Consider the following 113963-nt stretch of genomic DNA (forward strand, 5'->3'; position numbering starts at 1 on the left):
CCGGCGATCAGGCTCGGCGCTCGTGCATGCGCGCCAGTTGCCGCTCCAGCATCGACGGATAAGGCTCCATCAAGCGTTCTACGCAGCACGCGCCTTCAGGGCTGGCGATCGGCCGGATACGAGCCCGCTGGCGAATCAGGTTGTCATCGCTTATCTGGCGCTCGACCAGCAGCAGGTTGCGGCTGTGCTGGGACAGGGCCAGGGCGTCCTGGGCCTTTTCGGTCATCAGCAGGTCGACCTGCTCCATACCTTGCAGATCATCGCCCGATACCAGGCCCAACTGCAGTTGCAGGGTAATACCGCTGTCCGCCACTTCGATCTGCAGTGCATGGCCCAAGGCGCGCAGCAACTCGCCACAGCAGATGGCATTGGTCAGGTAGTCCTCGCCACTGTCGCCACTGTGGAAGAGCACCAGGGTGCTGCCGTCATTGAGCGTGTAGGTTTCGCCTTCGTACAGCGACGCCGCTTGTTCCAGGCAGTCGCGGTAACGCTCCAGCAGCTCGGTCAGGCGTGTGCGTGGCAAACGGCGCAACTGCTCCTGGGAGCCCAGCTGGACCGCTAGCACTGCGGTGTTCTGCGGCTCGCTGGAGGAGACAGCGCTGGCCTTGGGGGGGCTGTCTTCGTCCAACAGCCCGGCAAACGCCTCATCGTCTTCGTCGTCCGCCTGCGCCACGGCGTGCGCTCGTGGTGCTGGCTTGGCGGTGGTGGCGACGTCGTGCAGGTCGTCGAAGCTGTCCTCGTCGTCTTCCTCTTCCTCCGGCTCCGGGGGCGGAGGAGGGGCCAGGCGTGCGTGCAGTTGGCGAGCCAGGTCGCCGATTTCATCCTGACGGTCGGTAGCCGGGGTATAGGGGTGCGGATCACGCAGCCATACGCGCAGTTGCAGCAGCGGCGTGGTGATGTAACGGCCCTGGCGCAGGCTCAGGCTCAAAGCCAGTGCCAGTAGGATCGCAGCCAGGATGCCCATGCTTTGCAGGCTGATCAGCATCGGTTGCTGGAACTGGCTCATGTCCAGGCTGATGCGCAGTTGCCCGGCGGTCACGTCCTGGAAGGTGATTTTGGTCTGATACAGGCCCTCGGCCTCGCCCAGCAGGCTGTTGCGCGGGCGCTGGCCGGCTTCGGCCAGTATGCGGTTATCCACGCTGTAGATGGCGGCATGGGCTACCAGCGGGTTCTTCACCAGGTTGCCCAGCAGCACGTTGAGGCTGAGGATGTCGTTGGACACCAGCAACTCGGTCGCCGAGGTGGCGGTCTGGGTGGTCAGGCTCTGGCCAAGGGCGTCGGCCTGTTCGTGCATGGCCTGCTTGAATTGCAGGCCCATCACGCAGGCGTAGATCACTAACGCTAGCGCCACCAGGAAAATGTTGGTGATGGCGATGCGCAGTGCCAGGGGAATGCGACGTTGGCGCAGGGCACGGAAGATCATCAGGAAGAAGTTGTCTGGTTTGACGGGCGTAGGCCGGTTCACAGAGCGCGGCTCTTTATGGCGGAAAAGTGTTGCGCAGTATAGCGAGCCGTGTTTTGTCGGCAAAGTATCGTTGGCGCCCGATGGTCACGGAAAATCGGTAGAATGCGCATTTTTCATCGAAGTCGGAGCCAGGTTGTGCGCGAAATCGTCCTGATCAACATCACCGGTGAGGACCGTCCCGGTCTCACTGCGGCCATTACCGGCGTCCTGCTCCAGGGCGGAGTGAACATCCTCGACATAGGTCTTGCGGTCATGCATGGCACGTTGTCGTTCGGCATCCTGGTCGATATCCCGGACAACGAAGTGTCCACCCGCCTGCTGCAAGCCGTCCAGGCCAAGGCCCATGAGCTGAACCTGCAGGCGCGCTACACGCCCATTTCCGAGGCTGACTACCAGCACTGGGCTGACGGTCACGGTGAGGCACGCCACATCGTTACGCTGCTCAGCCGTAAGATCACCCCCGAGCAATTGCAACGGGTGAGTGCGGTCATCAGTAAGTACGAGCTGACCATCGAGCGCATCGAGCGCCTGTCGGCCCGGGTGGTGCTGGATGCCCAGCAGGAAAAAGGCAAGGCCGCCCTGGAGATCTCCGTCCGTGGCGAACCGAGCGATGCCCAGGCCCTGCGCGCGGACTTCTTCGCCCTGTCGGACGAGTTGAAGATCGACATCGCCTTCCAGAAGGACGACCTGTATCGCCGCAATCGCCGTCTGGCGGTGTTCGACATGGACTCGACGCTGATTGAGGCCGAGGTCATCGACGAGTTGGCCAAGGCCGCGGGTGTGGGCGAACAGGTCTCGGCTATCACCGAGCGGGCGATGCGCGGCGAGCTGGATTTTGGCGCCAGCTTCAAGGAGCGCATGGCGCTGCTCAAGGGCCTGGATGTGGGCGTACTGGACGAGATCGGCGCTTCCCTGCGTCTGACCGAGGGTGCCGAGAACCTGTTCGCCGAGCTCAAGCGCCTGGGTTACAAGACCGCGATCCTCTCGGGCGGCTTCTCCTACTTCGCCAAGCAGGTCCAGGCGCGCCTGGGCATCGACTATGTGTTCGCCAACGAACTGGAAGTGGTCGATGGCAAAGTGACCGGCGTGGCCGTGGAGCCGATCGTCGACGCCCAGCGCAAGGCCGACCTGCTGCAGCAACTGGCGAGCGAAGAGGGCCTGCAACTGGACCAGACCATCGCCGTGGGCGACGGTGCCAACGACTTGCCGATGCTCTCGCTGGCCGGCCTGGGCGTGGCCTTCCGGGCCAAACCACTGGTGCGTCAGTCGGCCAAACAGGCGATTTCCACCTTGGGCCTCGACGGCGTGCTGTATTTGCTGGGCATGCGCGACCGCGACGCGCGGGGTTGATCCCAGCCTCTGGTGCCCTGCACGGCACCGTGGGAGCGGCCTCGAGTCGCCAGAGGGCCGCCTGGCGGCCCTTTCCCGGCACAAGGCGGCGTCTGCGGGGCTGAGGGGCGTGGCAACTGGCTGCTACATCGCTGATTGCGAACTGTTCTAAGTCATCCTTTGATCACCATCTAGGCTTGGATCCGTACGGTTCACCCATCGACCGTGCTGGCCCGGGGGGAGTCCTCGTGGCTATCAACTTCAAGGAGATGAAGTTCATGTTCAAGTACGCAGTGGAGAATCAGTGGGGCGGTAACTCGGCACCTTGGCACCCGGGCGGAATCTGGGTAATCGGTGGCCGCGACAATCAGAAGGTGGTGTCGGTGGACGTCAAGTCGACCGATGGAGGTCAGACTCTGCAAGGTGTCATGACCTATGCCGGCGAGGGACCGATCGGCTTCCAGGGCAAGCGCATCGCGCAGAACCGCTACCAGGTGCAGAACCAGTGGGGTGGCAGCAGTGCCCCTTGGCATCCGGGCGGGGAGTGGGTGATCGGTGGGCGCGACAACCAGAGCGTCGTCGCCTTGAGCGTCAGGTCCGAGGATGGCGGGCTTACTCTCAACGGTACCAACACTTACAACAACGAGGGCCCGATCGGCTTCCGCAGCCTGCTCGGTTAGCCATTGCTGCCAAGAAGACGCCCCCGGCCTTGCGCCGGGGGCGTTGAAGCGATCAACCTTGTTGCGGCTGAGCCAGCAGCTGGCCCATGCGCACCGCCGAGCCAGCGCCCAGCGACTCGGCCCACTTCACTTGCTCTGGACCGAACAGCACGATGGCGGTCGAGCCCAGCTTGAAGCGACCCAGTTCGGCGCCTTTTTCCAGATGAATCGGCGCACGGCTGCCTTCGTCATAGCGGAACGTCTTCAGCTCACGCTTGGGGGGCGTGACCAGGCCTGCCCAAACGGTTTCGATCGAGGCGACGATCATCGCACCGACCAGCACCACGGCCATCGGGCCCCGCTCGGTATCGAACAGGCAGACCACACGCTCGTTGCGAGCGAACAGTTCGGGGACGTTCTCCGCGGTGGTCTGGTTGACCGAGAACAGGCGGCCCGGCACATAGACCATTTCGCGCAGGGTGCCGGCAAGCGGCATGTGCACGCGGTGGTAGTCCTTGGGCGACAGGTAGATGGTGGCGAATTCACCGCCCATGAAGGGCGCCGCCAGGGCAGGGTCGCCGCCCAGCAGCTCCAGCGCGCTGAAGCTGTGGCCCTTGGCCTGGAAGATCCGGCCGTGCTCGATCGGGCCCAGTTGGCTCACCGCACCGTCGGCCGGGCAAAGGATCGCGCCGGGGGTTTCGTCCAGCGGGCGCGCGCCTGGCTTGAGGGCGCGGGTGAAGAAGGCGTTGAAGTGCTCGTAGGCGGTGAGGTCTTCGACCAGTGCTTCGTTCATGTTCACCTGGTAGCGCTTGGCGAACCAGGCGGTAAAGGCATTCTTGAACCAGCGCGCGCGGCACTCGGCGATGCAGCCCGCCAGCCGCGACAGCAGATGATGCGGCAGCAGGTACTGGCTGATGATGAACAAACGGGATTTCATGCAGGTTCCTTAGACTTCTACAGGCGTGTCCGGGTGGTTGCCCCATTCGCTCCACGAACCGGCGTAAGCCTTGATGCGCGGGTAGCCAAGGGCTTTGGCCACCAGGTAGGTGAAACCGGAGCGGCGGTGGGTCTGGCAGTGGGTGATCACTTCCTTGTCCGGTGTGATGCCCAGGCTCTGGAGGACTTCGGCGATGTCCTTGCGGATGCGCAGGTGGTCGTTGAGGTCCATGCCTGCGGTCCACTCGAAGTTGATGGCCCCTGGAATGTGTCCGCCCTTGGCCGCCAGCACCTTCTCGCCAGAAAACTCTTGTGGGCCGCGGGCATCCCAGATCACCAGGTCGTCGGCACCCAGGCGGCTTTGCAGGTATTCGCGGGTGGCGGTGGGCTCCTGGTGCAGGTGCAGTCTTACCGATGTGCTGGCCGCGGCAGGCACGTCGGTGGACAGCTTGTCGGCCGGCCACGACTGGATACCGCCATTGAGGTAGTGGTAGGCCTTGTGACCAATCACATCCAGCAGCCAGATGAAGCGGCCGGCCCAGCCGCCCCCTTCATCGTCGTAGACCACATAGACGGCATCGTCGCGATGGCCGAGTTCGCCGAACAGCTTCTCCAGGTCAGTCAGGGCTGGCAGCAGGCCTGGCGCTGGCGGCTGGCCGAGCTGGGTGCGCTTGCCCTCGACGAAGCGTGCCCCGGGGATATGCCCGCTGACATAGCGGTTGGCGCTGCTCAGGTCGACCAGGATCAGTTGCGGCGAATTCAGGCGTGGCAACAGGTCCTCGGGTTCGATCACCAGGGGCAATCCGGAAAAGTCAGTCATCCACGTTCTCCAGTGTGGAAAGAGGGGCGATTGTAGCGCAAGGCTCAGGCGTTGCGGGTGGCAAACACCGCCAGAGCACGCTCGATGCATTGCGCGGTCTTGCCGAAAGCTTGCACGCTGACATCGGCCAGTGGCTTGCCGCCCTGGTCGGCCACGGCCAGCATCAGCACCTGGTCGTTGACCGCCAGCGAACGCAGCAACACATGCTCGCTGCGAAAGAACGCGCGCAGGGGGGGAGGCAGCAGTGCTGAGAACTGGGCATGGTTTTCGGGTGTCAGGCGCAGCTGGCCGGCCTTGCTGACCAGCTTCTGCAACAGCCTGTTCTGAGCAACCGGCAAGGCGATCGCCGCCGCCTCCTTGGGCAGCCCGGCGGCTTGCTGGACGCGCAGCAGGTCGCTGGCCTTGTCCAGGGTCAACAGCAGGATGCGCTGCATGCCGCATGCCTGCAAGGCTTGGCGCGCCTGGTTGGACAAGTGCACGGCGTTGGTGAATGGGCTGGGTTGCGCGAGCATCTGCTCGCACAGCTTGCGCCAGGCGCCCAGGTCCTCGCGGGTAGGGGGCGGTGGTGCCAGCATGTCAGGGTGCGGGCGGCGCTGATGCCATGGCCAGATAAGGGCTTCGGCAGGGTGGAACAGGGCATGCCTGGCGTGGCGGCGGGCGCTGGCGGCCGCCTGTTGGTGAACCTGTTGCTGCACGTCTTCCAGCGAAGTCTGCAGGTAGAGCGCGGTCAGTAACTGCCAGCGCAGTAGGTGCGGATTGTCCCAGCCGACCTGGGCCGCCAGCGCGAGGTTGTTGGCCAGCAGCACGGTGTTGGCCGGTTGATTGAACCAGCGGCTCAGGGCGGGCGCTTCGTCCAGGCGATGCTGCTGGCTCAGCAGGTCCTGATCGCGGGCGATGCTCAGGATCTGGCTCAGTTGCTCACGTTCTTCCAGCAGCAGGCGATAGCCTTGTGTCACCCATTGCGACAGGCGCCAGTGCTCGGCCACGGCTTGGCACAGCGCCAGGATGCGCACGCCAAACAGTTCGGACTCGACCTCTGCGGCCTCTTCGCCTTTGTGGATAACACGCAGCTCCCAGGCATCGAGCAGCTTCGGGTAGGCCAAGGCCATGGGCCACAAGGGCGACAGGAACAGCAGGCTGCCCCAGTGGATCTCTTGCCACAGCCGCGCCAGGCGGCTGGCGAACAGGCCGTTGGCCTGCTGCGAGGCGTGCTGGCTGATCAGCAGGAATTGGCGCAGCACGGGCGGGATATCGTCATCGGGCAGCGCGGGCAGGCGCATCAGCAGTTCCCGGGTACGCCCCAGGCCCAGGCGATTGAGGGCGATTTCCAGGCTTTCGGCCGGTTCCGCCAGGCTGGCGTTGGCCGGGTGATTGGCCTCGCGCATCACTGACAGCACCAGGGCCGGGCTGTCCTGCATCAGTTCGGCAATGTCGCGCAGGGAGCGGCGGCTGTCGTTGATCGCCGATAATACTGTGTCATGGCTCTGCTTCGGCACCGGCAATCGGACACTGTCCAGCAGTTTGATCCACGCGTCTAATGTACGCGGAGCCTGAGTAGGTACCTTAGTTTCAATTGGCATTTTGACATCAGTCCGAACTGGCTTTTCGCATTGAGTGGCTATAGTCTGGCGCAGTTCTGCCGATAAGTAGAAGAAGAGTTTTAAGGCTCCCGTCCCTCATCCTGACCACGACTGCAAGTGCTTTGAACCTATGGCTAAAATTATCGGCATCATCGTCGTATTCGCGAGCGTGCTCGGCGGGTACGTGCTTTCCCACGGCAAGATCGCGGCACTGATCCAGCCGTTCGAAGTGCTGATCATCGGTGGGGCGGCCTTCGGCGCCTTCATGCAGGCCAACCCTGGTTACATGACCATGCATGTAATCAAGAAGTCGCTGAAGATGTTTGGCTCGCGTTTTACCCATACCTTCTACTTGGAGGTGCTGGGCCTGGTGTACGAAATCCTCAACAAGAGCCGTCGCGAAGGCATGATGGCCATCGAGAGCGATATCGAGGATGCAGCGGCCAGCCCGATCTTCGCAAAATACCCCGCAGTGCTTGGCGATGAGCGCATGACCGCGTTCATCTGCGACTACTTGCGCATCATGTCCACCGGCAACATGGCGCCCCACGAGCTGGAAGGGCTGTTCGACATGGAGCTGCTGAGCATGAAGGAAGAGCTCGAGCACCCATCCCATGCGGTCAACGGCATCGCCGACGGCATGCCCGGTTTCGGTATCGTCGCGGCGGTACTGGGTATCGTGGTGACCATGGCTTCGCTGGGTGATGGCGACCAGAAATCGATCGGTCTGCACGTGGGTGCGGCGCTGGTCGGTACCTTCTTCGGTATTCTGGCGGCCTATGGTTTCTTCGGTCCACTGGCCAAGTGCCTGGAGCACGATGCCAAGGAAGAACTCAACCTCTACGAGGCGATCAAGGCCTCGCTGGTGGCCTCGGCCTCTGGTATGCCGCCTTCGCTGGCCGTCGAGTTCGGTCGCAAGGTGCTGTATCCGAAGCATCGTCCGAGCTTTGCCGAATTGGAACAAGCGGTTCGCGGTCGCTGAGTCATGGAAAACAACCAGCCGATAATCATCAAGCGCGTCAAGCGCTACGGCGGCGGTCACCATGGCGGCGCCTGGAAGATCGCCTTCGCCGACTTCGCCACGGCGATGATGGCGTTCTTCCTGGTGTTGTGGTTGCTGTCTACCGCCACGCCCGAGCAGAAACTCGCCATCGCCGGTTATTTCAAGGACCCGATCGGATTCACCGAAAGCGGCACACCCTTCATCATCGACTTGGGTGGTTCGCCGCAGTTGGCTCCGGAAAAGACCATCAACCCGGAGCAAAAATCCGAGCCTACGCCTGATACCAGCATTCAGCTGAACGAAGACCAGGTGCAAACCATGGCCGAGCAGGTGGAGCGCGAGCGCCTCGAACTGCTGCTGCAGGAGTTGCAGAACAAAGTCGAGGAGAACCCGCAGCTGCAGAAGTTCAAGGACCAGATTCTCTTCGAGATCACCCAGGACGGCTTGCGTATCCAGATCATGGACGCCGAGAACCGCCCGATGTTCGACCTGGGCAGCGCACGCCTGCAGCCGTACTTCGAAGATATCCTGCTGGCCATGGCTGACACCATCAAGGCGGTGCCTAACAAGATCAGCATCAGCGGTCACACCGATGCCAAGCCTTATGCCGGTACCGGCGAGTTCGGCAACTGGGAGCTTTCGGCCAACCGAGCCAATGCGGCGCGCCGTGCACTTGTCGCAGGCGGCTACCCGGATGAGCAGGTGGCGCGGGTAGTAGGCTATGCCTCATCGTCGCTGTTCGATCGCAAGAACCCGTTCAACCCGGTCAACCGGCGTATCGACATCATCGTGCTGACGAAAAAGGCCCAGCGCACCATCGAGGGTGAGCAAGGTACACCGGAGACGCCGCCTGCCGAGACGCCCGCGCCCGCAGCGCCTGGAGCACCCGGAGCATCGGCGGCGCCGGCGCCGACCGAGGCACCGATGCAGCCGCGTGAGCTACGGCAGAAGCTGAACATCTTCGAAGACGGTGTGTTGAAGATGGACGAGGCCAAGGACCAGTAGCCGGTCAGGGCCGCTTTGCGGCCCATTGCCGAGGCTCAGTAACTGTCTTCGGGCAAACTGGCGATGATCGAGCGGTAGCTGTTCATCCGCTGCTGCTTGATGCGCCCATCCTCCAGCGCCTTGAGCAGTGCGCAACCCGGCTCGCGATCATGCTTGCAGTCGCGGAAGCGGCACGTCCCGAACAGGTCGCGAAACTCGATGAATCCATCCTCGACATCGTTGCGGCTGACGTGACCCAGGCCGAACTCACGGATCCCCGGTGAGTCGATCAGGTCGCCGCCGTTGGGGAAGTGGTACAGCCGTGCGGTAGTGGTGGTGTGGGTGCCTTGGCCCGACCACTCCGACAGATCGCCGACGCGGGTGCTGGCCTCGGGCAGCAGGCTGTTGACCAGCGAAGACTTGCCAACCCCGGATTGACCGACGAACACGCTGATGTGCTCGTTCAGCATCTGCTGCAGGCGTTGCATGCCATCGCCGTGATGCGCCGAAACCTCAAGCAGCGGGTAGCCCAGGTCGCGGTAGACCTCGAGCAGGGCATGCAGCGCCGGGCCGTTCTCTTCGTTGATGAGGTCGGCCTTGTTCAGCAGCAGCAGCGGGCGAATACCGGCGTGCTCGGCGGCCACCAGGTAGCGGTCGATCAGGTTGGGGTGCGGTTCGGGCGCCGGGGCGAAGACGATCACGATCAAGTCGACGTTGGCCGCCACCGGTTTGAGCTGGCCATGGTTGTTCGGTCGGCACAGCTCGGTACTGCGGGGCATCTGCGCGACGATCACGCCGATGCCTTGGTTGCCTGCACGCCAGACTACGCGGTCGCCGGTCACCAGCGCTGGCAGGTTGGCCCGCAGGTGGCAGCGAAACACCTGGCCGGCAACCTCGCCGTCCTGGGCCTCGACCTCGACTTGTACGCCGAAGTGGGCGATCACCAGGCCCAATTGCTCCGGCCCCAGGTCGCCGCCCTCCAGCTCCTGCAGGACATGCTGCTCGCGTTTGGCGGCGCGAGCGGCGCGCTCGTTCTGGATTTTTTCGATGCGCCAGTTCTGGCGGCGGTTGAGCTGGCGTTTGGCCATGAAGGTTCCGTGTTGGCGGTGCACAAAAGAAAACGGCACGCAGTTTAGCATGCCGGGCGACGGACCATTCTCGTTACCTTTGCGCTTCGAATGCATCGGTCAGCCCCGCTAGGCTACTATGACGGCCTATACGAGGAGCCCCTTTCATGCAGAACCCACAGAACCTGATCTGGATCGATCTGGAAATGACCGGCCTGGATCCGGACAACGACGTCATCATCGAGATGGCCACCATCGTTACCGACAGCGACCTGAACACCTTGGCCGAAGGCCCGGTGATCGCCATCCACCACAGTGACGAAGTGCTGGCGCGCATGGACGAATGGAACACTCGCACCCACGGTGCCTCGGGGCTGACCCAGCGCGTGCGCGAGAGCAGTATCAGCATGGCCGAGGCCGAGGCGCAGACCATCGCTTTCCTCGAACAGTGGGTGCCCAAAGGCAAGTCGCCGATCTGCGGCAACAGCATCTGTCAGGACCGCCGTTTCCTTTACCGGCACATGCGCGAGCTGGAAAACTACTTCCACTACCGCAACCTTGACGTCTCGACCCTCAAGGAGTTGGCCGCACGCTGGGCGCCTAACGTGCGCGACAGCTTCAAGAAGGGCGGAACCCATCTGGCGCTGGACGATATCCGCGAATCGATCGCCGAATTGCGCCACTATCGCGAGCACTTCATCAAGGTTTGAGCCGTGAGGGTGCAGATATTGTCTGCACGCCCTCTTTTGGTGCCCTTGGCAACTGGTTAGACTGCGCGCCTTTTTCGCAGGGACCTGCACCATGTTGTTGATGCTCTATCTCATTGCCATCACCGCAGAAGCCATGACCGGCGCCTTGTCCGCCGGTCGACGTGGCATGGACTGGTTTGGCGTGGTGCTGATCGCCTGCGTCACGGCCCTTGGGGGCGGCTCGGTGCGTGATGTCTTGCTCGGCCATTATCCGTTGACCTGGGTGAAACACCCGGAGTACCTGGTGCTGACCAGCTGCGCTGCGCTGCTGACGATTTTCATCGCGCCGATGATGCGTCGCCTGCGCTCGTTGTTCCTGGTGCTCGATGCGCTGGGGCTGGTGGCCTTTACCCTGATTGGCTGCATGACGGCGCTGGAGATGGGGCAGGGGATGCTGGTGGCCTCGATCAGCGGAGTGATCACCGGGGTGTTTGGCGGGATCTTGCGGGATATCTTCTGCAACGATATTCCGCTGGTGTTCCGTCGGGAGCTGTATGCCAGTGTGTCGTTCGCGGCGGCTTGGTTCTACCTGGGGTGCGTGCATTTCCAGGTGCCAGCGGAGCAGGCCATGCTACTGACCTTGTTCGGTGGGTTCCTGTTGCGCTTGCTGGCAATCAGGTTCCATTGGGAAATGCCCAAGTTTCACTATAACGACCAGCAGTAAGAGCGGGCTGCGACGGGCAGTAATGCCAGTGGTTCGAATGGGCCTGAGACCACGGTAGGCGCGAGCGTTGCTCGCGATACGCCCGCGCGGGCGGCGCTCGATCTCCCGCGCACTGAACGCTGCGAGACGACCCCGCCAGCTTCGACCTCCTCTACAGCGCTCCATGCCGCCCCAGCGCCCATTCCACGTGCTCGCGCACCAGCGCCGAAGGGTCGTCCCGGCGCGCCTTCAACGCTTCCAGCACCGGAATCGTCGTCGGCGCATTGCCCAACCCCACCGCCAGGTTGCGCAGCCAGCGCTCGTACCCGGCGCGGCGCAATGGCCCTCCTTCGGTCTTGCGCAGGAAGGTCCTCTCGTCCCACAGGAACATCTCGGCCAGTTCGCTGTTCTCCAGCCCGTGTCGAGGCATGAAGTCGTCCTCGCGGGTGTGGCTGGCGAATCGGTTCCACGGGCAGACGATCTGGCAGTCGTCGCAACCGAATACCCGGTTGCCGATCATCGCGCGCAGTTCCACCGGAATGGCACCCTTGAGCTCGATGGTCAGGTAGGAGATACAGCGCCTGGCATCCAGCACGTAGGGCCCCACGAACGCCTGGGTCGGACAGATGTCCAGGCATGCCTGGCAGCGTCCGCAGTGCTCGCTGGTGTGGGCTTCGTCCACCGGTAACGGCAGGTCGACGAACAGTTCGGCGAGGAAGAAGTAGCTTCCGGCTTTGCGGTTGAGCAGCAGGGTGTTCTTGCCAATCCAGCCAAGCCCGGCCTGTTCGGCAATGGCCTTTTCCAGCACCGGGGCACTGTCGACGAAGGCGCGATAGCCGAAGGGGCCGATCACCTCCTGGATGCGGTCGGCCAGATGCTGCACGCGCTTGCGCACCAGCTTGTGGTAGTCGCGGCCCAGGGCGTAGCGCGAGACGTAGGCTTTTTCCGGCTGGGCCAGGCGCTGGGCCATCTGGGTATCGCCGGGCAGGTAGTCCATGCGCAGCGACACCACCCGAAGGGTGCCAGGAATCAGCTGGTCGGGGTGCGAGCGCTTGCTGCCGTGGGTCGCCAGGTAGTCCATCTCGCCCTGGTAGCCTGCATCCAGCCAGCGCTGCAGGTGCTGTTCGTGCTCGCCAAGGTCGACGCCGGCGATGCCAACGTGGGCAAAACCGAGTTCGCGGCCGAAATCCTTGATCGATTGGGCCAGTGCGGCGAGGTCAGGTGTGGAGACAGGCATGGATGGGTAAGGCAATACAGGCTCAGGTGCGTATAATTCTGCCAGACATTGGAGCCTTTGACCCCATGCCCCAGACCAAACAACCCGGCAATGCCCCGCTGCGACTCGACCGCGAGACCGTCGCGGGACTGCCTGCACGTTCTGCACAGGCTCACAAAGGCGATTTTGGCCACGTGCTGGTGGTGGGCGGCGACCTCGGCACCGGGGGCGCCGTGTTGCTCAGTGCCGAGGCGGCATTGCGCTGTGGTGCCGGGCTGGTCAGTGTGGCCACCCGTCCCGAGCACGTTGCAGCGGGCCTGGCTCGGCTGCCCGAGGTGATGTGCCTTGGGGTGAGTTCGGCGAACCAACTGGTGAGCGTGCTGGAGCGGGCGTCGGTGCTGGTTGTCGGCCCAGGCCTCGGGCAGGCTGCCTGGGGACGCAGCCTGCTGTCTGCGGTAGCCAATGCCGATCAACGTCAGGTGTGGGATGCCGATGCCCTGAATCTGCTGGCACGCACGCCTTTGGCCTTGCCCAGCGGGAGCATCCTCACCCCACACCCTGGTGAGGCTGCGCGTCTGCTGGGTATTTCCACCGAGGCGGTGCAGGCGGATCGACCTGGGGCGGCGCGTAAGCTGGCTCGCCGCTATGCCAGTGTGTGCGTGCTCAAGGGGGCGGGCTCACTGGTAGCCGACCCATCAGGGCGGTTGGCATTGTGTGAGCGTGGTCATCCGGCGATGGCCGGAGCAGGCCTCGGCGATGTGCTGACCGGCGTGCTGGGGGCATTGCTGGCCCAGGGGCAGGATGCCTGGCGTGCAGCCTGCCTCGGCGTATGGCTGCATGCTTGCGCGGGTGAGCGTCTGGGCGTCGAAGGTAGAGGCTTGGCGGCCAGTGATCTGGCGCCGGTCATTCGTGAGTTGTTGGAGGAGCATTCTGCGTGTCAGGCATAACCCTTTTTCTGGCCGATGAAGAGGCCATGGTCGCCTTTGGTGCGAAGCTGGCTGGAGTGACCGGCGGTCACGGCGTGATCTTTCTCGAAGGCGACCTGGGCGCGGGCAAGACCACGCTGTCGCGGGGCCTGATTCGCGGCCTGGGCCATACGGGGGCAGTGAAAAGCCCCACGTTCACCGTGGTCGAGCCCTACGAAATCGGTGATGTGCGCGCCTTCCATTTCGACCTTTACCGCCTGGTCGATCCTGAAGAGCTCGAGTTCATGGGGATTCGTGACTATTTCGAAGGTGACCCGTTGTGTCTGTTCGAGTGGCCACAAAAGGGTGCGGGCGTTTTGCCAAAGCCTGACCTGACCATTACCATAAGCCCCCAAGCGGGCGGACGCTCGCTGAACCTGTCGCCGCAGGGGGCTCGCGGCGAGGCATGGTGCCTGGCACTGGCCAAAGACTATAAACAGTAAGTGGGGTAGGTATGCGCATACGCGCACTGGTCGCCGTGGTAGGGCTGCTGCTGACAGCGGTGACCGTTGACGCTCTGGCCGTCACACAAGTCAAGAGCATGCGCCTGTGGCGCGCGCCGGACAACACGCGGCTGGTCTTCGACCTGTCTGGCCCCGTGCAGCACAGCGTCTTCACCTTGAGCGCTCCGGATCGCCTGGTCATCGACATCAACGGTGCGACCTTGGCCGCGCCGCTGAACGTCTCCACGTCCAATACGCCGATCAGCAGCGTGCGTTCCGCCCAGCGGACCCCCACCGACCTGCGCGTGGTGGTCGACCTGAAGAAGTCGGTCACGCCAAAGAGCTTCACCCTGGCGCCCAATGCCCAGTATGGCAACCGCCTGGTGGTCGACCTGTACGACCAGGAAGCCGATGCCGTTGCTGCCAGCACGCCAGCCGCGCCGCCAGCACAGGCGCCTGCGACCACCCCTGCGGTCCCAGTAACCCCAGCCCAGCCGGCCATCAAGTTGCCGCCGGTGCCCAGTGGCAAGCGCGATATCGTGGTTGCCATCGACGCCGGCCACGGTGGCGAAGACCCGGGGGCTTCGGGTTCGCGTGGTCAGCACGAGAAAGACATCGTGCTGCAGATCGCCAAGGAGCTGCAGCGCCAGATCAATACCGAGAAGGGCTACCGCGCCGAGCTGACCCGCACCGGCGACTACTTCATTCCGCTGCGTAAACGCACCGAGATTGCCCGTAAGAAAGGCGCAGACCTGTTCATTTCTATCCACGCCGATGCCGCGCCGTCCCGTGCCGCCTTCGGTGCCTCGGTGTTCGCGTTGTCCGATCGAGGTGCCACTTCCGAGACTGCCCGCTGGCTGGCGGACACGGAAAACCGCTCCGACCTGATCGGTGGTGCGGGCAACGTCAGTCTGGACGACAAGGACCGCATGCTGGCCGGAGTGCTGCTCGACCTGTCGATGACCGCCACGCTCAGCTCGAGTCTCAATGTCGGCCAGAAGGTGCTGGGCAACATGGGACGGGTCACTTCCCTGCACAAACAGCGGGTCGAGCAGGCCGGGTTCATGGTGTTGAAGTCACCTGATATCCCGTCGATCCTCGTGGAAACCGGGTTCATCTCCAACAACAACGAAGCTGCCAAACTGGCCACCGCCAGCCACCAGCAAGCCCTGGCGCGCTCGATCCATACCGGCGTACGCCAGTACTTCCAGCAGAACCCGCCACCTGGCACCTACATCGCCTGGCTGCGCGACAGTGGCAAGATCGCCCAGGGCCCGCGTGAACATACCGTGCGTCCCGGCGAAACATTGGCGATGATCGCCGTGCGCTACCAGGTCAGCGTGGCCAGCCTGCGCAGCAGCAACAGCCTCAAGAGCGATGAGCTGAAGGTCGGCCAGCACCTCGATATCCCCGCCACCACCCTGGCCTCTCAGCAATGAGTGGGGGCTCGCGCATCCAGCTGCTCAGCCCGCGGCTGGCCAACCAGATCGCTGCGGGCGAGGTGGTCGAGCGCCCTGCTTCGGTGGCCAAGGAACTGCTGGAAAACAGCCTTGACTCGGGCGCACGTCGCATCGATGTCGAAGTGGAGCAGGGCGGGGTCAAGTTGCTGCGGGTCCGCGACGACGGTGGCGGTATCTCCGCCGACGACCTGCCGCTGGCCCTGGCTCGACACGCCACCAGCAAGATCCGCGAACTGGAAGACCTTGAAGGTGTATTGAGCCTCGGTTTCCGTGGCGAGGCACTGGCGTCGATCAGTTCGGTGGCGCGGCTGACCCTTACCTCGCGCACTGCCGATGCCACCGAAGCCTGGCAGGTCGAAACCGAGGGGCGGGACATGACCCCGCGCGTACAGCCTGCCGCGCACCCGGTCGGCACTTCGGTAGAGGTGCGCGACCTGTTCTTCAATACCCCGGCCCGACGTAAGTTCCTCAAGGCCGAGAAAACCGAATTCGATCATCTGCAGGAAGTCATCCGACGCCTTGCGCTGGCGCGATTCGACGTGGGTTTCCACCTGCGCCACAACGGCAAGAGCATCCTCAGCCTGCACGAGGCCCATGACGAGGTTGCGCGGGCGCGACGGGTCGGCGCCATTTGTGGGCCGGGGTTCCTGGAGCAGGCACTGCCGATCGACGTCGAGCGCAACGGTTTGCGTCTGTGGGGTTGGGTCGGACTGCCCACGTTCTCGCGCAGCCAGGCCGACTTGCAGTACTTCTTCGTCAATGGCCGCGCGGTGCGCGACAAGCTGGTCGCCCACGCGGTGCGCCAAGCCTACCGCGACGTGCTGTTCAATGGCCGGCACCCGACCTTCGTGCTGTTCCTGGAGCTGGAGCCCAACGGCGTCGACGTCAACGTGCACCCGACCAAGCACGAAGTGCGGTTCCGCGAAGGGCGCATGGTGCACGACTTCCTGTACGGCACCTTGCACCGGGCCTTGGCCGATGTGCGTCCGGAAGACCAGCTGGCGGCACCGGCCCCTGCGGCGGAAATCGTCCGTCCCAGTGGTCTGCAGGCGGGAGAGTTCGGCCCGCAGGGCGAAATGCGCCTGGCCTCGCCAGTGCTCGAGCAGCCCCAGGCCGAGCCGCGTTCCTATTCCAGTACTGGCAGTGGCGGTAACGGTGCCGGTTACCAGTACTCGTATACGCCGCGCCCGTCCCAGCCGGTACCGGCTGCCGAGGCGCAAGCGGTCTATCGCGAGTTCTACGCGCCGTTGGGCGGCACCACCGGCGCGCCAGTATCGCTGCCTGAGGGCAAGGGTGACATTCCGCCCCTCGGTTACGCCCTGGCGCAGTTGAAGGGCATTTACATCCTCGCCGAGAACGCGATCGGCCTAGTGTTGGTGGACATGCACGCCGCCCATGAGCGGATCATGTATGAACGCCTCAAGGTGGCCATGGCCAGCGAGGGACTCAGTGGCCAGCCGTTGCTCGTGCCTGAGACGCTGGCCTTGAGCCAGCGAGAAGCCGACTGCGCCGAAGAGCACGCCCAATGGTTCCAGCGACTGGGTTTCGAATTGCAGCGCCTGGGCCCCGAGACCCTGGCGATCAGGCAGATTCCGGCACTGCTCAAGCAGGCCGAGGCCAACCGTCTGGTGCAGGACGTGCTCGCTGACCTGATGGAGTATGGCACCAGCGACCGTATCCAGGCGCACCTGAACGAACTGCTGGGCACCATGGCCTGCCACGGCGCGGTGCGCGCCAACCGGCGCCTGGCCATCCCAGAGATGAACGCCCTGCTGCGCGACATGGAAAACACCGAGCGCAGCGGGCAGTGCAACCATGGCCGACCCACCTGGACCCAGATGGGCCTGGACGACCTGGACAAACTTTTCCTGCGCGGTCGATGACATGAGCGGCAAGCCTCCAGCGATTTTTCTCATGGGCCCGACAGCGGCCGGCAAGACCGACCTCGCCATCGAGCTGACCAAGGTGCTGCCGTGCGAACTGATCAGCGTCGATTCGGCGCTGGTCTATCGCGGCATGGACATTGGTACCGCCAAGCCTTCCAAAGAGGTGTTGGCCGCCCATCCGCACCGGCTTATCGATATTCTCGATCCGGCTGAAAGCTATTCGGCGGCGCATTTCTGTCGTGATGCCCTGGAGGCCATGGCCGAGATTACCTCGCGCGGCAAGATCCCACTGCTGGTCGGTGGCACCATGCTCTACTACAAGGCCTTGGTCGAAGGGTTGGCTGATATGCCCGCCTCGGACACCGCGGTACGCGCAGAACTCGAAGCCTTGGCCAACGAACAGGGCCTCGGCCAATTGCACCGCCAATTGGCCGAGGTCGACCCGGAATCGGCAGCGCGTATTCACCCCAATGACCCTCAGCGGCTGATTCGCGCCCTGGAGGTTTACCGAGTCAGTGGCGAGACAATGACGGCACATCGCCAGCGTCAATACGCGGAAAGTCGCGCCGCAGACGCAGGCGCGGGCGGGCATTTGCCCTATACTGTCGCGAGTTTGGCGATAGCTCCTACAGATCGTCACATTTTGCATCGGCGAATTGCGCTACGATTTTCGCAGATGCTGGAACAGGGCTTCGTCGACGAGGTCCGATCGCTGCGAGCCAGAAGTGACTTGCACGCCGGACTGCCGTCTATACGGGCAGTGGGGTATCGGCAGGTCTGGGATTACCTCGATGGCCAGCTGACTGAGAATGAGATGCGCGAACGCGGTATCATTGCCACCAGGCAGCTGGCCAAGCGGCAGTTCACCTGGTTGCGAGGCTGGAACGATGTCCATTGGCTCGACAGCCTGGCCTGCGACAATCTGTCCCGCACCTTGAAATACCTGGGGACCGTCTCCATATTGAGCTGAGTCCCTGCTCATTGCCGTCTATTCTTGCGATGGGGCGGCAGAATTTATTGATTTTTCTGATTTTCTACTATTGATCCTTACAGGAGTGCGGCATATGTCAAAAGGGCATTCGCTACAAGACCCTTACTTGAACACCTTGAGAAAAGAAAAGGTCCCGGTTTCCATCTACCTGGTAAACGGTATCAAGCTGCAGGGCTCGATCGAATCTTTCGACCAGTTCGTGGTACTGCTGAAGAACACCGTCAGCCAGATGGTCTACAAGCACGCCATTTCGACCGTGGTTCCAGCCCGTCCGGTTCGCCTGCCAAGCCCGTCCGATTCCGAACACGGCGACAGCGAGCCAGGCAACGCCTGATAGGAGCCTGCATTGTTCTTTGAGCGCCACGGTGGTGGTGAGCGGGCACTGCTCGTTCACTTGGAAGGTCAGAACCCTGAGGCGCGCGAAGACCCGCAGGAGTTTCAGGAGCTGGCGCTGTCGGCCGGAGCGGATATCGTTTCGCTGGTTACAGTGGCAAGGCACCAGCCCACAGCCAAATACCTGATTGGCAGCGGCAAGGTCGAGGAATTGCGCGACTTGGTCAAAGCCGAGCAGGTAGACCTGGTGATTTTCAATCACACCCTCACGCCCAGTCAGGAGCGCAACCTCGAGCGAGTCTTCGAGTGTCGCGTGCTTGACCGTACCGGGCTGATCCTCGATATCTTCGCCCAACGGGCGCGTACCCATGAAGGGAAGCTGCAGGTCGAACTGGCCCAGCTCGAGCACATGAGCACGCGACTGGTGCGCGGCTGGACCCACCTCGAACGACAGAAAGGGGGTATCGGCCTTCGCGGTCCGGGTGAAACCCAGCTGGAAACCGACCGCCGCCTGTTGCGGGTTCGCCTGCGTCAGATCAAGGCGCGGCTGGAGAAGGTGCGCAGCCAGCGCGAGCAGGCCCGCCGTGGCCGCAAGCGCGCGGAAATCCCGTCGGTGTCGCTGGTGGGTTACACCAACGCCGGCAAATCCACCTTGTTCAACGCCCTGACCGCTTCCGAGGTCTATGCTGCCGACCAACTGTTCGCCACCCTCGACCCGACCTTGCGCCGTCTCGAACTGGACGACCTTGGGCCGATCGTGCTGGCCGATACCGTGGGCTTCATTCGTCATTTGCCGCACAAGCTGGTCGAGGCATTTCGGGCTACGCTCGAAGAGTCGAGCAACTCCGACCTGCTGTTGCATGTAATCGATGCCCATGAGCCAGAGCGCATGGAGCAGATCGAGCAGGTGCTGGCGGTTCTGGGCGAGATCGGTGCCGAAGGCTTGCCGATCCTCGAGGTCTATAACAAACTCGACCTGCTCGAAGATGTCGAGCCGCAGATCCAGCGCGATGCCGATGGCAAGCCGCAGCGGGTCTGGGTGTCGGCTCGTGATGGGCGTGGTCTGGAGCTGGTTGGCCAGGCGATTGCCGAGTTGCTGGGGGATGATCTGTTTGTCGGTACCCTTTGCCTGGAGCAACGTTTTGCCCGCTTGCGTGCGCAATTCTTCGCCCTGGGTGCCGTGCAAAGTGAAGAGCATGACGAAGAAGGGCGCAGCCTGCTGAGTATCCGGCTGTCCAAGGTCGAGTTGAATCGCCTGGTCAGCCGCGAAGGCATGGAGCCGCAAGTGTTTGTCGAGCAACACACTTTGCAATAAATGCCCGGTGAGGTCGTCGGGCAGCAGTGGCAGGCATTCTGTAGCATTGGACGGCGCGCCGTGGGCGCGTCTTTGCTTTATCAGATGGAGAGCGCTATGGCTTGGAACGAGCCGGGTGGCAACTCGAACAATCAGGATCCCTGGGGCGGCCGTCGCGGTGGCGGCGGTGGTGGCGACAAGAAAGGTCCGCCGGATCTGGACGAGGCCTTCCGCAAGCTGCAGGACAGCCTGAACGGCATGTTCGGCAGTGGCAAGAAACGCGGTGGTGACCGCAACGTCGGCAAAGGTGGAGGCCTGGGCCTGCTGGGCATAGGCCTGGCAGTACTGGCGGCCATCTGGCTGTACAGCGCCGTGTACGTGGTCGACGAGCAGGAGCAGGCCGTCGTGCTGCGCTTCGGCAAGTACTATGAAACGGTCGGTCCCGGCCTGAACATCTACTTCCCGCCCATCGATCGCAAGTTCATGGAAAACGTCACGCGTGAGCGTGCCTATACCAAGCAGGGCCAGATGCTGACCGAAGACGAGAACATCGTCGAGGTGCCGCTGACCGTCCAGTACAAGATCAGCAACCTGCAGGACTTCGTGCTCAACGTCGACCAGCCTGAGGTGAGCCTGCAGCACGCGACCGAAAGTGCCCTGCGCCATGTGGTGGGCTCCACCTCCATGGACCAGGTGCTGACCGAAGGTCGTGAGCAGATGGCCGTGGATATCCGCGAACGCCTGCAACGCTTCCTCGACACCTACCGTACCGGTATCACCGTTACCCAGGTCAACGTACAGAGCGCGGCAGCCCCGCGTGAAGTGCAGGAAGCCTTCGACGACGTGATCCGTGCCCGCGAGGACGAGCAACGTGCCCGCAACCAGGCTGAGTCCTACGCCAACGGCGTGGTGCCGGAAGCCCGTGGTCAGGCTCAGCGCATCATCGAGGATGCCAACGGCTATCGCGACGAAGTGATCGCCCGCGCCAAGGGTGAAGCCGACCGCTTCACCAAGCTGGTCGCCGAGTACCGCAAGGCACCTGACGTCACCCGTCAACGTCTGTACCTGGAAACCATGCAAGAGGTGTACAGCAACTCGAGCAAGGTCATGGTGGCAACCAAGGATGGGCAGAACAACCTGCTCTACCTGCCGTTGGACAAGATGGTCGAGGGCAGCCGCAATGCTGCCGCACCGGTCGGCAGCGTGCCTGCCTCGGTCAACGATGCCGCGTCGCGTGCGGTGCAGGACATGCAACAGCAACAGCCGCCGCGCACTAGGGAGAGCCGCTGATGAGCAATAAATCGCTGATCGCCCTGATCGCCGCTGTGGTGCTGGCCATCGTGGCCTGGAACAGCTTCTACATCGTGTCTCAGACCGAACGTGCGGTACTGCTGCGCTTCGGTAAGGTGGTCCAGGCGGATGTCCAGCCCGGTCTGCACGTGAAGATTCCGTATGTGAACCAGGTGCGCAAGTTCGACGCCCGCCTGATGACCCTCGACGCTCCGACCCAGCGGTTCCTGACCCTGGAGAAGAAGGCGGTGATGGTCGACGCCTACGCCAAGTGGCGCGTCAAGGATGCCGAGCGCTTCTACACGGCCACGTCCGGCATGAAGCAGATCGCCGACGAGCGTCTGTCGCGTCGTCTGGAGAGCGGCCTGCGTGACCAGTTCGGTAAGCGCACTCTGCACGAAGTGGTCTCCGGTGAGCGCGATGCGTTGATGGCTGACATCACCGCCTCGCTGAACCGCATGGCCAGCAAGGAGCTGGGTATCGAAGTCATCGACGTCCGCGTCAAGGCCATCGACCTGCCGAAGGAAGTCAACCGCAGCGTGTTCGACCGCATGAGCACCGAGCGTGAGCGTGAAGCCCGTGAACACCGCGCCAAAGGTAACGAATTGGCCGAAGGTATTCGCGCCGATGCCGACCGTCAGCGCCGTGTACTGCTGGCTGAAGCCTATCGCGAAGCTGAAGAGACCCGAGGTGATGGCGATGCCCAGGCGGCAGCCATCTACGCCAAGGCCTACACCCAGGACGCCGATTTCTATGCGTTCTACCGTAGCCTGCAGGCGTACCGCGAGAGCTTCTCCAGCAAGAGCGACGTGCTGGTCCTGGATCCGAAGAACGAGTTCTTCCGCTTCCTGGACAAGAGCAAGCCATGATGATCTGACCCCTTATCGGACCAGAAACCACCCCGCCTGGCAGCTAAAACACCAGTCGGGGTGCATCCTGAATGAAAAGGGGTGTATGATGCGGCAGCCGGGAAATTTCCCGGCTTTTTTGCGTCTGCAAGGTTGATTGGTCGAAGGCCAGTTGACGGTTTGGTCAGGACGCAAGGCAATTCGAGGGTATTGGCTACGGTGGTTGCGCTGGGATCGGTGCTGCCCGCTACTGTGCGCCAATACCTGCTTCACTGACGGCTAGCCACAGGCAGGCCGCCCGGACCAGAGGGGAAATGGCGTAATGGCAACGGTAGACCGCTGGCTGCTGCCAGATGGCATCGAGGAAGTACTGCCACCTGAGGCTGCGCGCATCGAGATCGCGCGTCGCCAGGTGTTGGACCTGTTCCAGAGTTGGGGCTACGAACTGGTCGTCACCCCACATATCGAGTACCTGGAGTCGCTGTTGACCGGCGCCGGCCAGGACCTGGATCAGCGCACCTTCAAAGTGGTCGACCCGCAGTCTGGCCGCCTGATGGGCTTCCGCGCCGACTTCACCCCGCAGGTAGCGCGCATCGACGCCCACACCCTGCGCCGTGAGGGCCCGAGCCGCCTGTGCTACGCCGGCAGCGTGCTGCATGCCCAGCCGCGTGCCCTGTCCACTTCGCGCAGCCCGATCCAGCTGGGCGCCGAGCTGTACGGTGATGCCAGCCCCACCAGTGATGTCGAGGTCATCAGCCTGATGCTCGCCACGCTGCAACTGGCCGATGTGCCGGATGTACACATGGACCTTGGCCACGTCGGTATTTACCGAGGTCTGGCCCGAGCCGCCGGCCTGTCTGGTGCGGTCGAGCAGCAGCTGTTCGATGCGCTGCAGCGCAAGGCGGTCGATGAAGTGCAGGCGCTCACCGCCGACTTGCCGAAAGACCTGGGCAACATGCTGCGTGCCCTGGTCGAGCTGTGCGGTGGTCGCGAAGTACTGGCCGAAGCCCGCGTGCGCCTGGGCCGTGCCCCGGCCAGCGTGCTGGCGGCGCTGGATGATCTGCTGGCGATCGCCGATCGCTTGGCGTCGCGCTACCCGGACTTGCCGCTGTACTTCGACCTTGGCGAGTTGCGCGGTTACCACTATCACACTGGCGTGGTGTTCGCGGTGTTCGTGCCTGGCGAGGGTCAATCGATCGCCCAGGGCGGCCGTTACGACGACATCGGCGCCGATTTTGGCCGGGCACGCCCTGCCACCGGTTTCTCCACGGATTTGAAGACCCTGGTCACACTGGGGCGAGCGGAGGTCGTATTGCCAACTTGCGGCATCTGGATGCCCGACAGTGGCGACGCGGCCCTCTGGCAGCAGGTCTGCCAGTTGCGCAACGAGGGCCAGCGTGTGGTCCAGGCCCTGCCTGGCCAGCCGTTGAGTGCTGCTCTCGAGGCGGATTGTGATCGGCAATTGATTCAGCAAGACGGGCGCTGGCAGGTACTGCCGCTGACCCAGTGAGATTCTTCGTCGGCGATGGCCGGCAACCAAGTTTGCGTGAATGAGGACAAGTGTTATGGGTAAGAATGTCGTCGTCCTGGGCACCCAGTGGGGTGATGAGGGCAAAGGCAAGATCGTCGATCTGCTGACCGAACATGCTGCCGCCGTAGTGCGCTACCAGGGCGGTCACAACGCGGGCCACACCCTGGTGATCAACGGTGAGAAAACCGTTTTGCACCTGATCCCTTCCGGTATCCTGCGTGAAGGCGTTCAGTGCCTGATCGGCAACGGCGTCGTCGTTGCTCCGGATGCCCTGATGCGTGAGATCACCAAGCTGGAAGAGAAGGGCGTGCCAGTGCGCGAGCGCCTGCGTATCAGCCCGGCTGCCCCGCTGATCCTGTCGTACCACGTGGCCCTGGACCAGGCTCGCGAAAAAGCCCGTGGCGAAGCCAAGATCGGCACTACCGGTCGTGGTATCGGCCCAGCGTACGAAGACAAAGTCGCCCGTCGCGGCCTGCGCGTCGGTGACCTGTTCCACCGTGAGCGTTTCGCCGCCAAGCTCGGTGAGCTGCTGGACTACCACAACTTCCAGCTGGTGAACTACTACAAAGAGCCGGCCATCGACTTCCAGCAGACCCTGGACGAGTGCATGGCCTACGCCGAGCAGCTCAAGCCGATGATGCTCGACGTGACCGCCGAACTGCACAACCTGCGTCGCGCCGGCAAGGACATCATGTTCGAAGGTGCCCAAGGTTCGCTGCTGGACATCGACCACGGCACTTACCCGTACGTCACCAGCTCCAACACCACCGCTGGCGGTATCTCCACCGGTTCCGGCGTTGGCCCGATGTACCTGGACTACATCCTGGGTATCACCAAGGCCTACACCACCCGTGTCGGTTCCGGTCCGTTCCCGACCGAGCTGTTCGACGAAACCGGCGCCACCCTGGCCAAGCGTGGCCATGAGTTCGGTTCCACCACCGGCCGTGCCCGTCGTTGCGGCTGGTTCGATGCCGTCATCCTGCGTCGCGCCATCGACGTCAACAGCATTTCGGGCATCTGCCTGACCAAGCTGGACGTACTGGATGGCCTGGAAACCATCAACATCTGCGTTGGCTACAAGAACGAGAATGGCGCCGTCATCGACGCACCGTCCGATGCCGACAGCTACATCGGCCTGGAGCCGGTGTACGAAGAGATGCCAGGCTGGAGCGAATCGACCTTGGGCGTGAAGACCCTGGAAGAGCTGCCACAAGCGGCGCGCAACTACATCAAGCGCATCGAGGAGCTGATTGGCGCGCCGATCGATATCATCTCCACTGGCCCGGACCGCAACGAGACCATCGTGCTGCGTCACCCGTTCGCCTGATCTGCCTTCCTGGCTGATCGAACGCCGCGGTCCTGAGAGGGACCGCGGCGTTTTCGTTTAGGGGGGCTGCGCAGGCCCTGGCGCGGGCGAACCCGCTCTCACTGAATCTCCATGGTTCCAGAAGCCCGCGAAAGTGCCGGCCTGGACAATCCCTTGCTGGACCTTGGCGTATATCCCTGCTGCCGCCGGCACAACCCTTGCTGTAAGAAGCTTCTGTAGATGCCATCAGAATAATGGCGCCAGAAAACACGAGGGTTACACCGTGTCTGCCATCCTCTCACTGTTACGAAGCCGCCTCTTGCGGCCTGTGTTTGTTGCCCTTGGTATCGCTCTTTTGGTGCAGGTGCTGGTTGCCGTTGCGCTGACCCGGAGCACCGTTACAGCCTTGGAAGCCGATCTTGGGGAACGGCTGGGGGCTGACAGCAGGAAATTGGGTGCCGAACTGGAGCAAGCCGGCCAGGACGTTCGTTCCGGCCTTGAAAGCCTTTCGAGCAGCACCCGTCAGCGTCTGAGCGCTGGATTGTCCGAGCGGTTGCAAAGCGAGCAGCAACAACTGCGCGCCACTCTGGAAAAGAACCTCAAGGACTCCGCCAACGACATGGCCGAACTGCTGGCCTCGGTGGCACCGCGCGCCATCTGGGACAACGATGTGCCGATGCTTTCGGACTTCGCCCGACGGGCCCAGCGCAATCCCAACGTATTGTTCGTGATCTACGACGACGCCCAGGGCCAGCACCTGACGCGTTACCTCAATCGACAAAACCCCATCAACCAGGCCCTGATGGAGAAAGGGCAGGGTGAGCGAGCCTTGGACAAGGTGCTCGATGCTGCCCGTCGCGACCCGTCGGTGTATTTCGTCCAGGCATCGATCAACCCCAACGGCGCGGAAATCGGCAAAGTGCTGATGGGCGTCTCCACCGCTGGGGTCGACCAGGAGCTGAAGGCCCTCGACCAGCGCTTTGCGGCCCTGATTGCCAGTGGCGAGCAACTGGTGGGCGACAGCCTCGGTGCTGCGGCCGCCGACAGCGGAAAGACCCTGCGCGAGCGGCTGGAAACCGCCCAGAACAGCGCGACGGCCATGCAGGCCAACACGGCGCATACCGTGCGCGAGGCGGCGGCCGAGTTGCGTTGGCGCATTGGCCTGGGCCTGGTGCTCGTTGGTCTGGGGGTTCTGCTGGTGGTGGCGCTGGTGTTGGGTCGCCGGGTACTCAGCAAGCTGCGCCTGCTGATCGCAGCGCTCAATGACCTGGCGGCCGGTGAAGGCGACCTGACCAAGCGCGTCCCTCTCGACAGCCGTGATGAGATCGGCGACATGGCCTCGGCGGTGAACCGCTTCGTCGACAAATTGCAGCCCATCGTTCGCGAGGCCGGGGAGGTCGCGCAGCGTACCGGTGTGGAGATCGGCGCCATGGCCCAACGCAACGCGGGTGCCGATGCCGCCGCAGCCTTGCAGCGTGACGAGGTTGCGGCCAGCCTGCGCGACCTTTCCAGCATGGCAGACGAAGCCCAGGCGGAAAGCCACGCAATGCAGGCAGCGCTGCAACAGGTGGTGGACATTCGCCAGGCCACGGATGAGAACAGTCGCACCTCCTCGCAACTGGCGGGGCTGATCGAAAACCTTGCCGGCCAGGTCGATACCGGCTCCCAGGTGATCGAGCGGTTGGCCAAGCAGAGCGAGCAGATCGAAGTGGTGTTGACGGTCATTCATGGCATTGCCGAGCAGACCAATCTGCTTGCGCTCAATGCTGCCATCGAGGCCGCGCGGGCCGGTGAAACTGGGCGTGGCTTCGCCGTGGTGGCCGATGAGGTGAGGGCATTGGCGAGCAAGACACAAAGCTCCACCGGCGATATCCAGGCGCATATCGCTGCCTTGCAGAAAGGTGCCAAGGAGGCGGTGGCAACCATTGGCCAGGCAGGTGTGAAGGCCAGCGAAGGGCTGCTCGTGCTGCGTGACAGCGAGCGTCGCCAACAGTCGGTGCAAGCTGCGGTGGAGCAGGTGCACGCTGCGATTGGCCTGGCGACGCGTGCGGCTGAGCAGCAGGCCCATGGCGCGCAGGCAGTGCGGGGCCGGGTGGAGAACATTCATGCCCAAGCCGAACGCTCCGCTGAGGTGGTGATGCAGACCACTGCCAGCAGCAAGGTGCTGGACGAGCTGGCGGCGCAGTTGCGGGCGAGTTTGGGCCAGTTCAGGGCCTGATAACGGGCCGTTCGATCAGCGGCATTCGGGGCTTGGGAGGATAAATGCAGGGACGCGCCATCCGTTAGAAGATATCGAATTGATATTGCTCAATGCCGATGTCGACCAGATGGTCTAGACTCGCGCGCCACGTGGGCAGCAGGGCATGGACATGCTCTGGATTCAGGGAGGGAGAGCGATGATGCAATGGATGGGCGATGTGTTATCGGCGGCCTACGACGCGCAGGACGCGCAAGGGCTGCTGGACAGGATTCAGGCAGCGGCGCGGACCCTGGGGTTCGAGTACTGTGCTTACGGTCTGCGCGCTCCGCTGCCGGTGACCAAGCCCCGCGTGACGCTGCTCAGCACCTACAGCCGGACGTGGTGCGACCATTATCGACGATCGGGTTATCTGGCATTGGACCCTACCGTCCTGCACTGCCAGCAATCGGTTCAGCCGGTGGTCTGGGGGGATCGGGTTTTCCAGGATGCCCCGCAGCTCTGGGATGATGCCCGCAATGCCGGTTTGCGCCATGGCTGGGCTCAATCCTGCCTGGAGGGCCGCAACGCCGGCGGCATGCTGACCTTGGCCCGCTCCGCCGAAGCGTTGGGAGACTGTGAGCTGAGGTGTAACGAGGCGAAGATGCGCTGGCTGGCCAATGTCGCCCACCAGGGCTTCTCACGCTTGCTGTCGCCCACCTGGCAGCCCAACCCCGCCTCGCCATTGTCCAGCCGTGAGCGCGAAGTGCTGCGCTGGGCGGCCGATGGCAAGACGCTCAACGAAGTTGCCGACATCCTGGCCTTGTCGATCGAGACCGTGAAATTCCACACCCGCAATGCGGCGGTGAAGCTCGGCGCAGTCAACCGTACCGCTGCCGTGGCCCGGGCGGCCTTGCTGGGGTTGTTGGCCTGAGGGCAGGCCTGGACCTGCCAAATAGTGGAGTTTTCCGCCGTCAGCGCTTGAAGTCGAATACGCGTCCTTTCTCCCCAGGCAACAGGACGCGACATGGACATCGTCATTGGCACACGGCAGCAACTCGGGAGCGCCCGACTTGCGCAAATGGAGCGTTACCGCTATCGCGTCTTCGTCGACGAACTGGGTTGGGACCTGACCTGTGAGCCGCAGTGCGAACGCGATCAGTTCGACCACGACAACACGCTCTACCTGCTGGCCTGCAACGGGCGGGACGACATCGTCGGCACGGCGCGCCTGTTGCCGACCCATCGCCCCTATCTGCTCGACGAGGTGTTTCCACAACTGATGGCTGGCCAGGCGCTGCCGCATAGTGCCCAGGTCTGGGAGCTTTCCAGGTTCGCGGCGATGGATTTCGCCGGGCCAGGCCTGCGCGGGCGCGGGCAGTTCTCGTCCACGATTGCGGTGCAGCTGCTCGATGCGGTGTTGCGCTGCGCTGCCGGCCATGGGGCGCAACGATTGATCACCGTGTCACCCCTGGGCATCGAACGGCTGTTGCGACGGGCCGGTTATCGCTACCAGCGAGCGGCGGCCCCGGTACGTGTCGGCGCGCATTGGCTGTTCGCCTGCTGGCTCGACGTAGCCGCGCAGCCCTACACAATTGGTGAGGTTACAAAGGCCCCGGCCTGTCGTTCAATGCACCGCGCTGCCTGACTGGCCCCCTGCCTGTTGGCATCAACCCTAAAAGGATTTCGAACATGGAAAACGTTCTGGTCGTCATCGGTCATCCGGACCTGAGCACCTCGCGCGCCAACGCAGCGATCGTCGAGGCGCTGCGCGACAGCAAGGTCACCCTGCATCCGCTCAGCGCCGCCCTTGGCAGCGATGGCTTCGACATTGCCGCCGAACAGAAGCTGCTGTGCCAGCACCAGCGCATCGTGTTGCTGTTCCCGCTGTACTGGTATTCGTGCCCGGCATTGATGAAGCGCTGGATCGATGACGTCTTCACCCCAGGCTTTGCCTACGCGCGGGGTGGCGACAAGCTGCAGGACAAGGAATTCATGATCGTCACCAGCGTCGGTGCACCGGCTTCCGGCTACCGTGCAGGTGGTTTCAACCGGTTCACCCTGGATGAATTGCTGCGCCCGCTGCAGCAGACGGTCGCGTATGTCAAAGGTCGCTACCTGCCGCCGATTCCGCTGTACGAGTCGGTGTTCATCGCCGACGACGCGCTGGACCAGGCAGCGCGCGAAATAGCCGGCCTGATCACCAGCAACCAGGAGTCGCCTGACGAGGCCTATGAAAAGCTGCTGCTCAAGGCTGAGCTGGCGGCCATCGCCTTGCTCCAGCAATGACACGGAGCCTGTCCCATGTCTCGAACCCTGGCCTTGGCGCCTGAGTGCGTGCAGTTGGTAGCGCCTGTCGAGCGCCTGGACTTTTTGCACTGCGACGCCGCACAGCTCGCCGCGCCGGTCACTGCGCTGGGCGTTTACCACGCGATGACATCGGACATTCCGGCATGGCTGGCCGCGGCGTTTCGCCTTCGCGATTTCATCTCGCGCCGGTTCAATGTCGCCGACATCCGGGGTTTTTCTGCACGCCCCCCGGAACGGGCGCCTGTGGTGGGCGAGCGCTTGGACTTCTTCACGGTGGAGGCGCTGAGCGACAGCCAGTTGGTGCTGACTTCGCGAGATACGCACCTCGCCGTGATGGTTTGCATGGATCTGCAGCACACCAGACCAGGCACGCAGCATCTGAGCGTGACCACGTCGGTGCAGTGCTTCAATGCGTTCGGGCGCCTGTACATGTTGCCGGTGGGCCCCGCCCATGGGCCGATCGTCAGGCGCATGCTGCGCAATGCCGTGGCGGCTTTTCCCGTCCAAACCCGTTAGGTGATCAACATGGATCGTCAATTACCGTTGACTCCGCAGGTCCTGCACAAGGGCACGGCGGAGGATGTACTGCTTTCAGAATTCCAGGACTTGTTGCCCGCCCGACTCACCTGTCGGGAGGTCGAGCGGTTGCAAGGCGAGCTGGACCCGGCGGGTCTGACAGCCCTGCACCATGCATACCGCGAGGATGCCCGGCAGGGTTGGGTACTCGCCAGCTTGCCTGCCTCGCTCAGCGAGACTGACTTTGCCGTGCTCGGCGGTTTCGAGATGAACGTGCAAGGTTTCTACGCGCTGCGCGACGGCGTCTACCATCTCGCTGCACCCTGGTTGCCACGCCAGGTAGAGCTATACCTGCAGCGCCACTTCGGGCTGCCCGCAGTGGACCAGGCGCAGGTGGCCCTGCTGGCGGACAGGCTGCATGTTCTGCCCGGTTGGGAGCGGGCCAACCTGTCGTCCTACACCGTGCTGAATGACACCAACAATTACTTCTTCTACAACAAGCCTCACGAGCATGTGCCTGGGCTGATGCTCATCGAGGTCGCGCGTCAGGCCATGTACCACTACTTCTACAGCCACTCCGGCTACCGTCGTGGCGATGTGTCCATCTCGATCGAGGACCTCGCGGTCTCGTTCAACAATTACACCGAGTCGACCTATGCGGTCGAAGTGGTGGTGCAACACAGTGCTGGTCAGAAACGGCATCAGCCGCGCACGGTGGACAAGACGGCGATGTTCTACCAGAACGGCAGCCTGGTCACGACCCTCCGGCTGCGTGGCAGCGCCATGAAGATGCCGCTGTTCAAGCGCATGCGCACGGTCAACTTCCCTGAGCACCATTGGTTCGCGCCCTCCAACCGGGTGCTACCGCAGGTGTTGCTGGGCATGAGCGATGGCAGCAGCGTGGAAGGCCGACTGGAGCATGTGTCTCTGCGGGGCGTGCGCTTCACGGCGCAACTGCCCCACGCAGCGTCGAGCGTGCGGCAGTTGTCGATCTACGTCAGAGATAGCGGGTTTCTCAGCTTTGCGATCGCCGCGGTTCATCCCTCGCGGCAGGAGGGCGTGCAACTGGCGATGTTCGCCAAGCTCGACCGCGCCACGCTGTCGACCCTCAAGGAGGTCATCAAGTGCCACTGCTTCCATGAGCCTCTGCTGGAGTATGCCGCGGTGGCCGATGCGAGTAACGATCCTTTGGCCAGTCCGTGTGTCCGGCAGAGCGTGTGAGCATGACTTCGGGTTATCCGCTGACACGCCAACCCATCGACCTGGGGCGGCACCTTCAGTTGAAGAACCGGGTGTACTTTGCGCCGATGGGCATCGATCTCGGGCGTGACGGCTGCCTTACCGAGGAGATGTTTGGGTTCTACCGAGGCATCATCGACGGCGGTTGCGCCATGGTCGTGCTGGCCAACTCGGCGGTGGATGCCTCCACGCGCCTGCATTCAGGCGGCCTGTGCCTGTATGACGAGCAGCATGCCGAGTGTCTGGCGCCGTTGATTGATTATGGCCGGCAGCACGCTTGTCCGGTGGTCGTGCAATTGCAGCATTACGGTGCGCAGGGCAATCGAGCCCTTGGCGGTGGGGTGTTGCTGGCGCCCAGCCGGAGCGCGCCCGGCAAGCGCCAGCCTGGTGTCCGGGTGATGACCCACGCCGATATCCGAGCGGTCTGCAGCCAGTTCGCCCATGCCGCGCGGCTGGCTCGGCAGGCGGGCTCGCGTGCGGTCCAGTTGCAGGCGTCCAATGGATATCTGTTGAGCAGTTTTCTCTCACCTCACACCAACCGCCGAACCGACCGTTATGGCGGTTCGCCCCTGCGGCGAGCGCGTCTGCTGTTGGAGGTGATCGAGGCCATTGCCGAGGCGACGCAGGGTGAAGTCGATATCTCCGTCCGCCTTGGCATCGATGATTGTCTTGGTGAGAAAGGCCAGCAGCCCGCGCTGCTCGAGCACGTGGTGCCAGCCTTGCAACAGGCTGGCGTGAGCGCGCTGATGTGTTCGGCAGCCGTTCGTGAAACCTTCCACTACATGTTGCGTGCCGACCCCAGGGTGCATGCCCTGCTCGTGCAGGGTGTGCGGCACATACGCGAGTTGACCTCGCTGCCGGTCGGTTTCGCCGGTTTCACCGGTTCGCTCGCCCAGGCCGAGGCGTTGCTCGATCTGGGCGTAACCGACCTGGTGGGCATGAGCCGGGCGCTGTTTGCCGACAACGACCTGGTCAACAAGTCCCTGGCCGGCAAGCCGGGCAGCGTCAATGCCTGCCGCTTCGACGGCAATTGTTTCCGTGACAAGAGCAACCCGAGGCTGGACCGGGTGTATTGCTGCGTGAACGACAAGTACAAGCGGCCCGATTCGATTCGATATGACTAAGGAGAGTCCAATGCAATTCGAGGAAAAGACCGTTGCTGTCACCGGCGGCACGAATGGGATCGGTCTGGAGGTGGCTCAACGCCTGGTCGCGCAGGGCGCACGGGTGGTGGTGCTGGGCCGCAGCCTGGAAAAGGGGCGTGCGGCCATGGCACTGCTGGGTGAACGGGCATCGTTCATTGCCTGCGATGTGGCCGAGGCGGGCGCCGTGCGAGACGCCTTCTGTGAAATCGAAACGCGCTTCGGTGGCCTTGATCATGCGGTGAACGCGGCGGGGGTGACTGCCCCCTACGCGCCAGTAGCCGACTTGCAGCCGCAGGACTGGGATCGGGTCATGCGTATCAATCTGCATGGTCCGCTTTACTGCCTGCAGCAAGAGCTGCGTCTGATCGGCCAACGGGCAGGTGGTGCGATCGTCAATGTCTCGTCCTGCGCCGGCGTGATGGCCATGCCCAACCAGGCTGCCTACGTTGCCAGCAAGGCCGCACTCAATGCCCTGACCCAGGTGGTGGCGATGGAAAGCGCCACCGATCGCGATGGCCGTCACGCCGTTCGAGTCAATGCCGTCGCGCCAGGCCCGATCCTCGGCGGCATGAATTCGCCGGAGCGACTGGCGGCCAGCCCCGCGAACACGCAGCGCAAGATCAATGCGACGGCCATGAAGCGCTTCGGTGAGGCCGGCGAGGTCGCCGATGCGGTGTTGTTCCTGCTGAGCGCAACCGCCTCCTACATCACCGGTAGCGTATTGAGCGTCGATGGTGGCTATCACATCGGCAAGTTCGAGTGAGGACCTCATGAACCACGTTTTCATCAGTGGCGTCAGTTCGGGCATCGGCCATGCGCTGGCCGCCTTGCACCTGGCGCGGGGCGACGAGGTATGGGGTGTCTCGCGGCGTGCGCCCGAAGATCTGCTGCGTCACGCGGGCTTCCATTTTCGCGGCCTGGACCTGTGCGCGCCTTCGGGCTCGGAGGCTGCGCTCCAGGTGTTTCTCGGCGAGACCTGCTTCGACACCGCCTACCTCAATGCCGGGACTTTCGGTTCTGCCCCGGACCTGGCCTGCAACACCTCGGCCGAGGCCTTTCGCGAGGTCATGGAGCTGAACGTGGTGGCGGTCAAATGGGTGCTCGATCTGCTGCTCAAGCGTGACGCGCTGCCACGTCAGGTCGTGTTCTCGGCTTCCGTCTCGGGCATTCGTCAGCGCGCTGGGATGCTGTCCTACAGCGTGTCCAAGGCGGCGTTGAATGCGCTGGCCAAGGTCTATCACCTGGAGAACCCGGAGGTATTCTTCGCCGTGCTCGGTCTTTGCAACGTCGACACCACGGTGGCCCATACCATCCTGCAGGCCGATGAACGCTTTCCCGAACTGGTCGCCTTGCGCGAGCGCGCCGCACAGCCTGGCTACGTTGCCAGCCCGCAGGAGCGCGCACGCGATATCGTCACGCTGTTGGCACGGCGACAGGCCATTGCCCTGCAGTCAGGGCAATTCTACGAAGTCAGGCAACTTCTCGAACGTTTGAACATGGAGGTTTGAGCCGCATGAATCAGTCCCGCTACGCCACTATCGTCCGCGTCGGTGCGGTATACGACGTGATCGCCACCCTGCCATTCGCCATTCCATTCGTCGCTGGCTGGGCCTTGCAAGTGTTTGCCGGCCTGGATGCCTGGCTGGGCCTGGGCACGCCATTCGCCAGGCTCGATGCGACGTCGCTGTTCTTCATCAACCTGGGTGCTTTGGCTTACGTGGTCTGGGGCATTGCCCGTTGGCGCCAGCCCACGGTGAGCAACGGTCGGCTGGATGCGGCGCTGCGCCTGGCGGTCATCGGCTTGCAGCTGTATGCCCTGAGCCAGGGAGCCACGCCAATCCTGTGGGGGCTGGCGGCAGTGTTGTTATTGCTGGCGGTGCTGCAGCTGCGCACGCCTGCGTCAGTCGGGCAGGTAGATGAGGGGCGTGCGCTGTTCACGCGTTGAGTCGGTGGCCGTGAAGCCCCCTGCTCCAGTTGGAGCAGGAGGTGCAGGTTCATGCCTTGTTCAGGTACATCCGCGTGGTCAGCAGGTACACCGGCAACCCCGACACCACGATCAGCAACGCCGCATAAGGCGCCGCCGCCGCGAACTCGACGTTGGCGGTATGAGCCCACACCTCGGTGGCCAGGGTTGTCATCCCGGTCGGGCTGAGCAGCAGGGTGGCGGTCAGCTCCTTCATCGCATCCAGGAACACCAGGGCAAAGGCCGCTGCCATCGCCGGGAAGATGATCGGCAAGGTCACCCGGCAGAACGCCGCGAAGCTGCTGGCGCCTAAGGTCCGTGCCGCTTCTTCCAGCGTTGGCGAGGCTTTGTTCAATGCGGTGCGTACCGGTGATTGGGCCAGCGGCAGGAACAATAGTGCATACGCCAGTAGCAACAGCGCTGTGGTCTGGTATAGCGCCGGCACATAGTGCAGGGCGAAGAACACCAGCGTCAGTGCGATGACCAGCCCGGGCAGGGCATGCAGCAAGTAAGGCAGACGCTCGGCCCAGATCGCCAGGCGGCCTTTGAAGCGCACCACCAGGAAGCTGATCGGCAGGGCCAGCAACACGCAGAAGCCGGCGCCACCCAGCGACACCGACAGCGAAGTCAGCAACGCCTTGCTGATCGCCGCTACAGGGAAGGCCGCCGATGAACCCACGCTCAACCAATAGCCAAGCATGGCCAAGGGTATGCCGCTGCCCAGGATCGCCAGGCCCAGGCAGAACAGCTGCGCCACGGGCATCCAGGCACGTAGGCGAACCGGCTGCGCCCGACGGGCAACGCCCTGGCCAATCCTTACATGGCGTGCCTTGCCGCGTACCCGCAGCTCCAACCAGAGCATGATCAGGCACAGCACCAGCAGCACGGCCGATAGCATGGCCGCGTTGGCATTGCTGAATTCGAGCTCGAACTGTTGGTAGATCGCGGTGGTGAAGGTCTGCAGCCCAAGGATCGACAACGCGCCGAATTCCACCAGCATGTGCAGCGCAATCAGCAGCGCGCCGCCCAGCATCGAGGGCCAAAGCAGCGGCAAGGTGACTTTGATGAACACGCCCCAACGGCTGCAGCCCAAGGTGCGCGCAGACTCTTCCAGCGAGGTGTCGAGGTTGCGCAGGGTTGCTGCCACCGGCAGGAATACCAGCGGATACTTGGACAAGGCCATGACCATGATCGCCCCGCCCAGGCCCTCAAAGTCCGAACTCAGCGACACCCAGGTGAAGCTGCTGACGAACGAAGGCACAGCGAAGGGCAAGCACAACACCACGCCCCACAGGCGCCGACCAGGCAAGTTGCTGCGTTCGAGCAGCCAGGCCAGGGCCAGACCGACGATCATACACGTCAGGGTCACGCCCACCATGAGCATAATGGTGTTGCGCATCAGCCCCCAGACGAAGGGACGCCACAACAGGTGCAGCGCCTCGCGCCAGCCGGCGTCCCAGGTCTTGATGGCGACGTACAGCAACGGCAACACGCTCATTGCCACCAGGAACAGGACAGGCAGCACCACCCAGATCGACGGGCGTTTGCGGCGCGGCACGAAACGTACCGGCACAGGTTCGGACAGGGCGGCGGTCATCAGAGCAAGCCGACCTCGCGCTCGAGCTCGATGGCTTCCTCGGCATTGCCCAGGTCAGCTGGCGAGATCTTCGGCGGACGCAGGTCTTCGAACGGCTTCAGGCCGCGATCGGAGACCATGCCTTTATGCAGTGGGTACTCAGCGGTGGTCTGGGTGATCACGCGCTGGCCTTCTTCACTGGCCATCCAGTTGAGCAGGGCCTGGGCTTCTTTAGGGTGTTTGCTGGCTTTGACCACGGCGGCGCCAGAGATGGTCACCAGGTTGCCGGCATCGCCATCGGCCAGGTAGTACAGCTTCGACTCCAGTTTGCCGCGTTCGCGCTCGAGTGCGTACCAGTAGTAGTTGTTCACCAGCACGGCGGCGACTTCACCTTTTTCCACCGCCTTCAGGGCGACCATGTTGTTGGTGTAGGTCTTGCCGAAGGCCTTCAGGCCGGTCAGCCACTCTTCGGTGGCGTCGCGACCATGCATCTTGAGGATGGCCACGGCTTGTTCCTGGAAGGCGCCGCTGGTGGGTACGTAACCGACCCGACCTTCCCACTCAGGGTTGGCGAAGTCCATGACCGTGGTCGGCAGGTCTTTCTCGTCGACCTTCTTGGGGTTGTACACCACGATCCGCGTGCGGGCAGTGATACCCATCCAGGTGCCGTTGGCGCCCACGTATTCCTTGGGCATCATGCTCTGCGTGGCATCGTCGATCTTCGCCAGCAGGCCCAATTCACCCAGGTTGTTCAGGGGAGGGGACTCTTCGGTGTAGATGATGTCGGCTGGCGAACGGTCGCCTTCTTCGATGATCTGGCTGGCCAGCTGATTGCTGCTGCCCTTGCGGATGTTGATATGGATACCGGTCTTGGCCTCGTAGGCCTTGGCGATGGCCTCGCCGATTTCCTTGTGTTGACCGTTGTACAGGGTCAGTGTCACCGGGTCGTCTGCCATGGCGGCCGGAGCGCCAATCACCAGGCTCAGGACTGCGGCGGCCAGGGTGCGCATCAGCGGTTGCGGACGGATCGTCATGCGGGTACTTCCTCGCTTGCGGCTACATATTTGGAAACAATGGTAAACGAAATCGTTTCTCAAGTGGCCGTGTGACGAGAAATTCATGGGCAGACCATGGTTCAACGTCTGGGGTGCGCGGGACAGCTTGCGGGGGAGGGGGATAAAAATCGCAGGCAAGAAAAAAACCCACTAGCAAGCTAGTGGGTTTTTGTATGGTGCCCAGGAGAAGACTCGAACTTCCACGACCGTTAAGTCACTGATACCTGAAACCAGCGCGTCTACCAATTCCGCCACCTGGGCAAAGCTTTGCATCATCTGTAGAAGGCGACTATCGTTCGCTTTCACACAGTAGTAACAGATCCTTGGTCATCTATTACTTGAAATTTTTGGTGCCCAGGAGAAGACTCGAACTTCCACGGCCGTTAAGCCACTGATACCTGAAACCAGCGCGTCTACCAATTCCGCCACCTGGGCACACATTCGAGATTACATGATGCTTTACAGCGCCGTTCATCTCTACTACAACTTCGGGGTTGTCCGTCGTTGTGGTGCGCACTATACGGACGCTCCGGAGGGCTGTAAAGCCCCTGATCGAAAAAAAATTCAAAAAATTCAACTTGTTGATTCCGCAGGCCTATTGCTTCGCTCCGGACATGCCGCTGGGGCTGTCCAAGGCTGACATTTCCGGTTTCAATACGCCTATGCCAGAATTCCTATCTATATACCCCAAGGTGAACCCCTTCTGATGGCCGATTGGCAATCCCTCGATCCCGAGGCCGCTCGCGAAGCGGAAAAATACGAAAACCCTATTCCCAGCCGTGAGCTGATCCTGCAGCGTCTTGCCGACCGTGGTGAACCGGCGGCACGCGAAGAACTGGCGGCCGAGTTCGGCCTCTACGATGAAGACCAGATCGAAGCCCTGCGCCGCCGCTTGCGTGCCATGGAGCGAGACGGTCAGCTTATCTATACCCGGCGCGGCACCTATGCCCCGGTGGATAAGCTGGACCTGATCTGCGGCCGTGTCTCTGGCCACCGCGACGGTTTCGGTTTCCTTATTCCCGACGATGGCAGCGACGACCTGTTCCTCAGCCCATCGCAGATGCGCCTGGTGTTCGATGGCGACCGTGGCCTGGCCCGGGTTTCCGGTGTCGACCGCCGTGGCCGCCGCGAAGGCGTGCTGGTGGAAGTCATTTCCCGCGCCCATGAAACCGTGGTCGGTCGCTACTTCGAAGAAGGCGGCATCGGTTACGTGACGCCCGACAACCCGAAGATCCAACAGGAAGTGCTGGTTACCGCCGGTCGCAACGGCGGTGCCAAGATCGGCCAGTTCGTCGAGATCAAGATCACCCACTGGCCGACCCCGCGCTTCCAGCCGCAGGGCGATGTGATCGAAGTGATCGGCAACTATATGGCGCCGGGCATGGAAATCGATGTCGCCCTGCGCAGCTATGACATTCCGCATGTCTGGCCCCAGGAAGTGATCAAGGAAGCGCGCAAGTTCCGCTCCGAAGTCGAAGAAAAGGACAAGGAAAAACGCGTCGACCTGCGCCACTTGCCGTTCGTCACCATCGACGGCGAAGACGCTCGCGACTTCGACGACGCCGTCTACTGCGAACCGCTGGGCAAGCTGCGCCTGTTCTCCGGTGGCTGGCGCTTGTACGTCGCGATCGCCGACGTCTCCAGCTATGTTCGCCTGGGCTCGGCCCTGGACGTCGAGGCCCAGCAGCGCGGCAACTCGGTGTACTTCCCCGAGCGTGTGGTGCCGATGCTCCCCGAGGAGCTGTCCAACGGCCTGTGCTCGCTGAACCCGCACGTCGATCGCCTGGCCATGGTCTGCGAAATGACCATCAACAAGACCGGTCAGATGGTCGATTACCAGTTCTACGAAGGCGTGATCCACTCCCATGCGCGTCTGACCTACAACAAGGTCAGCAGCATGCTCGAGCATGCCCGCACCCGCGAAGGCAAGGCGCTTCGCGAGGAGTACAAGGAGGTCCTGCCGGATCTGAAGAACCTGTACAACCTCTACAAAGTGCTGGTGGCGGCCCGTCACACTCGTGGGGCCATCGACTTCGAGACCCAGGAAACCCGCATCATCTTCGGCGACCAGCGCAAGATCGCGGAAATCCGCCCCACCGTGCGCAACGACGCGCACAAGCTGATCGAAGAGTGCATGCTGGCGGCCAACGTGGCCACCGCCGAGTTCCTGCAGAAGCACGGGGTTCCGGCCCTGTACCGCGTGCACGACGGTCCGCCGCCGGAGCGTCTGGAAAAACTGCGAGCCTTCCTGGGTGAGCTGGGGCTGACCCTGCACAAGGGCAAGGACCCGTCGCCCAAGGACTACCAGGCCTTGCTGGCCAGCATCGCCGATCGTCCGGATTTCCACCTGATCCAGACCGTGATGCTGCGCTCGTTGAGCCAGGCGGTGTACAGCACCGACAACAACGGCCACTTCGGTTTGAACTACGAGGCGTATACCCACTTCACCTCGCCGATCCGTCGCTACCCGGACCTGCTGGTGCACCGCGCCATCCGCAGCATCATCCGCTCCAAGGTCGAGACCCCGCACGTCAAGCGGGCTGGCGCGATGAGTATTCCGAAGGCGCGTATCTACCCGTACGACGAGAACACCCTCGAGCAATTAGGCGAACAGTGTTCGATGACCGAGCGCCGTGCCGACGAGGCCACCCGCGACGTGGTCAACTGGCTCAAGTGCGAGTACATGAAGGATCGCGTGGGTGAAACCTTCCCCGGCGTGATCACTGCCGTGACCGGTTTCGGCCTGTTCGTCGAACTGACCGATATCTACGTGGAAGGCCTGGTGCATGTCAGTGCGCTGCCGGGCGACTACTACCACTTCGACCCCGTGCACCATCGTCTGTCGGGCGAGCGCAGTGGGCGCACCTTCCGCCTGGGCGACACCATCGAGGTCAAGGTCATGCGCGTCGACCTGGACGAGCGCAAGATCGACTTCGAGGTGTCCGAGCAGCAGCTCAGCGCACCAGTGGGCCGTAAAGGTCGTAACGCCGCTCCAGTCGCCGACAAGTCCGAGGCCCCGAAGGTCGAAGCCAAGGCGACGCCCAAGCCGCGCAGCCGCAAGAGCGAGGCCGCCGAGGCGTACTTCCCGAAAGACGCGGTCCAGCGTAACGCCGAAGTGCGCAAGAGCCGTGAAATGAAAAAGGCGCTGATGAGCGAAGCCCGCAGCAGCGGCCATGCCAGCAGCAAGTCGGACAAAGGCGGCAAGTCGTCCGGCAAGCCGACCAAGCACCGTAAAGGTCCGTCCAAATCTGGCGGGCCACGCAAAGGCAAGAGCAAGCCATGAGTCAGCTGGAAAAAATCTACGGCGTGCACGCCGTGCAGGCGCTGCTGCAGCACCATCCGAAGCGGGTCAAGCAGATCTGGCTGTCTGAGGGGCGCAGCGAGCCACGTGTCCAGGGCTTGCTGGCGCTGGCCGCCGAGAACCGCGTACCGGTCGGCCAGGCCGAGCGCCGTGAGCTGGACGCCTGGGTCGAAGGTGTTCACCAGGGTGTGGTTGCCGAGGTCAGCCCGAGCCAGGTCTGGGGTGAGGCGATGCTCGACGAGTTGCTCGAACGCACCGAAACCCCACCGCTGATCCTGGTGCTCGACGGCGTCACCGACCCGCATAATCTCGGTGCCTGCCTGCGCACCGCGGATGCCGCCGGTGCCACAGCCGTGGTCATTCCCAAGGACAAGTCGGCCACGTTGACCGGCGTGGTGCGCAAGGTGGCGTGTGGTGCGGCAGAGGTGATTCCGCTGGTGGCTGTGACCAACCTGGCGCGTACGCTGGAGAAGTTGCAGCAGCGCGGGCTGTGGGTGGTCGGTACCGCAGGCGAAGCCGAGCAGGAGATCTACCAGCAAGACCTGACTGGGCCGCTGGTGATGATCATGGGCGCGGAAGGCAAGGGCATGCGCCGCCTGACCCGCGAGCACTGCGATTTCCTGGTGAAGTTGCCGATGGCCGGCAGTGTCAGCAGCCTGAACGTGTCGGTAGCGACCGGCGTCTGCCTGTTCGAAGCCGTTCGTCAGCGCCAGGCCAAGCGCTGACCCTCAGCCTGTACCGCCCTTTTCGCGTTTTTACCCGCGAAAAGGGCGGTAGCTCGTGAATATGTTTCTGGCTGTTCAAATATTCACCAATCACCTTGCTTGTGCGTCCAGCCTTCTCTACAATTGCGCCCCTTGCCGAGCTGGCAGGTGCGCATGTGCCTCTACTCCCTGGCAAGACACACCAGTGTCATTCACTCCTTGTCTGACCAGATTCGCTGGCAGACTACTAACCCGTAAGGAGCATTCATGCGTCATTACGAAATCATCTTCCTGGTTCACCCGGACCAGAGCGAGCAAGTCGGCGGCATGGTTGAGCGTTACACCAAGCTGATCGAAGAAGATGGTGGCAAGATCCACCGCCTGGAAGACTGGGGCCGTCGTCAACTGGCCTACGCAATCAACAATGTTCACAAGGCTCACTACGTGATGCTGAACGTTGAGTGCACCGGCAAGGCCCTGGCCGAGCTGGAAGACAACTTCCGCTACAACGATGCCGTTATCCGTAACCTGGTCATCCGTCGCGACGAAGCCGTTACCGGTCAGTCCGAGATGCTGAAGGCAGAAGAGAACCGCAGCGAGCGCCGTGAGCGTCGTGAACGTCCTGAGCATGCTGACTCCGCCGAAGGCGATGACAGCAATGACAGCGACAACAGCGATAACGCTGACGAGTAATCCACGGACCTTTTGAGGAGCCTATTACATGGCACGTTTCTTCCGTCGTCGTAAATTCTGCCGCTTCACTGCTGAAGACGTGAAAGAGATCGACTTCAAAGATCTCAACACCCTGAAAGCTTACGTATCCGAAACCGGCAAGATCGTTCCGAGCCGTATCACTGGTACCAAAGCTCGTTATCAGCGTCAGCTGGCTACCGCTATCAAGCGCGCCCGCTTCCTGGCCCTGCTGCCCTACACCGACAGCCACGGCCGCTGAGACCGGGTCGTCGACAAGAAGTAAGGGATAAGCATGCGAGCGTTAGCTGATTTCATCATGCGCGGTCGTGTGCAGGCCACCCTGGTGGTGGTCGCAAGTGCGGTATTACCGCTGCTGTTCTGGTTGAGTGCCGCTGCCGGAAGCCTGGTGCTTCTGCGGCGCGGATTCAAGGACGCTTCAACGGTCATCGCCTGGGGCCTTTTGCCTGCGGTGGCCATTTGGGTCTTCGGCGATCCAAGCACCTTGCTGGTGCTGTTGGGAACGCTGGGGCTGGCCGCCTTGTTGCGTGCCGGGCATTCCTGGAGTCGGGTGTTGATGTCCAGTGTTGTGTTGGGGTTGGTCTACAGCCTCATCCTGGACACGGTACTGCGCGAAACCTTCGAGGTGTTGGCCAAGGCGCTTGTGAAAGCCCTGCCGCAAATCGAAGGCAAGCCGGTTATTCCCGGTGAGCTGATCGGCCCCGTGCTGGTCGCTTCCACAGCGGTGATGTTGCAATTGTTCAGCGTGCTGGCGTTGATGCTGGCGCGTTATTGGCAAGCGGTGTTGTACAACCCTGGAGGCTTCGGTCGCGAGTTTCGCGCCCTGAGGCTGCCTCGGGGTGCCATGTTGGCGTTGGTTGCAGTGATGGTGTTGGGCCCGTTCATCGGCCCGCAGTTCATCGTCCTGGCATCCGCGTCCAGCCTGGTGCTCGTTCTGGCCGGCATCGCCTTGATGCATGGACTGGTGGCGCAGGGGCGACTGGCTGGTTTCTGGCTGGTTGGCATGTACGTGACACTGCCGCTGATCATGCAGCTGATTTATCCGTTGCTCGTGGTTTTGGCCATTGTCGACAGCCTGATTGATTTTCGCGGTCGCAAGTCCCCTCAGGGGAATGACTCCGCGAACGGTGAAGGTTAAAAGTTAAGAGGTTTTACCAAATGGAACTGATCCTGCTGGAAAAAGTCGCCAACCTGGGCAACCTGGGCGACAAAGTAAAGGTTAAGGCTGGTTACGGCCGTAACTTCCTGCTGCCATTCGGCAAGGCCACCGTTGCCAACGCCGCCAACCTGGCTGCGTTCGAAGAGCGCCGCGCCGAGCTGGAAAAAGCAGCTGCCGAGAAGAAATCGTCGGCTGAAACCCGCGCAGCCCAACTGGCTGAGCTGGAAGTCACCATCACCGCCACCGCTGGCGATGAAGGCAAGCTGTTCGGTTCGATCGGCACCCACGACATCGCTGACGCCCTGACCGCCTCCGGCGTTGAAGTGGCCAAGGCTGAAGTTCGTCTGCCGAACGGCACCATCCGTCAGGTTGGCGAATACGACGTAGCCGTGCACCTGCACAGCGACGTTGAAGCCACCGTACGCGTGGTCGTCGTAGCTGCCTAAGCTGCGCTGATCGGCTGGCCCCTCGCGGTTCAGCCGGTTAACATCGGGCACGGTCCTGTCTTTCACAGGCCGTGCCCTTTGTCTTTTTCATCCTCCAGAATTCTTTCGTGGCCATGAACGAGATCACCAATCCCGAACAGCTAGACTTGCAGACCGCAGCCCTGAAGGTGCCCCCGCATTCCATCGAGGCCGAACAGGCCGTGCTCGGTGGCTTGATGCTGGACAACAACGCTTGGGAGCGGGTGCTGGATCAGGTCTCGGACGGTGACTTCTACCGGCATGACCACCGCCTGATCTTCCGCGCCGTGCACAAGTTGGCGGACGCCAACCAGCCGTTCGACGTGGTGACCCTGCACGAGCAGTTGGACAAGGAAGGCTTGTCGAGCCAGGTGGGCGGGCTTGCCTATCTGGCGGAGTTGGCCAAGAACACCCCGTCGGTGGCCAACATCAAGGCCTACGCGGCGATCATTCGTGAACGTGCCACGCTTCGGCAACTGATCAGCATCAGTACGGACATCGCCGACAACGCCTTCAACCCCCAAGGCCGCAATGCCGAGGAAATCCTCGACGATGCCGAGCGGCAGATCTTCCAGATCGCCGAGGCGCGCCCCAAGACTGGCGGCCCGGTGGGGGTCAACGAGCTGTTGACCATGGCCATCGACCGGATCGACACGTTGTTCAACTCCGACAGCGACATCACCGGCGTATCCACGGGCTTCACCGACCTGGACGAGAAGACCAGCGGCCTGCAGCCCGCCGACCTGATCATCGTCGCCGGTCGTCCGTCGATGGGTAAGACCACGTTTGCCATGAACCTGGTCGAGAACGCCGTACTGCGCACCGACAAGGCGGTACTGGTGTTCTCCCTCGAGATGCCAGGCGAATCGCTGGTCATGCGTATGCTTTCGTCCCTGGGCCGTATCGACCAGACCAAGGTGCGTTCCGGCCAGCTGGACGACGACGATTGGCCGCGGCTGACCTCGGCGGTCAACCTGCTCAATGACCGCAAGCTGTTCATCGACGATACCGCCGGTATCAGCCCATCGGAAATGCGTGCACGAACCCGACGCCTGGCCCGTGAGCACGGCGACATCGCGCTGATCATGGTCGACTACCTGCAGCTGATGCAGATTCCGGGCTCGGCCGGTGATAACCGGACCAACGAAATCTCCGAGATCTCCCGCTCGCTCAAGGCCCTGGCCAAGGAATTCAACTGCCCGGTCATTGCCTTGTCGCAGCTCAACCGCTCCCTGGAGCAACGCCCGAACAAACGCCCGGTGAACTCCGACTTGCGTGAATCCGGTGCGATCGAGCAGGACGCCGACGTGATCATGTTCGTGTACCGCGACGAGGTGTACCACCCCGAGACCGAGCACAAGGGCGTGGCCGAAATCATCATCGGTAAGCAGCGTAACGGCCCCATCGGCTTCGTGCGCCTGGCGTTCATCGGCAAGTACACCCGCTTCGAGAACTTGGCGCCGGGGATGTACAACTTTGATGATGATGAGTGAGTAGGGTCAGGAGGGGCTTGCCTCGTTAGAGCGACTCAATGTTCAGACAGTCCTGATCTGCTTGGATTTCTCAGTCTGACTGTCGTCAGCTGCGTCTTGGAGCTTTCTACCTTTACCCGCTCGGGTTTTTGTTGATGTCATTCCATGGTACGGCAGGACCCTTTGTTTCTCTGCAATGTACTCGTTGCCTTGACGGCTTTCCACGACCGCAACTGTGGTCCCGTAGCCAGAAACTTGAAAACCTGTATAGGTGCTTAGGTCTTCGATAAATGAGCTACCGGTAAGGCGGTTGGGGACAGCTGTGTCACAGGCAAGTACATGAATTTGCCTGTTGCGCAGTTCGACGCCGCGGCTTGTTAGTGCCTTGAAAGTGCGTTTGGCATCGTAGACATTGAAGCCATCAGCACTTATCACGCCTGGCGCGCCATGGGCACTGATATACAGGGTGGGTAATTTTCCATCCGCTCGTTTTGGCCCGGTAAAAGAAACAATTCCGTCGAACTCTGCCACGATAGGTCCGCGATAGGTCTTGTTTACGAATAGCTTATTGATGAACTCGAAATTGTGTCCCGACGGGTCACTGCGGTTGATTGGGTCGCAAAGAGCAAATGTGTAGGTATTCAACCCTCCTTTTGCGAATGGGCTTTCGCTGTCTGGACTGTTGAAGCGCATGATATGAGGGTTGTAAGCGCGTTAGCCATTTCCCAGCAGGTAATGGCCGGTGACCAGATCCTGAAGCTCGCCTTGAAAGGCCGGTATTTGTCCGGGGTCGACACTTGCGCCGTATGCACTGAAGGTCACCTGGGTGCGGCCGTCTTGGCCAAGTGTGCAAGAGGGTGAGTTGGACATTTCACTGCCGATAAGGCGGCTGTGATTTATCTGGCGCGCGGCAAGGGTGCCTGACGCTGCATTGAAGAGACGGGTGTATCCATGGTCATCTAGCAGTACGGTTGGGCGATTAAGTGCATAGAAGGTTTTCATCTTTCTCTGGCATGCTGCGGCTTTCCCAGATATTAGCTGCGCCAGGCAGGCTGATGGTACTGGCAAAATTGGTAGGTTCATCCGGGGGGGGGGTAGATCTACCGACCATTGCAGTCGGACTGGGTCAATATTTGTGCTGTTTTCCGCGCCCACTATTTCCGTGTACACCAGAACCGGTCACTGACAAGCAAGCAGCCAAACCACTCTATGATTATCCAAAGTACTGGGCCGAATGCTTCGGGCAAGCCCCCTGTCACAGCTGAACCGCTCCTTGGAACAGCGCCCGAACAAACGCCCGGTGAACTCCGACTTGCGTGAATCCGGTGCAATCGAGCAGGACGCCGACGTGATCATGTTCGTGTACCGGGACGAGGTGTACCACCCCGAGACCGAACACAAGGGCGTGGCCGAAATCATCATCGGTAAGCAGCGTAACGGCCCCATCGGCTTCGTGCGCCTGGCGTTCATCGGCAAGTACACCCGCTTCGAGAACCTCGCGCCGGGCATGTACAACTTCGATGATGACGAATAATGGCTGTACTCACTGGGCTGCGGATAATTCATTGATTCAGTAGGGCACTGTGGGATCGCCTGCGAGCTCAGGTTTTCAAGCGGCGGAGCATCCCACTTGTGCTTGGCTGACGATCCGACCTTCGCTCATGGTGATCACCCGGTCAAATCTTGGCAGGGCGTTCTGATCATGCGTTACGCAGATCAGCCCTTTCCCTTGGAATGTTTCGAATAGCAGATCCCAGGTACGCTCCGCCGACCCGGCATCAAGGCCACTTGTGGGTTCGTCGAAGAAATTGAACTCGCCAGGCTGATTAAGTAGGCGTAGCAGTGTCAGCCTGCGAGCTTCGCCGCCAGAAATGGAGTCTGCGCGTGCATCCAGCTCGCGTTCGTACCAGTCTTTGTTCAGGCCTAGCCGTTCAAGCCACCGTTCGATTTGAGCTCGATCATGAGTGTGCTCGAACAGAACTGCTCGGGGCAGCGCTCCTGGAATGAAATGGGGGGCTTGAGGGCAAAGGCGTAAACGGCTGAACTGCTCGCTTGCGTCGAACTGTGCCAGACATCTGCCCTGGAGATAGACATGTTCACGCAACTGGAACACCGTTCCCGCCATGGCGTGCAGTAGCGTCGACTTGCCACATCCGCTGGGCCCAATCAGCGCGACCCGTTCACCATTGCGCAGCGCCAACGGCTCATCCAGTTGCAATTGCAATGTGTTGCGAGTGCTGAGTTGACAGGGGGCGATGCGCAGCCCTGCGCCTTCGTCGTTGGATTGAATGTCTGTCGTGGATGATGGACCGAACAGCGGGAGTTGAAGCCAGTGTTCAAGTTTGCGTTTGTCGAGCCGAAACTGATCGAGCATTCGCCAGGCATCGGCCATTTGCGCGACCCCCGACAGCAGTCCACTCACCAAGGTAAATAGAGCAACCAGTTCACCCAGGCTCAATTGCGGTGATGTCAGGGATTGATCATTTATACCCCACATCAGCAAGCCGCCACTGCCCAGACCGATGAACAGAATACGCAGGGCCTGAAGCCAGCCGCCGCTGTAGGCTACCCGAACGGCTGAATCGGCGTAGTCAGATAGTGTCTGGTTGACCGGAATCATTGCTGCAGCCTCGGCTTTTTCCAGCTTGACCGTAGACGCACTGGCAAAGGTATCCACCCACTGTTCGGCCAGTTCGTCCTCTCGCGAGTTCACCGCCTCGATATGCGGTCGGCGCCAACGCACCAAGCGATCATTGGCCCATAAGTACACCAAGCTCAAAGGAATGAGACCAATCAGGACCGAGCTAGCCCCCAGATAGGCGAACAGTGTGGCCAGCAGCATCGCCTCCGCCAACACTGGCCATGCTGATCCGATCAGAAAGCCGAGCCATCGCTCTTGGGCCGTTATTCCCCTATCCAGTACTTTTACCAAGGTTCCGCCATGGAGTTGTCCATAGGCTTCGAAGCGTTTGTCCAGCAATCCTCGGCACCAACGGATGGAGAGTTGCTTCACACGGTCTTGGCAGAGGCGTGCCAGGCTCCAGGCTTGTATAGGGGTCAATGAGGCTTGCAATGCGATAAGGCATATGAAGGCTCCGAGCAAAAACTGGGAAGACGAGACGGAGATCGACAGGTTATCGATAACGTTGGCCAAAATCAGGGCTGGTACGACGGTCGCGACTTTCAATATCAATGTCGTGCTCAAGGCAGCGACAACGCCTCGATAAATATGCATGTCAGTCCCTTGTGTCTTTGAATACGGATTGCGGGGCGACTGGAATGCCGGACCTGATCAAATGGAATCGCTCCAGTCCAGGTATGAAAACCTGCACGACTGTGGCGAAATTCGGGTGCGCATAAAGGGTGCGGTAAAATATGGCTCTATTGTGCTTGCCCAGATTTATCAATGTGCGCTTTATCTGCCTGCGTACGCTGAGTTCGGGGCTCTGGGGGGGCCAGGTAGGTACGGTATGAGTGGGGTAGGGGTTCAGAAGGGCGGCAAGTCGCTCGGATTGTAGCAGCATCGTTGCTGTAGAAAGGTCTTCTTGTTTTTCCACATGACCATGAAGTTGTTCGCATTGAATATTTTCAGTCACGGCGCGATACATTGCGATGGATGGGCTTATGGAGCAGCCGGAGCCGACATGGCAGAGTGTGCCGATTCTTTTTTCGGGTGAAATGGCAATGCAAAATGGCACGTCATAAAAGTCATGGGACAGGAAAATATTCAAATTCTTGGCGTGGCGAAAAAGCGCATTGTCATGAGTGAAAACTTCTTCCAGGAAAGTGTACGAGGGGCGGTAAAGTTCTGGTGGAGAAGACAATCCACAGAGCGATAGATAATACAGGGAGAGCGCATGGCGCTCGATGGCCTCATTGATGGCATGCAACAGTGCTTCATTCTCTGTGCAACCCAGCGCCATGCCAGCGTTCGTTGCATATTTGGCAAGGAAGCCAGCGGCAGTCCTTTCGATTTCGTCTACATTTTTGGGTGAGGGAGCCATCATTGTCGCCGGTACGTTAATTTCGGCGTGGCTGTCCAGGGCTTCGAGCTTGAAATAAGGTATTTGGCAGTTGGAAGGTATAGACTTTAGCAGCCAATCGTCGAACGGCTCCGTGGACTTTAAGATATGGTCGCTGCTGATCAGGGTGGGAGCGATGGCATCCATAAAGTAGTGTTCAAGGCTCTCGGCAAGTGCGCCTAGCTCACAGTATTCTCCCTTGCCGGCACCACTGGAAACCTCTTTAAAGGATCTGTCGTATAAATGGCAGGTGGCGACCAGTCCCTTTTTTTTCGAGTGATGTATCCTCGCATGCAAGCCTAGCTGACGATGCAACCCTGTCAGGCGGTTGTAGGCTTCCTCAATATTCAGTTCTCGCTCGGTTATCATTTCTGGCTCCTAGGCGTGACCTCGGACTCAGTGAACGTATAGTTCATTGCGCGAGAGATCTGCAGGGTGTGAATTTCAGAACGACGACGTCCCATGGTATGTGCTCCTTTTAGTTGTTTGAGTTGCGCGTGTCAGCGCATGGGTGTTGTAACACTTGCTTTTTTGTTTGTTCAATATTGGTTTTGGCATTGCAAGGGAAAGTTTGCGTAGGTTTTTTTACTTGAGTGTGAAGTCTTGCTCCTACAGTTCTCGGTGGAGTTGGTAAATATTTGTTGATAATTAGTGGGTTGATGTTTTTTTAGGGGGGAAGGGGGGAATCATTTTGTAAAAGATTGAATGGATTGCTAACGGTTGGCTGGGAAAACAGGGAAGGGGACGGAGGTCTGATGGTCGGGATTTCCATTGGCAACCTGTCCAGGCGTCGGGCAGGTCATCAATTCCCAGGAAGGTGGTCGGATTTGGTCAAAATTTGTGCTATATTCCGCGCCCGCGATTTCCCTGCACACCAGAACCGGTCACTGACATGCAAGCAGCCAAACCACTCTACGACTATCCAAAGTACTGGGCCGAATGCTTCGGGCCAGCGCCTTTCCTGCCCATGAGCAGGGAGGAGATGGATCTGCTCGGCTGGGATTCCTGCGACATCATCATCGTGACCGGCGACGCCTACGTCGACCACCCGTCGTTCGGCATGGCCATCATTGGCCGCCTGCTGGAAGCCCAGGGCTTTCGCGTGGGGATCATCGCCCAGCCGAACTGGCAGTCCAAAGACGACTTCATGAAGCTCGGCGAGCCGAACCTGTTCTTCGGTGTGGCCGCGGGCAACATGGACTCGATGATCAACCGCTACACCGCGGACAAGAAGATCCGTTCCGACGACGCCTATACCCCAGGTGGCCTGGCCGGCAAGCGTCCGGATCGCGCCAGCCTGGTGTACAGCCAGCGCTGCAAGGAAGCCTACAAGCATGTGCCGATCGTGCTTGGTGGCATCGAGGCTTCGCTGCGCCGTATCGCCCACTACGACTACTGGCAGGACAAGGTCCGCCACTCGATCCTGATCGACGCCAGCGCCGATATCCTGCTGTTCGGCAACGCCGAGCGGGCGGTGGTCGAGGTGGCTCAGCGCTTGTCCAACGGCGAGAAGATCGAAACCATCACCGATGTGCGCGGCACAGCCTTCGTGCGCCGTGACACGCCAGAGGGCTGGTACGAGATCGACTCCACCCGTATCGACCGTCCGGGCCGTGTCGACAAGATCATCAACCCGTACGTGAACACCCAGGACACCCAGGCCTGCGCCATCGAGCAGGCCAAGGGCGAGGTCGAAGACCCGAACGAAGCCAAGGTTGTGCAGATTCTCGATAGCCCGCGCATGACCCGGGAGAAGTCGGTCATTCGCCTGCCGTCGTTCGAAAAGGTTCGTAACGACCCGGTGCTGTATGCCCACGCCAACCGAGTGCTGCACCTGGAGACCAACCCTGGCAACGCCCGCGCCCTGGTGCAGAAGCATGGCGAAGTGGACGTGTGGTTCAACCCACCACCCATCCCCATGACCACCGAGGAAATGGACTACGTGTTCGGCATGCCCTACGCCCGTGTACCGCACCCGGCCTATGGCAAGGAGCGCATCCCGGCCTACGAGATGATCCGATTCTCGGTGAACATCATGCGTGGCTGCTTTGGTGGCTGCACCTTCTGCTCGATCACCGAGCACGAAGGCCGGATCATCCAGAACCGCTCGCACGAGTCGATTCTTCACGAAATCGAAGAGATGCGCGACAAGGTGCCGGGCTTCACCGGCGTGGTCTCCGACCTGGGCGGGCCAACCGCCAACATGTACCGCATCGCGTGCAAGAGCCCCGACATCGAGAAGCACTGCCGCAAGCCGTCGTGCGTGTTCCCAGGTATCTGCGAGAACCTCAACACCGACCACAGCTCGCTGATCGAGCTGTACCGCAAGGCGCGTGCCTTGCCGGGTGTGAAGAAGATCCTGATCGCCTCGGGCCTGCGCTACGACCTGGCTGTCGAATCGCCGGAGTACGTCAAGGAACTGGTCACCCACCACGTTGGCGGATACCTGAAGATTGCCCCGGAACACACCGAGCGTGGCCCGCTGGACAAGATGATGAAGCCAGGTATCGGTACCTACGACCGCTTCAAGCGCATGTTCGAGAAGTTCTCGAAAGAGGCGGGCAAGGAGCAGTACCTGATTCCTTACTTCATCGCGGCGCACCCTGGCACGACCGACGAAGACATGATGAACCTGGCCCTGTGGCTCAAGAGCAACGGCTTCCGTGCCGACCAGGTGCAAGCGTTCTACCCTTCGCCGATGGCATCGGCCACGGCCATGTACCACTCGGGCAAGAACCCGCTGCGCAAGGTGACCTACAAGAGCGAAGGGGTGGAGATCGTCAAGAGCGAGGAGCAGCGTCGTCTGCACAAGGCGTTCCTGCGCTACCACGATCCGAAGGGCTGGCCGATGCTGCGTGAGGCGCTGCAGCGCATGGGTCGTGCTGACCTGATCGGCCCGGGCAAGCATCAGTTGATTCCGTTGCACCAGCCGCAGACCGACGCTTACCAGAGTGCCCGTCGCAAGAACTCGACGCCGGCCGGTAGCCATAAAGTGGGCAAGGACCAGAAGATCCTCACCCAGCACACCGGCCTGCCGCCGCGTGCCAGCGATGGCAGCAAGCCTTGGGACAAGCGCGAAAAGGCCAAGGCTGAAGCGTTCGCCCGCAATCAACAGGCGGCCAAGGAGCGCAGGGAATCGGCGAAGGGTGGCAAGGGCAAGAAGCCGCGTCAGCCAGTAATCCCGCGCTGATCGAGCGCTAGAACCCTGTGGGAGCGGGTTACCCACGCGTGGGTGGATTCACCGACGTATGTGCGGATGAACCCACTCCCACAGGTTAGCTGTCAGGCTATCGATCGAGATCAATCAGGTTTCTTGTCTACCCACTTTGGCGCCACTGGCGCGACAAAGTTGTCCATCCCATCCAGTAGCTCATCCGGCTGCTCACCCAGCAGTAACATCGCCCGATGCTGCGGCCGCACGAATCCTTCCTCGACGATATGGTTGAGGAACCCGCCCAGCTTTTCATAGAAACCCTTCACATCGAGCAACCCCAGCGGCTTGGCGTGATAGCCCAGTTGCCCCCAGGTCCAGACCTCGAACAGTTCTTCAAGCGTACCCAAGCCACCGGGCAGCGCGATAAAGGCATCGCTCAGCTCAGCCATGCGCGCCTTGCGTGCGTGCATGCCGTCGACCACCTCCAGGCGGGTCAGGTTCTTGTGGCCGATTTCAGCGTTCATCAGGCTCTCGGGGATGATCCCGATCACTTCGCCACCTGCGGCCAGGGCCGCGTCGGCCACGGTGCCCATCAGGCCGACCGCGCCGCCGCCATACACCAGGGTCAGGCCGCGTCGGGCAATGGCCTGGCCAAGGGCCACGGCTGCTTCGCGGTAGGCAGGGTTGGCACCGATGCTGGCGCCGCAGAACACACAAACGGAACGTACAGGCATTGCTCATCTCCAGTCGCATTGCGGTGACAGGGTACGGCTCATGCCTGCTGGTTCCAAGGGCGGTTTCACTCTGGGCGGGAGAATTCGCACATCGCGCCACTGGCACCGTGGGCGTAAGCGGCGAGCAGGCTGTTCATCAGGCTTCCAAGGGACATTTCGGGTGACTCCTAATTGAGAGGTTGTCCCATCGTCCACTATGAGGGCATGATGTGCTCTTAGATTGGTTGTATACAATCAATCGAACAATTCTACTGACTGGCCTCTTGACACCCCTTTGATTCACATCAGGTGGGGGCTGAACGGTTTCAGGCAGTCTCGCAATTGATAAAACCCTGCCAAGGAGATTCATGATGTTTGCGAAAGCTGTAGCGGTATCCCTGCTGACCCTCGCCAGCGCCTCTGTCTTCGCAGCCGAGTGTTCGGTAACTGTCGACTCGACCGACCAGATGTCCTACACCACCAAGGAAATCACCGTCGACAAGAGCTGCAAGGAATTTACGGTCAAACTGACCCACTCCGGCAAGCTGCCGAAGAACGTCATGGGCCACAACCTGGTGATCAGCAAGACTGCCGACATGCAGGGCATTGCCACCGAGGGTATGAGCAAGGGCCTTGATAACGATTACATCAACGCCGCCAATGCTGGGATCATTGCCCACACCAAGATGATCGGCGCACCGGAAAAAGAAACCGAGGTGAAGTTCGACACCTCCAAGCTCGAAGCGGGTGGCGACTACAGCTTCTTCTGCACCTTCCCTGGCCACATCTCGATGATGAAGGGCAAGGTGGTCGTCAAGTAATGATGGCTTGAACCAGGGGAGGTCTTTGCCCTCCCTACGCGACGCAAGGCCGCTCCCACAGGATTTAGCGCTTTCTCAAGCACTGCGCAGTCCTCGTGGGCGCGGCCTTGTGTCGCGACAGGGCCGCAAAGCGGCACCAGACGGCTCAAGGGGCGAACGGCAGTTCGCGCTTGTGCTGGGTCTTGCGGTAGGTGTTCACGATGATGTTGAACGCTTCCTGATCCACTGGCAGCCCATGCAGGAACGCGTCGATCTGCTGGTAGGTCACGCCATGGGACGCTTCGTCCGGCTTGCCCGGCGCGAGGTCTTCGAGGTCCGCGGTCGGCACTTTCTCCACCAATGATTCCGGCGCACCGAAACTACGGGCGATCGCTCGTACCTGGTTTTTCACCAGACCGCTCAGCGGAGCCAGGTCACACGCACCATCACCGAACTTGGTAAAGAAGCCCATTACCGCCTCTGCGGCGTGATCGGTACCGATCACCAGGCCAGCGCGGGCGCCCGCGATGGTGTATTGGGCCACCATGCGCATGCGGGCCTTGGTATTGCCCACCACGAAATCCACCATCGACGGCGAGCCGCCTTCCAGTGCTTTCACTTCAGATGCCAGGGCGCGTACTGCCGGGGCGATATCCACCGTGTGCACTTCGTCGGCCTTGATCACGTCCAGGCAGGCCTGGGCGTCATGCTCATCGTGCTGCACCTGGTAAGGCAGGCGCACGGCGATGAAGGTATAGGCCTTATCGCCAGTCTCGGCGCGCAACTCGTTGATCGCCCGCTGGGCGAGCAGGGCGGCGGTCAGCGAGTCGACACCGCCGCTGATGCCCAGTACCAAGGTCTTGAGCCGGGCATTGGCCAGGCAATCCTTGATGAAGGCCACGCGCCGGGCGACTTCGGCCTCGATTGCGGCTGCGTCGGCGAACGGCGGCTGTACCTTGAGCGCCTGGGCAATCTCTTGCTGAACGGCTTGCATGGGTTACTCCTTGCTGGGGATTTTGAATACGTGGCGCATGTAGGCGACGAAGTTTTCATCGCGGCACTGGGTCTTGGCAGCCTCGTCGGAGATCTTGGCCACCGGCGAGCCGTTGCAGTCGGTCATTTTAAGCACGATGTTCATTGGCGCCACCCCAGGAATGTCGCAGGTCAGGTTGGTGCCGATGCCAAAACTGACATTGATGCGACCGCGCAGGGCGCGGAAGATTTCCAGCGAGCGGGTCAGGTTCAGGCCATCGGAAAACACCAGGGTCTTGGTCATGGGGTCTATACCGAGTTTCTGGTAATGGGCGATGGCCTTTTCCGCCCAAGCCACCGGGTCCCCCGAGTCATGGCGCAGGCCATCGAACAGCTTGGCGAAGTACAAGTCGAAATCGCTCAGGAATGCGTCCATGGTGATGCAGTCGGTCAGGGCGATACCGAGCAGGCCACGGTATTCGCGGACCCAGCAATCGAGGGCGGCGATCTGGCTGTCGATCAGCCGTGGCCCCAGTTGCTGGTGCGCCATGATCCATTCATGGGCCATGGTGCCGAGGGGTTTGACATCCAGTTTCCATGCCAGGTCGACGTTGCTGGTGCCGACGAACCGCGCCGGGAAGTCATCGCGCAACACCCGCACCACCTCTTCCTGGACGCGGCTTGAAAAGCGCCGACGTGTGCCGAAGTCAGCGACCTGCAATTCGGCCAGCTCGTCTTCACTGGCATGGGCGCGCAGCCAGTCGAACTTGCGATGCAACTGGTCGCGAGCCTCGGCCAGGCGCATGCGCGGGTGCAAGTGGCGGTTGCGCACTTCGCTGATGATGGCCAGCAGGGGCACTTCGAAGAGGATCACATGCAGCCATGGGCCGCGCAGCCGAAGGCACAGCTGGTTGTTCTCGATGCCCAGATGGACGTAGCTCAGGTTGAAGCGGAACAGCCCGAGAAAGCGCAGGAAGTCGGGTTTGAGAAAACTGATGCGTTCGAGAAAGGCCAACTGGCCTTCGTCCAAGGTCAGGTCGCCGAGCCGTTCGATCTGGTTGCGAATCTCGCCAAGGTAGGGGCGAAGGTCTTCGCCGTTACGACAGCGGAATTCCCATTCCACATCGGCATCCGGGTAGTTGTGCAGCACGCCCTGCATCATGGTGAGCTTGTAGAAGTCGGTGTCGAGCAGGTTATGCACGATGCGCTCGGCGAATGCGCTCTCGCTCATCAAAGGGGCTCCAAAAGCGGCGAATGGCGAACATTGTGCCAGCCTTTTCAGTGCTGATGTGTCGATGCAGGTGCTGTGGCGGGGAAGTCGAGTCGTGCAGACAGGTAACGATTGAAGGCGTTTCGGGCAAATCAGGTGTTTTTTCGTGCACGAGCTAGCCTTGAAGCGGTGCGGTCTGTAGCAGTCGCGCACCAGCGGTGTGCACTTCGGTGACGTCCGCTGTTACAGGCAGGTTGCACGTAAACACTTGCCGAGGTTGCAATGATGGCACCCGATGGTTGCTCCTTGTCTGTACGTGTGGTGGCGCCCGCCGCGCGGCAGACGGTTGCACGCTCAATAAAGAAAAGGCCGTCGGTCGCTTGGACACGACCCTTGCAGTGAGTTTTTCCAGTTCTTATTACCGATGGCACGGCCCTTGCTCCAAGTACAGGGCTGAGAAGTTGTAGTGCCAACCAAAAAAACTCTAGGAGCACCACCTCATGTCGCAGACGTTTTACAAGAAAGGTTTCCTGGCTCTGGCCGTAGCTACGGCACTGGGTGTTTCTTCGTATGTTCAGGCCGACATCAAGATCGGCGTCGCTGGCCCCATGACGGGTGCCAACGCAGCGTTTGGCGAGCAGTACATGAAGGGCGCCCAAGCGGCAGCCGACAAGATCAACGCCGAGGGTGGCATCAACGGCGAGAAGATCGTTCTGGTAAAAGGCGATGATGCCTGCGAACCGAAGCAAGCCGTGGCCGTGGCCAACCGCCTGGTTGACCAGGACAAGGTGGCCGGCGTGGTGGGCCACTTCTGTTCCTCCAACACCATCCCCGCTTCCGAGGTCTACGATGAGGCTGGCGTGATCGCCATCACCCCAGGCTCCACCAACCCGCAGGTCACCGAGCGCGGGCTTTCCGCCATGTTCCGCATGTGTGGGCGCGACGACCAGCAGGGCATCGTCGCTGGCGATTACATCGTTGACGTGCTCAAGGGCAAGAAGGTAGCCGTCCTGCACGACAAGGATACCTATGGCCAAGGCCTGGCCGACGCGACCAAGGCGCAGCTGGAGAAGCGTGGCGTCAAGCCGGTGCTGTACGAAGGCCTGACCCGCGGCGAGAAAGACTTCAGCGCCGTGGTCACCAAGATCCGCTCTGCCGGTGCCGACGTTGTCTACTTCGGCGGCCTGCACCCAGAGGCTGGCCCGCTGGTGCGCCAGCTGCGCGAACAAGGCCTGAAGGACGTCAAGTTCATGTCCGATGACGGCATCGTCACCGACGAACTGGTCTCCACCGCTGGCGGCGCCCAATACGTCGATGGCGTCTACATGACCTTCGGTGCCGACCCGCGCCTGCTGCCGGACAGCAAGTCGGTGGTGGAAGAGTTCCGCAAGGCCGGTACCGAGCCTGAAGGCTACACCCTGTATGCCTACGCCTCGCTCCAGGCGCTGGCTGCCGCGTTCAATGGCGCGAAGTCGAACAAAGGCGAAGATGCTGCCAAGTGGCTCAAGGCCAACCCGGTCAAGACGGTCATGGGCGAGAAGAAGTGGGACAGCAAGGGCGACCTGACCGTGTCCGACTACGTGGTCTACCAGTGGGATGCCAACGGCAAGTACCACCAGCTGGATAAACAAAAATAAGAACGGCCAGGCCCGGGGCATGCTTCGGGCCATAGCCCCGCGGTACCTGTCTTTATCCGTAGATCTGCACAGTTCTGCGCTGCGAGGGCCGCTTCATCCGTGGCCCGCCGTGGTCGGCGCTCGTGCAATCTCAATCAGGTGAGATTGCGTTATGGATGGTATTTTCCTGCAGCAACTGGTCAACGGCCTGACCCTAGGGTCGGTCTATGGCCTGATCGCCATCGGCTACACAATGGTCTATGGCATCATCGGCATGATCAACTTCGCGCACGGCGAGGTGTACATGATTTCCGCGTACCTCGCGGCGATCAGCCTGGCATTGCTGGCTTACTTCGGTATCGAGTCGTTCCCCCTGCTGATGCTGGGCACCCTGTTGTTCACCATCGTCGTCACTGGCGTCTACGGCTTTACCATCGAGCGCATCGCCTACAAACCCTTGCGTAACTCCACCCGACTGGCACCGCTGATCAGTGCCATCGGCATCTCGCTGATCCTGCAGAACTATGCTCAGATCAGCCAGGGTGCTCGCCAGCAAGGCGTTCCAACGCTGCTGGAAGGCGCCTGGCGCGTCGAAGTCGGCACCGGCTTCGTGCAACTGACCTACACCAAGATCTTCATTCTGGTAGCCGCTTTCGTCGGCATGGGCTTGCTCACCTACGTGATCAAGTACACCAAGCTCGGCCGTATGTGCCGCGCCACCCAGCAAGACCGCAAGATGGCCTCGATCCTGGGTATCAATACCGACCGGGTGATTTCCTACGTGTTCGTCATTGGCGCGGTGATGGCCGCCCTAGCCGGCGTACTGATCACCATGAACTACGGCACCTTCGACTTCTATGCCGGGTTCATCATCGGGATCAAGGCGTTCACCGCAGCGGTACTCGGCGGCATCGGCTCGCTTCCTGGCGCGATGCTGGGCGGGATCATCCTGGGGATTTCCGAGTCGCTGTTCTCTGGCCTGATCAACTCAGACTACAAGGATGTGTTCAGCTTCTCGTTGCTGGTGATGATCCTTATCTTCCGCCCACAAGGCCTGCTGGGTCGCCCGCTCGTGGCTAAGGTGTGAACATGTCCGCTGCCAATACTGCCCCTGTTATCGAAAAAGGTTTCGACCTCAAACGCAGCTTGCTGGAGACCATCGTCGCCGGCCTGCTGGCACTCATTGTCTTCGGTCCGGTCGTCGGCGTGGTGCTCGACGGCTATAGCTTCAACGCCGAGCCCACCCGTGTCGCCTGGCTGGTCGGCGGGGTGATGGCCGGGCGTTTCCTGCTCAGCCTGTACCTGCAGACCGCCGCCGGACGCCGCATGCTCCAGGGCTTCGAGAGTGGTGGCTCGGGCGTGCATGTGCGTGCGCCTGACTACAAGTCGCGCCTGCGCTACATCATCCCGGCGCTGGTGGTGATCGCCATCGTCTTCCCGGTGTTTGCCAACAAGTACCTGCTTACCGTGGTCATCCTCGGCCTGATCTACGTGCTGCTGGGCCTTGGCCTGAATATCGTGGTCGGTCTGGCCGGTCTGCTCGACCTGGGTTACGTGGCCTTCTATGCCATTGGCGCCTATGGTCTGGCCCTGGGTTATCAATACCTTGGGCTGGGCTTCTGGAGCGTGCTGCCATTGGCCGCCATCGCCGCGGCGTTAGCGGGGTGCATACTCGGCTTCCCGGTGTTGCGCATGCACGGTGACTACCTGGCGATCGTGACCCTGGGCTTCGGCGAGATCATCCGCCTGGTGCTGAACAACTGGCTGTCGTTCACCGGTGGTCCCAATGGCATGCCGGCGCCGTCACCGACCTTCTTCGGGCTGGAGTTCGGTCGTCGGGCCAAGGATGGTGGGGTGCCTATCCATGAATTCCTCGGCATCGACTACAACGCCAACTTGAAGTTCGTGTTCATCTACGCCGTGCTGTTCCTGGTGGTGCTGGCGGTGCTCTACATCAAGCATCGGCTCACCCGCATGCCCGTCGGTCGTGCCTGGGAAGCGCTGCGCGAAGATGAAATCGCCTGTCGTTCGATGGGCCTGAACCACGTACTGGTCAAACTCTCGGCCTTCACCCTGGGCGCTTCCACCGCTGGCCTGGCCGGTGTGTTCTTCGCCACCTACCAAGGCTTCGTCAACCCGTCCTCGTTCACCTTCTTCGAGTCAGCGCTGATTCTGGCCATCGTCGTGCTCGGCGGTATGGGCTCGACCGTGGGTGTGGTGATTGCGGCGTTCGTGCTGACGGTGGCGCCAGAACTGCTGCGCAGTTTCTCGGAGTACCGTGTATTGCTGTTCGGCGTGTTGATGGTGTTGATGATGATCTGGCGACCGCGTGGGCTGATCCGCATCAGCCGCACCGGTGTGGTCCCGCGTAAAGGAGTGGCGCCATGAGCGACGATATCATTCTCTCGGTCGACAACCTGATGATGCAGTTCGGCGGCATCAAGGCGCTCAGCGATGTGAGCCTGAAGGTCAAGCGGAACCAGATCTTCGCCCTGATCGGCCCCAACGGCGCGGGCAAGACCACAGTGTTCAACTGCCTCACCGGCTTCTACAAGGCCAGTGGCGGGCGCATCGAACTGAATGTGCGCGGCAGCCACACCAATGTGATCCAGTTGCTTGGCGAGCGTTTCCAGGCTGCGGACTTCGTCTCGCCCGCGCGCTTTGCCAACCGTTTGTACTACAAGATGTTCGGCGGCACCCACCTGGTGAACCGTGCGGGCCTGGCGCGCACTTTCCAGAACATTCGCCTGTTCAAGGAAATGTCGGTGGTGGAAAACCTGCTGGTGGCCCAGCACATGTGGGTCAACCGCAACCTGCTGGCCGGAGTGCTCAACACCAAGGCTTACCGCAAGGCCGAAAGCGATGCACTCGACCATGCGTTCTATTGGCTGGAGGTGGTCGACCTGGTCGACTGTGCCAACCGCCTGGCGGGCGAGTTGTCGTATGGTCAGCAGCGGCGCCTGGAAATTGCCCGCGCCATGTGCACCCGGCCGAAGATCATCTGCCTGGACGAACCGGCTGCCGGCCTCAACCCGCAGGAAACCGAAGCCCTGAGCGGCATGATCCGTGTGCTGCGTGACGAGCATGACATCACCGTGGTGCTGATCGAGCACGACATGGGCATGGTCATGAGTATTTCCGACCACATCGTCGTGCTGGACCACGGCAACGTGATCGCCGAAGGCTCGCCACAGGATATTCGCCACAACCCGACGGTGATTGCCGCCTATCTGGGTGCCGATGAAGAGGAACTGGTATGAGTGCACCCATTCTCGAGCTGAAGGACCTGGACGTGTTCTACGGGCCGATCCAGGCGCTGAAGAAAGTCTCGATGCATATCAACGAAGGCGAGACGGTCAGCCTGATCGGCGCCAACGGGGCTGGCAAGTCGACACTGCTGATGTCGATATTCGGTCAACCGCGGGCTGCGTCCGGGCAAATCGTTTATCGCGGTACCGACATTACCCGCAAGTCGTCGCACTACATCGCCTCCAACGGTATCGCCCAGTCGCCGGAAGGGCGTCGGGTGTTCCCCGACATGACCGTCGAGGAAAACCTCATGATGGGCACCATCCCCATTGGCGACCAATACGCCAACGAAGACATGCAGCGCATGTTCGAGCTGTTCCCACGGCTGAAGGAGCGCCGCAACCAGCGGGCCATGACCATGTCCGGTGGTGAGCAGCAGATGCTGGCCATCGCTCGCGCGCTCATGAGCCGGCCGAAGTTGCTGCTGCTCGACGAGCCATCGCTGGGGCTGGCGCCGATCGTGGTCAAGCAGATCTTCTCCACCCTGCGGGAGCTGGCCAAGACCGGCATGACCATCTTCCTGGTAGAGCAGAACGCCAACCATGCGCTGAAGCTGTCGGACCGGGCATACGTGATGGTCAACGGGCAGATTCGCATGACCGGCACGGGGCAGGAGTTGTTGGTGAACGAGGAGGTGCGCAACGCCTACCTGGGCGGGCACTGAGTCATCCAAACGCCGGGAAGCCGGTTCCTGCAGCGAGCGCTTCAACCTGTAGGAGCCGGCTTGCCGGCGATGTGGACAACTTGTCGCATATCTTTTCCGAAGCACGCCAGAATCCACTCGCAAGTCATTGTTTCCACAGTTTCTATTTTTCCACGGATAATGTGGAACCGCCTGTGGAAAACATGGTGGCATCTCGTTGTATCCCTTTAACGACGGGGCCTGCAAAGGATCGGTCGTTTTTTGATCAAGCAGCCTTAGTACATGACTTTCCTGGGGATTCTTGCCCAGGCAGGGATGATCGACGCGCGTTCAATGCCTGTGGATAACTCTGTGAAAAAGCCTTGGACAGTCCGCTGTAGGCGGCATGTTTGAAAGCCCTGGGCCATCATGAAGACCGTGGCGGACGACCGCAGTAAGCTGAAAGGGTTCCGCTGTGTCGATAAGTTGCCCCCAATCCGTGGGGAAAGCCTTGTGGATAAGTTCTGCATACCTGCCGGCGGGCCCTCTGTTCCGAGGCTTCCGAGCATATGTACAAAAAATGACCAGCGCAGGACACGGCTTGCTGCCCGCGCGCTCGGAAGGCATGCTGCAAACCCTGCCGACGATAATCCACAGCGAGGAACAGAGCATGACGTCCACCGTATTCATCACAGGCGCGACTTCCGGTTTCGGCGAGGCCACCGCACGGCGCTTTGCCGAGGCGGGTTGGAAGCTGATCCTGACAGGCCGCCGCAAGGATCGCCTGGACGCCCTGTGCGCTGAGTTGGCGGCCAAGACCGAAGTGCACGGCCTGGTCCTGGATGTGCGTGACCGCAAGGCCATGGAACATGCCATTGCCAACCTGCCGGCAGGCTTTGAGAAATTGCGCGGCCTGGTCAACAACGCGGGCCTGGCGCTGGGGGCGGACCCGGCGCAGAAGTGCGACCTGGATGACTGGGAAACCATGGTCGACACCAACATCAAGGGCCTGATGTACACCACCCGCCTGCTGCTGCCGCGGTTGATCGCCCATGGCCGTGGTGCGTCGATCCTCAATGTGGGTTCGGTGGCCGGCAACTATCCGTACCCTGGCAGCCACGTGTATGGCGGTACCAAGGCGTTCGTCGGTCAATTCTCGTTGAGCTTGCGTTGCGACTTGCGTGGCACTGGCGTGCGCGTCAGCAACATCGAACCGGGCCTGTGCGAGAGCGAATTCTCGCTGGTGCGTTTCGGGGGCGACCAAGCCAAGTATGACGCCACTTACGCTGGCGCCGAGCCGATTCAGCCGCAGGATATCGCCGACACGATCTTCTGGATCCTCAACCAGCCGGCGCACATCAACATCAACAGCCTGGAGCTGATGCCGGTGAGCCAAGACTGGGCAGGTTTTTCGATCGACCGTTCGGCCAAGGGCTGATCGGCGGCCAGCCCGCTCCTGCAAGGCTCGCATGAGCCTTCGGGAGCGGAATTGCGTCAGTTCAGGCGCTGTAGGCCTTGCAGGCAGGTCGCCAAGTGATAGGGGGTGGTTGAAGGCATGTCGTGGCGGCTGACAGCGCCCTGACCATCCCGGCACTCATACCAGCCGCCAGCGTGAAGGAACCGTTGATCCATCGCCTTCAACTGCGCAGGCAGTTTCGCGAGTCCCTCTGGCCGCAACACCAGCGCCCGCAGGTATTCCGCCTGTGCCCAGATCCGCTGGGTGGCATCGAGCACCTTGCCGTTCACATCCAGCATCGCCAGCACGGCCGCGTCCTTCACGCCGCACCGCTCGGCATAGTCGAATGCGCGGTCTATCGCTGCATGCAGTGGGGTTTCGCGCAGCAGCGGTGAGGTATCGAGCAGGTAGAACCATTCGAACTGATGGCCCGGCTCGAACCAGTTATCCACCGCATCGCGCGGTTTTTCCAGCATCAGGCCGTGCTCCGGCTCGATGAAGTGCGCGTGCAGGGCGTCGCACAGCCGCAGCAGTGCCTGGCGTGCCTGGTCGTCCTCGCGCACTGCCAGTACCTGAAGCAGGGCCTCGGCCAGGTGCATCTGCGGGTTCTGCAGCGGTCCGCTACCCAGATCCGACCAATCCTGGTCCAGGCTGGCTTCGTACAGGCCGTCGTCGCGGGCAAATTGTTGCGCGATGACTGTCAGGGCTGCGTTGAGGGTGGACTCCACCAGGCTCTCGCGCACCTTGCCCCAGTAGTGTGCGCAGGCGAACACGATGAACGCGTGGGTGTAGAGGTCCTTGCGGGTGTCCAGTGGCTTGCCGTCGGCATCGATGCTGTAGAACCAGCCGCCGTGCTCGGCATCGTGGAAATGCCGCTGCAATGAGCGGAACAGCGCGGCGGCACGTTCCGCTGCACCGGGCTGCTCGATGCGGCTGCTGAACAGGTAGAGTTGGCGGGCGCAGGCCATAGCGCGGTAGCGCTGGACCGGCAGCGGGCGATGCTGGGCGTCCAGCGCCTCGTAGGGCAGGGCCATGTCGGCGTTCCAGCCCGGGCCTTGCCACAGCGGCACGATGCGCTCGGCGAAGTGCTGGTTGAAGCGGGCCAGTTCGGGCAGGGTGGGGCGGGGGTCGGACATGAAGGCGCTCGTCGCAATCGGGCAGTGCGCCATGTTAGCAGAAGTGAGGTTGGGGATTGTTCGTGCCAGCCTGCCAGGAGCCCGGCCGCTGCAGCCAGTCGATCAGCCAGGATTGCCCAACCCCTGCCAATGTCGTGCCCCGACGAAGATGAAGCGCAGTTGCTGGGTGATCTTCTCTTGTGGCGTCAGTGCCTGTGGATAACCAGGCTCCGGACTGTCGATCAGTTCGGGCAAGGTTGCGAACACGGTTTTGACCACAAGGTCGGCCATCACGGCCAACGCGGCCTGATCCAGATGTTGCCAGCGCTTCATGCGTCCAAGGTCGGTCGCCAGGTCGTTGCTGATGCCTTGGCGCAAACCGGCGATGGCTTGACGTACTGCCTGTGAACCCCCGTATTGCTCGCGGGCCAGAAACAGGAACTGGGCACGGTGAGCCGCGACCACATCGAGGAAGATGCGTACCGAAGCATCGGTGATGCCGCCAAGTTCGAATTCGTTGTGCCGAACAAGGCGAATGGTCTGGCGGAAGGTGGCGTCGACCTCGGCGACCAGGGCCAGGCCCAGGGCGTCCATGTCAGGGAAATGCCGGTAGAAACCGGTGGGTACGATGCCCGCGGCCCTGGCGACTTCACGCAGGCTGATGCTGCCGAACCCACGGCCGCTCTCCATCAACTGGCAGGCAGCGTCCAGCAGGGCCTGGCGGGTCTGTAGCTTTTGTTCGGCGCGAGGCAGCATGGGGGCGAATTCTGTGGCTGTACGGCTGGGCATTCTGGATAAAAAAACAAAGCCCGGTCAATGGACCGGGCTTGGAGGGGAGCAGGCGCTTTGCGTGGGATTGTTCTTTTCGGCCATGGCGATCAGCTCACACGGCTGAGTTCGACCAGACGATCCGAACCACCCTCGGCGACACGGCTGGAGCGTTCGATCAGACGGTCCGAGCCACCTTCGGTAACACGACCGGAGCGTTCGATCAGACGGTCCGAGCCACCTTCGGCAACACGGCCGGAGCGTTCGATCAGGCGGTCCGAGCCACCTTCGGCAACACGACCGGAGCGCTCGATCAGGCGGTCCGAGCCACCTTCGGCAACACGACCGGAGCGTTCGATCAGACGGTCCGAGCCACCTTCGGCAACACGGCCGGAGCGTTCGATCAGACGGTCCGAGCCACCTTCGGCAACACGGCCGGAGCGCTCGATCAGGCGGTCCGAGCCACCTTCGGCAACACGACCCGAGCGTTCGATCAGGCGGTCGGAGCCACCTTCGGCAACTCGACCCGAACGTTCGATCAGGCGATCCGCGCCACCTTCTGCCAGCGTTTTCAGCGGTTGGGCCATTTCGGCAGCGCTGGAACGCGATTCGGCGGTCAGGTGCTGGTCATCGGCTGGCATGGCGAAAGCGTTGGCGGCAAGGATTGAAAGGGTCAGGGTCAGCAGTTGGCGTTTCATGATTTCGGTGCTCCTCTCGGGGGCTGGAAAGTGGGTACGGAGTCAATGTTACGCCCGGTAACGCCAGAGAGAAGTTCATAAGGGTAATGGTGACAATCGACGATATTGATAGACGTTTAGACCGCTCTAACACGGGGCTTCCATGGCAGGTAACGGCTAACGGCCACTGTTTCCGTGATGCGTGCGAAGGGCTGGAGATGACGGAAAGCTGAGCGGGGCATCTGGAAAAACCTGGTTATCATGGCCTCCTCGATAAAACCTCACTGGTTTTCATCAGTCCGAGATATTGAGTGCCACCATTGCGCTCGCTTCGTGCCATGTTGTCAGGAGAATCACGCAATGACGCGCCCCGCCAGAATCCTCGTCTGGACCCTCAGCAGCCTTGTGACCGTACTGGCGATCGTGCTGGTGGTGATTGCCACGTTCGACTGGAACCGCATCAAGCCGCTGCTCAACGAGAAGGTATCCGAAGCCTTGCATCGCCCTTTCGCGATCAATGGCAATCTTGCCGTGCAATGGCGTACCGAGCCGGAGGAAGGGGGCTGGAGAGCCTGGGTGCCGTGGCCGCGCTTCATCGCCGAAGACCTCACCTTGGGCAATCCTGACTGGTTGAAGGCGCCGAAGATGGTTGGGCTGGAACGTGTGGAGTTCCGCCTGTCGCCCTTGCCGCTGATCTTCCGGCAGATCGTCATCCCCCGTATCGACCTGACCCAGCCGACCGCCAGCCTCACACGGCTAGCTGACGGCCGTGCCAACTGGACATTCGACTTCGGGCCGAAGGACGAAAACGAAGCGCCTTCGCAGTGGCAACTGGATATCGGCGCCATCGGTTTCGACCAGGGCAATGTCAGTGTCGATGACCAGACATTGAAAACCAGCATGAAGGTGCAGATCGACCCGTTGGGCAAGCCGATCCCATTTGGCGACATCGTCGGTAAAGCACGCGCCGAGAAGGCCGGTGGAGCCCAGGATTATGCCTTCGGCCTCAAGGCCCAGGGCCGTTACAAGGGCCAGCCGGTGTCTGGTACCGGCAAGATGGGCGGGCTGCTGGCCTTGCAGGACGCCAGCCAACCCTTCCCGCTGCAAGCCGACGTCCGGATTGCCGACACCCATGTGGTGCTGAGCGGCACGCTGACCGACCCGCGCAATCTTGGCGCGCTGGATTTGCGCCTGAAGTTGTCGGGTGCGAGCCTGGGCAACTTGTACCCCCTGACTGGCGTGACCCTGCCGGACACCCCGGCGTACTCCACGGACGGGCGGTTGAGCGCCAACCTGCGAGCCCCAGAAGGCGCAACGTTCAATTACCAGTCGTTCAACGGCAAGATCGGTGACAGTGATATCCATGGCGACCTGGCCTTCGTCGCCAGTCAGCCCCGGCCAAAGCTGTCGGGGAACCCGGTGTCCACTCAACTGCTGTTCAAGGACCTGGCACCGCTGATCGGTGCCGACTCGAACGCCGAGCAAAAGGCCCGCGGCGGGGCCAGCAAGCAGCCGTCGGGCAAGGTGTTGCCTGTGGAGGCGTTTAGGACCGAGCGCTGGCGGGCGATGGATGCCGACGTCACCTTCAGCGGCAAGCGCATCGTCCACAGTGCACAGTTGCCTTTCACCGATTTGTCAGCCCACGTGATGCTCGACGATGGATTGCTGCGCCTGGAGCCTCTGCGCTTCGGTGTGGCGGGTGGCAACCTGGCGTCGGATATCCGCTTGGACGGTCGCAATGTGCCGTTGCAGGGGCGCGCCAAACTGACTGCCAGGGGGTTCAAGCTCAAGCAACTGTTCCCAAGCTTCGCGCCGATGCAGACCAGTTTTGGTGAACTGAACGGCGATGCCGACATCAGTGGCCGTGGCAATTCGGTGGCGGCGTTGTTGGGCACTGCAAACGGTGACCTGCGCATGTTGATCAATGACGGCGCTATCAGCCGCAGCCTGATGGAGATCGCTGGGCTGAACGTGGGCAACTACGTGATTGGCAAGTTGTTTGGCGATGAAGATGTGAAGATCAACTGCGCAGCCGCGGACGTTGGGATCAAGAATGGGTTGGCGACGACGCGATTGTTCATTTTCGATACGGAGAACGCGATCATCTACATCAACGGTACGGCCAACTTTGCCAGTGAACAGCTCGATTTGAAGATCACGCCGGAGTCCAAGGGCGTTCGCTTGTTCTCGCTGCGCTCGCCGTTGTATGTACGGGGGCCGTTTGCCAAGCCTAGTGCGGGTGTGCAGGCGGTGCCGTTGGCGCTGCGCGGGGCGGGGATGGTGGCGCTTGGCGTGGTTGCTGGTCCGGCGGCGGGGTTGTTGGCATTGATAGCGCCGAGTAGCGGTGATGAGCCCAATCAATGTACGCCGTTATTGCAACAGATGAAGGCAGGCAAAGCACCAGCGGCAGTGAAGAAATAGCGCGGTCGCGCTGTGCGCTTCGCTTGTTCTGCTGTTGCGTTGCTGCTGCTGTGCTTTGCTTTTAGTGCGCGAGGATCCAGGCACCACACATCACGAGGTCAGGAGGCCGGAGTGAGGGAGCCCCGAAGCGTAGGGGCTGGATGGTAGGGGCCAACGGTTATGGTTACTTTGGCCACGACCAAAGTAACCCACCGGAAGGGCGGAAAGGTGAAGAAGCGACTCCATGGCAAATGGATATTCACGCGGGACAAATGCCGGCTTTTAGTTAAATTTTCGGCCTATGGTTGGCCCGTGGTAAGTGGGTCAGCCTAACCTTGTGCCAAGGCGAAGTTCCATCACCGTTCCGCTCTTACGCAAAGCAGTCAGAGGCCCTGCAGCAAATCCGACATGTCATCGGCGTGCTCTTCTTCCTGTGCCAGAATATCTTCGAAAATACGCCGCGTAGTCGGATCCTTATCGCCGATGTATTGGATGATCTCCCGGTAACTGTCGATGGCAATCCGTTCCGCTACTAAGTTCTCCAACACCATTTCCTTGAGCGATTTACCCTCTACATACTGGGCATGCGAGTGCTTCGAGAGGTTATCCGGATTGAAATCAGGCTCCCCCCCCAGCTGAACAATCCGCTCAGCCAATTTGTCAGCATGCTCAGCTTCCTGGTTGGCATGTTCCAGAAACTCCTGCGCCGCTACACTGGCCTTGATACCACTGGCCATGAAGTAGTGCCGCTTGTAGCGCAAGGTACAGACCAGCTCGGTGGCCAGCGACTCGTTGAGCAGCCGCAGGATTTTCTCGCGATCAGCAGGGTACCCCTCGGTCACGGCGCCTTGCTCGACATGCTGGCGTGCCCGCGCGCGCAAGGTATTCACATCGGTCAGTTCAACGTTGCTCATGGTGGTCTCCAAACAGATCAGGACAGGTGTTCAGGTGTCAGGAAGGTTCACGCGCCATGGACAGCTTCGCTGTCCTTTTCGCGTTGGTTGCAGGTCTTGAAGCCCTTGGCATCGACATGGCCGGTCGCATCGAAACGCACGTAGTAAGGTTGCTGGTGCCCATCGCGGTTGAGGATGTAGTCATTGCAGGTGCCGCCGTGGGGCAGGTCGATCACGTTCGAGGGGCTGCCACCGATGGCGATGACTTTCTGCATGGTCATGCCGTTCTCCACCTGCTTCACCAGCGGCTCGTCACGGAAGGTGACATAGTCCACCGGGTTTTCCGGACGGCTGCCGCACGCCGCCAGGGTGGCACTTGCCAGAAGAATCGCCAGGGTCTGCTTGTACATGGTCCCGCTCCTTGCTAAGGGTCTGTTCTGGATTGGAACCACAGCGCACGCCAGGAGTTCGATTGCGATGCCCGCCGCCTGCGCGGTAGTGTTGGCCCATCGTCCAAGGACAGGGGCCAGGCAATGGCGCAAGAACTGGCAACGCGATACCCACTGGTACTGGTGCCGGGCATGCTTGGGTTCGTGCGGGTGCTGCTCTACCCCTATTGGTTCGGCATCGTCCCGGCCCTGCGTCGCGGCGGTGCACAGGTGTTTCCGGTACAGGTCTCGCCCGTGCACTCCAGCGAGGTGCGAGGCGAGCAACTCCTGGCGATCATCGAAGCGCTCTGTCAGCGCAGCGGCGCCGAGAAGGTCAACCTCATCGGCCACAGCCAAGGCGCCCTGGATGCGCGTTATGCGGCGGCCAGACGGCCAGATCGCATCGCGTCAGTGACCTCGGTGGCAGGGCCCAACCACGGCTCGGAGCTGGCCGATCATCTGGCGCGGGTGGCGCCTGGCGACTCCCCGCAGGGGCGCGTGCTCAAGGCGGTGCTGCATGGGGTGGCGGTACTGCTGGTGTGGCTGGAGACCAGTTGGCGCCGCGATCCGCTACCCATCGATGTGCATGCCTCGCACCAGTCGCTGACCAGCGATGGCGTTGCACGCTTCAACCAGGCTTATCCACAAGGCTTGCCGCATACCTGGGGTGGTGAGGGGCCAGTAGAGGTCAATGGCGTTCGCTACTACTCCTGGTCGGGAACGCTGCAGCCGGGGCTGACCGACCAGGGCCGCAACCGGTTCGATGGCAGCAACCGCTTCTGCCGCCTGTTCGCCCGCAGCTTCGTGAAAGAGAAGGGACAGTGCGACGGCATGGTCGGGCGGTTCAGCTCGCATCTGGGGCAGGTGATCGGTGATGACTACCCGCTCGATCACTTGGACATCGTCAACCAGCAACTGGGCGCGGTAGGCAAGGGGGCCGATCCGGTGCGGCTGTTCACCGAGCACGCAGCCCGGCTCAAGGCTGCAGGGCTGTAGAGAAAACGACTACACTCAGCCCCATGTCCGTGCATCGGGCGCGGAGACAAGGAGACCACTCCATGAAGATGCTGCAAGTGCCTGTGCTGGTGTTGGGTGTGTTGATCTGTGGGCAAGGATTCGCCGCCACGGCGCAACAGGAGAAGATGAAAACCTGCAATGCCGAAGCCACCGAACAAGCCCTAAAAGGGGACGAGCGCAAGGCATTCATGAGCAAGTGCCTCAAGGCGACCCAGCAGGAAAAAATGAAAACCTGCAACGCCGACGCCACCGCCAAGGCGCTTAAGGGGGACGAGCGCAAGGCTTTCATGAGCGACTGCCTGAAGAAGAAATGACCTGTGCCTATGCCTGTAGGACGAAGGCTGGCAGACTGCGAATCTTTTCCGTTGTCTGCCGCTGAGGCTGTATGACCTTCACCCCCCGCCAGATCAACCTGGCCAGTTGGATCATCGTATTTGCCGGCCTGTTGCTGGCGTTGCCCCTCAAGTTGCTGCCCAGCCTGCTGGCCGGGTTACTGGTGTTCGAACTGGTCAACATGCTCACGCCACGCTTGCAGCCGGTCATTACCGGCCAACGGGCACGCTGGCTGGCCGTGGCCATGCTGGGGACCTTGGTGGTCAGTACCCTGGCGCTGCTGATCGCCGGAGCCTTCAGCTTTCTGCTGCACGAAGCCGAGAACCCCGGTGCCTCGCTGGACAAGTTCATCGGCCTGGTAGAGCGTGCACGTGGCCAACTGCCGCCGTTCATCGAAGGCTACCTGCCGGCCAGCGCCGCTGAGTTCAAGGTCGCCATCGGTGACTGGATCAAAAGCCACCTCAGCGACCTGCAGCTGGTGGGCAAGGGCATGGCGCACATGTTCGTGACCCTGCTGATCGGCATGATCCTGGGTGCCATCGTCGCCCTGCAGCGCATTCCCGACATTTCTCGGCGCAAACCCCTGGCGGCGGCACTGTTCGAGCGGCTTAGCCTGCTGGTGCAGGCGTTTCGCAACATCGTCTTCGCACAGATCAAGATCTCGCTGCTCAACACCGTGTTCACTGGCATCTTCCTGGCGGTGGTGCTGCCTCTGTTCGGCGTGCACCTGCCGTTGACCAAGACGCTGATCGTGTTGACCTTCCTGCTGGGGCTGCTGCCGGTCATCGGCAACCTGATGTCCAACACCTTGATCACCATTGTCGGGTTGTCGCTGTCGATCTGGGTGGCGGCCGCCGCCTTGGGCTATCTGATCGTCATCCACAAGGTCGAGTATTTCCTCAATGCGCGGATCGTTGGCGGGCAAATCAGTGCCAAGGCCTGGGAGCTGCTGTTGGCGATGCTGGTGTTCGAGGCGGCGTTCGGGCTGCCAGGGGTGGTGGCGGGGCCTGTTTACTACGCGTATCTGAAGAGTGAGTTGAAGCGGGCCGAGCTGGTGTAGGTTCCCCTGCCTCATCGCCGGCTCGCCGGCTGCTGCGGGCGATGAGGCAGGGAAGGATTCAGGCCGCGCCGTATCGCTTGCGCGCCTCGATCGCCAAGCCGCTCCCAATACTGCCGAAGATGTTGCCTTCCACGTGCTGGGCATTGGGCAGCATTGCCGCCACACTGTTGCGCAGCGCGGGAATGCCGCTGGAGCCCCCGGTGAAGAACACCGTGTCCACCTGGGCTGGGCTTACACCAGCCTTGCCCAGCAGCTCGGTCACGCTGCCACGCACACGCTCCAGCAACCCCTCGATAGCGCCTTCGAACAGTGTGCGGGTCAGGTCGACACCCAGCTCCCGCTCGACGCGGCCCAGGTCGATGCGTCGGCTATCGTGCTCGGTCAGCTCGATCTTGCTGGCTTCCACTTCCATCGCCAGCCAGTGCCCGGCGCGCTGCTCGATCAGCTTGAACAGACGGTCGATGCCGAGTGTATCCTCGATGTCGTAGCGCATGCTGCCCAGCGCCAGTTGCGACTTCTGCGAGTACAGGGCGTTGATGGTGTGCCAGGTGGCCAGGTTAAGGTGGTAGCTGGTGGGCATCAGGGCGCCGCTTTTCATCCGGCTGCCGTAGCCGAACAATGGCATCACCCCTTGCAGGCTCAGTTGCTTGTCGAAATCGGTACCGCCAATGTGCACGCCGCCGGTGGCAAGGATGTCGCTCTGGCGTTCGGCCACCTCGTGGCGCTCGGGCGACAGGCGGATCAGGGTAAAGTCCGAAGTACCACCGCCGATATCGACGATAAGCACCAGCTCTTCGCGGCTGATGCCCGACTCGTAGTCGAAGGCCGCGGCGATGGGCTCGTACTGGAACGACACGTCCTTGAAGCCGATCTTGCGCGCCACTTCGGCGAGGGTGTCCTCGGCCTCTTGGTCGGCAGCCGGGTCTTCATCGACGAAGAACACCGGGCGGCCCAGCACCACGTGCTCGAATTCGCGACCGGCGGCAGCCTCGGCGCGTTTTTTCAGCTCGCCGATGAACATGCCCAGCAGGTCCTTGAACGGCAGGGCGCTGCCCAGCACGCTGGTGTCGTGCTTGATCAACTTGGAGCCCAGCAGACTCTTGAGCGAACGCATCAGGCGGCCTTCATAGCCTTCCAGGTACTCGTGCAGCGCCAGACGGCCATACACCGGGCGGCGCTCTTCGAGGTTGAAGAACACCACCGAGGGCAAGGTGATCTTGCCATCTTCAAGGGCGATCAGCGACGAAGCGCCCTGGCGGTGCCAGCCGACGGTGGAGTTCGAGGTGCCGAAGTCGATACCGAGGGCGCGGGCCGGTGATACGTCAGACATGGGAAAAGGCTTCCGGAGGCAAAACGGCCGCGCAGTTTATGCCACTTGGCAACAGAATCAAGACCGGCCGTCTGCCTTGGAGCAAAGCCAAGCGAAGCTTGAAAGGCTATGCTTGACCCCAATCTTCAGAAGCAACACGCAATTTCACACTGGTGATCCATAGATGGACTTCAAAGACTACTACAAGATACTTGGCGTAGAGGCCACCGCGGACGAAAAGGCGATCAAGGCCGCGTACCGCAAGCTGGCGCGCAAGTATCACCCCGACGTCAGCAAGGAGCGCGACGCCGAGGAGAAATTCAAGGAGGCCAACGAGGCCTATGAAGTGCTGGGCGATGCGCAGAAGCGCGCCGAGTACGACGAAATTCGCAAGTACGGCGGCCAGCATGGCCGACCGTTCCAGGCGCCCCCAGGCTGGGAAAGCCGGGGGGGTGGTGGCGGTTTCGAAGGCGGCGATTTCTCCGACTTCTTCAGCTCGATCTTCGGCGCCCGTGGCGGCAACCCCTTCGGTGGCCGTGGTCAACAGCGCAGTGCGGGTAGGCGAGGGCAGGACGTGGAACTGGAACTGGCGATCTTCCTCGAGGAGACCCTGAGCAAGGAATCCAAGCAGATCAGCTTCCAGGTGCCGCAAACCAATGGTGCAGGCCAGCGCACTGGGTTCACCACCAAGACCCTGAACGTGAAGATTCCCGCCGGGGTGACCGACGGCGAGCGCATTCGCCTCAAAGGCCAGGGCGCGCCGGGCAGCGGTGGCGGGGCCAATGGCGACCTGTTCCTGACCATTCGCATGGCACCGCACCCACTGTTCGATGTCGAAGGTCATGACCTGATCGTCACTGTGCCGCTGGCACCGTGGGAGGCAGCCCTGGGCACCAAGGTGGAGGTGCCGACCCTGGAGGGCAAGATCAACCTGACCATCCGCCCCGATAGCCAGAGCGGCCAGCGCCTGCGCGTAAAGGGCATGGGGCTGGTGAACAAACAGGGCGAGCGCGGCAACCTTTACGCGCAGCTCAAGGTGGTCATGCCGACCACATCCAATGAGGCTGCCCGCGAACTGTGGACCAAGCTTTCCGAGAAGGCAGCGTTCAATCCGAGGGCTCAATGGAGTAAGTGATCATGAGCAGCACCCTGATCGTTCAACTGGATATGCGCACCCTGTGCCAGGAAGCCAACATCACGAAGGATTACGTGATCGAGATCGTCGAGCACGGCATCGTTGAACCAAAGGGGCGAACGCCGGAAGACTGGCTGTTCGATGACCAGGCGCCGCTGTTGGCCAGGCGCGCGGTCAAGCTGCACCAGGAGCTGGATCTGGAATGGGAAGGCGTGGCCCTGGCGCTGGAACTACTGCAGGAGGTGCAGCAGTTGCGCAGTGAGAACAGTATGTTGAGGCAGCGCCTGGGCAGGTTTACCCAACTCTAGGCCGTAACGGCCGATTTCTGGCCCAGCCTCAAGGTTGCAGGGGCTGCTTTGCAGCCCTTTCGCGACGCAAGGCCGTTTGCACAGGGGAAGGCGCTTCAGCGTGGTTCAGCTCCTGGGGTCAGCAGCAACTGCATGAAGGTCAGGTCCAGCCAGCGCCCGAACTTCACTCCAACCTGCGGCATTTGCCCGGTCACCACGAACCCCAGCCGTTCATGCAGGCGCACCGACGCCGCATTGCCGCTCTCGATGGCCGCCACCATCACATGCTTGCCACAACCCCGGGCACGCTCGACCAGCGCACTCATCAGCTGCGGCCCGAGTCCTTTGCCACGCTGATCGTCGCGGATGTACACCGAGTGCTCCACGGTATGGCGAAAGCCCTCGAATGGCCGCCAGTCACCGAACGAGGAATAGCCCAGTACACCGCTGTCATCCACGGCCACCAGGATCGGATACCCCTGTTGTGCCCGGGCTTCGAACCAGGCCTGGCGGTTGGCCAGGTCGACCGGTGTTTCGTTCCAGATGGCCGTGGTGTTGCGCACCGCGTCGTTGTAGATGTCGAGGATGCCCGGCACATCGGCGGGCAGGGCGTCGCGGATTTCGTAACTCATGACAGCGTCTCGCAGGATCGATGGCTGCAGATTAAATGGTTACCAGCCCGCGCACACCTTCTGCCTGCATGTTTTCGCCACGACCCCGTTGCACGATCTCACCACGGGCCATGACCAGGTACTGGTCCGCCAGCGTCTCGGCGAAGTCGTAGAACTGTTCCACCAGCAAGATGGCCATGTCGCCGCGCGCTGCCAGGCGCCGGATCACTGCGCCGATCTCTTTGATCACCGAGGGCTGGATGCCTTCGGTGGGCTCGTCGAGGATCAGCAGGCGTGGGCGGCTGGCCAGCGCGCGGCCGATGGCCAGCTGTTGCTGCTGGCCGCCGGAGAGATCGCCCCCCCGCCGTTGTTTCATCTGTTCGAGCACTGGGAACAGCTCGTAGATGAACGCGGGCACTTCACGGGCTTCGCGGGCCGGGAAGCGCGACAGGCCCATCAGCAGGTTCTCCTCGACGGTCAGGCGCGGAAAAATCTCGCGGCCTTGGGGCACATAGGCGATACCGGCATGCACCCGTTGCTGGGGCTTGAGCGTGGTGATGGCCTTGCCTTCCCATTCGATGCTGCCTTCGCGGGCTGGCACCAGCCCCATCAAGCAGCGCAACAGGGTGGTCTTGCCCACGCCGTTGCGCCCGAGCAGGCAGGTGACCTCGCCGACCTTGGCCTCGAAGGACAAGCCTCGGAGGATGTGGCTGCCGCCGTAGAACTGGTGCAGGGAGTCGATTTTCAGCATGTGAGAATTCCTGAAATGGTTGCAGTGCTCATGCCAGCCGCTTTGCGGGTAAACCACGAAGAGGCTGGCACAGCCACCGGAGAATCATCGGCCCAGATACACCTCGACCACCCGCTCATTGGCCTGCACCTGCTCCAGCGATCCCTCCGCCAGCACACTGCCCTGGTGCAACACCGTCACATGGTCGGCAATGCTGCCGACAAACCCCATGTCATGTTCCACCACCATTAGCGAGTGCTTGCCGGCCAGACCCTTGAACAGTTCGGCGGTGAACTCGGTCTCGGCATCGGTCATGCCGGCCACCGGCTCGTCCAGCAACAGCAATTGCGGCTCCTGCACCAGCAGCATGCCGATCTCCAGGAACTGCTTCTGGCCATGGGACAGCAACCCTGCCTGGCGCTGAGCCAAGGGCAGCAGGCGCAAGGTGCTGAGCACCTCTTCGATGCGCTGGTGCTGTTCGCCGCTCAAGCGCGCCGCGAGGCTGGCCCAGACCGATTTGTCGGTCTTGAGCGCCAGCTCCAGGTTCTCGAACACCGTCAGCGCCTCGAACACCGTCGGCTTTTGGAACTTGCGGCCGATCCCGGCCTGGGCGATCTGGTACTCGCTCATGCGGGTCAGGTCGAGGGTGTCGCCGAAGTAGGCACTGCCGGTGTCCGGACGGGTCTTGCCGGTGATCACGTCCATCATCGTGGTCTTGCCCGCCCCGTTGGGGCCGATGATGCACCGCAACTCGCCGACGCCAATGTAGAGGTTCAGCGCGTTGAGGGCCTTGAAGCCATCGAAGCTCACGCTGATGTCTTCCAGGCTCAGCACCGTGCCGTGGCGGGTATCCAGGCCGGCCTTGCGACGCTGGCCCAGGCCGATGGCGTCACGGCTGGGGCCGAGGTTGTCGAAAACCGGTTCGAGCATGAACTCCGGATGCACAGGGGGGACGCCTTTCATGGCTGGCTCCTTTTTTTCAACAGGCCGACCACCCCCTTGGGCAGGTAAAGGGTGACGAGGATGAACAGCGCGCCGAGGAAGAACAGCCAGAATTCCGGGAATGCCACGGTGAACCAGCTCTTCATGCCATTGACCAGGCCGGCGCCGAGCAACGGGCCGATCAGCGTGCCACGGCCACCCAGGGCGACCCATACCGCGGCTTCGATGGAGTTGGTCGGCGACATCTCGCTGGGGTTGATGATGCCTACCTGGGGCACGTACAAGGCGCCGGCCAGGCCGCATAGAACCGCGCTGAGCACCCACACCAGCAGCTTGAACCCGCGCGGGTCGTAACCGCAGAACATCAGGCGGTTCTCGGCATCGCGCACGGCGGTGAGCAAGCGTCCGAACTTGCTCTGGGTCAGACGCCAGCACAGGTACAGGCTCGCCAGCAGCAGGCCGACCGTCAGCAGGAACAGAACCGCCCGGGTGCCCTGGGCGGCGATGTCGAAGCCCAGGATGGTGCGGAAGCTGGTGAACCCGTTGTTGCCACCGAAGCCCGTCTCGTTGCGGAAGAACAGCAGCATGCCGGCGAAGGTCAGCGCTTGGGTCATGATCGAAAAATACACGCCCTTGATCCGCGAACGGAAGGCGAAGAAACCGAACACCAGCGCCAGCAGCCCAGGTGCCAGCACTACCAGGCATAGCGCCCAGGCGAAGTGCTGGGTTCCAGCCCAGTACCAGGGCAGCTCGTTCCACGACAGGAACGTCATGAACCCAGGCAAGCCGTCGCCAGCGGCCTGGCGCATCAGGTACATGCCCATGGCGTAGCCCCCCAGGGCGAAGAACAGGCCATGACCAAGGGACAGCAAGCCGGCATACCCCCACACCAGGTCCAGTGCCAGCGCGACGATGGCATAGCAGAGGATCTTGCCGACCAGCGTCAGTGTGTAGGCCGAGACCTGCAGGGCGTTGTCCGCCGGCAGCAGTGACAGCAGTGGCAGGGCCACCAGCACCAGCACGACGAGGGCACCGATGGCCAGGGTCAGGCGTGGCCCGGCCTTTTGCGAAGCGGTAACAAGCAGAGGCTGGTTCATCAGTCGATTACCCGTCCCTTGAGGGCGAACAGGCCTTGCGGGCGTTTCTGGATGAACAGAATGATCAACGCAAGGATGAGGATCTTGCCGAGTACCGCGCCAATCTGCGGCTCCAGCAGCTTGTTGGCGATGCCCAGGCCAAAGGCTGCCCAGAGGCTGCCGGCGAGCTGGCCGACACCGCCGAGCACCACCACCAGGAACGAATCGATGATGTAGCTCTGGCCCAGGTCCGGGCCAACGTTGCCGACCTGGCTCAAGGCCACGCCGCCGAGCCCCGCAATACCAGAGCCGAGGCCGAAGGCGAGCATGTCGACGCGCCCGGTGGAAACGCCGCAGCAGGCCGCCATGTTGCGGTTCTGGGTCACGGCACGCACGTTCAGCCCCAGTCGGGTGCGGTTGAGCAGCAGCCAGGTGAGCAGTACCACCGCCAGGGCGAAGCCGATGATCACCAGGCGGTTGTATGGCAGCACCAGGTTAGGCAGCACCTGGATGCCACCGGACAACCATGCCGGGTTGCTCACTTCGACGTTCTGCGCGCCGAAGATCAGACGAATGGCCTGGATCAGGATCAGGCTGATGCCCCAGGTCGCCAACAGGGTTTCCAGCGGCCGGCCGTAGAGGTGGCGGATGACGGTACGTTCCAGCGCCATGCCGACCCCGGCGCTGACAGCGAAGGCCACAGGCAAAGCGATCAGTGGATAGAACTCGATGGCGCCCGGTGCATAGCGTTGCAGCAGCACCTGGACCATGTAGGTGCTGTAGGCGCCCAGCATCAACATCTCGCCGTGGGCCATGTTGATCACCCCGAGCAGGCCGAAGGTGATCGCCAGGCCCAGGGCGGCCAGCAGCAGGATCGAGCCCAGGGACAGCCCGCTGAAGGCCTGGCCGAGCAATTCGCCTGCCAGCAGCTTGCGTTTGACCTGGGCCAGGCTGGTTTCGGCCGCGGTACGCACGCCGGGGTCGCGTTCGGCGTCAGGTTGCAACAGCGCTTCCAGCCGGGTACGGGCCAGGGGGTCGCCGGTTTCGCCGAGCAGGCGCACGGCTGCCAGGCGCACGGCCGGTTCGCTGGCGCCTAATTGCAGGTTGGCCAGTGCCAGGCCGAGCGCGGCATGCACGGCGGCGTCCTGCTCGCTGGCGAAGCGCCGGTCGAGAAAGGCCATTTGCGCCGGTTGTGCGCTTTTCTGCAGTTGCTGGGCGGCGGTCAGACGCGTGTCGCGGTTGTCGCTCAGCAGTTGGTGGCTGGCCAGGGCGTTGTCGATCAGCCCGCGCAGGCGGTTGTTGAGGCGGACTTTGCGGCTATCACCTTCGGCGATGCGGCCCTGACGAAGGTTTTCCAGCAGCGCAAGACGCGCGGCATCGGGTTGCGCCGCCCAGCCTTCGAGCAGGCGAGCCTGCTCGGCGGGCTTGGCGGTGAGGAAGAATTCGCCCTCGTTGGCCTGGGTTGCCAAGGGCATCAGCAGGAGCAGGGTGAGCAGCAGTCTGAGCATGCGGGTAATCCTGGAAATCGGCGGTGGATTCTTCGCGGGTCAACCCGCTCCCACAGGTACGCTGCACAGTTTGAATAGGGTGCGGTCTCTGTGGACGCTGGGTTACCCGCGAATGGGCCGCAAAGCGGCCCCAATGCACTCAGTTACCTTTCACCGCGTAGTCCGGCCGCTTCTCATTGCCCGGAATGAACGGGCTCCACGGCTGTGCACGCAGCGGCTGCTCGGTTTCCCACACCACGCTGAATTGCCCGTCATCCTGGATCTCGCCGATCATCACGGGCTTGTGCAGGTGGTGGTTGGTCTTGTCCATGGTCAGGGTGAAGCCCGACGGTGCCTTGAAGGTCTGCCCGGCCAGGGCTTCGCGGACCTTGTCGACATCGGTCGACTTGGCCTTCTCGGCAGCCTGTGCCCACATGTGGATGCCCACGTAAGTGGCCTCCATCGGGTCGTTTGTCACTGCCTTGTCGGCGCCTGGCAGGTTCTTGGCCTTGGCATAGGCTTTCCAGTCGGCGACGAACTTCTGGTTGACTGGGTTATCCACCGACTCGAAGTAGTTCCACGCGGCCAGGTGGCCCACCAGTGGCTTGGTGTCGATACCGCGCAGCTCTTCCTCACCCACCGAGAAGGCCACCACCGGCACGTCGGTGGCCTTCAGGCCCTGGTTGGCCAGTTCCTTGTAGAACGGCACGTTGGAGTCGCCGTTGACGGTGGAAATGACCGCAGTCTTGCCACCGGCGGAGAACTTCTTGATGTTGGCGACGATGGTCTGGTAGTCGCTGTGGCCGAACGGCGTGTAGACCTCTTCGATGTCTTTGTCCGCCACGCCCTTGCTGTGCAGGAAGGCGCGCAGGATCTTGTTGGTGGTACGTGGGTAGACATAGTCGGTACCCAGCAGGAAGAAGCGCTTGGCGCTGCCGCCGTCCTCGCTCATCAGGTATTCCACGGCCGGGATGGCCTGCTGGTTCGGCGCGGCGCCAGTGTAGAACACGTTGGGCGACATCTCTTCACCCTCGTACTGCACCGGGTAGAACAGCAGGCCATTGAGCTCCTCGAACACCGGCAGCACAGACTTGCGCGACACCGAAGTCCAGCAGCCAAACACCACGGCGACCTTGTCCTGGGTCAGCAGTTGGCGGCTCTTTTCGGCGAACAGCGGCCAGTTGGAGGCCGGGTCGACCACCACCGGCTCGAGCATCTTGCCGTTGACCCCGCCCTTGGCGTTGATCTCGTCGATGGTCATCAGCGCCATGTCCTTGAGCGATGTCTCGGAAATCGCCATGGTCCCGGACAAAGAATGCAGGATGCCGACCTTGATGGTTTCGGCGGCCTGGATGCTCCAGCTCAGGCCCATCGCCGCGAGCGATGCGCTGAGGGTAAAGGCCTTGATCAGACTGCGACGCTTCATGTGCTCTCTCCGCTGAGTTTTTTATGGTGTTGGGCAAGCGGGGAGGGGCGTTGCAAGGGGTGTGCCTAGTGGCAGAAGGTGCACAATAGAGGGGTTGTGCGAGGTATTAGGGCGTGAAGTGGATCCGATTTGGTGCCTGCGCTTTTGGCGTGCACAGGATTGGGGCCGCGTAGCAGCCCCAAGGGTTGTATCAGCTGTTGGACGCTTCACTCACGGCTGCACGCGGATGCCGCTTGCTGCGTACGAACTGATAGGTCACCGCCAGCAGCAGGAACCAGATCGGCGTCACCACCAGCGCAGAGCGGGTGTCCGCTTCCAGGCTCAGCAGCACCAGGATGAACGCGAAGAACGCCAGGCAGACGTAGCACATGAAACGACCGCCAGGCATCTTGTAGATCGAAGCCTGGTGCAGCGCCGCGCGGTGCTTGCGGTACTTCAGGTATGACAGCAGGATCAGCGTCCACACGAACATGAACAGCACCGCCGACACGGTGGTCACCAGGGTGAATGCCTCGATCACGTTGGGTACCAGGTAGATCAACACTGCCCCGAGCAGCAGGCAGGTGCAGGAGAAGTACAGGCCGTTGGCCGGCACCGAGCGGCTCGACAATTTCTCGAATGCCTTGGGTGCATCGCCTTCCTGGGACAGGCCATAGAGCATGCGGCTGGTGGAGAACACGCCGCTGTTGGCGGACGACGCTGCCGAGGTCAGCACCACGAAGTTGATGATGCTTGCCGCCGCCGGCAAACCCGCCAGCACGAACAGCTCGACGAACGGGCTCTTGCCCGGCACCACCTCGCGCCATGGGGTCACGGCCATGATCGCGACCAGCGCCAGGACATAGAACACGATGATCCGCACCGGGATCGAGTTGATCGCCCGTGGCAGGGTGCGCTCTGGGTTCTTCGCTTCAGCAGCGGTGGTACCGACCAGCTCGATGCCGACGAAGGCGAACACGGCAATCTGGAAGCCTGCGAAGAAGCCCATCAGGCCATTGGGGAACATGCCGCCGTCGTTCCACAGATTGGCCAGTTGCGCGGTATGGCCGCTAGGTGCGTTGAAACCGGTCACGACCATGTACAGGCCGGTGGCGACCAGGCCGAGGATGGCGACGATCTTGATCAGGGCGAACCAGAACTCGAGTTCACCGAACATTTTCACGGTCACCAGGTTCAGCGACAGCAGCACCGCCACGCAGGTCAGCGCGGGTATCCACTGCGGCAGTTCGGGGAACCAGAACTGGGTGTATGCGGCGATGGCGACCACGTCGGCAATGCCGGTGACTACCCAGCAGAACCAGTAGGTCCAACCCGTGAAGTAGCCCGCCCATGGGCCGAGCAGGTCGGCAGAGAAGTCGATGAACGACTTGTAGTTGAGGTTCGACAGCAGCAGCTCGCCCATGGCGCGCATGACGAAGAACAGCATGAAGCCGATGATCATGTAGACGAAGATGATCGAAGGGCCTGCCAGGCTGATGGTCTTGCCCGAGCCCATGAACAGGCCGGTGCCGATCGCGCCGCCAATGGCGATCAGTTGGATGTGGCGGTTGGTGAGGTTGCGTTGCAGGTGCTGATCTTCAGCAGGAGGAGATGAGGTCCGGGTCATGGGCTGCATTCCATCGAGAGTCGGTCTTCTTTTCAGAGGTAGCCGGCTAGGCTAACACGCTCGTTCCAGATGTGTGCGTGACAGATCGACTCGTTTTTTGGGTGGCAGCCTGTGTCCCGCGGCGGCCCTTTCGCGGGAAAACCCGCGAAAGGGCCGGCACCTATCGAGATTCAGGCATTGGCCAACGCCCGGTGGCGCCGCAGCACCAGGCTGTCCACCCCCCACATCACGACCATCGACACTCCCACCAGCGGGAACATCACCCCGAGCACCAGCATCACTGCCACCGCCGTCTTCCAGCGCGGCAGGTCATGGCGCAGTGGCGGCACGCCCAGGCCACCTGCTGGCCGGCGCTTCCACCACATCACCAGGCCGCTGACCGAACCCAGCAGAATCATCAGGCACACCAGCAGGATGATGATCTGGTTCAGTGCCCCGAACATCTTGCCTTCATGCAGCATCACACCCAGTTCGGTGGTCTTGGCCACCGGGCTGTAGTCGTGCCAGCGCACGTCGGCCAGAACCTTGCCGCTGTACTGATCCACGTGCAGGGTGGCATCGTTGCGCGGATCGTCGGCGAACACCGAGACGGTGAATACGCCTTCGGCCGTGGTCGGTAGCGTGATGCTGTAGCCGGGTTCGACCTGGCGGGCGGTGGCGATGTCCTCGACCTGCTGCACGCTCACTTGGGGCGCCGCTGGCGCGTTGGACATCATGTGATGCCCAGCATGTTCGGCATGGGCACCGGATTGTGGCATTGGGGTGTTCTCCATGGCCCAGGGCACGGTCTGGCGATGGGCGCTGTTGAGTTCACGCGCTTGCTGGTCCGACTTGGGCACGTCGTTCCACATGGCCGCCGGGAAGCGGTTCCACAGATCGGCGTACTGCTTGCCCCACAGCCCGGTCCAGGTCATGCCGCTGAGCAGCATCATCAGCAACAGCGCCGAGCCCCAGAAGCCGCTTACTGCGTGCAGGTCGCGCCACAACACGCGGCCACGGGCAGACAGCCTGGGCCACAACACGCCGCCACCGCTGCGCCCTCGCGGCCACCACAGGTACAGGCCAGACACCACCAGCACGATACCCCAGCCGGCAGCCAGCTCGACCAGCCTGTCGCCGACCGTGCCGACCATCAGCTCGCCGTGCAGGGCCCGGGCGATAGCCTGCAGGTTCTGCTTGGCGTCCTGGTCGCCGAGGATCTTGCCGGTATAGGGGTCAACGAAGACGTTGAGCTCGCGAGCGCCCTCGTGCACCACGAACTGCGCACTGCGCTCGGCATCGACGGGCGGCAGGTACTGGCCCACGTGCCCCTGTGGATAGGCCTGGCGCACTTCGGCCAACAGGGTGTCGGCACCCTGTCGCTGCGTACCGGCTTCGACCACCATCAGGTCGCGGTACATCAAAGGATCGAGCTGTGGCTTGAACAGGTAGATGATCCCGGTGATCGCCAACAGAATCATGAAGGGCGCGACGAACAGCCCCGCATAGAAATGCCAACGCCAGGCCAGGTTGTAGAAAGAAATGCGTGTTCCGCTCATGGGAGCCTCCTGTCTTGACCTGCTGATGGGCGCGCCCGAAGCCGCGCCCGTTGTTATTGTCAGAAGCTGAAATCGACCTTGGTCCAGAAGGTCCTGCCTGGCTCGTTCACCGGCTGTGGATCACTGGCCGGGTAGCCGAACCCGGCATTCCCTGCCAGGTTCAGGTGCTCGGCGTAGGCCTTGTCGAACAGGTTGTCGACCCCCGCGCTGAGCTTGAGGTTGTGGCTCACCTTGTAGGCGCCGTTGAGCGAGAACACGCCGAAGCCCGCGCTTTTCTGATAGTCCTTGCCCACCACGTTGCCCTGGTTCTCGGCGATACGGTTCTGTTCGGCGACCAGGCGCCAGAGGGCGCCGACGCTCCAGGTGTCGCGGCTGTAGGTCAGGCCCAGGCGGCTCTCCAGCGGTGGCATTTGCGGCAGTGCCTTGCCGTCGCTGCTGTTCTTGCCCCAGGCGTAGGCCAGGGTGGCGTCGGCCTTCCAGTTTTCGGTCAGCTTGTAGGCCGCCCCCAGTTCGCCGCCCATGATGCGGGCGTCGATGTTCTGTGCCTGGGTACTGCTCATGCCCATCATGCCGGTGCGATAGTCGAACAGGATGTAGTCGCGTACCTGCCCGATATATCCCGAGGCCCAGGCTTCCAGGCGCTCGTCGCGGTACTGGATGCCAACGTCGAGCTGGGTGGTTTTCTCAGGCTTGATGCTGTCGAAGGCATTGGTCGAGCCGGTTGGGCCCTGGTCCGGGGAGAACAGCTCCCAATAATCGGGGAAGCGCTGGGCATGGCCGAGACCGATGTAGGTGGTGGCTGGCAACGCCGCCAGGTCGTGCTCGTAGCGAACGAAGCCGCTGGGAAGGGTGTCGGCACGGGTGTTGCCCTGGGTGGCGCTGTCCTCGCGAAAGTCCCTGGCTGAGGCACGGTCCAGGCGCAGGCCGGTGACCAGGCGGTCTTCGCCGGTGGCGTACCAGGTGAGTTCGCCGAAGGCGCCATAGTTGTGGAAGTCGGCGTCCTTGTCCCAGGGTTTGTCCTTGTAGGTGTCCACGCCCATTGCGCTGCGCGCGCGGTGCTCGTTGGTCTGCGCGTCGATGCCGCTGATCAGTTGCACATCGGCCCAGCGCCAGGTGGCCTTGATCCGTGCCCCCAGCGTGCGGCGTTCGACAGCGGCGGCCATCGGCCCGGCCATCATGCCGGTGCCTGACGGAGTACGCAGGCTGTAGTTGTCCATCACATGGTCGGCGTAGTTGTAGTAGACCTGCGCCTCGATTTTGTCGAGCACCTCGCCCAGGTTGGATTTCTCGAAGCGCAGGCCTAGGCTCTCGCGCTTGAACTGCGAACCATCCATGCCCCGCCCGGCGTAGCGTGCCTCGCCGTCGCCCTTGCCGGCGGTAAGCTCCAGCAGGGTGTCCTGATCTGGCGTCCAGCCAAGGGTCACATCGCCGTTCCATTTGTCCCAGCGAGACGGCACGGTGTCGCCATTGCCGTCCTTGTAGTCGTCCGAGCGTGACTGGTTACCGACGAAGCGAGCGTAACCGAGACTGTTGCCAGCCGCGGCGTCGAGGACCTTGTCGAAGCGGCCGTTGGAGCCGGCCAGTAGGCTGGCGTTGACGCGGCTGCCGAGGGTGCCGAAGCGTTCCGGATCGCGTTCGAAGAGAATGGTGCCAGCCGAGCCCCCGGGGCCCCAGATCACGCTTTGCGGGCCTTTGATGACGGTGAGGCGGTCGTAGGTTTCCGGCGAAATGTAGGAGGTCGGCGCGTCCATCCGGTTGGGGCAAGCGCCGAGCATCACGCCGCCGTTGGTGAGGATGTTCAGGCGTGAGCCGAACATGCCGCGCAGTACGGGGTCGCCATTGGTGCCGCCGGCGCGGATCGCCGAGAAGCCGGGAATGGTCTTGAGGTAGTCGGCACCATCGCTGGCCGGCACCGGTTGGCGAGGGTCTTTCGGATGGGTGACGACGGTCAGCGGCGAGCTTGGCGCTACGGCGGTGATCACCGTCGGGCTCAGTTCCGCTTCATGGCCTTCATGGCCGGTATCGGCGGCCAAGGCCATGGGGGCGAGCAACGAGCCGCACAGTGCGGCGAGGGTCCCGCAGACGGCGGGAGTGAATACAGGGGTGCAGCCGGACATAATGATTCCAGTCGATCAGTCATGAGTAAGCGCGAAGCCTCCTGGCTCCGGGCGATATCGGGGGTTCAGACGCTGATCGAAAGGGGCGGCGCGCGGCTGCGTGCGCCGGGGAACACGGCCTGCCGGGCATGGCCCTGGCGCGTGGGTGCAAGGATGAAGGTGGAGGGCGCTGTGCTGGCTACGCTGAGCGGGCTAAGGGTTTGCGGCAGGGCGGGGCAGTTGAACAGCAGGCTGCAATAGCCGCATTTTTCCCACATCACATGCAACTGGCCATCGTTGCCCATGCCGTGATGTGTATCGCCGCCATGCTGATGGGCAGCCGCCATTGGCATGTCCATCGGCATGCTCATGCCGGCGTGGTGATCCATCGGCATCGACTGGGAAATCAGCGGGCCGATGAAGATCATCCACATGGCGAACAGGCTCAGCCAACCGCCACCGACGCGCCTGCGTTCAGGGCGGGTGGTACGGCTGAGGCTGTTACGTGGCAGGCTCATGGTGGCGAGCGCCTGTCAGCTGGCGTCAGTGCGCGTGTTCGTGGGCCTGCGGCTGGTCCGTCGGTGGCTGCTTCTGCACGGCCACATCGACGGTGATGTCGCCGGCCTTCTCGAAGTGCAGGGTCAATGGAAAGCGCTTGCCGTCGCTGAGCAGGCTGCGTTCTTTCGGTTGCATCAGCATCACGTGGTAGGCGCCAGGGGCGAAGGTCAGGTCCTTGCCCGCAGGTACCGTTACGCTTGGCACCTGCTGCATCTTCATGGTGCCGCCGCTGGTCTGGGCGTGCTCGTGGAGTTGCGCATCATCGCTGATCGGGCTGTCGACGCCGAGCAGGCGATCGTCGGCCTTGCCATTGTTGTGGACGACGAAATAGGCCGCGACGTTGGGGGCGTTCGGCGGTAGCGCCAGCGACCAGGGGTGGGCGATGTGCAGGTCGCCTACGGTGTACTCGTGGGCATTGGCGTAGGCGCCAGGCAGCAGCAGGGCAGCCAGCATGAGGGTGCGTTCGAGCATGGGCATGTCTCCGTTCTGATCGGGTTCGAAGCGAAAGCGTGATGAACTCAGACCAGGGGAGAGGCTCGGGGGTTGAGCGCGGGCCAAAGCTGGCGGGGCGTAGGTTGGTACGCGGCAAGCTGAGGCGCGAGCCCGGCAAGCACGGTGGGCGGATTGTGCAATTGCGGCGGATAGCCCGGCAGGGCAAGCAAGGGCGCGGCGCCCGAACAGCACCAGCAGTGCTGCATGTTGGAGTGGTCGTCGCTTTGCGTACCCAGGTCGATCTTGGCCAGGGCCTGGACATCGACCTTGGCCTTGCCCGCCATGCTGGAACAGAAAGCCCCCCACAGCAGCTGCTCAGCAGGGCCCTTGGGCGCAGCAGAGGACAGCGGCATGGCCAGCAGGTTGAACAGCACTGCAAGGCAGGCTATCCAGGCGATGTGCCGACGTGGGGGCATGGAGAGATCCGGTCAGGAATCGTGGTGGCTATTGTACGGCGGAGTATAGGTAAAAATGGCGGGGTGCGGTGAAGTGACGCAGTACCTCTGGACGCTTCGCTTCGATCCGCTGACCGAATCCAGCTTCGACGCCGCACAGCTAACGCTGAAAGTCTTCGCCCACCTGGCTTTCCGGCTGGCCGCGCTTCGGCAGATCCGCCGCGCGGTCCGTGCTTGGCAAGCCCAATGCCTCAAGCAGCGTGCTTGCCGAGTGGAATTCGCGCTCTGCCTTCGGCAACGGCGGGCGTTTCAGGACCAGTACCGGCACCCCCCGTTCCCGCGCCACTTCCAGCTTTGGCTCGGTGGCCACGCTGCCGCTGTTCTTGCTGACCAGTACATCGATGTCCCGACGATCGAACAACGCTCGCTCACCGGCGATGTCGAACGGCCCGCGTGCGCCGATCACCTCGCAGCGCGCATTGCCTGGGCAGGCCTCTAGGGCGCGGAGTGTCCAGAACTGGCCAGCCGGTATCTCGTCCAGATGTTGCAAGGGCTCGCGGCCCAAGGTGAACAGCGGGCGGCGGAAAGGGGCGAGAGCCTGGATCAGGTCCGCCCAGTTTTCCACCTCGCGCCAGTCATCGCCAGGCTGAGGCTGCCAGGCCGGGCGGCGCAGGGCCCAGCACGGGGTGCTGGTGGCGCGGGCGGCGCTTGCCGCGTTCTGGCTGATCTGTGCGGCATAGGGATGGGTGGCGTCGATCAGCAGGGTAATGCCTGCTTCGCGCAGGTAGCGCGCCAGTCCCTCGGCTCCCCCGAAGCCGCCGACGCGCACCTGGCAAGTCAGGTCCTGGGGCACACGGCCTATACCGGCCAAGCTGTAGACGTGCTCGGGGCCCAGTCGACGGGCGATGGCCAGGGCCTCGGTGACGCCACCGAGCAGCAGGATGCGTCCGCTCATAAGGTACCCGCGCGGCCTACGATGCCGCCTTGCCGGTCGATGGCGATCACTTCCATTCGCACCTGCGCGGGCACCACGCTGCGGGCAAAGGCCAGGGCGTGGTCACACACTGCATCACCCAGGGCTATGCCTTGGGCATGGGCCAGGGCCAGCGCCTGCTGGCTGGTGTTGGCGGCGACGATGGCGGTTTGCAGTGCCGGGTCGGCACCGATGTCCGCCGCCCAGCCGGCCAGTTGCGGCAGGTTGATGCTCGAATGGCGGCTGTGCAGGTCCATGTGCCCGGCCGCCAGCTTGCTGATCTTGCCGAAGCCGCCACACAAGGTCACCTGGGCTACCGGCACTTTGCGCAGGTGCTTGAGCACCGCGCCGACGAAGTCGCCCATCTCGATCAAGGCGATTTCCGGCAGGCCGTAGACGCGGCGTATGGTGTCCTCGCTGGCATTGCCGGTGCAGGCGGCGATGTGGGTGTATCCGTTGGTATGGGCGACGTCGATGCCTTGGTGAATCGAGGCAATGTAGGCGGAGCACGAAAACGGCCGGACGATGCCGCTGGTGCCGAGAATCGACAAGCCCCCCAGGATGCCCAGCCGTGGGTTCATGGTCTTGAGCGCCAGCTGTTCGCCGTCGCGCACGTTGACCGTGACCTCGAAGCCCCCAGCGTAGGCACAGTCGCTGGCAAGTTGTTGCAGGTGCTCGCTGATCATGCGCCGCGGCACCGGGTTGATCGCAGGTTCGCCTACCGCCAGTACCAGCCCAGGTCGCGTGACCGTGCCGACGCCTTTACCCGCGACGAAGCGGATGCCTGGCTCCGCCAGTAAACGCACCTGGGTGTAGAGCAACGCCCCATGGGTGACGTCCGGATCGTCGCCTGCATCCTTCAGGGTACCGGCTTCAGCGCCTTGGTCATTGCGCCGGCAAAACTCCAGGCGCATCTGCACCACTTTGCCCTTGGGCAAGGTAATGCTCACCGCATCATGGCACTCACCGGTCAGCAACAGGCGCGCCGCCGCCAGGCTGGTGGCCGTGGCGCAGCTGCCGGTGGTCAGGCCGCTGCGCAGGGGGGCTGGTTGTTCTTGGGTTTCTTCACGCATCGGCAGGCTTCACCACGTCGAGCAGGGTGATTGGCAGGGCTTGGCGCCAGGTGTCGAAGCGGCCCAGAGGTTGCGCCTGGGCGATGTGGATACGCGTCAGTTCGCCACCGTGCTGTTCGCGGAAGTGGGCCAGGGCCAACTCGCTTTGCAGGGTCACGGCGTTGGCGACCAAGCGCCCACCAGGCCGCAGACGCTCCCAGCACAGCGGCAATACGCCCTCACGGGTGACGCCGCCGCCGATGAAGATCGCGTCGGGGCGCTCCAGTGCCTGCAGGGCGTCGGGTGCCTTGCCACGGATCAACTGCAGCCCAGGCACGCCCAGCGCGTCGCGGTTATGTTCGATGAAGCCTTGCCGCCCTTCGTCGGCTTCGATGGCCAGTGCCCGACAGGCAGGATGCGTGCGCATCCACTCGATGCCAATCGAGCCGCACCCCGCGCCCACGTCCCACAGCAGCTCGCCCGGCTGCGGTGCCAGGCGGGCCAGGGTGATGGCGCGGACATCGCGTTTGGTCAGTTGGCCGTCATGGCGAAAAGCCCCGTCGGGCAGCCCGGCGACCCGAGGCAGGCGCAACGCATGCGGGGTCGAGATGCACTCGATGGCGACCAGGTTGAGTGCGGCAACCTGTGCATCAGGCCAGTCTTCGGCCGTCGCTGACAAGCGACGTTCCTCGACGCCACCCAGATGCTCGAAGACTTGCACGCGGCTGGGGCCGAAACCCCGCTCGCGCAGCAAAGCAGCGATGGCACCGGGGCTGCTGCCGTCATTGCTCAGGACCAGCAGGCGCACACCGCTGTGCAGATGAGCGTTCAGCGTTGCCAGGGGCCGGCCGACGACCGACACCACCTGCACCTCCTGCAATGGCCAGCCGAGGCGGGCGGCGGCCAGGGCACAGGACGAGGGCATCGATAGCACCTGCATCTCGTCGGCGGGGAGCTGTCGCGCCAGGCTGGCGCCGACGCCGTAGAACATGGGGTCGCCGCTGGCCAGCACGCACACCGGCTCGCCGCGCAGGGCCAGCACCGGGGCCAGGGAGAAGGGGGCAGGCCATGGCTGGCGCTCGCCAGGCACGCAGCGTGGCAGCAGGGCCAACTGGCGCGGGCTGCCGATGATCCGCGAAGCGCTCAGCAGGGCGCGCCGGGCGTGCTTGCCCAGACCGCTGAATCCGTCTTCGCCGATACCTACTACTGTCAGCCAGGGGGCCATGGGTTCCTCTTCACTATTTTCGGGGTTGTGCACCGACCCCAAACCACGTCACAAGACCACCGGCTTTTCATGCCGCCGGACAAAGCAGGCATAATACCGCGCCTTCTACACTCAAGCGCATTTTCGCAGATTGCCGGACGCCCCATTGAAGCAGCCCAACGCCCCCGAAGTTTCACCCCGTCCCTCGGCTTGTCCGGGGTTGTGGCGCATCGTCAGTGCGCTTGACGGTGGAATCTGCCGGATCAAGTTGCCCGGTGGCCTGCTGCTGGCCGACCAGGCCGAAGCCGTTGCGGCGGCGGCCGAGCGTTATGCCGGTGGTGTGATCGAGGCGACCAACCGGGGCAACCTGCAGATTCGCGGCATTGGCCGCGATCCGAGCGGCTTGATCGACAGCCTGCTGGCTGCCGGGCTCGGCCCGCGCGAGGCCGCTGGCGACGATGTGCGCAACGTCATGCTCAGCCCTCTGGCCGGGCATGACCCGGCAATGTTGCTGGATGTGCGACCCTTGGCGCTGGAGATCCTCCAGATGCTGGAAAGCACCCCGCGCCTGCATCAGCTCTCCGCCAAGTTCGCCGTGCAGCTCGATGGCGGCGAGGGCCTGGCCATGCTTGAGCATCCACACGACCTGTGGCTGTCGGCCGTGCGCCTGGAGCATCGCACCTGGTTGGCGTTTGGCCTGGCGGGCAGCCTGGTCGATGGGCAAGTGCTGGGCGCCGTGCCGGTGGCGCAGGGCTTGGCCCTGGTGCGTGCCGTGCTGGAGCGCTTCCTCGACCTGGCCAGCCCCGAGCAGTCGCGTATGCGTCAATTGCTGAAAAGCTGCACGCCCCAGGCGTTCATCGATGGGCTCGGACTGGATATCCGCCACGATGCCGCCGTGCTGAGCTGGAGGCGGACAGGCCGCGCCAGTCCCCGGCTGGGCGTTCTACCCCAGGCCCAAGGCATTGCCCTGGGCGTTGCACCGCCGCTGGGGCGACTGACACCCCACATGCTGCGCGGCGCCGCAGAGGTTGCCCGCGAAATGGGCGATGGCAGCCTGCGCATGAGCCCTTGGCAAAGCCTGGTGCTGACCAGTATCGCTGCCGACCGCAGCGATCAGGCGCTGGCGGCACTCGCAGCCACCGGCCTGTTGTGCGACAGCCAGGCTCCCCTGGCCCGAATCACCGCCTGCACCGGTGCCAGTGGCTGCGCCAAGGCCCAGGCCGAAACCAAGGCCGATGCCGTTGCCCTGGCCTCGCTGTTGCGCCCAGGCGCTCCTGGCAGCGTGCATTTGTCTGGCTGCCCGCGATCCTGCGCCATGGCCCACGTCGCCCCAGCCACGCTGCTGGCCCGCTCGCCGGGCCGTTATGACCTTTACCTGCGCGATGCGCGCCTGCCGGGCTTCGGTGCCCTGCGCGCCGCCAACCTCACCTTGAACGAAGCAGGCGCCATGCTCGACCTGCCGACGGAGCACCTTGATGATTGACTACATCCGCGATGGTCAGGAGATCTATCGCAATTCCTTCCGGATCATCCGTGAGGAGGCCCGGCTCGAGCGGATTCCCGCAGATCTCGAAAAGCTCGCCGTGCGGGTGATTCATGCCTGTGGCATGGTCGACGCCATCGATGGCCTGCAGTTCTCCGAAGGCGCGGGCCGCGCCGGGCGCCAGGCCCTGGCCAACGGTGCGCCGATCCTGTGTGACGCGCACATGGTGGCCGAAGGCATCACCCGTGCGCGCCTGCCGGCCAACAACCAGGTGATCTGCACCCTGCGCGACCCAAGCGTGCCGGGCCTGGCCAAGGATGCCGGTAATACCCGCTCTGCCGTGGCGCTGGAGCTGTGGCGGCCTTACCTTGAGGGCAGCGTGGTGGTGATCGGCAACGCGCCGACCGCCTTGTTCTATCTGCTGGAGATGCTCGACGCTGGTGCACCGAAGCCTGCGTTGATCCTCGGTTTCCCGGTCGGCTTCGTCGGTGCCGCCGAATCCAAGGCGATGCTTGCCGCCGACAGTCGTGGCGTGCCGTTCGTGATCATGCAGGGCCGCCTGGGCGGCAGTGCGATGGCCGCCGCCGCGGTCAACGCCCTGGCCACGGAGGTGGAGTGATGACGCCGCGCGGACGTCTGCTGGGCCTGGGCGTGGGCCCTGGCGACCCTGAACTGATCACCGTCAAGGCGCTGCGGCTGCTGCGCGAGTCGCCCGTGGTTGGCTACTTCGTGGCCAAGGGGAAGCGTGGCAATGCCTTCGGCATCATCGAGGCGCACCTGCAACCTGAGCAGACCTTGCTGCCGCTGGTGTACCCGGTGACCACCGAAGCCTTGCCAGCACCCTTGTCCTACGAGCAGGTGATCAGCGATTTCTACGACGAAGCCAGCGTACAGGTGGCCGAGCACCTGGATGCCGGCCGTGACGTGGCGGTGATCTGCGAGGGCGACCCGTTCTTCTATGGCTCGTACATGTATCTGCACGACCGGCTGGCCGAGCGCTACGACACCGAAGTGATTCCGGGGGTGTGCTCGATGCTAGGGGGGGCTTCGGTGCTGGGTGCTCCCCTGGTGTACCGCAACCAGAGCCTGTCGGTACTGTCTGGCGTGTTGCCGGCCGAAGCGCTCAAGCGCCGCCTGGCCGACGCCGACGCAGCGGTGATCATGAAGCTTGGCCGCAACTTCCCCAAGGTGCGCGAGGTGCTGGCTGAACTGGGCCTGGACGGTCGTGCGCTGTATGTCGAGCGCGCGACCATGGCCAATCAGAAGATCGTGCCGCTGGATGAGGTCGATCCGCAGTCGTCGCCGTACTTCTCGTTGATTATCGTGCCGGGTGAAAAATGGCAGGGATGAACATGCACAAGGCGCCTGCGATCATCCTTCTGGGCCCTGGCAGCCTGGCCACGGCGCAGCGGATCAAGGGGCTTTACCCAGGTGCTGCGATCCATGGCCTGAGCGGGCGGGTCGAAGGCACCGACCATAGCTATGCGTCGTTTGGCGACACCTTGCGTGGTTTGTACCAGCAGGACACGCCGATCATCGCGCTGTGCGCGGCCGGCATCGTCATTCGCAGCCTGGCCAGCATGCTCACGGAGAAAGGCGTCGAGCCGCCCGTGCTGGCGGTCGCCGAGGATGGCAGTGCGGTGGTGCCACTGCTGGGCGGTCTGGCCGGGGTCAATGTCATGGCCCGCGAGATTGGCGAGGCACTGGGTGTGCCTGCGGCGATCACCACCAGCGGCGAGTTGCGATTCGGCACCTGCCTGTTGAACCCACCCGAGGGGTATGCGCTGGCGGACATCGAGCAGGGCAAGCGTTTCGTTTCGGACCTGCTGGCTGGCGAGACGGTACGTGTCGAAGGCGATGCCCCGTGGCTTGCGCAGGTTCAGCTGCCGGCCAGTGAGTCCGCGCAGCGCATCATTCACGTAGGGTGCGAGGCGCGTCCGGCCAGCCGTGATGAATTACTGATCCACGCCCGCTCGGTAGTGGTCGCCATCGAGTCCGTTGGGCCGGCTCTGGTCGAGCAGGTGCGTGCTGCCTTGGGTGCCGCGGGCATCGCCGAGCCGTCACTGGCCTGCTTGCTGGTGGCCGAGCAGGCCATGGCAGAGCCGTCCCTGCATGAGGCCGCGCAGACGCTCGGCGTTGCGCTGCGCTTCGCCCCGAGGGTGTCCGGCCTGGCGGACCTGGCGAGTGCTGCCTTGCCTGGAGCACGCCTGATCGAACAAGGCGGTGTGGTCATCGCGTTGGCCCCGTCGCCCGTGGATGTCACCCGGGTCGGCCGCCCCCGTGGCCGCCTTGCGGTCATAGGACTGGGGCCTGGCGCCGCCGAATTGATGGTTCCCGCGGTCAAGGCTGAACTGGCCCGCGCCCAGGATGTGCTTGGCTACGAGACCTATGTGCGCATGGCCGGCCCCTTCCGTGGCGACCAGATTCTGCATTGCACCGACAACCGCGAAGAGATGCAGCGTGCTCGCCACGCCTTCGAACTGGCCGCCCAGGGGCGCTCGGTGGTGGTGGTGTCGTCGGGCGACCCAGGGGTATTCGCCATGGCTGCCGCCGTACTGGAAGCCCTGCACGAATCGACCGACCCGGCCTGGCATCGCGTGGACCTGGAGATCCTGCCGGGTGTGTCCGCTTCGTTGGCCACTGCCGCGCAGGCTGGCGCGCCGTTGGGGCACGACTTCTGCGTGATGTCACTGTCGGACAACCTAAAGCCCTGGTCGATCATCGAGCGACGTCTGGACCTGGCGGCGCAGGCCGACCTTGTCCTGGCGTTCTACAACCCCATCTCGCGCTCGCGACCTTGGCAGTTGGGGCGTGCCCTGGAGATCGTGCGTCAGCATCGGGAGGGGAACACGCCTGTAGTCCTCGGTCGCGACGTTGGTAGGCCCGGGCAGACGCTCAAGGTCGTACCTTTGGCCGAACTGGTGCCAGAAATGGTCGACATGCGCACCATGGTATTGATCGGATCCTCCACCACCTGCACCTTCGAGCGTGCGGACGGGGGGCTGTGGACCTACACCCCGCGCTGGTACGGCAGCAAACCGTAAGCGGTTGGAACAGCTGCCGTCGAGGAAGCATTTCAGGCAGGGCAAGGTGTCTGGCGATCGGTAGGTTTGTGGGTGGGCCGCAAGGGCTCACCCCCCCTATCACGGAGATCCGCCACATGACCGCCACCCGCGAGAAACAGACACTTCAACTGCTCGCCGACGAAAACCTGTTCGTGTTCAGCGACAACGTCACCGAGCTCGTTCGCGAAGCCAGTCGCGACAGCCATGCCCTGGCCACCCAGGCCGCCAACAAGAAATATCACCCCACCAAGGAGGTGGAGGCCTGGTTCGAAGAATACCTGCGGATCATGGGGGCGACGGGTTGGACGGCACTCAAGTACGAAGTCAACAAGGTTACGGAGTCCGGGTCGTACGTCGAGATGAGCAACCTGTTCTACCAGGGGCTTCAGTCTGCATACGGGTCGGCGACCGGCGATATCAGGCAAAGCCTCAAGGACCTGGGTGGCGCCGTCATGGAGGCGCTTCAGGACAGCAAGATCATCAAGCTCCTGGGTACCCGCACGCGTGAAGACGACCGGGTGAGCATCAGCCTGTGCAAGTGCGCTCAATCGGAAAGTGGTGAGGTGGTCATGTTGGTCTGCGCCCTGCAGAACGATGAACTTCCCGACAGGAAAGGCGAAACCCTGCTGGGCAAATGGGAGCACCGTGGCGCCACGACCTATGCCTGCGCCGCTTCGCTGAGCTTCAGCCGCCGCCGTTACAACAATGCCCGCGAACTGATCGAGCTGAAACTCGATGCCAAGGCGCGTGAAGTGCTGGCTGAACTCAAACTCGACTGATCTGCGGGGCGGGACATCGGGACTGGCTTTCCGATGTCCCGCCCGGTATGCGACCTGGAGGTACTGGAAGATGTCTGACCTGAACCCTGTATCGTTATGCGGCACGGTTGTCGAAAGCAGCATCATGCCGTTTTCTTCCGATGTCAGCCGTGAGGCGCGAGAGGACATTCTGTTGGTGGTCCGCTTTGCACACCGTGTGGCGACGGAGGAGAAGGAGGAACCGCTGTGTCTGGACTGGTTTACCAACTACCGGCGCAAACTGTGTTTTCTTGGATGGGATGCGACGCCTGCGCCTATCGTAAGACACCCAGGCCCAAGCCGAGAGCGGATACTGGAACGGGCATTGTCGCGAATCGGGCAAGTGGGTAGGCCGGAGCACCTGGCTGTCGCGGAACGGTCCATCCTGGCATTGCAGCGCGATCCGACGTTGATCAAGCGCTTCGAAACGCGGATGAGAGAGCAGAACAAGACCCAGATTCAGCTGATGCCTTGTGTGCGCAGAGCGGGTGACGTCTACGACATGGTGCTGTTCCACATGGAGATGCTCGAACTGGACAGCTACAAGAACCTCTTGTTCGCCAAGGGGGAGTTGAAAATGGCACTTCATGCACACAGTGCCGAATTGATACGGTTCAACCTGCGTTTGTTCAGGGACCAGCACAAGCAGTTGGTCTTGTCGCGGGTGCTGTCCAAGGATCGCCAGCTTATCGAGGACTTGAAGCTCTAGGGCAACAGATAACCTTTGATTCCTGTAAAGATGATCTGCGCCGCAAGGGCGCAGACGAACAGCCCCATCAGGCGACTGACGATCTGCAAGCCCTGGTCACCCAGAATCCGCTCGATGCTGTTGGAGAGGTACAACACCAGGCCGACGGTGAAACTGGCCAGGGCGATGCTGACGATGGCCAGCAGCTTGTCGTCCCAATGCGGTTGGCCCACGCCCATCACCAGCAAGGCACCGATGGTGCCGGGGCCAACGGTCAGGGGGATGGTCAGTGGCACGATGGTCACGTCTTGTTGCACGTTGTCGGCCTGCACCGCCGGCTTGCCCTGGGCCATGCCCAATGCCGAGATGAACAGCACGCTGCCGGCGCCGATGCGGAAGGCGTCGGCCGTGATGCCGAACACCCCGAAGATCACCCGCCCGAACAGGTACAGCAGCACGCTGGCGACCAGCGCGGCGAAGGCCACGCGCCATGCCAGTTGCTTGCGTTCCTTGCTGGAATAGCCGCGGGTCAGACCGATAAAGCACGACAGCACGAAGAATGGGCTGTAGAGCACGAGCATCTTCAGGTAGACGCTGAACAACTCATGGAGCATGGCAAGGTCCATGGCAGGAAGGGTGTGGGGAGTGTATCAGCGCCCCCATCGCCCGTGTAGGCGCGACAGGCCCTGCACATCACGAGGTATGCGCAGTATCCGCCTGGGCCTCACGGTTGTTCGCCCAGTACTGGATCAGCTCGCGCAATTGCGAGAGCTCCACCGGCTTGGCCATGTGCCCGTCCATGCCAGCGAGGCGCGCACGCTCTTTGTGCTCGGCCAGAATATGCGCGGTCAATGCCACCACCGGCGTGCGCTGGCGTTGGTTGGCGGCCTCCCACGCGCGCAGTTGCTGCGTCGCGGAGAACCCGTCCAGTACCGGCATCTCGCAGTCCATCAAGACCAGGTCGTAGCGCTGTGCCTTCATGGCTTGCAGGGCTTCTTCGCCGTTACTGGCGGTATCTGGCTCCAGGTCCAGCTTGCCGAGCATACCTCGGATCACCTTGGTCGAGATGCTGTTGTCCTCGGCCACCAACACGCGGAAATCGCGGGGCAGCTCAAGTGCTGGCGCCGCGCCGGGCATCGGTATGGACACGGCCTGTTCGCGGCCGCGTTGCGCCAGTTCCTCGGCCAGGGTGGTCTTGAGCGTGTAGCCCGCCACGGGCTTGGCCAGGATTCGCTTGACCCCGGCATTGCGGGCAATGACCTTGCTCGGTGCATTGCTGATGCCGGTGAGCATCACCACCAGGATGTCGTGGTTCAGGCTCGGGTCTTCCTTGATCTTGGCGGCCAGCTGCATGCCGGTCATGCCAGGCATGTTCTGGTCCAGCAGCACAGCGTCGAAGTAGTCGCGCAGGTGCGCCTTGGTGCGCAGCAGGGCCAGCGCCTCCTTGCCCGAAGGCACGGCGCTGACATTCATGCCCCAGGCGCTGCATTGCTGCACCAGGACCTTGCGGCAGGTGTCATTGTCGTCGACCACCAGCACCCGGGCATCGCGCAGCGGGCCGTCGAGGTCGGTGGGCGGTTGTTCGAGTCGCGAAGGGTCCAGCGGCAAGGTCAGCCACAGGGTGTTACCCATGTTGGTGCTGCTCTTGATGCCGAACTCGCCCTGCATCATGCCGATCAGCTGCTTGGCGATGACCAGGCCCAGGTGGCCGCCCAGCTTGTTGCTCGACAGGAAGTGATGACTGTGCAGCTCGGCCTGCAGCAGGGCTTCGCGCTCTGCGGCCGGCAGTGGCTCGCCGCTGTCCTGTACGGCGATGCGCAAGCGTGGTGCCTCGCCGCGCTGGTCCAGCGCCACCACCAGCAGGATCTCGCCCTGGTCGGTGTTCTTCAGGGCATTCTCCAGCAGGCTCGACAGTGCCTGGCGCAGGCGGGTCGGGTCGCCGCTGATGACGCGTGGCACCTGCGGCTGGGTGAAGCTGATCAGCTCGATGTTCTGCTGTTCGGCCTTGGCCCTGAAGATGTTCAGGCAGTCTTCGATCAAGGCATTGAGGTCGAACTGCACATCGTCCAGCTCGATCTGCCGCGACTCGAGCTTGGAAAGGTCGAGAATCTCGTTGATCAGGGTCAGCAGTTCGTTGCCGGCGCTGTGGATGGTCTGCACGTAGTCGCGCTGCTTGACCGACAGCGGCGTGCCGAGCAGCAGCTCGGTCATGCCCAGCACGCCGTTCATGGGGGTGCGGATCTCGTGGCTGATCTTGGCCAGGAACTCGGCCTTGGCATTGATTTCGGCATCGCTGGCAGCCAGCGCGCGGCTGGCGCTGAAGCGTTCCTCGCTCATCCGGCGCAGGCGTTCGCTGACGGCCAGGTTGAGGAGCAACCCGCTGGCCACGGTCATGGCCATGAGGATGCACAGCAGCCAGGGGGTCGAGGTGCGGGTCAGCCCGAGCAGTGCCGGAAGCAGTACCAGGCCGCAGAGGTTGTAGATCACCATGGCGAGACTGAACAGGCGCGCTGGCCCATAACCCTTGTACCAGTGGTAGCTGCTCACCAGCAGCATGCTTACGCTGCCCAGCGACAGCAGCGCATAGGTCATCAGGTTCAGCGGCAGGGTATCGACGAACAGCAGGACCAGGCCGCTGACCGCCGTGACCAGTATCTCGCCCTGCAACAAGCGGTTGAGCCGTGGCGAGCTGCAGGGGGAAAAGAAATGCTGGGTGAAGTACAGCCCGGCCAGCCCTGCCAGGACCAGGGTCAGGTAGGCCGCCGGCGTCTGCGCGCTATGCCACAAATGCCACCATGGGCCGCTGAGGTTCAGCAGAATCAGGCCGCTGAGCAGCATCAGGCCGTGATACAGGGCCAGCACCAGGGTGGTGCTGGAGCGGGTGTAGAGGAAGCGGATCAGGTTGTGCAGGATGAGCATCACCAAACCGCCGAACAGCATGCCGAACAGCAAGGGCTGAGCCTGGTCGGAGGCTGCTACCGCGGCGGGCTCCAGGCTGATGGCCGGGCGCAGCTGGTGCTCGGAGACCAGGCGCAGGTAAATATCCAGCGGCTGCTGGCGGTTGGGCAGAGGTAAGACATGGTCGCTGCCGCGCAGGGTCGGGCTGGCGTTGCCGGCCTGGGGGCCATGGTGCAGCTGACGGAGCAATTGGTCGCCGTCGAGGGCGTAGAGGTCGAGGCGTGAGAGGTCCGGGGCGAACACCCGCAGCAGTTGTTCCTGGTCGCCAGGCTCCAGCCGGTAGTGCAGCCACAGGGCCTGTTCCGCGGGCGCGGCATCCAGGTCGCCGAGAGCGATGGGGCTGAACTGGCTGCGGTAGCGATCGGAGCGCACATCGCTCAATTGCAGGTTGGCCTGTTCATCGAGCAGAACCGACCAGCCTCCGCCTTGTTCGGCCGAAGCCGGAAGCAGGCAGAGCAAGGTCAGCAAGCTGACGATCAGGGCTGTGGCAATCCGAAGCCGACGCACGACGAAATCCCTTCTTAGCTGATGTGCCGGGTATTAACTATGCGCGGCGCGCCAAGTCGAAGGCAAGGCCTTGGCCAGAGCCTGTCGACGAGCCGAAGGCCGTGGGCGCAGGGCACCACGGCGATTCGGTAATGCTTACTGCTGGTGCTCACCGCGCTCGCGGGCAATGGCCCGGTAGCCGATGTCGGTCCGGTAGAAGCTACCGTTCCAGCTGATTTCCTTGGCCAGGCGGTAAGCCTGCTGCTGAGCGTCGGCAACCGTGCTGCCCATCGCCGTGGCGCAGAGCACGCGGCCACCGTTGGTCACCACTTGGCCATCCTTGAGCGAAGTACCGGCGTGGAACACCTTGCCTTCGATCTTGGCCGCTGCTTCCAGGCCGCTGATCACGTCGCCCTTGGCGTAGTCGCCCGGGTAACCGCCTGCTGCCAGCACCACGCCCAGGCTCGGGCGCGGGTCCCACTGGGCCTCGACCTTGTCCAGGGCCTTGGCGAAGGCGGCCTCGACCAGCAGCACCAGGCTCGACTCCAGGCGCAGCATGACCGGTTGGGTTTCCGGGTCGCCGAAGCGGCAGTTGAACTCGATGACCTTGGGGTTGCCCGCTTTGTCGATCATCAGGCCTGCGTACAGGAAGCCAGTGTAGACGTTGCCTTCCTCGGCCATGCCCCGCACGGTCGGCCAGATCACCTGCTCCATCACACGCTGGTGCACCTCGGCAGTGACCACCGGGGCAGGGGAGTAGGCACCCATGCCGCCAGTGTTCGGGCCGGTGTCCTTGTCGCCGACGCGCTTGTGGTCCTGGCTGGTGGCCATTGGCAGGACGTTCTGGCCGTCGACCATGACGATGAAGCTGGCTTCCTCGCCGTCGAGGAACTCTTCGATCACCACGCGCGAACCCGCGTCGCCGAAGGCGTTGCCGGCCAGCATGTCACGCACGGCGGCTTCGGCTTCTTCCAGGGTCATGGCGACGATCACGCCTTTGCCTGCGGCCAGGCCGTCGGCCTTGATCACGATTGGCGCACCCTTCTCCTTCAGATAGGCCAGGGCAGGCTCGATCTCGGTGAAGTTCTGGTAGTCGGCGGTCGGAATCTTGTGACGGGCGAGGAAGTCCTTGGTGAAGGCCTTGGAGCCTTCGAGCTGGGCCGCGCCCTTGGTCGGGCCGAAGCAGTCCAGCCCACGGCTGCGGAACAGATCGACCACACCGATAACCAGCGGTGCTTCAGGACCGACGATGGTCAGGTCGACGTTCTTCTCGGCGAAATCGGCCAATTGCTCCAGGGCACAGACGTCGATGGCGACGTTCTCGCACTTGGCTTCGATGGCGGTGCCAGCGTTGCCTGGGGCAACGAAGACTTTCTCGACGCGTGGGTCCTGGGCGACTTTCCAGGCCAGGGCGTGCTCACGGCCGCCGCTGCCGATGATCAAAACTTTCATGTCAAAACCTCGAAATCTGTCGAACGAGAGTGGTTGCCTCTCGCTTTGCGAGGTCGCAGTAAAGCAGGTGGATGCAAGGCGAAGCCGGTTCCGATGAGCGTAGTTGCCTTCTGGCAATGAGCATCAGCGGAACCGGCCCCAACGCAGCAGATACCTGCTTCAGTGCGGCCGATTGCCGTAAATCAGTGGCGGAAGTGGCGCATGCCGGTGAAGACCATCGCGATGCCGGCTTCGTCAGCAGCAGCAATCACCTCGGCATCACGCATCGAGCCACCGGGTTGGATCACGGCGCTGATACCCACTTTAGCCGCATTGTCGATGCCATCACGGAACGGGAAGAACGCATCCGATGCCATGACCGCACCCTGAACCTGCAAGCCAGCATGCTCCGCCTTGATGGCGGCGATACGGGCGGAGTTCACGCGGCTCATCTGGCCAGCACCGACACCGATGGTCTGACGCTGCTTGGCGTAGACGATGGCGTTGGACTTGACGAACTTGGCCACTTTCCAGGCAAACACCAGGTCATGGATTTCCTGCTCGGTCGGGGCGCGCTTGGTGACGATCTTCAGGTCATCGGCGGTGATCATGCCGATATCGCGGCTCTGCACCAGCAGGCCACCGTTGACGCGCTTGAAGTCCCAACCGGCGGCGCGCTCGGTAGGCCACTCGCCACACTCCAGCAGACGCACGTTCTGCTTGGCGGCAACCACTTCACGGGCGGCCTGGGAAATTTTCGGCGCGATGATCACTTCGACGAACTGACGGTCGACGATGGCTTTGGCGGTTTCGCCGTCCAGCTCGCGGTTGAAGGCGATGATGCCGCCGAAGGCCGACTCGGTGTCGGTGGCGTAGGCCAGGTCATAGGCCTTGCGGATGCCGCCTTCGTCTTCAGGGACGACGGCCACGCCGCATGGGTTGGCGTGCTTGACGATGACGCAGGCTGGCTTGACGAAGCTCTTCACGCACTCCAGCGCGGCATCGGTGTCGGCCACGTTGTTGAACGACAGCTCCTTACCCTGCAGTTGGAGGGCGGTGGAAACGCTGGCCTCGCCTTTCTTGGCCTCGACGTAGAACGCCGCGCTCTGGTGTGGGTTCTCGCCGTAGCGCATTTCCTGGGCCTTGACGAACTGGCTGTTGAAGGTGCGCGGGAATTCGCTGCGGCCTTCGGTGCTCAGGGTCTCTTTGGCCTGGTCGATGGTGCCCATGTAGTTGGCGATCATGCCGTCGTAGGCGGCGGTGTGTTCGAAGGCCTTGAGCATCAGGTCGAAGCGCTGGGCGTAGGTCAGGCCACCGGCCTTGAGGTTCTCAAGGACGCTGGCGTAGTCGCTGGCGTTGACCACGATGGCCACGTCCTTGTGGTTCTTGGCGGCCGAACGGACCATGGTTGGACCACCGATGTCGATGTTCTCGATGGCGGTTGGCAGGTCACAGCCCGGCTTGGCGATGGTGGCTTCGAACGGGTACAGGTTGACGGCGACCAGGTCGATCGGCTTGATGCCGTGCTCGTTCATGATGGCATCGTCGATGCCGCGGCGGCCCAGGATGCCGCCGTGGATTTTCGGGTGCAGGGTCTTGACCCGGCCATCCATCATTTCGGCGAAGCCGGTGTAGTCGGCCACTTCCACCGCGTTCACGCCGTTGTCCTTGAGCAGCTTGTAGGTGCCGCCGGTGGACAGGATCTCGACACCGAGCTGTTGCAGCTCACGGGCGAATTCGAGGATACCGGTCTTGTCGGAGACGCTGATCAGGGCGCGGCGGACTGGCAGGCGGGTAGTCTGGTCGGTCATTTCGGGTTCCAATAACGCGGTGGAGTCAGCAAAAAAGGCGTCCCTTTGCAGAGGCCGCCTTTTCTGATTGGGATTCTGGCTTTACAACAAGTCGTACTGCTTGAGCTTCTTGCGCAGGGTGCCACGGTTGAGTCCGAGCATCTCGCTGGCCTTGGTCTGGTTGCCCTTGACGTAGTTCATCACGCATTCGAGCAGGGGCGCCTCGACTTCAGAGAGCACCAGGTTGTACACGTCCGTAACGGTAGCGCCTTCCAGGTGGGCGAAGTAGTTGTGCAGCGCCTTCTCGACGCTGTCGCGAAGGGTCTGGCCCTCTTCGCTCGGCGTGTTGAGGTGCTGTTTGAGGTTGGCGTTGTCGCTCACGGGCGTTGTTCCACTCACTAATGTCTCGGTCATCATCGTCATGCGGCCACCCCTTGTCCGTCCTCTGTCTCAAGGCTCTGTCGACGCTCGCTGAAAAAGGCGCGAACGTTGGCGCACTGCGCTTGTGTGTCTTCCAAAGCGTTGAACCGGGAGCGAAACTCCTTGCCACCGGGTCTTGTTGCCAGGTACCAGCCGACGTGCTTGCGGGCGATACGTACGCCCATTACATCGCCATAGAAGGCATGCAGCGCGGCCAGGTGCTCCAGCAGGATGCGTTCCACTTCGTCCAGCGTGGGGGCTGGCAACTGCTGGCCAGTCCTCAGGTAATGCTCGATCTCGCGAAAGATCCAAGGCCGCCCTTGGGCAGCCCGGCCAATCAACAGGCCGTCGACGCCGGTGGCGTCCAACACCGCCCGGGCCTTTTCTGGCGAAGTGATATCGCCGTTGGCGAAAACCGGGATCGACACCGCCTGCTTGATGGCAGCGATGGTGTCGTATTCGGCTTCGCCGGTATACAGGTCGGCGCGTGTGCGGCCATGTACCGCCAGCGCCTGGATGCCGGCCTGCTCGGCGATTTTCGCCACGTTCAGGCCGTTCTTGCTCGCCCGGTCCCAACCCGTGCGAATTTTCAGCGTCACCGGGACATCCACTGCACCGACTACGGCGTGGAGGATCTCGCTGACCAAGGCTTCATCTCTCAATAAAGCAGAGCCTGCGGCTTTGTTGCAGACTTTTTTTGCCGGGCAGCCCATGTTGATGTCGATGATCTGGGCGCCAGCTTCGACGTTGGCCCGGGCCGCCGCTGCCATCATCTGCGCGTCACCCCCGGCGATCTGGACCGAGCGAGGCTCGGGATCGCCTTCATGGATGCGGCGCAGGCTGGACTTGCGGCTGTTCCACAGGCTCATGTCGCTGGTCACCATTTCCGATACCACCATGCCTGCGCCCAAGCGCTTGCAAAGTGTGCGGAAAGGTTGGTCCGTAACCCCGGCCATAGGAGCAAGGATCAGGTTGTTTCGCAGTGTATAAGGGCCGATGCGTACCGCCGACATAGGTGTTCCCTGTTGTGGGGCCGAATCATTGGAGTCCGAAAAAGGGTTGGCATGATACCCGCTCTCGGTGACCGGATAAAGATGGATTTGGATAAAATCTGAACAGCTGCGGCCTTATGCCCGAAGGTTTGCGACAGCAGGCCAGCGCCGGCAAGATGCCGGCCCGACACCGCCGGTCACTCGGGAGAGCGGAAGCTGAGGCTGTAGTTCACGGCCTTGGGGCCCGGGTCGAGAATGTCCAGGGCGATGTGGATCGGGGTCTGGCTGGGCATTTCGCCACGCCCGGCCAGCTCCCCGGAGAGGTACTCGCTGGGCTTGAAGCGACGGCTGGCGATCAACTGGCCGTTGAGGTCGGCAAAGCGCAGCTCCAGCAGCGGGAATGGCTGCGCGAAGGGCGCGCGGTTGTAGATGATCGCATCGACGATCAGTGCACCCTTGAAGTCGGGGTGGCTGCGCACCACAAGGTTGCTGCTCTTGATGCGGGATATGTCGACGCGGGTCGGCACCTCGCAGCCCAGCAGCGGGCAGACTTGCTGGAACCAAGGACGGTACTGGTCCTGGCGGGCCATCTCGTCGAAGTGGTACCAGATGTACTGGAAGGCCAGCAGGCCTGCGGCCACTAGCGTCAGTAGGCCCCACAAAAGACGTTTGCCCCAGTTGGGTCGGGGTTTCTCCCAGTCCAGTTGCAGCGGGTCGTCGACCACATCGACCAGGGGTTCCTTGCGCGCCGGGCGCTCGGCCTTGGCGACCAGGTCGGGTTCGATGCGCTCGCCCGGCACCGGCTCGAACGGTTCGTCGTCACGGGCCGACAGGTGCAGGTCGGTGTCGTCATCGTCACGGGCGCTCAGGCCTTTGACGTGGACTTCATCCTCGGCTACCGAGAGCGGCTCGCTGAAGGTCTCTTGCGGCTCGACCTCGGTGCTTGAGCGCGCTGGCGGTTCGTCGTCGAAATCCAGGTCCAGGGTCGTGCCCAGGGTCGGTTCGGTGCGGTCGCCGGGTTCAGGCTCCCGTTCCAATGGCTCCTGCTCCAGCAAGACGGGGGCAGGCTCGGCCGCAGCTTGGGGTTCGAGCGGTTCAGGTGGTTCGTCGATGGCGTTGCCGAACGGCTCGTCTGCCAGATCGGGCGGGGCGGGCTCGTCACGACGGGCGTGCAGTGCCCTGTCGCTGTTCGGGATGTGTGGCTCTGCCGGTTGGCCACGTCGCTCGAGTCGGGCCAGTTCCTGGTCCAGGTCGAGTGCGTCCAGCGCTTGCGCGGTGGCAGCCCAGTCTTGCGGCTCGGCAGCAGGCTCGCTGACCGGCGGTAGCGGCGCGAGAGCAGGTGCCGCGACAGGCTCTGCTGGCGGTACGGGCGCGCGAGCGGCGCCAGCACGGTTTTGCTCCAACAGTTGCTTGGCCGCATTGAACACCTGCAGGCAGTGGCCGCAACGTACTACGCCGCGCGCCACGCTCAACTGGTGATGGGTGACGCGAAAGCTGGTTTGGCAATGCGGGCACTGGGTGACGAAACTGTCGGTCATGCGGCAATCCGGGAGCTGTGCAGAGACTTATTCTAGGCCTGCCTATCGGCGGCGACCACTGATGCGCACCCAGCCGTCACGGACGACGATCGGGTCCAGCTCGAAGTCGGCGGCGTAGGCAGCGGCCACTTCTTCGCCTTGCTCGGCGAGAATGCCCGACAGGGCCAGCAGGCCACCTGGACGAACCAGGCCAGACAACTGCGGTGCCAGCGAAACCAGCGGGCCGGCCAGAATGTTGGCGACTAACACGTCGGCCTGCATGGCCGGCATGTCTTCAGGCAGGTACAGGGCCAGGCGCTCATCGGCGATGCCGTTGCGCTGGGCGTTGTCGCGCGAGGCCTCCAGGGCCTGTACGTCGATGTCGGTGCCGACCGCTTCACGGGCGCCCAGCAGCAGCGCGGCGATGGCCAGGATGCCCGAGCCACAGCCGAAATCCAGCACCTGGGTGTCTTTGAGCTGTTGGCCATCGAGCCATTCCAGGCACAGGGCGGTGGTCGGGTGGGTGCCGGTACCAAATGCCAGGCCGGGGTCGAGGAGCAGGTTGACCGCGTCTTTCTCGGGCGCCTCGTGCCAGCTTGGCACGATCCACAGGCGCTGGCCGAAGCGCATCGGCTGGAAGTTGTCCATCCAGCTACGCTCCCAGTCCTGGTCCTCGATCACTTCGGCGTGGTGCTCGGGCAACGTATCGCCGGTCAGCAGGCGCAGGTGGGCGAACACATGCTCCGGCTCGGCGTCGGCTTCGAACAGGGCCAGAAGATGGGTGTGCGACCACAGTGGGGTGGTGTTGAGGTCGGGCTCGAAGATCGGTTGATCCTCGGCGTCCATGAACGTCACCGAGACGGCGCCCACTTCGAGCAGGGCGTCTTCGTAGGTTTCGGCTTGTTCCGGGCTGATGGCCAGGCGTACTTGCAGCCAAGGCATGGCGGGCACCTTTGGTAAATCGACAGGGGCAGCCCGAGGCTGCGCGAAGGCTGGCAGTTTACGCGAGTGCGGTGGGTTTGTGGATGACTTGCGGGCTAATCGGCGGCAAGCAGACGCCTACGGATACACACGTGCGCTGTAGGAACCGGCCTGCCGGCGATGGAGTGCAAAGCACTCCTCCAGAATCACTGCTGACGCAGGCTCTCGAGCAACTTGTGCGTCGGATACCCATCCGCCGGCCATCCCAGTCCTTGTTGGGCATTACGAATGGCCTTGCGGGTGTTCGCGCCAATGATGCCGTCGGCATTGCCTGCTTCATGGCCGCTGGCGTTGAGCAGGTTTTGCAGTTCAACGCGCTCGGTCCGGCTCAGCGGCAGGTCTTCCTTCGGCCAGCTGCCGGCGATGAAGCCCCAGCCACTGAAACGGTCCCCCAGCAGGCTCACGGCCAGGGCATAGGACGACGAGTTGTTGTACTTGAGGATCGCGCGGAAGTTGTCCAGGACCAGGAACGCCGGGCCGCGTGCGCCGGCCGGCAGCAGGAGTGCGGCAGACAGCTGGTTGCTGCCCGAAGGCAACTGCGTGCCGGCGGGCAGTTTCACGCCCATCTGCAGCCACTCGTAGACAGGCTTGCGCAGCGCGCCATCAGCTTGCCAGTAATCGAAGCCGGCCGGCAGCTGGACCTCGAAGCCCCACGGTTGGCCGCGTTTCCAGCCCGAGCTCTGCAGGTAGTGAGCGGTGGAGGCCAGGGCGTCGGGGGTGCTGTTCCAGATATCCCGGCGGCCATCGCCGTCGAAATCCACTGCATGGGTGTTGTAGGTGGTCGGGATGAACTGGGTCTGGCCCATGGCACCGGCCCAGGAGCCGCGCATGGCGTCTGGCTGGATGTCGCCGTTCTGCAGGATTTGCAGGGCAGCGATCAGTTGGTCCTGGGCGAACTGTGGGCGGCGGCCTTCATAGGCCAGGGTAGCCAGCGAGCGGATCACCGACTTGTTGCCCTGGAACTGGCCGAAGTTGCTCTCCATGCCCCATACCGAGACCAGCACCTGGCGGTCGACACCATATCGTTGCTCGATGCGGCTCAACAGTTCGGCGTTCTGCTCCAGCAGCTTCTTGCCGTTGCGTACGCGCAGCGGCGACAGGGCACCTTCGAGGTACTCCCATACCGGACGGGTGAATTCAGGTTGGCTGCGGTCAGCCTTGATCACGTCCATGTCTGGCGTCACGCCAAGGAATGCACGGTCGAAGGTGTTGGCCGCAATACCGGCTTGCAGGGCTTGCTGGCGGAAACCGGCCTGCCACTGGGCGAAGGTTTGCAGAGGCTGGATTTCAGTGCTGACGTCAGGCGTTGCGGTAGGCAGCGTGACTACCGGGGCGGGCTGGGCGGGTGCCAGCGGCAGGGCGTCGGCGGCGGTGGGTTTCTCCGCGCAGGCGACGAGCAGGATGAGGCTGGATGCCACGATCAGTTGGCGGGTTTTCCAGCGAGGGCGAAGACTGAGAAGCATGCACAGATCCAGAATTGCAGGTCAGGTGCCGACCATACCATGCCTGCGCTCGCGATGCTTTCATGCTGCCAAAAAGTACGAAGCCTCCCAATCTCTCGATTGGAAGGCTTCGCGGCGGTAGCTGCCTTTGCCCTTGTTCGGTCGTTCTTGTCGGCATCGGAACAGGGGCTGGGCGACGATGGACTTGGCCTTGTTGGGCCCGTGCTTTTTCGGCTTTTTGCTCATGGTGCAATTCCCGTTGGGGTGGGTGTCGGGGCGCACTGTAGGCCTGTGGGCAGGGTGAGGCCAATTGATTGTGTTTATGGTCCGGCGGCCTATCGCCGTGGTTCGTCGTCGCGGCAATCTGGTACCTGGCGGGTGTGCAGGAGCTGCGTGTCGGCCAAGAGGCTCATTCGGGGGGCAGGACCAGACGCTGTCCGGCCATCAACAGCGATAGCCTGGCAAGCCCCGTCCAAGGCGAGCCCTCGGCCTGGCCCTTGATCTGCGCGTCGATACGCTGGGCGTCCTGCAGCAATTGCGCCCAACGCTGCGCGGAGAGACGCTGCAGGGCCTTGCTGACCAAGGGGCGGCGTTTGTCCCACACGGGCGGTCGCGCCTGGCTGAAGGCCTTGTCCAGCGGCACGCCTTGGCTGAACTGCTGCGCCAGGCCCGCCAGCAACCGCAACTCGCGGGCCAGCGCCCAGAGGATCACGGGTGGCTCGACACCTTCGCCACGCAGGCCTTCGAGCATGCGCAGGGCGTGGGCTGCCTCGCCATTGAGAATGGCATCGACCAACCCGAATACGTCGAAGCGGGCGCTGTCGGCAACTGCCGCCTGCACGGTTTCGACGGTGATCTGGTTGCCTTCGGCGAGCAGTTTGAGCTTTTCGATTTCCTGGGCGGCGGCCAGCAGGTTGCCCTCGACCCGTGCGGCGATCAGGTCGACGGCATCGCGCTGCGCCGACAGGCCAGCCTGGGACAGGCGCTGATTGATCCACTGTGGCAGTTGCTGAGTATCCACCGGCCAGATCTGGATGAACTGGCAGTGGGGCCCTTCGATCAGCGCCTTGCCCCATTTGGTCTTCTGCGCGCTGCCGTCCAGCTTGGGCAGGCTGATCAGCAGCAGGGTGTCCTCGGCAGGTTTGGCGCAGTACTCCATCAGCGCGCTGGCGCCCTTGTCGCCGGGCTTGCCCGAGGGCAGGCGCAACTCCAGCAGGCGGCGCTGGGCGAACAGGGAGAGGCTGGCGCCCGCTTGGAGCAGGGTGCCCCAGTCGAAGTTGGCGTCGGCACTGAACACCTGGCGTTCGTCGAAGCCTTGCTGACGGGCTGCGGTACGGATGGCATCGGCGGCCTCCTGGCACAGCAGCGGATCGTCACCGCTGACCACGTAGACCGGCGCCAGGGCACCTTGCAGGTGCTTGTTGAGTTGGGCGGGGGAGAGCTTCATGGGAAACAGGCGGGGCACCCTGGGGCGCCCCGCACGGGCTTAGTTGCCCGGAACTTCCAGGGGCGATTGCTGTGGCGTCTCGGCCTGCTGGCGGCGAGCGGCCTCCAGTGCGGCGGCTTCTGCCTTGGCGCGTTCGTCGGCTTCCTGCTGCAACTGGTCAAGCTGCGTCGGCGTCAGCATCTGCAGGCGCACGACCATGGCTTGCACCAGGTCGCGACGCATCTCGGTGCGGGCCTGTTCGGCTTCCTGGTCGGAACCTGTGATGTTGGAACCGTCGTGGATGTAGATCTTGCGGACTTCCAGCTTGTCGCTGAGCAGTTCGAGGTTGTTCAGGCCCAGGATGCTGTAGTCCAGCTCGGTGGTCAGCTCGTATTCGGCCGAGCGGTTGCCACCGCTGTAGGTCGCGGCGCGCTGGCTTTCTTTCTCGTTGGTCAGCACCAAGCGGTAGGGTGCGCCTGCGTGAACGTTGACGCCACTGCGCTGCAGCACTTCGCGCAGCTGGGTCACGGTCTCGCCGTAGGCGTTGCGCGCGCTGACGTCCATCTCTTTGACGCTCAGCTCGGTGGTACCGGTGCCGCGCAGCTGGAAACCACAGGCGCTGAGCACGACGGCCAGGCCTATTACCAGCAGATTGCGTTTGATCATGTTGTTGCTCCCTTGTGAGCCGATTCCGCCCGCCCGCATAGGCTGCGGGCGGGCGTTGCCATCAGTTGGCGACGATGTTGACCAGCTTGCCCGGTACCACGATGACCTTGCGGATGGTCAGGCCGTCGGTGAAGCGCAGGACGTTCTCGTTGCTGCGGGCTGCGGCTTCGATCTCCTCGCGGCTTGCGGCGGCCGGCATTTCCACCTGGCCACGCAGCTTGCCGTTGACCTGGACGACCAGGGTCACGGTGTCCTGCACCAGTGCGCTTTCATCGACAACTGGCCAGCTGGCGTCGATCACGGCCTGGTCATGGCCCAGTGCCTTCCACAGCTCATGGGAGATGTGCGGGGTGATCGGGGCCAGCAGCAGGGTCACGGCTTCCAGGCCTTCCTGCAGCAGGGCGCGGTCCTGTTCGGTGGCCTGCGGGGCTTTTTCCAGTACGTTCATCACGGTCATCACCTGGGCGATGGCGGTGTTGAACTTGTGGAACTGGCCGACATCATTGCTGGCCTGCTTGATCGCAGCGTGGATGGCTCGGCGAATGACCTTCTGCGCGTCGTCCAGGGCGGCGACATCCAGCTTGCCCGGCAGACCCTGGGTAACGTGGGCCTGGGCCAGACGCCAGACACGGCGCAGGAAGCGGCTTGCGCCTTCGACGCCGGAGTCGGACCACTCCAGGCTCATGTCGGGCGGCGAGGCGAACATCATGAACAGGCGGCAGGTGTCGGCGCCGTAGGCTTCGATCATCGACTGCGGGTCGACGCCGTTGTTCTTCGACTTCGACATCTTCTCGGTGCCGCCGATTTCAACCGGCAGGCCATCGGTCTTCAGGCGAGCGCCGATGATCTTGGCCTTGGCATCACGCTCGACTTCGACGTCGGCCGGGTTGAACCAGTCCTTGCCGCCGTTGCTGGCAACGCGGTAGTAGGTCTCGGCGACCACCATGCCTTGGGTCAGCAGGTTCTTGAACGGTTCGTTGGAGGTGACCAGGCCTTCGTCGCGCATCAGCTTGTGGAAGAAGCGCGCGTACAGCAGGTGCAGGATCGCGTGCTCGATACCGCCGATGTACTGATCGACTGGCAGCCAATGGTTGGCCGCTTTCGGGTCGACCAGGCCCTTGTCGTAGTTGGGCGATGCGTAGCGGGCGAAGTACCAGGAGGACTCGACGAAGGTGTCCATGGTGTCGGTTTCGCGCTTCGCTGCGGTGCCGCATTTCGGGCAGGTGCACGCATAGAACTCGGGCATGCGCGCCAGCGGCGAACCAGCGCCGTCCGGTACCACGTTCTCCGGCAGGACGACCGGCAGTTGGTCTTCTGGTACTGGCACGTCGCCACAGGATGGGCAGTGGATGATCGGGATCGGGCAGCCCCAGTAGCGCTGGCGGCTGATACCCCAGTCGCGCAGGCGGAACTGAGTGCGCGATTTGCCCAGCTCCTTGCGGATCAGGGCTGCTTCGATGGCGTCGAATGCGCCCGCGAAGTCCAGGCCGTCGAACTCGCCGGAGTTGATCAGCTGGCCGTGTTCGCCATAGGCCGCCTGCCATTCGCTGCCGACTTCGTCGCCAGCGCTGGTGCGTACCACTGCCTTGACTGGCAGGTTGTACTTGTGGGCGAACTCGAAGTCGCGCTCATCGTGGGCTGGAACAGCCATTACAGCGCCGTCGCCGTAATGCATCAGCACGTAGTTGGCGACCCAGACCGGCAGCTTCTCGCCGGTCAGCGGGTGCTCGACCAGCAGGGAAGTGGCCATGCCTTTCTTCTCCTGGGTGGCCATGTCGGCTTCGGCAACGCTGCCGCTCTTGCATTCGTCGATGAATGCCTGCAGCGCCGGGTTGCCCTGGGCGGCCTGGGTGGCCAGCGGGTGCTCGGCGGCGACGGCGACATAGGTGGCGCCCATCAGGGTGTCCGGACGGGTGGTGAAGACCTTCAGGGTACCTTCGTGGCCGATGCTCGCCTGGTCGTAGGGGAACTGTACTTCCATGCCGCGCGACTTGCCGATCCAGTTGCGTTGCATGGTCTTGACCTGTTCAGGCCAGCCCGGCAGCTCGTCGAGGCTTTCCAGCAGCTCGTCGGCGTAGTCGGTGATGCGGAAGTAGTACATCGGGATTTCGCGCTTCTCGATCAGCGCGCCCGAACGCCAGCCACGGCCATCGATGACCTGTTCGTTGGCCAGTACGGTCTGGTCAGCCGGGTCCCAGTTCACGGTACCGTTCTTGCGGTAGATGATGCCTTTCTCGAACAGGCGGGTGAACAGCCACTGCTCCCAGCGATAGTAGTCGGGTTTGCAGGTGGTGACCTCACGTGCCCAGTCGATGGCCAGGCCCAGGCTCTTGAGCTGGGTCTTCATGTAGTCGATGTTTTCGTACGTCCACTTGGCCGGCGCGACGTTGTTCTTCATCGCGGCGTTTTCCGCGGGCATGCCGAAAGCATCCCAGCCCATCGGTTGCAGGACGTTCTTGCCCAGCATGCGCTGGTAGCGGGCAATCACGTCGCCGATGGTGTAGTTGCGAACGTGGCCCATGTGTAGCTTGCCGCTCGGGTACGGGAACATCGATAGGCAATAGTAGGTGTCTTTGCCTGGCTGTTCGGTAACAGCGAACGATTGTTGCTCGTCCCAGAACTTCTGGGCGGCGGCTTCGATATCACGGGGCGTGTATTGTTCGTGCATGGCTACTTTTGGCTGAGAGAGAAGAGACCTTGTTCCAGGCAGCGGAACCTCGCTGCGTCCGGCACTCCGGTGTCGTGAGCGTGAACGCCGTAGCATACAGCAGCGCCGCACATCGTGGGAAACCCTGATTGCGAACGTCCGCTGGTCGCAGGGGTCGGCTGCTTTTTACAGTGACGCTAAGCTCATGGTTGGGGGGAGATATTCTTATCTTCAATGAGGTGAACGGATGGGAGAGACGCAGCTACCCGCAATCAAACCGGAGCTTTACGAACGCCTGATCGACCGTCTTGGGCTGGCGCTGGAAGTTGCCAGGACCTCGGTACGATTGCGCGACGAGATGCCCGCCGAGCTGGAACTGCGCGGCTTGAGCCATGCAGAGTTCGAAGTGATCAAGGCCTACCTGGAGTCGCTCCCGGAACGCCGAAATGCCTGCGTTGGCGCATACCCGCAAGCGGAGCCGGCCTCGGCAAAGATCATCTGGCTCAAGGACAAGCGACGCTCCACCGGCACGGCAAGATCCAGGACGCTGCCAAATCGTTAGCCGTTCAGGATTAAAGGCGCAGGCCATCGTGCGCCGGTGCTTCGATATACACCCTATGATCGGCGTCGGTCGCACTCTTGTTGCCCGACGCCGATCCTCTTAGGCTGCACGCCTTCCATGGAGGTGTGCCAATGCCGATTCGATTCTTCATCAAACAATGGTTGATGCCACCCGGCATCCTGTTCCTGCTCTTGCTGGCTGCCTGGTGGCTGCGTGCCAGGCGCCCGCGCCTAGCGGCGTTGTGCTTTGCTGTCGGGCTCGGAGGCTTGTGGTTGATGAGCCTGCCTGCGGTGGTGCAGGAGTCGGCGCGTTTGCTGGAGACCGAACCGCCTCTGGCTGTTGGTGAATGGGCGGGCCTGGCGAGCCGGGCCGATGCCATCGTGGTACTGGGGGCCGGGCGTGAACGGGGCGATCCGGCCTGGGGCGGTGGCGACCAGCCCAGCGCCTTGGCGCTGGAGCGCATGCGCTTTGCGGCGCGTCTGGCCAAGGCCTCTGGCCTGCCGGTGCTGACCAGCGGCGGCTTGCACTACGGCACGCCGCC

103 protein-coding genes, 2 tRNA genes and 2 pseudogenes (1 of these 107 only partly in view) are annotated in these 113963 nt (G+C 62.6%); 57 read left to right on the forward strand and 50 right to left on the reverse strand.

Features of this window, described 5'->3' with window-relative positions; all coding sequences use genetic code 11:
* Positions 1–7: 7 nt before the first annotated feature.
* A complete protein-coding gene (locus P3R38_RS02520) occupies positions 8–1465 on the reverse strand; it encodes an AhpA/YtjB family protein (protein WP_027907961.1) in 1458 nt (485 codons plus the stop codon).
* Between the two features lie 135 nt (positions 1466–1600).
* Here P3R38_RS02520 and serB point away from each other — a divergent pair, with 135 nt between their 5' ends.
* Positions 1601–2815, forward strand: a complete 1215-nt coding sequence (serB, locus tag P3R38_RS02525) for a phosphoserine phosphatase SerB (RefSeq protein ID WP_277686797.1) — start codon at positions 1601–1603, stop codon at positions 2813–2815.
* 257 nt (positions 2816–3072) lie between these two features.
* Positions 3073–3474, forward strand: coding sequence for a hypothetical protein (locus P3R38_RS02530; RefSeq protein ID WP_027907962.1), 402 nt, complete (start codon positions 3073–3075; stop codon positions 3472–3474).
* 52 nt (positions 3475–3526) lie between these two features.
* Here P3R38_RS02530 and asd read toward each other — a convergent pair whose 3' ends face one another.
* Genes asd through P3R38_RS02545 form a run of 3 tightly spaced genes read right to left on the reverse strand, consistent with a single transcriptional unit; the run spans position 3527 to position 6789 of the window.
* On the reverse strand, positions 3527–4390 hold the full coding sequence (asd, locus tag P3R38_RS02535) for an archaetidylserine decarboxylase (protein ID WP_023378454.1): 864 nt from the start codon (positions 4388–4390) through the stop codon (positions 3527–3529).
* Between the two features lie 9 nt (positions 4391–4399).
* Positions 4400–5209, reverse strand: coding sequence for a rhodanese-like domain-containing protein (locus P3R38_RS02540; RefSeq protein WP_023378455.1), 810 nt, complete (start codon positions 5207–5209; stop codon positions 4400–4402).
* 44 nt (positions 5210–5253) lie between these two features.
* On the reverse strand, positions 5254–6789 hold the full coding sequence (locus tag P3R38_RS02545; RefSeq protein WP_023378456.1) for an HDOD domain-containing protein: 1536 nt from the start codon (positions 6787–6789) through the stop codon (positions 5254–5256).
* A 130-nt stretch (positions 6790–6919) separates the two neighbouring features.
* Here P3R38_RS02545 and motA point away from each other — a divergent pair, with 130 nt between their 5' ends.
* Together motA and motB are read left to right on the forward strand one after the other, a co-directional pair.
* On the forward strand, positions 6920–7771 hold the full coding sequence (gene motA / locus P3R38_RS02550; RefSeq protein ID WP_023378457.1) for a flagellar motor stator protein MotA: 852 nt from the start codon (positions 6920–6922) through the stop codon (positions 7769–7771).
* 3 nt (positions 7772–7774) lie between these two features.
* Positions 7775–8797 (forward strand): flagellar motor protein MotB, encoded by a 1023-nt coding sequence (motB, locus tag P3R38_RS02555; protein ID WP_023378458.1) that lies wholly within the window; start codon positions 7775–7777, stop codon positions 8795–8797.
* A 35-nt stretch (positions 8798–8832) separates the two neighbouring features.
* Here motB and rsgA read toward each other — a convergent pair whose 3' ends face one another.
* Entirely contained in the window at positions 8833–9864 is a 1032-nt protein-coding gene (gene rsgA, locus P3R38_RS02560; RefSeq protein WP_023378459.1) for a small ribosomal subunit biogenesis GTPase RsgA, read from the reverse strand.
* Positions 9865–10010: 146 nt separating this feature from the next.
* On the opposite strand from rsgA, the gene orn reads away from it, so the two are divergent.
* Both orn and P3R38_RS02570 read left to right on the forward strand, forming a co-directional pair.
* A complete protein-coding gene (gene orn, locus P3R38_RS02565) occupies positions 10011–10553 on the forward strand; it encodes an oligoribonuclease (protein ID WP_023378460.1) in 543 nt (180 codons plus the stop codon).
* 91 nt (positions 10554–10644) lie between these two features.
* Positions 10645–11256 carry a trimeric intracellular cation channel family protein gene (locus P3R38_RS02570; RefSeq protein WP_023378461.1) on the forward strand — a complete coding sequence of 204 codons (612 nt, stop codon included), beginning with the start codon at positions 10645–10647 and terminating at the stop codon, positions 11254–11256.
* 151 nt (positions 11257–11407) lie between these two features.
* Here the strand turns inward: P3R38_RS02570 and queG are convergent, their stop codons facing one another.
* Positions 11408–12472, reverse strand: a complete 1065-nt coding sequence (gene queG, locus P3R38_RS02575) for a tRNA epoxyqueuosine(34) reductase QueG (protein ID WP_104882236.1) — start codon at positions 12470–12472, stop codon at positions 11408–11410.
* Between the two features lie 65 nt (positions 12473–12537).
* On the opposite strand from queG, the gene P3R38_RS02580 reads away from it, so the two are divergent.
* The 21 genes from P3R38_RS02580 to P3R38_RS02680 all read left to right on the forward strand — a co-directional run bounded on the left by P3R38_RS02580 (position 12538) and on the right by P3R38_RS02680 (position 34129).
* Positions 12538–13398, forward strand: coding sequence for an NAD(P)H-hydrate dehydratase (locus P3R38_RS02580; RefSeq protein ID WP_277686798.1), 861 nt, complete (start codon positions 12538–12540; stop codon positions 13396–13398).
* A complete protein-coding gene (gene tsaE / locus P3R38_RS02585) occupies positions 13386–13859 on the forward strand; it encodes a tRNA (adenosine(37)-N6)-threonylcarbamoyltransferase complex ATPase subunit type 1 TsaE (protein WP_023378464.1) in 474 nt (157 codons plus the stop codon). Before P3R38_RS02580 ends, tsaE begins: the two co-directional genes overlap by 13 nt.
* An 11-nt stretch (positions 13860–13870) precedes the next feature.
* A complete protein-coding gene (locus P3R38_RS02590) occupies positions 13871–15298 on the forward strand; it encodes an N-acetylmuramoyl-L-alanine amidase (RefSeq protein ID WP_023378465.1) in 1428 nt (475 codons plus the stop codon).
* On the forward strand, positions 15295–17202 hold the full coding sequence (gene mutL, locus P3R38_RS02595) for a DNA mismatch repair endonuclease MutL (RefSeq protein ID WP_023378466.1): 1908 nt from the start codon (positions 15295–15297) through the stop codon (positions 17200–17202). Before P3R38_RS02590 ends, mutL begins: the two co-directional genes overlap by 4 nt.
* A 1-nt stretch (position 17203) precedes the next feature.
* Positions 17204–18175 (forward strand): tRNA (adenosine(37)-N6)-dimethylallyltransferase MiaA, encoded by a 972-nt coding sequence (gene miaA, locus P3R38_RS02600; protein WP_277686799.1) that lies wholly within the window; start codon positions 17204–17206, stop codon positions 18173–18175.
* 94 nt (positions 18176–18269) lie between these two features.
* The gene (gene hfq, locus P3R38_RS02605; protein ID WP_003258160.1) at positions 18270–18530 is read left to right on the forward strand and encodes an RNA chaperone Hfq; all 261 of its coding nucleotides are present in this window, start codon (positions 18270–18272) and stop codon (positions 18528–18530) included.
* 12 nt (positions 18531–18542) lie between these two features.
* The gene (hflX, locus tag P3R38_RS02610; RefSeq protein ID WP_023378468.1) at positions 18543–19844 is read left to right on the forward strand and encodes a ribosome rescue GTPase HflX; all 1302 of its coding nucleotides are present in this window, start codon (positions 18543–18545) and stop codon (positions 19842–19844) included.
* A 96-nt stretch (positions 19845–19940) separates the two neighbouring features.
* On the forward strand, positions 19941–21113 hold the full coding sequence (gene hflK / locus P3R38_RS02615) for an FtsH protease activity modulator HflK (RefSeq protein ID WP_023378469.1): 1173 nt from the start codon (positions 19941–19943) through the stop codon (positions 21111–21113).
* Positions 21113–21982, forward strand: a complete 870-nt coding sequence (hflC, locus tag P3R38_RS02620) for a protease modulator HflC (protein ID WP_023378470.1) — start codon at positions 21113–21115, stop codon at positions 21980–21982. Before hflK ends, hflC begins: the two co-directional genes overlap by 1 nt.
* 301 nt (positions 21983–22283) lie before the next feature.
* A complete protein-coding gene (locus P3R38_RS02625; RefSeq protein ID WP_277686800.1) occupies positions 22284–23471 on the forward strand; it encodes an ATP phosphoribosyltransferase regulatory subunit in 1188 nt (395 codons plus the stop codon).
* Between the two features lie 55 nt (positions 23472–23526).
* Positions 23527–24819, forward strand: coding sequence for an adenylosuccinate synthase (locus tag P3R38_RS02630; protein ID WP_023378472.1), 1293 nt, complete (start codon positions 23527–23529; stop codon positions 24817–24819).
* Between the two features lie 262 nt (positions 24820–25081).
* Positions 25082–27016, forward strand: coding sequence for a methyl-accepting chemotaxis protein (locus tag P3R38_RS02635; protein ID WP_023378473.1), 1935 nt, complete (start codon positions 25082–25084; stop codon positions 27014–27016).
* Positions 27017–27194: 178 nt separating this feature from the next.
* Positions 27195–27908, forward strand: coding sequence for an autoinducer binding domain-containing protein (locus tag P3R38_RS02640; RefSeq protein WP_023378474.1), 714 nt, complete (start codon positions 27195–27197; stop codon positions 27906–27908).
* A gap of 93 nt (positions 27909–28001) precedes the next feature.
* Complete coding sequence (locus P3R38_RS02645; RefSeq protein WP_049818839.1) at positions 28002–28622, forward strand: acyl-homoserine-lactone synthase; 621 nt, start codon at positions 28002–28004, stop codon at positions 28620–28622.
* A gap of 44 nt (positions 28623–28666) precedes the next feature.
* Entirely contained in the window at positions 28667–29263 is a 597-nt protein-coding gene (locus P3R38_RS02650; RefSeq protein WP_023378476.1) for an NAD(P)H-dependent oxidoreductase, read from the forward strand.
* Positions 29264–29278: 15 nt separating this feature from the next.
* Positions 29279–29800 carry a DUF2867 domain-containing protein gene (locus P3R38_RS02655; RefSeq protein WP_023378477.1) on the forward strand — a complete coding sequence of 174 codons (522 nt, stop codon included), beginning with the start codon at positions 29279–29281 and terminating at the stop codon, positions 29798–29800.
* Between the two features lie 9 nt (positions 29801–29809).
* Positions 29810–31021 (forward strand): AfsA-related hotdog domain-containing protein, encoded by a 1212-nt coding sequence (locus P3R38_RS02660; RefSeq protein ID WP_277686801.1) that lies wholly within the window; start codon positions 29810–29812, stop codon positions 31019–31021.
* A gap of 2 nt (positions 31022–31023) precedes the next feature.
* Positions 31024–32163 carry an NADH:flavin oxidoreductase gene (locus P3R38_RS02665; RefSeq protein ID WP_023378479.1) on the forward strand — a complete coding sequence of 380 codons (1140 nt, stop codon included), beginning with the start codon at positions 31024–31026 and terminating at the stop codon, positions 32161–32163.
* A 10-nt stretch (positions 32164–32173) separates the two neighbouring features.
* On the forward strand, positions 32174–32947 hold the full coding sequence (locus P3R38_RS02670) for an SDR family NAD(P)-dependent oxidoreductase (protein WP_023378480.1): 774 nt from the start codon (positions 32174–32176) through the stop codon (positions 32945–32947).
* A 7-nt stretch (positions 32948–32954) separates the two neighbouring features.
* Positions 32955–33692, forward strand: a complete 738-nt coding sequence (locus tag P3R38_RS02675; RefSeq protein ID WP_023378481.1) for an SDR family NAD(P)-dependent oxidoreductase — start codon at positions 32955–32957, stop codon at positions 33690–33692.
* Positions 33693–33697: 5 nt separating this feature from the next.
* On the forward strand, positions 33698–34129 hold the full coding sequence (locus tag P3R38_RS02680) for a hypothetical protein (protein WP_023378482.1): 432 nt from the start codon (positions 33698–33700) through the stop codon (positions 34127–34129).
* A gap of 49 nt (positions 34130–34178) precedes the next feature.
* Here P3R38_RS02680 and P3R38_RS02685 read toward each other — a convergent pair whose 3' ends face one another.
* The 4 genes from P3R38_RS02685 to P3R38_RS02700 all read right to left on the reverse strand — a co-directional run bounded on the left by P3R38_RS02685 (position 34179) and on the right by P3R38_RS02700 (position 37213).
* A complete protein-coding gene (locus P3R38_RS02685) occupies positions 34179–35744 on the reverse strand; it encodes an iron ABC transporter permease (protein ID WP_277686802.1) in 1566 nt (521 codons plus the stop codon).
* Complete coding sequence (locus P3R38_RS02690) at positions 35744–36757, reverse strand: extracellular solute-binding protein (RefSeq protein WP_023378484.1); 1014 nt, start codon at positions 36755–36757, stop codon at positions 35744–35746. The genes P3R38_RS02685 and P3R38_RS02690 overlap by 1 nt, the downstream gene beginning before the upstream one ends.
* Positions 36758–36952: 195 nt before the next feature.
* A tRNA-Leu gene (locus P3R38_RS02695) sits at positions 36953–37039 on the reverse strand.
* A gap of 87 nt (positions 37040–37126) precedes the next feature.
* Positions 37127–37213 (reverse strand) — tRNA-Leu (locus P3R38_RS02700).
* Positions 37214–37484: 271 nt separating this feature from the next.
* Here P3R38_RS02700 and rnr point away from each other — a divergent pair.
* The 7 genes from rnr to dnaB all read left to right on the forward strand — a co-directional run bounded on the left by rnr (position 37485) and on the right by dnaB (position 44610).
* Complete coding sequence (gene rnr, locus P3R38_RS02705) at positions 37485–40061, forward strand: ribonuclease R (RefSeq protein ID WP_023378485.1); 2577 nt, start codon at positions 37485–37487, stop codon at positions 40059–40061.
* On the forward strand, positions 40058–40804 hold the full coding sequence (gene rlmB, locus P3R38_RS02710; protein WP_023378486.1) for a 23S rRNA (guanosine(2251)-2'-O)-methyltransferase RlmB: 747 nt from the start codon (positions 40058–40060) through the stop codon (positions 40802–40804). Before rnr ends, rlmB begins: the two co-directional genes overlap by 4 nt.
* A gap of 246 nt (positions 40805–41050) precedes the next feature.
* Positions 41051–41476 carry a 30S ribosomal protein S6 gene (gene rpsF, locus P3R38_RS02715; protein ID WP_023378487.1) on the forward strand — a complete coding sequence of 142 codons (426 nt, stop codon included), beginning with the start codon at positions 41051–41053 and terminating at the stop codon, positions 41474–41476.
* A gap of 28 nt (positions 41477–41504) precedes the next feature.
* Complete coding sequence (rpsR, locus tag P3R38_RS02720; RefSeq protein WP_003249563.1) at positions 41505–41735, forward strand: 30S ribosomal protein S18; 231 nt, start codon at positions 41505–41507, stop codon at positions 41733–41735.
* 33 nt (positions 41736–41768) lie between these two features.
* Positions 41769–42632: a hypothetical protein gene (locus tag P3R38_RS02725; RefSeq protein ID WP_023378488.1), complete on the forward strand. Its 864-nt coding sequence runs from the start codon at positions 41769–41771 to the stop codon at positions 42630–42632.
* Between the two features lie 20 nt (positions 42633–42652).
* The gene (gene rplI / locus P3R38_RS02730) at positions 42653–43099 is read left to right on the forward strand and encodes a 50S ribosomal protein L9 (protein WP_023378489.1); all 447 of its coding nucleotides are present in this window, start codon (positions 42653–42655) and stop codon (positions 43097–43099) included.
* Between the two features lie 113 nt (positions 43100–43212).
* A complete protein-coding gene (gene dnaB / locus P3R38_RS02735) occupies positions 43213–44610 on the forward strand; it encodes a replicative DNA helicase (protein WP_104882396.1) in 1398 nt (465 codons plus the stop codon).
* A gap of 534 nt (positions 44611–45144) precedes the next feature.
* Here dnaB and P3R38_RS02740 read toward each other — a convergent pair.
* Positions 45145–45372, reverse strand: a pseudogene (locus tag P3R38_RS02740) (RHS repeat-associated core domain-containing protein); the annotation flags it as partial.
* Between the two features lie 469 nt (positions 45373–45841).
* Here P3R38_RS02740 and P3R38_RS02745 point away from each other — a divergent pair.
* Positions 45842–46123 (forward strand): annotated as a pseudogene (locus tag P3R38_RS02745) (DnaB-like helicase C-terminal domain-containing protein); the annotation flags it as partial.
* Positions 46124–46198: 75 nt separating this feature from the next.
* On the opposite strand, the gene P3R38_RS02750 reads toward P3R38_RS02745, so the two are convergent.
* Both P3R38_RS02750 and P3R38_RS02755 read right to left on the reverse strand, forming a co-directional pair.
* A complete protein-coding gene (locus P3R38_RS02750) occupies positions 46199–47824 on the reverse strand; it encodes an ATP-binding cassette domain-containing protein (protein WP_202675842.1) in 1626 nt (541 codons plus the stop codon).
* A 1-nt stretch (position 47825) separates the two neighbouring features.
* Positions 47826–48980, reverse strand: a complete 1155-nt coding sequence (locus tag P3R38_RS02755) for a YcaO-like family protein (RefSeq protein ID WP_277686803.1) — start codon at positions 48978–48980, stop codon at positions 47826–47828.
* Positions 48981–49503: 523 nt separating this feature from the next.
* Here P3R38_RS02755 and P3R38_RS02760 point away from each other — a divergent pair.
* The gene (locus P3R38_RS02760; protein ID WP_023378493.1) at positions 49504–51801 is read left to right on the forward strand and encodes a YgiQ family radical SAM protein; all 2298 of its coding nucleotides are present in this window, start codon (positions 49504–49506) and stop codon (positions 51799–51801) included.
* Positions 51802–51911: 110 nt separating this feature from the next.
* Here P3R38_RS02760 and P3R38_RS02765 read toward each other — a convergent pair whose 3' ends face one another.
* Complete coding sequence (locus P3R38_RS02765) at positions 51912–52499, reverse strand: TIGR00730 family Rossman fold protein (RefSeq protein WP_277686804.1); 588 nt, start codon at positions 52497–52499, stop codon at positions 51912–51914.
* Between the two features lie 350 nt (positions 52500–52849).
* On the opposite strand from P3R38_RS02765, the gene azu reads away from it, so the two are divergent.
* Positions 52850–53299, forward strand: a complete 450-nt coding sequence (gene azu / locus P3R38_RS02770; RefSeq protein ID WP_023378495.1) for an azurin — start codon at positions 52850–52852, stop codon at positions 53297–53299.
* A gap of 145 nt (positions 53300–53444) precedes the next feature.
* Here azu and nadE read toward each other — a convergent pair whose 3' ends face one another.
* Complete coding sequence (gene nadE / locus P3R38_RS02775) at positions 53445–54272, reverse strand: ammonia-dependent NAD(+) synthetase (protein ID WP_104882229.1); 828 nt, start codon at positions 54270–54272, stop codon at positions 53445–53447.
* 3 nt (positions 54273–54275) lie between these two features.
* A complete protein-coding gene (gene pncB, locus P3R38_RS02780) occupies positions 54276–55481 on the reverse strand; it encodes a nicotinate phosphoribosyltransferase (RefSeq protein ID WP_023378499.1) in 1206 nt (401 codons plus the stop codon).
* Between the two features lie 479 nt (positions 55482–55960).
* Between pncB and P3R38_RS02785 the strand changes: the two genes are divergently transcribed.
* The 6 genes from P3R38_RS02785 to P3R38_RS02810 all read left to right on the forward strand — a co-directional run bounded on the left by P3R38_RS02785 (position 55961) and on the right by P3R38_RS02810 (position 62445).
* The gene (locus P3R38_RS02785; protein WP_023378500.1) at positions 55961–57097 is read left to right on the forward strand and encodes a branched-chain amino acid ABC transporter substrate-binding protein; all 1137 of its coding nucleotides are present in this window, start codon (positions 55961–55963) and stop codon (positions 57095–57097) included.
* Between the two features lie 151 nt (positions 57098–57248).
* Positions 57249–58163 carry a branched-chain amino acid ABC transporter permease gene (locus P3R38_RS02790; protein WP_013974411.1) on the forward strand — a complete coding sequence of 305 codons (915 nt, stop codon included), beginning with the start codon at positions 57249–57251 and terminating at the stop codon, positions 58161–58163.
* Between the two features lie 2 nt (positions 58164–58165).
* Positions 58166–59464, forward strand: coding sequence for a high-affinity branched-chain amino acid ABC transporter permease LivM (gene livM / locus P3R38_RS02795; protein WP_023378502.1), 1299 nt, complete (start codon positions 58166–58168; stop codon positions 59462–59464).
* Complete coding sequence (locus tag P3R38_RS02800; RefSeq protein ID WP_023378503.1) at positions 59461–60336, forward strand: ATP-binding cassette domain-containing protein; 876 nt, start codon at positions 59461–59463, stop codon at positions 60334–60336. Before livM ends, P3R38_RS02800 begins: the two co-directional genes overlap by 4 nt.
* On the forward strand, positions 60333–61049 hold the full coding sequence (locus P3R38_RS02805; RefSeq protein WP_023378504.1) for an ABC transporter ATP-binding protein: 717 nt from the start codon (positions 60333–60335) through the stop codon (positions 61047–61049). The genes P3R38_RS02800 and P3R38_RS02805 overlap by 4 nt, the downstream gene beginning before the upstream one ends.
* Before the next feature lie 628 nt (positions 61050–61677).
* Positions 61678–62445, forward strand: a complete 768-nt coding sequence (locus P3R38_RS02810) for an SDR family oxidoreductase (protein WP_023378505.1) — start codon at positions 61678–61680, stop codon at positions 62443–62445.
* Between the two features lie 56 nt (positions 62446–62501).
* Here the strand turns inward: P3R38_RS02810 and P3R38_RS02815 are convergent, their stop codons facing one another.
* The 3 genes from P3R38_RS02815 to P3R38_RS02825 all read right to left on the reverse strand — a co-directional run bounded on the left by P3R38_RS02815 (position 62502) and on the right by P3R38_RS02825 (position 65044).
* A complete protein-coding gene (locus tag P3R38_RS02815; protein WP_104883005.1) occupies positions 62502–63599 on the reverse strand; it encodes an AGE family epimerase/isomerase in 1098 nt (365 codons plus the stop codon).
* A gap of 102 nt (positions 63600–63701) precedes the next feature.
* Positions 63702–64334: a TetR family transcriptional regulator gene (locus tag P3R38_RS02820; protein WP_023378507.1), complete on the reverse strand. Its 633-nt coding sequence runs from the start codon at positions 64332–64334 to the stop codon at positions 63702–63704.
* Between the two features lie 122 nt (positions 64335–64456).
* The gene (locus P3R38_RS02825; protein WP_277686805.1) at positions 64457–65044 is read right to left on the reverse strand and encodes a phage infection protein; all 588 of its coding nucleotides are present in this window, start codon (positions 65042–65044) and stop codon (positions 64457–64459) included.
* A 339-nt stretch (positions 65045–65383) separates the two neighbouring features.
* Here P3R38_RS02825 and P3R38_RS02830 point away from each other — a divergent pair, with 339 nt between their 5' ends.
* Positions 65384–67444 carry an AsmA family protein gene (locus P3R38_RS02830; protein WP_277686806.1) on the forward strand — a complete coding sequence of 687 codons (2061 nt, stop codon included), beginning with the start codon at positions 65384–65386 and terminating at the stop codon, positions 67442–67444.
* Between the two features lie 362 nt (positions 67445–67806).
* Here the strand turns inward: P3R38_RS02830 and P3R38_RS02835 are convergent, their stop codons facing one another.
* Positions 67807–68337: a ferritin-like domain-containing protein gene (locus P3R38_RS02835; RefSeq protein ID WP_023378510.1), complete on the reverse strand. Its 531-nt coding sequence runs from the start codon at positions 68335–68337 to the stop codon at positions 67807–67809.
* A gap of 47 nt (positions 68338–68384) precedes the next feature.
* Positions 68385–68726 carry an osmotically-inducible lipoprotein OsmE gene (osmE, locus tag P3R38_RS02840; protein ID WP_023378511.1) on the reverse strand — a complete coding sequence of 114 codons (342 nt, stop codon included), beginning with the start codon at positions 68724–68726 and terminating at the stop codon, positions 68385–68387.
* A gap of 123 nt (positions 68727–68849) precedes the next feature.
* Between osmE and P3R38_RS02845 the strand changes: the two genes are divergently transcribed.
* The 3 genes from P3R38_RS02845 (at position 68850) to P3R38_RS02855 (ending at position 71154) form a co-directional block, all read left to right on the forward strand.
* The gene (locus P3R38_RS02845) at positions 68850–69740 is read left to right on the forward strand and encodes a triacylglycerol lipase (RefSeq protein ID WP_023378512.1); all 891 of its coding nucleotides are present in this window, start codon (positions 68850–68852) and stop codon (positions 69738–69740) included.
* Positions 69741–69802: 62 nt separating this feature from the next.
* Positions 69803–70075, forward strand: a complete 273-nt coding sequence (locus P3R38_RS02850; protein ID WP_023378513.1) for a PsiF family protein — start codon at positions 69803–69805, stop codon at positions 70073–70075.
* 71 nt (positions 70076–70146) lie between these two features.
* Entirely contained in the window at positions 70147–71154 is a 1008-nt protein-coding gene (locus P3R38_RS02855; RefSeq protein ID WP_023378514.1) for a hypothetical protein, read from the forward strand.
* 58 nt (positions 71155–71212) lie between these two features.
* On the opposite strand, the gene P3R38_RS02860 is transcribed toward P3R38_RS02855, so the two are convergent.
* A complete protein-coding gene (locus P3R38_RS02860; protein WP_027907979.1) occupies positions 71213–72484 on the reverse strand; it encodes an Hsp70 family protein in 1272 nt (423 codons plus the stop codon).
* A 163-nt stretch (positions 72485–72647) separates the two neighbouring features.
* On the opposite strand from P3R38_RS02860, the gene cbpA reads away from it, so the two are divergent.
* Together cbpA and P3R38_RS02870 are read left to right on the forward strand one after the other, a co-directional pair.
* Positions 72648–73598, forward strand: coding sequence for a curved DNA-binding protein (gene cbpA, locus P3R38_RS02865; protein ID WP_027907980.1), 951 nt, complete (start codon positions 72648–72650; stop codon positions 73596–73598).
* A 2-nt stretch (positions 73599–73600) separates the two neighbouring features.
* Positions 73601–73906, forward strand: a complete 306-nt coding sequence (locus P3R38_RS02870) for a chaperone modulator CbpM (protein WP_023378516.1) — start codon at positions 73601–73603, stop codon at positions 73904–73906.
* A gap of 95 nt (positions 73907–74001) precedes the next feature.
* On the opposite strand, the gene P3R38_RS02875 is transcribed toward P3R38_RS02870, so the two are convergent.
* The 15 genes from P3R38_RS02875 to cbiE form a co-directional block, all read right to left on the reverse strand.
* Entirely contained in the window at positions 74002–74517 is a 516-nt protein-coding gene (locus tag P3R38_RS02875; RefSeq protein WP_023378518.1) for a GNAT family N-acetyltransferase, read from the reverse strand.
* Positions 74518–74548: 31 nt separating this feature from the next.
* Positions 74549–75247: an urea ABC transporter ATP-binding subunit UrtE gene (gene urtE, locus P3R38_RS02880; protein WP_277686807.1), complete on the reverse strand. Its 699-nt coding sequence runs from the start codon at positions 75245–75247 to the stop codon at positions 74549–74551.
* An 84-nt stretch (positions 75248–75331) separates the two neighbouring features.
* Positions 75332–76156 (reverse strand): urea ABC transporter ATP-binding protein UrtD, encoded by an 825-nt coding sequence (urtD, locus tag P3R38_RS02885; RefSeq protein WP_277687193.1) that lies wholly within the window; start codon positions 76154–76156, stop codon positions 75332–75334.
* 29 nt (positions 76157–76185) lie between these two features.
* A complete protein-coding gene (gene urtC / locus P3R38_RS02890; protein ID WP_023378522.1) occupies positions 76186–77265 on the reverse strand; it encodes an urea ABC transporter permease subunit UrtC in 1080 nt (359 codons plus the stop codon).
* On the reverse strand, positions 77265–78719 hold the full coding sequence (urtB, locus tag P3R38_RS02895; RefSeq protein WP_238346405.1) for an urea ABC transporter permease subunit UrtB: 1455 nt from the start codon (positions 78717–78719) through the stop codon (positions 77265–77267). Before urtB ends, urtC begins: the two co-directional genes overlap by 1 nt.
* Before the next feature lie 172 nt (positions 78720–78891).
* Complete coding sequence (gene urtA, locus P3R38_RS02900) at positions 78892–80157, reverse strand: urea ABC transporter substrate-binding protein (RefSeq protein WP_023378524.1); 1266 nt, start codon at positions 80155–80157, stop codon at positions 78892–78894.
* Positions 80158–80347: 190 nt separating this feature from the next.
* On the reverse strand, positions 80348–81763 hold the full coding sequence (gene cycA, locus P3R38_RS02905) for a D-serine/D-alanine/glycine transporter (protein ID WP_023378525.1): 1416 nt from the start codon (positions 81761–81763) through the stop codon (positions 80348–80350).
* Between the two features lie 170 nt (positions 81764–81933).
* Complete coding sequence (locus P3R38_RS02910) at positions 81934–83301, reverse strand: PepSY domain-containing protein (RefSeq protein ID WP_023378526.1); 1368 nt, start codon at positions 83299–83301, stop codon at positions 81934–81936.
* A 59-nt stretch (positions 83302–83360) separates the two neighbouring features.
* On the reverse strand, positions 83361–85418 hold the full coding sequence (locus P3R38_RS02915) for a TonB-dependent copper receptor (protein WP_027907982.1): 2058 nt from the start codon (positions 85416–85418) through the stop codon (positions 83361–83363).
* Positions 85419–85483: 65 nt separating this feature from the next.
* Entirely contained in the window at positions 85484–85915 is a 432-nt protein-coding gene (locus P3R38_RS02920; RefSeq protein WP_277686808.1) for a DUF2946 domain-containing protein, read from the reverse strand.
* 25 nt (positions 85916–85940) lie between these two features.
* Positions 85941–86426: a copper chaperone PCu(A)C gene (locus P3R38_RS02925; RefSeq protein WP_023378529.1), complete on the reverse strand. Its 486-nt coding sequence runs from the start codon at positions 86424–86426 to the stop codon at positions 85941–85943.
* Positions 86427–86473: 47 nt separating this feature from the next.
* Entirely contained in the window at positions 86474–86863 is a 390-nt protein-coding gene (locus P3R38_RS02930; RefSeq protein WP_023378530.1) for a DUF2946 domain-containing protein, read from the reverse strand.
* A 139-nt stretch (positions 86864–87002) separates the two neighbouring features.
* The gene (locus tag P3R38_RS02935) at positions 87003–87797 is read right to left on the reverse strand and encodes a cobalt-precorrin-6A reductase (RefSeq protein WP_081669743.1); all 795 of its coding nucleotides are present in this window, start codon (positions 87795–87797) and stop codon (positions 87003–87005) included.
* The gene (locus tag P3R38_RS02940) at positions 87794–88888 is read right to left on the reverse strand and encodes a cobalt-precorrin-5B (C(1))-methyltransferase (protein ID WP_277686809.1); all 1095 of its coding nucleotides are present in this window, start codon (positions 88886–88888) and stop codon (positions 87794–87796) included. Before P3R38_RS02940 ends, P3R38_RS02935 begins: the two co-directional genes overlap by 4 nt.
* On the reverse strand, positions 88881–90092 hold the full coding sequence (gene cbiE / locus P3R38_RS02945; protein ID WP_277686810.1) for a precorrin-6y C5,15-methyltransferase (decarboxylating) subunit CbiE: 1212 nt from the start codon (positions 90090–90092) through the stop codon (positions 88881–88883). The genes P3R38_RS02940 and cbiE overlap by 8 nt, the downstream gene beginning before the upstream one ends.
* A gap of 130 nt (positions 90093–90222) precedes the next feature.
* Here cbiE and cobG point away from each other — a divergent pair, with 130 nt between their 5' ends.
* The 6 genes from cobG (at position 90223) to P3R38_RS02975 (ending at position 96125) form a co-directional block, all read left to right on the forward strand.
* A complete protein-coding gene (cobG, locus tag P3R38_RS02950) occupies positions 90223–91554 on the forward strand; it encodes a precorrin-3B synthase (protein WP_027907984.1) in 1332 nt (443 codons plus the stop codon).
* Complete coding sequence (locus tag P3R38_RS02955) at positions 91547–92173, forward strand: precorrin-8X methylmutase (protein ID WP_023378535.1); 627 nt, start codon at positions 91547–91549, stop codon at positions 92171–92173. The genes cobG and P3R38_RS02955 overlap by 8 nt, the downstream gene beginning before the upstream one ends.
* Complete coding sequence (locus P3R38_RS02960; RefSeq protein WP_177429830.1) at positions 92173–92904, forward strand: precorrin-2 C(20)-methyltransferase; 732 nt, start codon at positions 92173–92175, stop codon at positions 92902–92904. Before P3R38_RS02955 ends, P3R38_RS02960 begins: the two co-directional genes overlap by 1 nt.
* Positions 92892–94598, forward strand: coding sequence for a precorrin-3B C(17)-methyltransferase (gene cobJ / locus P3R38_RS02965; protein WP_277686811.1), 1707 nt, complete (start codon positions 92892–92894; stop codon positions 94596–94598). Before P3R38_RS02960 ends, cobJ begins: the two co-directional genes overlap by 13 nt.
* 116 nt (positions 94599–94714) lie before the next feature.
* Positions 94715–95398 carry a hypothetical protein gene (locus P3R38_RS02970; protein WP_023378538.1) on the forward strand — a complete coding sequence of 228 codons (684 nt, stop codon included), beginning with the start codon at positions 94715–94717 and terminating at the stop codon, positions 95396–95398.
* A gap of 70 nt (positions 95399–95468) precedes the next feature.
* Positions 95469–96125, forward strand: a complete 657-nt coding sequence (locus P3R38_RS02975; protein ID WP_023378539.1) for a hypothetical protein — start codon at positions 95469–95471, stop codon at positions 96123–96125.
* On the opposite strand, the gene P3R38_RS02980 is transcribed toward P3R38_RS02975, so the two are convergent.
* From P3R38_RS02980 to leuS, 13 genes are all read right to left on the reverse strand, one after another.
* Positions 96122–96718: a MarC family protein gene (locus P3R38_RS02980; protein ID WP_023378540.1), complete on the reverse strand. Its 597-nt coding sequence runs from the start codon at positions 96716–96718 to the stop codon at positions 96122–96124. The genes P3R38_RS02975 and P3R38_RS02980 overlap by 4 nt on opposite strands.
* Positions 96719–96797: 79 nt before the next feature.
* Positions 96798–99569: a hybrid sensor histidine kinase/response regulator gene (locus P3R38_RS02985; protein ID WP_277686813.1), complete on the reverse strand. Its 2772-nt coding sequence runs from the start codon at positions 99567–99569 to the stop codon at positions 96798–96800.
* Between the two features lie 135 nt (positions 99570–99704).
* Positions 99705–101000: a phosphoribosylamine--glycine ligase gene (purD, locus tag P3R38_RS02990; protein WP_023378542.1), complete on the reverse strand. Its 1296-nt coding sequence runs from the start codon at positions 100998–101000 to the stop codon at positions 99705–99707.
* A 182-nt stretch (positions 101001–101182) separates the two neighbouring features.
* Positions 101183–102790, reverse strand: coding sequence for a bifunctional phosphoribosylaminoimidazolecarboxamide formyltransferase/IMP cyclohydrolase (gene purH / locus P3R38_RS02995; protein ID WP_104882996.1), 1608 nt, complete (start codon positions 102788–102790; stop codon positions 101183–101185).
* An 81-nt stretch (positions 102791–102871) separates the two neighbouring features.
* Positions 102872–103192: a DNA-binding transcriptional regulator Fis gene (gene fis, locus P3R38_RS03000; RefSeq protein WP_011535876.1), complete on the reverse strand. Its 321-nt coding sequence runs from the start codon at positions 103190–103192 to the stop codon at positions 102872–102874.
* The gene (gene dusB / locus P3R38_RS03005; RefSeq protein WP_027907988.1) at positions 103189–104202 is read right to left on the reverse strand and encodes a tRNA dihydrouridine synthase DusB; all 1014 of its coding nucleotides are present in this window, start codon (positions 104200–104202) and stop codon (positions 103189–103191) included. The genes fis and dusB overlap by 4 nt, the downstream gene beginning before the upstream one ends.
* Before the next feature lie 176 nt (positions 104203–104378).
* Positions 104379–105719 (reverse strand): DUF3426 domain-containing protein, encoded by a 1341-nt coding sequence (locus tag P3R38_RS03010; RefSeq protein ID WP_104882995.1) that lies wholly within the window; start codon positions 105717–105719, stop codon positions 104379–104381.
* A gap of 42 nt (positions 105720–105761) precedes the next feature.
* Positions 105762–106640: a 50S ribosomal protein L11 methyltransferase gene (gene prmA, locus P3R38_RS03015; protein ID WP_023378546.1), complete on the reverse strand. Its 879-nt coding sequence runs from the start codon at positions 106638–106640 to the stop codon at positions 105762–105764.
* A 185-nt stretch (positions 106641–106825) separates the two neighbouring features.
* Positions 106826–108142 carry a lytic murein transglycosylase gene (locus tag P3R38_RS03020; protein WP_027907990.1) on the reverse strand — a complete coding sequence of 439 codons (1317 nt, stop codon included), beginning with the start codon at positions 108140–108142 and terminating at the stop codon, positions 106826–106828.
* Between the two features lie 60 nt (positions 108143–108202).
* Positions 108203–108367: an alternative ribosome rescue factor ArfA gene (arfA, locus tag P3R38_RS03025; protein WP_023378548.1), complete on the reverse strand. Its 165-nt coding sequence runs from the start codon at positions 108365–108367 to the stop codon at positions 108203–108205.
* 163 nt (positions 108368–108530) lie between these two features.
* A complete protein-coding gene (gene holA / locus P3R38_RS03030) occupies positions 108531–109568 on the reverse strand; it encodes a DNA polymerase III subunit delta (RefSeq protein ID WP_027907991.1) in 1038 nt (345 codons plus the stop codon).
* 39 nt (positions 109569–109607) lie between these two features.
* The gene (lptE, locus tag P3R38_RS03035; RefSeq protein ID WP_023378551.1) at positions 109608–110213 is read right to left on the reverse strand and encodes an LPS assembly lipoprotein LptE; all 606 of its coding nucleotides are present in this window, start codon (positions 110211–110213) and stop codon (positions 109608–109610) included.
* Positions 110214–110274: 61 nt separating this feature from the next.
* On the reverse strand, positions 110275–112881 hold the full coding sequence (gene leuS, locus P3R38_RS03040; protein ID WP_023378552.1) for a leucine--tRNA ligase: 2607 nt from the start codon (positions 112879–112881) through the stop codon (positions 110275–110277).
* A gap of 226 nt (positions 112882–113107) precedes the next feature.
* On the opposite strand from leuS, the gene P3R38_RS03045 reads away from it, so the two are divergent.
* The gene (locus tag P3R38_RS03045) at positions 113108–113422 is read left to right on the forward strand and encodes a hypothetical protein (RefSeq protein WP_023378553.1); all 315 of its coding nucleotides are present in this window, start codon (positions 113108–113110) and stop codon (positions 113420–113422) included.
* Between the two features lie 131 nt (positions 113423–113553).
* A protein-coding gene (locus tag P3R38_RS03050; protein WP_027907992.1) for a YdcF family protein crosses the window boundary here: on the forward strand, positions 113554–113963 show its 5' portion. It continues 352 nt past the right edge of the window; 410 of the gene's 762 nt are visible here — the first part of the coding sequence; its start codon is at positions 113554–113556; its stop codon lies beyond the right edge, outside the window.

The organism is Pseudomonas sp. NyZ480, from assembly GCF_029537255.1.
Lineage (GTDB): Bacteria > Pseudomonadota > Gammaproteobacteria > Pseudomonadales > Pseudomonadaceae > Aquipseudomonas > Aquipseudomonas taiwanensis.

Bases quoted from the DNA above. Each gene is read 5' to 3' on its own strand.
- P3R38_RS02590 (WP_023378465.1), top strand. From the start codon at position 13,871: ATGCGCATACGCGCACTGGTCGCCGTGGTAGGGCTGCTGCTGACAGCG.
- miaA (WP_277686799.1), top strand. From the start codon at position 17,204: ATGAGCGGCAAGCCTCCAGCGATTTTTCTCATGGGCCCGACAGCGGCC.
- P3R38_RS02830 (WP_277686806.1), top strand. From the start codon at position 65,384: ATGACGCGCCCCGCCAGAATCCTCGTCTGGACCCTCAGCAGCCTTGTG.
- P3R38_RS02920 (WP_277686808.1), bottom strand. From the start codon at position 85,915: ATGAGCCTGCCACGTAACAGCCTCAGCCGTACCACCCGCCCTGAACGC.
- P3R38_RS02940 (WP_277686809.1), bottom strand. From the start codon at position 88,888: ATGCGTGAAGAAACCCAAGAACAACCAGCCCCCCTGCGCAGCGGCCTG.
- fis (WP_011535876.1), bottom strand. From the start codon at position 103,192: ATGACGATGATGACCGAGACATTAGTGAGTGGAACAACGCCCGTGAGC.
- P3R38_RS02855 (WP_023378514.1), top strand. From the start codon at position 70,147: ATGACCTTCACCCCCCGCCAGATCAACCTGGCCAGTTGGATCATCGTA.
- motB (WP_023378458.1), top strand. From the start codon at position 7,775: ATGGAAAACAACCAGCCGATAATCATCAAGCGCGTCAAGCGCTACGGC.
- urtE (WP_277686807.1), bottom strand. From the start codon at position 75,247: ATGCTGAAAATCGACTCCCTGCACCAGTTCTACGGCGGCAGCCACATC.
- P3R38_RS02810 (WP_023378505.1), top strand. From the start codon at position 61,678: ATGACGTCCACCGTATTCATCACAGGCGCGACTTCCGGTTTCGGCGAG.
- rlmB (WP_023378486.1), top strand. From the start codon at position 40,058: ATGAGTCAGCTGGAAAAAATCTACGGCGTGCACGCCGTGCAGGCGCTG.
- rsgA (WP_023378459.1), bottom strand. From the start codon at position 9,864: ATGGCCAAACGCCAGCTCAACCGCCGCCAGAACTGGCGCATCGAAAAA.
- P3R38_RS02755 (WP_277686803.1), bottom strand. From the start codon at position 48,980: ATGATAACCGAGCGAGAACTGAATATTGAGGAAGCCTACAACCGCCTG.
- P3R38_RS03020 (WP_027907990.1), bottom strand. From the start codon at position 108,142: ATGCTTCTCAGTCTTCGCCCTCGCTGGAAAACCCGCCAACTGATCGTG.
- P3R38_RS02725 (WP_023378488.1), top strand. From the start codon at position 41,769: ATGCGAGCGTTAGCTGATTTCATCATGCGCGGTCGTGTGCAGGCCACC.
- P3R38_RS03010 (WP_104882995.1), bottom strand. From the start codon at position 105,719: ATGACCGACAGTTTCGTCACCCAGTGCCCGCATTGCCAAACCAGCTTT.
- hfq (WP_003258160.1), top strand. From the start codon at position 18,270: ATGTCAAAAGGGCATTCGCTACAAGACCCTTACTTGAACACCTTGAGA.
- P3R38_RS02910 (WP_023378526.1), bottom strand. From the start codon at position 83,301: ATGAGCGGAACACGCATTTCTTTCTACAACCTGGCCTGGCGTTGGCAT.
- P3R38_RS02645 (WP_049818839.1), top strand. From the start codon at position 28,002: ATGGACATCGTCATTGGCACACGGCAGCAACTCGGGAGCGCCCGACTT.
- P3R38_RS02930 (WP_023378530.1), bottom strand. From the start codon at position 86,863: ATGCCCCCACGTCGGCACATCGCCTGGATAGCCTGCCTTGCAGTGCTG.
- P3R38_RS02800 (WP_023378503.1), top strand. From the start codon at position 59,461: ATGAGCGACGATATCATTCTCTCGGTCGACAACCTGATGATGCAGTTC.
- urtB (WP_238346405.1), bottom strand. From the start codon at position 78,719: ATGCCCTTGGCAACCCAGGCCAACGAGGGCGAATTCTTCCTCACCGCC.
- P3R38_RS02685 (WP_277686802.1), bottom strand. From the start codon at position 35,744: ATGACCGCCGCCCTGTCCGAACCTGTGCCGGTACGTTTCGTGCCGCGC.
- P3R38_RS02820 (WP_023378507.1), bottom strand. From the start codon at position 64,334: ATGCTGCCTCGCGCCGAACAAAAGCTACAGACCCGCCAGGCCCTGCTG.
- cbpA (WP_027907980.1), top strand. From the start codon at position 72,648: ATGGACTTCAAAGACTACTACAAGATACTTGGCGTAGAGGCCACCGCG.
- leuS (WP_023378552.1), bottom strand. From the start codon at position 112,881: ATGCACGAACAATACACGCCCCGTGATATCGAAGCCGCCGCCCAGAAG.
- P3R38_RS02925 (WP_023378529.1), bottom strand. From the start codon at position 86,426: ATGCTCGAACGCACCCTCATGCTGGCTGCCCTGCTGCTGCCTGGCGCC.
- P3R38_RS02530 (WP_027907962.1), top strand. From the start codon at position 3,073: ATGTTCAAGTACGCAGTGGAGAATCAGTGGGGCGGTAACTCGGCACCT.
- livM (WP_023378502.1), top strand. From the start codon at position 58,166: ATGTCCGCTGCCAATACTGCCCCTGTTATCGAAAAAGGTTTCGACCTC.
- nadE (WP_104882229.1), bottom strand. From the start codon at position 54,272: ATGCAAGCCGTTCAGCAAGAGATTGCCCAGGCGCTCAAGGTACAGCCG.
- P3R38_RS02915 (WP_027907982.1), bottom strand. From the start codon at position 85,418: ATGTCCGGCTGCACCCCTGTATTCACTCCCGCCGTCTGCGGGACCCTC.
- P3R38_RS02935 (WP_081669743.1), bottom strand. From the start codon at position 87,797: ATGAGCGGACGCATCCTGCTGCTCGGTGGCGTCACCGAGGCCCTGGCC.
- P3R38_RS02955 (WP_023378535.1), top strand. From the start codon at position 91,547: ATGATTGACTACATCCGCGATGGTCAGGAGATCTATCGCAATTCCTTC.
- lptE (WP_023378551.1), bottom strand. From the start codon at position 110,213: ATGATCAAACGCAATCTGCTGGTAATAGGCCTGGCCGTCGTGCTCAGC.
- P3R38_RS02785 (WP_023378500.1), top strand. From the start codon at position 55,961: ATGTCGCAGACGTTTTACAAGAAAGGTTTCCTGGCTCTGGCCGTAGCT.
- dnaB (WP_104882396.1), top strand. From the start codon at position 43,213: ATGAACGAGATCACCAATCCCGAACAGCTAGACTTGCAGACCGCAGCC.
- P3R38_RS02835 (WP_023378510.1), bottom strand. From the start codon at position 68,337: ATGAGCAACGTTGAACTGACCGATGTGAATACCTTGCGCGCGCGGGCA.
- P3R38_RS02960 (WP_177429830.1), top strand. From the start codon at position 92,173: ATGACGCCGCGCGGACGTCTGCTGGGCCTGGGCGTGGGCCCTGGCGAC.
- mutL (WP_023378466.1), top strand. From the start codon at position 15,295: ATGAGTGGGGGCTCGCGCATCCAGCTGCTCAGCCCGCGGCTGGCCAAC.
- cobJ (WP_277686811.1), top strand. From the start codon at position 92,892: ATGGCAGGGATGAACATGCACAAGGCGCCTGCGATCATCCTTCTGGGC.
- dusB (WP_027907988.1), bottom strand. From the start codon at position 104,202: ATGTCGGCGGTACGCATCGGCCCTTATACACTGCGAAACAACCTGATC.
- cycA (WP_023378525.1), bottom strand. From the start codon at position 81,763: ATGACCCGGACCTCATCTCCTCCTGCTGAAGATCAGCACCTGCAACGC.
- P3R38_RS02580 (WP_277686798.1), top strand. From the start codon at position 12,538: ATGCCCCAGACCAAACAACCCGGCAATGCCCCGCTGCGACTCGACCGC.
- purH (WP_104882996.1), bottom strand. From the start codon at position 102,790: ATGACCGACCAGACTACCCGCCTGCCAGTCCGCCGCGCCCTGATCAGC.
- holA (WP_027907991.1), bottom strand. From the start codon at position 109,568: ATGAAGCTCTCCCCCGCCCAACTCAACAAGCACCTGCAAGGTGCCCTG.
- P3R38_RS02850 (WP_023378513.1), top strand. From the start codon at position 69,803: ATGAAGATGCTGCAAGTGCCTGTGCTGGTGTTGGGTGTGTTGATCTGT.
- purD (WP_023378542.1), bottom strand. From the start codon at position 101,000: ATGAAAGTTTTGATCATCGGCAGCGGCGGCCGTGAGCACGCCCTGGCC.
- P3R38_RS02690 (WP_023378484.1), bottom strand. From the start codon at position 36,757: ATGACGATCCGTCCGCAACCGCTGATGCGCACCCTGGCCGCCGCAGTC.
- P3R38_RS02660 (WP_277686801.1), top strand. From the start codon at position 29,810: ATGGATCGTCAATTACCGTTGACTCCGCAGGTCCTGCACAAGGGCACG.
- arfA (WP_023378548.1), bottom strand. From the start codon at position 108,367: ATGAGCAAAAAGCCGAAAAAGCACGGGCCCAACAAGGCCAAGTCCATC.
- P3R38_RS02680 (WP_023378482.1), top strand. From the start codon at position 33,698: ATGAATCAGTCCCGCTACGCCACTATCGTCCGCGTCGGTGCGGTATAC.
- rpsF (WP_023378487.1), top strand. From the start codon at position 41,051: ATGCGTCATTACGAAATCATCTTCCTGGTTCACCCGGACCAGAGCGAG.
- hflK (WP_023378469.1), top strand. From the start codon at position 19,941: ATGGCTTGGAACGAGCCGGGTGGCAACTCGAACAATCAGGATCCCTGG.
- azu (WP_023378495.1), top strand. From the start codon at position 52,850: ATGTTTGCGAAAGCTGTAGCGGTATCCCTGCTGACCCTCGCCAGCGCC.
- cbiE (WP_277686810.1), bottom strand. From the start codon at position 90,092: ATGGCCCCCTGGCTGACAGTAGTAGGTATCGGCGAAGACGGATTCAGC.
- prmA (WP_023378546.1), bottom strand. From the start codon at position 106,640: ATGCCTTGGCTGCAAGTACGCCTGGCCATCAGCCCGGAACAAGCCGAA.
- urtA (WP_023378524.1), bottom strand. From the start codon at position 80,157: ATGAAGCGTCGCAGTCTGATCAAGGCCTTTACCCTCAGCGCATCGCTC.
- P3R38_RS02980 (WP_023378540.1), bottom strand. From the start codon at position 96,718: ATGCTCCATGAGTTGTTCAGCGTCTACCTGAAGATGCTCGTGCTCTAC.
- P3R38_RS02650 (WP_023378476.1), top strand. From the start codon at position 28,667: ATGGAAAACGTTCTGGTCGTCATCGGTCATCCGGACCTGAGCACCTCG.
- P3R38_RS02970 (WP_023378538.1), top strand. From the start codon at position 94,715: ATGACCGCCACCCGCGAGAAACAGACACTTCAACTGCTCGCCGACGAA.
- P3R38_RS02860 (WP_027907979.1), bottom strand. From the start codon at position 72,484: ATGTCTGACGTATCACCGGCCCGCGCCCTCGGTATCGACTTCGGCACC.
- P3R38_RS02570 (WP_023378461.1), top strand. From the start codon at position 10,645: ATGTTGTTGATGCTCTATCTCATTGCCATCACCGCAGAAGCCATGACC.
- P3R38_RS02750 (WP_202675842.1), bottom strand. From the start codon at position 47,824: ATGCATATTTATCGAGGCGTTGTCGCTGCCTTGAGCACGACATTGATA.
- P3R38_RS02625 (WP_277686800.1), top strand. From the start codon at position 22,284: ATGGCAACGGTAGACCGCTGGCTGCTGCCAGATGGCATCGAGGAAGTA.
- P3R38_RS02790 (WP_013974411.1), top strand. From the start codon at position 57,249: ATGGATGGTATTTTCCTGCAGCAACTGGTCAACGGCCTGACCCTAGGG.
- rplI (WP_023378489.1), top strand. From the start codon at position 42,653: ATGGAACTGATCCTGCTGGAAAAAGTCGCCAACCTGGGCAACCTGGGC.
- P3R38_RS02815 (WP_104883005.1), bottom strand. From the start codon at position 63,599: ATGTCCGACCCCCGCCCCACCCTGCCCGAACTGGCCCGCTTCAACCAG.
- orn (WP_023378460.1), top strand. From the start codon at position 10,011: ATGCAGAACCCACAGAACCTGATCTGGATCGATCTGGAAATGACCGGC.
- P3R38_RS02765 (WP_277686804.1), bottom strand. From the start codon at position 52,499: ATGCCTGTACGTTCCGTTTGTGTGTTCTGCGGCGCCAGCATCGGTGCC.
- rpsR (WP_003249563.1), top strand. From the start codon at position 41,505: ATGGCACGTTTCTTCCGTCGTCGTAAATTCTGCCGCTTCACTGCTGAA.
- osmE (WP_023378511.1), bottom strand. From the start codon at position 68,726: ATGTACAAGCAGACCCTGGCGATTCTTCTGGCAAGTGCCACCCTGGCG.
- P3R38_RS02665 (WP_023378479.1), top strand. From the start codon at position 31,024: ATGACTTCGGGTTATCCGCTGACACGCCAACCCATCGACCTGGGGCGG.
- P3R38_RS02805 (WP_023378504.1), top strand. From the start codon at position 60,333: ATGAGTGCACCCATTCTCGAGCTGAAGGACCTGGACGTGTTCTACGGG.
- P3R38_RS02825 (WP_277686805.1), bottom strand. From the start codon at position 65,044: ATGAAACGCCAACTGCTGACCCTGACCCTTTCAATCCTTGCCGCCAAC.
- P3R38_RS02870 (WP_023378516.1), top strand. From the start codon at position 73,601: ATGAGCAGCACCCTGATCGTTCAACTGGATATGCGCACCCTGTGCCAG.
- motA (WP_023378457.1), top strand. From the start codon at position 6,920: ATGGCTAAAATTATCGGCATCATCGTCGTATTCGCGAGCGTGCTCGGC.
- P3R38_RS02655 (WP_023378477.1), top strand. From the start codon at position 29,279: ATGTCTCGAACCCTGGCCTTGGCGCCTGAGTGCGTGCAGTTGGTAGCG.
- P3R38_RS02630 (WP_023378472.1), top strand. From the start codon at position 23,527: ATGGGTAAGAATGTCGTCGTCCTGGGCACCCAGTGGGGTGATGAGGGC.
- urtC (WP_023378522.1), bottom strand. From the start codon at position 77,265: ATGAACCAGCCTCTGCTTGTTACCGCTTCGCAAAAGGCCGGGCCACGC.
- P3R38_RS02675 (WP_023378481.1), top strand. From the start codon at position 32,955: ATGAACCACGTTTTCATCAGTGGCGTCAGTTCGGGCATCGGCCATGCG.
- pncB (WP_023378499.1), bottom strand. From the start codon at position 55,481: ATGAGCGAGAGCGCATTCGCCGAGCGCATCGTGCATAACCTGCTCGAC.
- queG (WP_104882236.1), bottom strand. From the start codon at position 12,472: ATGCCTGTCTCCACACCTGACCTCGCCGCACTGGCCCAATCGATCAAG.
- urtD (WP_277687193.1), bottom strand. From the start codon at position 76,156: ATGCTCGAACCGGTTTTCGACAACCTCGGCCCCAGCCGTGACGCCATC.
- hflC (WP_023378470.1), top strand. From the start codon at position 21,113: ATGAGCAATAAATCGCTGATCGCCCTGATCGCCGCTGTGGTGCTGGCC.
- P3R38_RS02760 (WP_023378493.1), top strand. From the start codon at position 49,504: ATGCAAGCAGCCAAACCACTCTACGACTATCCAAAGTACTGGGCCGAA.
- P3R38_RS02845 (WP_023378512.1), top strand. From the start codon at position 68,850: ATGGCGCAAGAACTGGCAACGCGATACCCACTGGTACTGGTGCCGGGC.
- asd (WP_023378454.1), bottom strand. From the start codon at position 4,390: ATGAAATCCCGTTTGTTCATCATCAGCCAGTACCTGCTGCCGCATCAT.
- P3R38_RS02640 (WP_023378474.1), top strand. From the start codon at position 27,195: ATGATGCAATGGATGGGCGATGTGTTATCGGCGGCCTACGACGCGCAG.
- P3R38_RS02670 (WP_023378480.1), top strand. From the start codon at position 32,174: ATGCAATTCGAGGAAAAGACCGTTGCTGTCACCGGCGGCACGAATGGG.
- P3R38_RS02545 (WP_023378456.1), bottom strand. From the start codon at position 6,789: ATGCCAATTGAAACTAAGGTACCTACTCAGGCTCCGCGTACATTAGAC.
- P3R38_RS02875 (WP_023378518.1), bottom strand. From the start codon at position 74,517: ATGAGTTACGAAATCCGCGACGCCCTGCCCGCCGATGTGCCGGGCATC.
- rnr (WP_023378485.1), top strand. From the start codon at position 37,485: ATGGCCGATTGGCAATCCCTCGATCCCGAGGCCGCTCGCGAAGCGGAA.
- P3R38_RS02975 (WP_023378539.1), top strand. From the start codon at position 95,469: ATGTCTGACCTGAACCCTGTATCGTTATGCGGCACGGTTGTCGAAAGC.
- P3R38_RS02540 (WP_023378455.1), bottom strand. From the start codon at position 5,209: ATGACTGACTTTTCCGGATTGCCCCTGGTGATCGAACCCGAGGACCTG.
- P3R38_RS03045 (WP_023378553.1), top strand. From the start codon at position 113,108: ATGGGAGAGACGCAGCTACCCGCAATCAAACCGGAGCTTTACGAACGC.